This window comes from Zhongshania aquatica, assembly GCF_027257955.1.
Taxonomy (GTDB): Bacteria; Pseudomonadota; Gammaproteobacteria; order Pseudomonadales; family Spongiibacteraceae; genus Spongiibacter; species Spongiibacter aquatica.
In genome coordinates this window covers 1-103,335 of record NZ_JANZNQ010000015.1, presented here as the reverse complement: position 1 = coordinate 103,335, position 103,335 = coordinate 1, and the positions used below count along the sequence as shown (strand labels likewise).

Here is a 103,335-nt window from a genome sequence, read left to right as displayed (position 1 = left end):
TTTTACGTTTATCAGCCACAATCTTGCCTTCGCGAAACTCTTTTCGCCATCGTGACAGCATGAACGGATGTATGTCGAGTGTGTCCGCTACCTCTTTGACTTGAATTCCGTCAATCAAACTCAGTTGAACCGATTTCACTTTGAATTCATCTGAATACTGCCAGGTCTTTCTTGGCTTTGTGTATTTTGGCATAGGACACCTCATCTATTAGATTTTGGTGTCCGTTAAATTGGGACAAGATCAGTTCGCGTATGAGCCACTTGTTAGCTCCCAAGTTCAGTTATATGCCAAAGTTCACCACTTGGCCCCCAAAGATAAACAACTGATCCCCATGATTCTCGTTTAATTTCGCTATGTTTGACTTTATTAAGTCCAGACACCAACTCATAGGCTTCATCTATATTTTCCACAATAAGCTGTAACATCAAATTATTCGCGAAGTCTTCGTTGTAATATCTCTGAAGGAAGAACGTACAATCGGACTGTTGGAAAATAGTAAGATCTGGGCCAGCGCTCTCACCTTTAAAGCCAAGAGATTCGTAAAAGGATTTTGATAAATCATAGTCCTTGCTCGGAACAAACGGTCTAATTTCTTTAATATTCAAAGATCAATTCCTTTTCCAAAGCTAACGCCCACAACAGAGGCCAAACGGAGTGGAGCCAATTTGCGGTAAAGTGAGCGCAGCGAACCGCAAATTAGCGGAGCGTAGTTTGGTCCCTTGCTTGTGATTGTTAGCTGTGGGCCAAATAACCAAATAATTTAGCATGTGAAGACTTACCAAAAACACTAGAAGTTAATACTCCGTGTAAAACTCGACGCATTACTTCGAATTTTGCATTATCAAAGTTGTTATAGTCAGTATCAAATGCGCTATCGATGCCTTGTAGATGAACTCTATTTCTCAATTTTCTAACTTGGCTAATATCCTTATATAGCGTGTTAACTGAGCCTAACAGCTTTTTTGCCTCAACCTTTTTTGTTAGCTGGTCAAAGGTCATTTCTTTTGGGAGCGGCGAAGCCAATTTTATGAATATTTCCGTGTCGTTTTTGAAGCTATCGGTGCCAATTTTATATTGATTACTAGAAAATTTATTTATCGATTGCCATTCTGTATTTGAACCATGACCAGAGCTTACAACCAGATATTGGAATATGGCTTCAATAACTGCTGCACCGTGGATAACAAATGATTTAATGTTTTGCTTATGTAGCACATCACTAAGATTAAGATCCTCTACAACCTTATACAAAAACTCTACATATTGAAGCGTATATGCCAAGTTCTTGACCAACGGATAAGTTTTATCTTTTGAAAAACCTAGAATCGGAACAATAAAGCTATTTAAATGCGATTCAAGATTGCTAATTGATGCGGGATACCATTTTTCCTTACTTCCCTTCAACGTCAAATTATTAGTCATATCAGTTACCGCGATCCTTCCTTGTTTGAACAGCTAACAGTGAATTCAAATGCGTTGCGCTTTATAACTCGTGTACATGGCGAGTCGAAGCTTTGAGGTGATGAAGCAGGATAATTCCATTTGAATCAGGGTGATAGCAACCTGTAATGATTTTTGCATTTGTGTGCATCCTGCATTTGATGTGGAATCCCTTTACCCTTGAGCATAGTCACTTCCCAATAAAAATCAATTGCTTACGCAAACTCCACCATAATTAGTGAGCGCAATGCTGCTGAATACGAGTTTGACAGCTGTGCTTGGGCTTCCCCGGGTACAGCGACTGACCGCTAATATGACGTTAGAGCCAAACGCTCCCAATCATTACGTTGGTCAAATTCAACGTCCTTACCTTCTCGGATAGATTCGTGCATACCGGGAATGGATAGCAGATGAAGAGTCTCATTGATGGCATTCCAGTCGTCTTCCGACAGCAAAACAGCGTTGCCCCTCTTTCTAGTAATATTAATAGGTCGGTGACTTGTAGACGTTTCATCTATCAGCGCGTAAAGCTTGGAACGAGTTTCTCGTGGCATTAAGTGTGGTCATAGGTTCCTCCATATAGACGAAAGCATACGCCATTACGTACAGAAGCCAACTCCAAGCATCCCAGCAAAAGTCGATTGCGACATTCTTAGCTGGGCGCGTATCACTTGCGGCGGTGATGGCTCGGACAACGCAGCAACCTTTAACCGGCCGCCCCTTTTATGTGCACGGACTTCGCGAATACCGTTCAATATTTCTAGAACAGCATCTCGTTTAGTCCTGGTCGATCGCCTCCGCGGTTTGTTTGAACACATGGCTCGGAATCGTGGCTCGCTCCGATTTACTATAAATCGTAAGCATCCATATTTCATGATCCTGCGTTTTCCAGTAATAAATAACCCGAACACCGCGAGTTGAGCTAACTTATGTCTTTGTTCGAGATGCTACCTAATCGCCCAAATCTCTTGTTGTTAAGGGGCGATTTCTGTCCGATTAAGCAGCCTTTATTCCACGGGACATGAGTCGTCTTGACATATTTTGGCCGATATTTGATTCAAATAAATGGCCGGTTTATGGGTAAATAAACAAAAGGGCTTACCTTTTTATAACTGGATCGCCCTCTGTTCGTTTAACGATTGCCAGCCAGATAGTCGTTTATTACTTCGTGGAAACGCCGCACGCGAGTCTCCTGCCCCGACAGATAGCAATCTTGGTAAGCCATCGAGTGTAAGCCGCGTTGTTGGGTTACCGCCAGAGACAAATCCTGAGATAAGAAATCGCCCTGATCAATCGCCGCCTCATAGTCGACAAAATTTCCCTCCTCGTGCATCGCCTCTTCAAAGGGACGCATACCGTACAAAGTCGCTACCTCAGTTGCACCTTCAACCTGTGGTACCAAATACCAATAATCAAACGTCGACCAGTTGGGGTCATTGGCATCTGGCTCTGTACGAAAGATATGAAGACCTTCGGGGGTAGCCGTCAATGTTAGGTTTGGAAAGCAGGTGTGATGCATTTGATCTGTCAGTTCGTCATCGCTTAGGGCATCGAAATAGTGAAAACCTCGTGACGAACCTAATCGGCGCCTAGCTTCCTGCAGGGCCAGCCGAGCCTCTTGTGCGCGTCCCTGATATGCGTCGAGATCAACATCCCACTGTTTGAGTACGTCGGCCCACAGAGGTTGAATGTCATTTTTTACCGGAGATCGAGACGATGGCTGTAACTTTTCGATCATGCGGTTGTGGCCATTCGGGTACATTTCAAACACGGTTGTCGAATAGTGGTCATCTATCATAGACATAAACTGTGGATGCACCGCAGGAATATGATAGGCCTCATTAAAGTTGTCTGATGCAAATTTCCAATTTGTGTTTACCCGCAATGTACGCCATACAACTCTGGTGTAGTTCTCGAGGTCTCGATTGCTTAATAAGGTCGGAATCGGATCGAGATATTCCAATAGGGGTTTCGCATTCTGATCAAAGCTCCAAAAAATAAAGCCGCCCCAGGTTTCGCAACGCAGTTGTTTTAGGCGTAATTTTCCACACGGGTTTCCCTGCGGAAAATCCTCTGGATCCTGCACCCAGATCAACTCGCCATCCAACCCCCACTTCCAACCATGATAGGGACAGGTAAATGCATCCATACCACCCTCGTCGGTATCTACCAATTGATTTCCGCGATGCATACAGACATTGAAAAAGGCGCGGATCGTATCGTCCTTCTGTTTAACCATCATCACAGATTCATGATGAAAATTATGCACAATAAAGTCGCCCGGCTGCTGCAATTGCGACTCTCGCCCTCCTACATGCCAAATGCGCTTCCACATATGCTCCCATTCACGTTCAGCAAACTCCTTTGACCAATAGCGATCACCCGTTATAGCGTCACCACGAGCTTTTGGCGACTCTGCGTCTGGGTGGGTTGGATAGCTTGCTGTCTGTAGACTTTCGGATTCAGTATCAGCCACAATGATGCCCTCATTAAATTAAATTCAGTCATTCCCGATACGGGATAGGATGGAGTTGTAAATCAGCGCTCGCCATGAATTTCATTAAGTGAACCCGGAAGCGGCATTCCTGGATAAATATAATATTTTTTGCACTTCCAAAGTGTGCCTACTTTTATGCAATCCATGCGATAACGTACATGCACGTGAACGTCATTATCGTCATTTGCGCGCCCCAATCCCTGCACATATGCACGCATTACCGCAGTATCACCATTGTAAGATTCAACTCGAAAGTTACTTATGTAGTGGGTGTGGTGAGACATATCAGCAAACACTGTGTCGTAGAATTTCTTAAATTCTACTTTGCCGGACATCAGTGGTAGACCAATATTAGAAAAATCGAGAACCGCGTCATCGACAAATAAATCGAGAAGTTCGTCAACATCCTTGAGTTTATCTACTGCGTAGCAGTAATCGGTCATTAGATCTTGTAACGCAAAGCGTTCATCGAGAGGAATCGCTGGCATGGAACTGTCTCCTATATGAATAAGTATTTATTGCTGTCTAGTTGAGCCAAGATATAATTAGAATACCATTCTAAAATGACAATCTAGTTTTATTGTTAAGCCGTGTCAACTAGAATTTCATACTGACCGACCAGCTTACTTATTCGCTAAAACTTAGGATCACAACTTATGGCTGACGCTGAACAGCACACATCCGACTTCTCTTCCCTATCGTGGCTGAACGGTAAAGATTGGGTCATTCCAGCGTCCCAGGACAGAAGTAAGAAAACCCTGCTAAAGATTCTCGTATCTGCCAAAACACTGTTCATTGACAAAGGATTTGAAGCCACCACTATCGCAGAAATCTCACGCCATTCAGACGTGTCTTCCGGATCTATTTACAACTTATTCTCGGATAAGAACGCTATTTGTCGGGCTCTGTTCGAGAACTACCGCCTGAACCGTGAAGCTAAAATTGCCGATTTAATCGCCCGCCATGACTGGCGTAAAGAAAAGGCCCAAGACATTGTTCGCTTCCACCTGGAAATCATTTTTAGCTCATCACGGGACGACACCGGCTTTTTAAGGTTGATAGAGCAGCAAAGGCTCCGCGACCCATTGTTGTTTGAAATACGGGCCGAATCTGAAGAGAATTTTTGTTTAGCAATGCTGGAACTGTATAAATGCCGTCGTGACGATTTTAACCATCCCGATTTGAAAATCGCAGTACGCTATGCGCACTACATTATCCGCGGCGCGGCTATGTGGTCCATTCTGCCGGCTGGCGCACAAAACCAATTTCTCAAAGTAACTGACAAGCAATTCAAGGAAGAAACCACACGTATGGTCTGCAGTTATCTAGGTCTCACGCTGAAATAACGCCGGAAGATCGTAGACCGCGGTTATTGATGCGGTGTAAATTTTTTACGGAGTAATAATAATGGTAGGCTTACTGGTAACACTTCGCCAGTAAGCCCTTTTTTAGACACTCATCTAATGTAGTTTTAATCTTGGCCGCAGCAATCGATTAAAGCGACCCGCCATCAACAACATTAAAGTACGTAACCAACCATAGATAGCTGCTTGATGTAGCCGGTACAAGCTTACGTACATCATTCTAGCCATCCAGCCTTCAATAAAGAAACTGCCGCCGCGCACGCTACCCATCAAATTGCCCAGTGCAGAATACTCAGAGAGTGACACCAGTGATCCGTGGTCCCGATATTTAAAGGGTAATAAGGGCTGTCCTTTAACAAGACGTGTCAAATTCGCCGCCGTATGCTTTGCCATTTGCTGTGCAGACTGCGCGCGCGGGGGAACATTTTTACCCTCGGCTAGCTCGCAGGCGCAGCAATCGCCAATGGCAAAAATCGAGGGGTCAGCCGTTTGTAAATTTGGATCAACCACCAGTTGGTTTATGCGGTTTACTTCTAGCCCCCACTGCCCCACTGCATCTGGTGCTTTGATACCTGCCGCCCAGACCAATAGTGCCGCATCAATACGCTCGCCATCGCGGGTGATAAAACCCTGTTCATCAGCCTCTTTCACCATGGTGCCGGTATGAACTTTCACGCCCATATTCTCTAGCTCTGCTTGCGCGGCGGTGGCAATCTGCTCACTCAGCGCAGGTAATAAGCGTGGGCCAGCTTCGATAACATGAACCTGCAAACGACTGCGATCCAGCTCTTTGTGCCCATAGAGTTTTAAGAGTGCCACCGCATGATGAATTTCCGCCGCCAATTCCACCCCAGTCGCACCGCCACCAACAATAGCGACTGACACCGGGCCACGATAAAAATCAGCGCTCAAACAGTGATTCAAAAACCGTTCGTGAAAGCGGTCGGCCTGCTCTCTGGTATCTAAAAATAAACAATGGTCACGCACACCAGGCGTATTAAAATCATTGCCGAGACTGCCGACAGTGATTACTAAGTAATCATAGGGAATACGACGTTCAGGTAAAATTTGTTCGCCTGCTGAACCGATTGCTGCTTCGAGAATAACGTTTTTCTTTTCACGATCTAGACCGCTCATCCGCCCTTTAGAAAAATTGTAATAGTTTTGATGGGCATGAGCGCGATAATCCACCGCATCTAGGTCAGAATCAATGGCGCCCGTGGCGACTTCGTGAAAACGGGGTTTCCAGATATGACTAGCACTGGCATCAACTAAGGTGATATTCGCCTTTCGGCTTTTTCCTAAACTACGGCCTAACTTTGTTACTAACGGTAATCCTCCTGCACCGCCACCCACAACAACAATATTCATCACTATTTTACCTCTACATAACATTAATTCATTTCATGTGACTCGTCGTCATCTAGGTCTCTGTCGTCCGCAGATTTGACTACCACTGTACCTGCCAACTTGTCGTGCCAACCTTGTTTTTTTGCGTCAAATGCCACCCAGACAATGCCTAGAAACAGAGGAATCATCGACACGTAATAGCCAACATAGCGAATTACAAATTGCGTTGTCGTCGGCTTAGCGCCTGTGCGCGCATCGACAATTCGTAAGCCAGTGATCAGCTTACCAGGGGTCGCCGACTTATATACCCAGAATAAAAGCACTGCCAAAGCGGGGAGTAAATAGTTCAGCAGCAGCTCCGTACCCGTGCGTGTGGTTTGCTCACCCAGCCAGTAGTCACGACCATAAAGGGCGGTTAGCAAGGGCCCTGCTACAAGAAGAATTAAGATTGAATCGATGATAGACGCGCCAACACGAACCCAGAAGCCAGCGTACTTTCGAGTGCTCATATACAGAATATCTCTACTTACTATTAAGGGCCTAAAACAGGTTTAACCTCTGGCATGGAGTAGAACTGAATCGATACCACTAATTCGCTACGGCGGGATTCTAGAGGCCTCATGGGTAAAAAGCAGAAAACTTGATACCAAGGGTAACGCTAGTCACATTTTAGCGCTAGCCTTTAGTAAAAATAGGAGTAGAAATAATTTTTTATCAAAGAAGCATCTATAAAATAGTGGTATATCGTCGTGGTTTAATTCTCTGACATAGACCAATCAAACTCCATTTGCTTGGCAGTACGCGCCGCCAATTCCGTACTTTGCAAACGCGCCACCAAGTACAAACTCATATCTATACCTGCGGAAATTCCACCAGAACTGACAAATCGGCCACTGTCTACCCACCGTGTTTCTTCGCATACACGCAAGTTTGGAAACGCTCGCTTAAGACTATCTATATCTTCCCAATGTGTAGTGACTTTTTGATCAGTAACGACGCCAGCGGCCGCCAGTAAAAATACTCCGGTGCACACTGATGCCACTAATTGCGCTTGCGCAGATTGGACGACAAGCCAAGACAACACTGATGACTTGGCCATTTCACTATCATGAACACCGCCCACTACAATCAACACATCTATCTTCGGATGATTGTTGAAGCCGTAGTGCGGCAGCACCGTAAACCCTGCGCGCGCAGTTACCGGTGCAGACGTTTCGGCAATCAGAAAAACATGAAAGTGTGGCTTATCACCACAAAGCCGAGCGGCGGTAGAAAAGACTTCAAAGGGACCAGCAAAATCCAACACCTCCGCATTGTCATAAAAATAGATACCAACATTCATCACCCTACTCCCGCATTGACGCGCTAGTCATGACTGTAAAAGCGAGAGTGGATTTGTCGGCAAAATGCGCTCAAGTTTTCGTAACGCCGCGCAATAGCATTAAAATCATTGTCTATGTCAGCTAAAATAAATTCCGCCAAAAAACCAAAAACACAAGCGTCTAGAACACTGGGTTTGTCGTTCATAAAATAGGTTTTACTACCCAACAAGATAGACAAACTATCTAGTGTATTAACCAGTATTTGTTGAATTTCTGTATCTGAATGACGCCCCATACCCTGTTTAAGTAAGGCAGAGCGAACCCCCCTACGCACTACTACTGGGACCAACTTATTTAATGGAAACGGCAGCGAGCCAAAGAATGTGGCCTTAGTTAAAGGCCATGTTTGATCGCGCATCCAACGTGAATACAACAAACACCAATACAGATTTTCATCCAGAGATTTGGCAATCAAATACGACTGCGCACGCTGTTCTGGGCACAAATCAGCGTACATAGTAACGCCAGGCTTGGCATTCAAGTAATCTAGAATGAATGCTGAGTCAGCAATTGTTTGCCCATTTTCAATGATATACGGCAATTTACCTTTCGGGGCCGTGCGCAGATTAGCAACAGCAGACTTCCGCTCAAACTCCAAGCCTGCCATACGCAGATAAGCATCAACTTTTAGCACAAACGGACTGGCATCCACTAAGCCAAAAGCTTCATTAAAGCCATATAAGGTAATCATATTGCCTCCTTGGCTAATCACCCAATTGCTAAAGTCGCGTGTTCTCTATTAAGGCCCATTTAGCATAATTCGCGTTGCCAACTGAATTTCACGTAAAAATCCGGTCAGTGCGACAATCAAAAAACACATCGCTAATACAAATAATGATGCCACCGCTACGCTGCTATTCCAGCCCATTACAGCGCTTACAAACAACATTGCAATGACCACACACACCATGAGTGCGCTTGCGGTGCTAAATCCAATTGCGCGGTGTACCACCCGCGCTCGACGAGTGAGCATTGTTAATTCTTCGCCAATAACCACACTGCGCTCTTCGCTTACTGTTTCTAACCTATTGTGTAAACTGCGACTCCGGTCGATGATTCTGGCTAAGCGATTTGTAAGCACATTTAAAATGCCGCCTATACCTGCCAGTAAAAATACTGGCGCGACCGCCTGCTGAATTGCATGGGTGATCGTGACGACCTCAATCTCTACTGCCATCTTGCTCCCTAATACGCCAACTTGGCGCCATCTAAACTTTATACCTTAAAGGTGTATAAAAACTTGCTCGCCTTCACATTCTAATTTGTAGGTTTTTAAGGCCGCGGGGGACTTACCCAAGGCGATAAGCTTATGTGTCCAACCCGGCATTGGCATACCAAAAAAGGCATTTGTCCAATCGACATTTGCGCCGCTTAGTAAATCAAAACTTGAACCGTGGAAAGGGCAAACGACGGCACCGTCACAGACTTCACCCTTGGCCAATGGCAGCCCTAGATGCGGACAACGATTTTCTACCGCACAAAGCTGACCTTTAATTTTACTTAGCAGCACTTTATGTCCGTTAATATTTTTACTTAACAGCGTGTCAGTTTTAATATCATCAAGATTTGCTACAAAGATCTTATCCATGACTCCCCTTCTAGGCGTAATTACGCAATATAACGTCACCAAACTGACAACATTATCCCGTTTGCGACGACAACAAGGGCAGTGAGGTTTTGTTCACCGGCGACTTCATCACAAAACTTGAGTGTACGCCGGTAACTCCATCTATTCGAGTGATCTTATTCAGTAACAGCGCCTGAAAACCGTCCATATCAGCCACAATCACTTTCAACAGGTAATCTGCTGCCTGCCCGGTAATTAAATGACACTCCAAGACCTCGGGGAGCTCTCCGATGTGGCGCTCAAAATTCTCGAACCGTTCAGGTGTATGCCTATCCATACTTATATTAATAAAGGCCATAAGGCTTAGCCCAAGTGCACGGGCATTTAGCACCGCGCGGTAGGCGCCGATAAATCCCGCCTCCTCTAGACGCCTGACCCTCCGTAAACAGGGCGATGGCGACAGCCCAATGCGGTCAGCCAAGTCCTGATTACTCAAGCGCCCGTCGTCCTGCAGGGCTTCTAGAATTCGTCTATCATAGCCGTCGATATTCATTATAATTCCAATAATATCAATATGATCAGCATTATATTCTATTAATATATATTTTTAAGCAATAAATGAATTAATTAATTCAAAACCACGCACAACTTCGCAATCCCATGCCAATGCCTCCGTCCTATACTGGGAACCGTGGAGTTACCGCTCTACAAAGAACGTCGAACTGAAGGCAACACCCCGCAATCAGCGCGCACGAAAACACACACTTTTACAAAAAGTGAATGAAAAGACACGGTATAACGCCCGGCACACCGGGCTCCGCCATCAACTAAAGACTTTAGGAAAAAGGAAATTCAGATCATGGGCGAGTTCAACCACCGCAAATACCAGCCAACGCCAACCATCGTTCTGCCAGACCGTAAATGGCCCAACAATACCATCGAGCAAACACCGCAGTGGTGTTCGGTCGATTTACGCGATGGCAATCAGGCTTTGGTTGAGCCCATGAACGTACAACAAAAACTCCGCATGTGGGACCTACTGGTCAAACTGGGCTTCACCCAAATTGAAGTGGGTTTTCCCGCTGCGTCGCAACCTGATTTCGACTTTGTACGGGAGCTGATCGAGGGAGATCGCATTCCAGACAATGTGACGATACAAGTGCTCACCCAGGCCCGCGAAGAGTTGATTGCCCGCAGTTACCAAGCACTGAAAGGCGCGAAAAATGCCATCGTTCATGTTTATAACTCCACCAGTCCAGTTCAACGCGAACGGGTTTTTGGTCTGGATAAGCAAGGCATTATCGACATTGCGGTTCAGGGTGCTAAGTGGGTGAAGGCATACGCCAGCCGTCAGCCGGAGACCAACTGGTCATTCCAATATTCCCCCGAGAGCTTCAGCAGCACCGAAATTGAGTTTGCGGTCGAAATCAGCGACGCCGTTATTGCCGAGTGGCGGGACAGTGGCAACCCCATCATCATCAACCTACCGGCAACCGTGGAGTGTGCCAGCCCAAACGTGTTTGCCGACCAAGTTGAGTGGTTCTGCCGCAACACGCGCTATCGCAAAGATATTACGGTGTCGGTACATACCCACAATGATCGCGGCTGTGGCGTCGCGGCTGGTGAATTGGCCGTTATGGCGGGCGCAGACCGTGTAGAAGGCACGCTGCTGGGGAATGGCGAGCGCACCGGTAATATGGACATTGTGACGATGGCGATGAATCTGTACAGCCAAGGTGTAGATCCAGGCCTAAAACTGGCTGACATGGATGAAATCATTGCGGTGGTAGAACACTGCACCGCAATTCCTTTGCATCCCCGTCACCCCTACGCGGGCGAACTGGTATTCACGGCGTTTTCAGGCAGCCATCAAGATGCCATTCGCAAATGCCTTAGCAAACAACAGGAAGACGAGCATTGGCAGGTCGCGTATCTGCCCATAGATCCCGCCGATCTTGGCCGCAGCTATGAAGCGGTTATTCGCATCAACAGCCAATCGGGCAAAGGCGGTGTTAGCTGGGTATTGGAAAATGACTACGGTCTGCAACTGCCGCGCTGGCTGCAAATAGACGCCAGTCGCATGGTGCAAGCACGCGCCGAAGAAACCTCTGGCGAAGTAACACCAGCGCAAATATGGGAGCTATTCGACAAGCATTACTTGCAGGCAAGCCGAAATATCGACATCCAGAATTTTTCGGTTAGCCAAAACAACGCCGAAAATGCCGGGCAAGATGTGTTGAGTCTTAGCTTTAAAGACCAGTATGGCAGCACCACGCTACAAGGTCATGGTGATGGCGCTATTAGTGCGCTGGTTAATGCATGGCAAAATGAGTATGGCGACAAGATTGAAATCTTGGACTATCGTGAACACGCCCTTGGCGAAGGAACGAGTTCACAGGCAATTGCCTATGTCCATCTGTCTATTAACAACCAGCGTTATATTGGTATAGCTAAGCATCGCGACGTGATCTCTGCGTCACTGCAAGCAGTTCTCAACGCCTCAGTGCAAGCTAGTGCTAACAGCGTTGAAGCAGAGCGTATTGCCAGCTAGTAACTAGCACTAGAAAAGCCACGTTGACTAACACCAACGTGGCTTTTAACGTAATGCATGCTGTTTTTTTAAGGTGATATAGACATAACTCACAATAATAAAATTGATCGCGAACAATGCCACGCTAAGTACGTTAGAGTTTACAACAATCTCATATGCCTCGAAGGGCAAATAAATTCCGCCACTGACCAGCGCAAACCACTCCGTCCAGCGCAGGCTGTGCCACAAGCCGTAGGCTTCAACAAATCTAATTATTGAATACAGCAGCGCACCGAGGGAAATAAGCACAATTCTGGAATCAGTTACTTCGCTCGCTGCATGTATGAAAACACTGGGTATTTCGCTAGCGGGATTCAGATGTAAATGAGTCACCAGCACGTCAATCACTTGAGCGACGTTATCGCCGGCAAGCTCATGAAGCCCCAAACTCGCCAAAAGCGCAATCACGCCCTTTAATGCCTCAAAAACTGCAATTGGTTTCAAACCATTTTGATTCATTCGATCAACCTAAGTCCTTGTTCATTAGCACATTGGACCAACAAGGCATTCCCTATAATAATAGCCGGGGATACCCGCACTAGCCCTTAGTGGCCTAAAGACTCTTTTCGTTCTCGCTCATAATCATTGTATGAACGATTAGCATTTTCCATACATTCATCATACTGCGGTGACTGTAGCTTGGCACAGTCGTTGCGATTACTCGCCTGAACGCCCTCATAAAGGCTTCTATTGGAGCACCCCGCCAACATGATGAGCGCTATAAACAATGACATTAGCTTCATTAAATCACCCTAGTTTTATCGAGGCTAACCATTAGGCTTAGAACGAGTTGGGTACCGCCGCGGGCTATGCACTCTTTGCACGAAGCAGGACATAACTTAGGCCGATTAAAGCCAGATTAGTGGTTACCGGATTAAATGCCTCGATTAACAAGCCTGGCATTTGAATAGCCACAAAAATACACAAAACAACAAGCGTAACGATGTTTGCCAAAATAATACGCGAATTTTGATAGAAGACTATTATAAGAATGCCGAAGAAAACCTCTAGTACGCCAGCTGAAATAGTCACCAAATATGAGGTATGGTCAGACAAACCAATAGTCGCTGTTAACGCCTTCTCTAATGGCGCAACCGCTATTAACTTTGGAAATAGTCCGTGATATATCCAGCTGAATCCCAGAATATACCTCGCCACTTGAATTGAACGATTATCCATATATGAACGCGTCACTTTTTATAAACATACGAAAAGCGAATCAACGCCCATGTGCGAAAAAGGGAGGACGTAACGCTACAAACAACCCGCACGAATGTCATCACAGCGCTGCGAATTACCAAAGCGATCAGAATAGTCTCGCGCTGATATATACCGGAAACTCATTTTAATCGCCCCCTGCGAACCTGCGTCATCGACTAATCGCTGATCCGCATCATCGTAACCCGCCTCTCCGGCAAGCTTCAACCAGCGATCAAACCAAGCAACACTGTAATACACAATTGCAGGTGCTCCCCAACCCTCTTCACACGCCCCACTCTCTGGATCAGGACACCAGCTAGTTGACGGAAATGTGGGAATTAAAGAGTAGTCAAAGTGGGTAGTACCTTGAAAAGTGAGGGAATAAAAAGGAATGCCCGCTTCTTGCCACAGCAACATAGCGAGGTTGTGACTATCTGGATTCGGCGGCGACGTATACGCCAAAGGTGCAAAACCATAATCCGCACTAAAACTTAAGGACGGTACACGAGGACCAAAAGCGGGTAATTCTCCCCCCGTTAAAGCCGACGACAACACGGCATTCAATGGATCAGGGGCACCGATATTCGTCAGCGGTGCGAGGCCCTCACCTTCGGGCGTAACAAAACTGTCCCAAGCGACGGCGACTTTTACAGGGTTTTCGGTATCGATCTGTCCCGGCCACGGCTCAGCACCCTGAGCGCCATAACCTTGAACAACCGATACTCCGATGGCTCCGGCAGAGTGTCCCGCAATACCTAAACGCTTGGGGTCTTGATTGTTCCAAAAGGGATTAAAATCCGTCATCGTCGTCGGATAAGTCCCCTTGCAGGCGACATTATGAGGATAGGGTTTAGCGGGAGAAGAGCGAAAGAAATCGATGGCATCAACCTGCCCTTCCCAAAATACCGCCAAGTTGGCATTACTACCCTGCTGGAGATTTGGCGATTGTTGATCTGAGCGTCCCTGACCGCGGGGATCGAAAGTTAAAACCATATAACCCGCCCGAACCAGCGGTTGAACTACAAACCAATACGCGGCCTGAGGAGCTTGCACGGAACCGTTGGTAATAACAATATTAGGTAATTTTGTAATGTCAGAGACGCCCCTTGGCATCCAAACCTGACCACTTAATCGCGCGCAGTCACGGTCATAAAAGACAACAGGCATTACCTCGGCTTCGTCTGTATAAAACGGCGCACCATTTGCTCCAGCAGCGGCGGGATAGCGAAAAGGATCAGCCGCACACTGCACGCCACCGGAGGTACACAAAGGCAGCACCGCAGTATTTCCCGCTTGCGGACTTAACCAACTCGGATCAGAGACACCTCGCGTCAACCAATCTTGGGTATTGAGCAATGACTGCTCTGTTAATCGCTGAACAAACGCAGGATTCAGCTGCTCAGCCGGTGCTTCTGCGGTCTTCGCAAAATTAGCCAGTTCACATTGTGTCCATTGCACACTGGGATACTGCGCAAGATCACAACTTCGATCCAGATTCTGCGGCACCGTCGCTGTGGCCACGGAACTTGAATCAGCATCAGCGGCACTCCGCTGAGACGTAGATGAACCCGAACGACAAGCAATCAAGACGGTGATGGCTAACACTATGGTCACCGTAATTTTTAGTATTCCCGCTAATCTCACAACAAGCTCCAACTGATATTCTCGCCAAACCGTCTACGAACTAAAAAACCTTTCGGACGAGTTCGCACTTTTGATTATTGTTTTCATGGCTTCGATCAAGAAGATGAGTTTTCTTTTACACAGAAGGGTAAAACACTGCCCCCGTCGTTAGTATCACGCTCTTACTATTCAGCTGAACAAGAGATTTACAGCATTCATGAATACGAAAAATAACACTATTGTGTTCATTTTACGTGTTCGTAGGTGCTTTATTGTGACTAGAGACGACAATTTGAAGTTAGGTCTATTTAGTATAACTGGGCCAAGCTCCACGCAAGGAGGCGTAAGTACATTAGATTCTGGAAAATTAATCTGCCAAACAACTATCAATATAGACCTTTAGCTTACTTCTAATCTGGCTCATAAATTCACGGGTTGCACCGTAACTTCTGCCTAAAAGCTCGGATATGGAACGCAGATCTAAGTCGTCGTCCATTACCCAAGATAAGGCTTGAGCGCCTTCAGGGTGGTCGCGAGTAAAGGCCGCCATCTGGCCTTCTATACAGGATTTTAAACGATCTTCGTCGTAGCCTTCTTCGCCATAGTTCTCGATTACATGAAAATCGCTATTAACGCTATTCGAGTTTGAAACCACGTCATCACCAGCGGAATGCGAACCCATTTTTTGAGAGCTTCGGTAGCGATCCGCGAGCTTAGATCGCACAACTGTCCAAACCCAGCCACGCCCCTGCCCCATTGGCGTAAAGCTGCCTGCGCGAGCGATTAAGGAAATAAAAATCTCATGCAGTACATCCTCAGCTTCATGGAAAGGCACACCCCGAAGCGTAAGAAATTGCGTGATTTTTGTTGCAAAGGCAATGTAGAGCTGAGTTACCGCGCGCTTACGTGCTTCACCACCGCATTGCAGATCGATAATGAGACTATCTACCTCCACATTACTTAAACTAGTCATCGCTAGTCACAACCAGAACATCAATCTCTACATTAATCGGCCAGTTCTTGTCCTTCGATGTCTCAGGCAAGCTAGCAATCCATTGAGTCTTGCTGTTCTCGTCATAAAGAATAAGTATCCAAACATTCTCCTGCTCGGTTTTAGTGAGCGAAAGCGTCTCGGGATTTAAGGTGTATAAGGCCTGCCACTGATTCATGCTTAGCGCCAGTTTTACTGGCTGCACAGACTTTCTAATCTCTGTTTTTTTAGCCCCTGTATTTTTAGCCGCTGAATCAATTGAAGTCGATAGTTCAGCCATCGCCCTATCTGCGGCAAACTCATTGGCACGGTATGCTCCTTGAGACGATTCCATCGGCGGCTTTTGCGGCGGCTCCTGCACAGCTGAAGCAAGTGCCTGCGGTTTCCTAGGCGCGGCCATTGGTGCTGCGGTTGGCGAGGCCGCTGGCGAGGCCAAAACATAGACATCATCCTCCTTCGACACAAATACCTGAGCGGCCTCATGCTCTTCTGAACTCACCGCATCCTTACGCGCCATAGATTGTTTAACGTAAGATTCACTCGCGCTAGGGCTGACTACTGCAACTTGCAGCGCGGCTTCATGCAATGGCTTATTGGAAAAAGTATAAGTCATCACCAAACCGACACCCATCAGCAAGACCGCAGCATACCCAAGCAGCTGTGTGCGACGGGAACGAACAAGCGGTGGGTCATACAAGCCTTGGCCAGCGATACGTTTGTGCAGACGCTCTAGAGTGAGCTGATCCGTTTGGCTTGGCGAATCAGCTGCGCGCAAGCCAGAGCGAACGGCCTCCATGACCACTCGCTCTTTCTCAGTTTCACATGCGGCTGGATCAGCCAGCCGTTTTAGCCAATCGTCGGTATTTTCAGTCATCAGTCTTGTGCTACTACCGTTGGAGTCAGTCGTTCTAGCAAGCTAATAAATTCGGCACGCTTAGCATCTGTCACCTTATAGCTTACCGATTTGGCTCGGTTCAAGGCACCCTGAAGACTTGCCGACCCCGCGTGTTCTGATTTCGATAATACCAGACTCAATTCCGCCACTGCAGACGCCCACTGTAAATCTGCTGTCGCGGCGGCCATTGTCTTGGCTTTCGTCGTCATTGCATGGCTAAACTCAATGCCCTTATCACTATCTGGCTGCTTGTAGCGCACTTTCACATAGCCCAATTCCATGGCGTCAGTACCGCCAGTGCGCGTTGTTTGGTAGCGACGTTCAATATCCGGTGTTGCACCAATACCCGTTGGAATAATCTCGTAGAGTGCGACTACCGAATGCCCTGCGCCGATTTCACCGGAATCCTTTTTGTCGTCGCGAAAATCTTCTGCGTTCATCACCCGTGATTCATAACCAAGTAAGCGATACTGGGCGACGGCGGCGGGATTAAACTCAACTTGGATTTTTACATCTTTCGCCGCGATGTGAAGAGTACTGGTCAGCTCAGAACCGAACAACCGCTGCGCTTCAGAATCCGAATCTAGGTAATGCGCGACGCCATTACCTGCCTCCGCTAAAATTTGCATTTTGGCATCCTGATAATTACCGCTACCCATGCCGATTACCGAAAGAAAGACGCCGCTTTCCCGCTGTTTCTCGATCATGCTTTTCAATTCGCCATCTCCACTCACACCAACATTAAAATCGCCATCGGTCGCCAGAATAACGAGGTTGGTAGATTGGGTATCGTACTGCCTACGCGCAACATCATAGGCCAACTGAATCCCCGCGCCGCCGGCTGTCGATCCACCCGCCGTGAGATTCGCCAAGGCCTGATAAATAACACGACTTTCCGTCACAGGAGTTGGTGGCAGTACTAAACCTGCGCTACCAGCATATGTCACGATGGCAACCTGATCCTGCGGCTTTAAATTCGACAGCAGCGTTTGAAAACTACGAATCAGCAAGGGCAGCTTGTCACTGCTATTCATTGAGCCAGAGGTATCCAATAAAAACGTCATGCGAGCGCCGCGATCACTAGTCTCGGTAATATCCGACGCTTTAATGCCAATCATCGCCAAGCGATGATTCGGGTTCCAAGGCGCGACGGAGTAATCAGACATTACAGATATTGGGTGGCCATCACCGGCAGGTGGAAAGCCGTAATCAAAGTAATTCACCATTTCTTCCAAGCGCACACTGGATGGCACCGGTATACCACCCTGATTGATTTGGCGACGCACATTGGAATAGCTCGCCGAATCCACGTCTAACCCGAAGGTAGATAGCGGCGAAAGCGCCACTGACATGAATCGATTTTCATTTTTAGCCCTATAGTTTTCGCGGTCAAGTGGCGCGGGTTGCGGCGCATATCCCGTTTCTAAATAGCTCGATGCCATATGGCCTGGTGCAACAAAGCTCGGCGGCACCATCATCGGCATTGCCATGTCAGACGCGAATTTGCGCTGCGCTCCTATTTGTAGCTCGCCAGCACGCGGCTTAACGACAAGCTGCATCTCAGGTTCTATTTTGGTTTGACCACTAACCGACGGTTTAACTGTGGCGCTCTGAATTAACTGCTCCTGAGCTGGCACTGCGCTTGCAATCGATTGCTGGGCAGCCAGATCGCGCTCCGCCACCGCAAGCTCATTAATAGCATGAGGCTGGGACGAGATAGCTGTACTAATTGGCTCAGCTGATTTGGGCTGGCTTGGCGACTGAAACGCATAGAATGCGCCTGAGATAACAAGAAAAAAGCAAAGTGTGAGGATATAACGCATGGTAGTTCTCCGATGTGTATTGCTGCTGTCATAGCTATAAACGCATCGAAGAAGGGATTGTCAGGGTGAAATGTTAAATATTTTTGTTTATTTAGCGAGAGGCTAAAACGTCAGTCCTCGGACGTTTTAGAATTCAACTGACTTGATCTGTCGGAAGAGACCGCAGAAGCGGTTAATTTTCGGGTGTGTTCTAGCAAAGACACGTCGCCAATTTTACCGTGCCCAGGAACCACTATTTTAGCGCGGCCAAACTTAGCCTGAACGTTCGCGACGGATGTTGACCATTCGCTAATAACCGCATCACTGGTATTACCAAGACTCTCGGTCTCTTGCGGGCGAATTAAACAACCACCAAAGAGAATCTGCTGATGTGGCAGCCAAACCACGACATTGTCCCGGGAATGCCCTCCTCCGGGGAAGAAAATGTCGATTTGGTCCTCCACCAACCAATAGTCGTCGCTATCGAATTCGTTCGCGGCCTGTGGTTTAGCAGATGCTTTAAGAATTTGATTGGTTAACGCTGAGGCATAGGTCGGAATAGATTTCAAATTTAAAAATTCAATACCCGCCGTGCGGTCTGCATGAAAGTGGGTTGAAACACTACCTTTCGCTGTAAAACCGCGCGCGGCAATCCAATCTAATAACTTCTCTGTGTCTTCTGCAGACCAGGGTGTATCGACAATGTAGGCGTCTTTCCCGACAAGAACGACAAGCCCGTTAGAGTCAACCAAACCAAATCCGTCGATGACCTGAAAGGAGGTATGAAGGTAAACACTGTCGTTAAGCTGCTGTATTTTTAATTCTGGGAGATCATCACTCGCAACCACAGAATTAGTTGAAATCAATATCGCCAGCAACGCACCTAAAATATTTTTCATCGAACTGTCAAATCCTTGGAAAGCATTCTGCTATGAAGTGAATCTCGTATTCAAAACCCGAATTTGCTCAGCAATATCTCGGCTCGTGTCAGCTGTTTTCATTATGCCGCTAGACCACTGAACCGCGTACCACAAGACCGTTAAGTAGCCGTAAATTACCCGCCAATGTGTTAAGCGCCGCCAATCGGCAGTATTAACTGGTCGTACCAAATACTCGGCTAACAGCAATTGCTGTTGCTGCTCGTTAAGAGCATGGCCCTCTACGATCACCGCAAGATCATAAAAGGAATCGCCCATCGCCGCGTACTCCCAATCGATGGCATATAAGCGCCCCTCATCTGTGGCGATTAAATTCTCTAGCAGAAGGTCATTGTGACAAACGCAGGGGATGCCAGCAAAGGACTTGGCGCCCGCAATATGCTCGGCAACGCGCTCAGTCAACGCGCTTAAGTCTGAGGAAAATACTGCATCCTCATCAATAGCGCGCCAATAACTCCTAGCCTTGTGCTCTATATCTAAATAGCTATCGACGGCCGGAAGTTGATGAACCCTTGCTAGTAATTTAGCGAGTGTAGACAGTCCGTGATCGTCCGCACGCCAGTGCCGTCCCGTTACATAGCGACTCACCATATACTGATAATCTGAATCGTAGTGGATGAGCGGCGCACAAAGCCCTTCGCTATCGGCCAGAGTAAGGACCTGCGCCTCGGTCTGGCGATTTAAATTTAATGCCGCGCTAATGGCCGAGTTTTGTCGCAGTACTAACGTTGATCCGCCGGCCGATATTAAATAGCTTTTATTGGTTAGGCCGCCAAGCAAAGGCCTAATTACTTCGGGTTTGGACATGCTCCATAGCGACCAATCGGCGGGAATGATGTCTGTCATTGGCGTCGTCATCACTCACTTACCGCAGCCTGCTCGCGCTGATAAATCGTCCGCCATTGAAAGAAGCCGATAACAACCAAAACAACATAAAATATAAACAACAATGCGGTAAGGTAAAGGCCACGATCTATATACAAATAAACCGAGGTACTATCTATCACAATCCAGTAAATCCAATTCTCCAAAACCTTGCGTGCCACCATATACGTTGTGACCACCGCGCCCCAAGTAGTGAAGGAATCAAGATACGGCAGTTCGGCATGGGTGGAGGTGTGCAGCACATAACCAAAGACTAAGGTTAATACACCAACAGCCGCAATCACCAAAAGATGAGTTCGCAGCTTCCAGCAGTGAATATGGAGTTCAGCTTGCACATCACCCCGATTACGCCATGCCCACCAGCCGTAAACCGCCATTGCCAGGTAGAAAATCTGCAATGCAGACTCCATCAACAAACTCACATCCCAGAATAGAAAAAGGTAAATTGCCGTGCTCACAAACGCCGCATACCAGCACAGGCTATTCTCCCTCATCGCCAGTATTAAATACGCCAAGGCGAGCACCACTGCGCCCAATTCCCACATAGACATGGCCGCGATGGCTTCGCCTATTGCGCTAAGTACCCGCTCACTCACCATTGGTAGTCACAGGACTTAAGTCACCATCAATAAACTTGCAGACAAAAATCGCGCGCCCGAATTGCTCGTAAGACAATCTCATCTCTTTCTTTAGCACGTCCATCACCAGCTCATAATCACCAAAGACTTGCGTGCTCATGGTATTGGTTCGTACCTGCAGTTCAGGGTGAGTATTCAGTCTATCGATAAAATGTTGAATGGCGGGTATAAACTCGTCTTTCAAAGGGTACATACTGATTTCAACAGAGAGTTTCATTAGCACTGATTCCTAAACCTTGTCTTTGCATTTTAATTAAGGACGACCACCGGCCGCCCCCATCACTAGAATGTATAGCTGGCCGAAATACCCGCAACGCGCGGTTCGCCAAACTGGTAGTAAGCCTCTGGTGCATAGCCATTGGCGGGGTTATTACCAAAGGCATTACTGAAATAGAAACCGCGAGTCTCGTAGTCTTTATCGTCTAAATTACGCCCCCACAAAGACACTTCCCAGTTGCTGCCGAAATAAGTCAAACGCGCATTGACTAACTCATAGGCGGTGGATTTCTCGTTGTGGCTGTTCGAGAAATAAAATTCATCCTTGCCCTCCACCTCCAAACGCAACACCAAATTAGTCGTCAGCGACAATTCACCGCCCACAAAGAATTGATACTTCGGCGCGTGGGCTACTTCTCGACCATCCAAATTCACGGGCGGCAAGGCCACGCCATTTATATCGTCTTTAGCGTCAACGTGGGATTGGCTAACAAAGCCATCAAACTCCGCACTTAATAATCCACCGGAGGCAAAGAACCGCAGCGCGTCAATCGGGAGATAATTTAATTCCACCTCCAAGCCGCTGGTGTCGCCGCCAGCCGCATTGGCAAGAAAATCATCAAAGGAGAAATTATTCGAATCGAAAATAGATTGCTTGGCCTGCACATCGCTGCGGTCTTGATAGAACACCGCCACCTGCGCTTGTAGACGGCTTTCTAACCAAGCCCCCTTTAAGCCGATTTCGTAATTAATCATGCTCTCAGTGTCGAACTCAAACATATCGGGAGTAATATCTGAGTTACTCGCAGACGCAGAAATAATACGGCCGTTCACCCCGCCGGCTTTGTAACCTCGGGAAATCGTCGCGTACACTAGTTTGTTATCCGCATAGCGGTATTCCAAGGTTAGATTGCCGCCCCACAGATTCTCATCATTCGGTAAATTCACCTGCAGCGAATCGCTGTAGTCGGCATTGCGCTTCTCAAAACGAAGACCAGAAACGAAATCCACTTTGTCGCTAAGCTGGGTTTTCAACTGGCCGTAGATTGCAGCATTGTCGGTTTCAAATGTGCTATTGAAGCTCGCATTGCGTGTTAAATCTTCATCTTCTTGGCGAAGATATGCGCCGAATACCCAACTACTCCGGCCATTAAATAACACGGATGCATCCGTTGACAGAAAACGAACATCGGCACTGATATTGTCTTTATCTCGTCGGTAATTATCCACTGAACTGTATTCATCGGGATGAAACCCCACAAAGCTCCAGTCCTCATCATAGCCATATTCAGTATTAGAGTTCGCTATACTTAGCACGGTTTCCAGACTAAACAACTGGCTACCCGACCAGCGGCTAATGATCGACCCTGCCACCGTCTCCTGCGAATCAGTACCGGGCTGGTCAGACTGAGTTTTACGATTATTGTTTAACGAGAACGCGTCATAGCCATTGTCTACATTAAGATAGAGCATGGTGAAGTCTATTTGCAGATCGTCGCTAGCGGCAAAGCTAAGTTTGCCGCGAACAACTGACTCGTCGATATTATTCGTGTCGTCGCGACCTAAAAAAGTGTTCTCGACATAACCGTCGGACTGCTGATTTTGCACAGCGAGGCGGTAGCCAAGACGCTCACTCAGCGGGCCACTTACAACCACACCCACGGTCTTACCACCATATTCGGCCACTTCCGCCATCACCTTGAGCATAGGCTCTGCCGTAGGCGCATGGCTGCTCATACCGATCAAGCCCGCGAGGGCATTGGCGCCATATTCGGTGCCCTGTGGGCCTCGCAATACCTCGACCTGGGCAATATCCAACGTACTCGCCGCCAGCCCCAATCCACTAAAATCGATTCCATCAATAATCAGACCGACTGATGGGCTGACCGGATCGATAAACTGGCTGCGCTCGCCAATACCGCGAATTTGAAAAAAGCGACCACGGGAAGCACCCGAGGAGAAATTCACATTGGGGGCTAGGTTGAGTAGCTCCACGATATTATTAGCGCCACGCGCAGCAATGGTCGTCTCGTCAAAGACGGTTACAGCGCTGGCAAGATCAAGCAAGCTGGTGTCACGAAACTGGCTGGTGACAATCACTTCCTCTACCTTTCTCACATCTTTACTGCTGTCGGCATGGGCACTACCCGCAGCAAGCAAGCTGGCAAGACTAATAGAATAAGCTAGGGATTTTTTCGAAAATACTGGATTCATGGCTCTCTCATATATTACAAACTAAGAGACCCGGCACGCGCTAGAAGAGGATTCTTGGACTAACACCTATTCCTACGCCGGTATTAACCGGATCAGGTTCAAGGGTTTGCAGTACAGACTTAATCAAGTCCTCCGCATCTCAGGCCGTAGCCACCCCTTAGGTTTTCGAGGCAGATTGTATCAGGTTTCGATTCTAGCGGGAATTAAGGCATATGTATTTTAAGCATTCCGCCATGACAGCATACAAAGCTGCTATTGGTGACTAACGCTATTTGAAAAAACATTAATAACGACAACGCCGCTAATAATTAAACAGATTCCCAGTAGAGCTGGACCATCAAGCTTCTGCTGGTAGAAAAGCAGACCAACCAGGGCGATCAGTACAACACCCAAACCAGACCAAATGGCATAGGCAATACCAACCGGCATGGTTCTCAGCACCACTGATAAACAATAAAAGGCAATACCATAACCAATAACAACAACGACGCTGGGGATAAATTTTGAAAACCCATCTGAGGCCTTTAATGCACTCGTAGCAATCACCTCAGAAACGATTGCTACAGCTAAATACAGATACGAACTCATAAACACTCCTAAAGAAGTTAGCGAGGTAAGGATTTGCGTTTTACTAGTTAGGCTTAAAGAGAAAGCACAGGTAAAACCTGAGTCGGGGTGCACTTTGAGAATGCCTGCCGCGGGTATTGCCACAACAACTCAATTATATGAAACTGCAACACGGTAACTGTTTTACCAACAACTTATAACTAGAAGAATACACCATGAATTTCGTAGAAGAACACATTTTTGACGTCCCCCTTGAAGTCGTCGAGCGCATGTATTTCGACACCGCATTCTGCCCACGTAAGTATGAAGAACTAGGCCTTGAAGATATCAAGGTCGTGGACAGTAGTGACGATCCAGAACAGTACTTTGTCGACTGCAGTTTTGTCATGGAACCCTCCCTGCCACTGCCAGGTTTCATCAAGAAATTTCTGCCCGGCGGTGAAAAGATTAGCGTTCGTCAGATCGACCGTTGGAATACGAAAACCCGGAAAGGCGAACTCGAAATTAAGCTACAGGGACTGGAAAAAGTAAACATCCACAGCGTAATGACTTTAAAGACTCACGAACGCGGCGCCGTCAATGTTATGCAGTGGACTGTGGAATGTAAAATTCCCTTAGTTGGCAGCAAGCTGGCCGATTTTCTTGGAAAAGATATTCGAAGCAAGGCGGCCAGCGATCACGCTGCAAGCCTTAAGATTCTCCAAGACTATTTATAGTCTAACTTGCGTGCCAGAAGCGATCAGTGGCGCTAGCCCAGGCAGAATTGTTCTCCTCAATGGGCCTTAGAAAGCGCAGTAATTAAATCTGCCTCGCTGGCGGAGATACCGCAGCGCTGGGCTAGTTCCGGCGCGGCCATTCCCTGCCCTGCCATCACGCTGACCTGCTCATAGAAGCGCGAATCTTTTTTGTCGGCGTCACTGCGTTGCTGGCGCTCACCAAGCATTTCTAAATATTCTTCCAGCGCTAAGACGCGGTCGCCCAGCATTGAAATTGCGGAATTTTGGGCTTCTATTTTGCTTTCCAGAGCAGCGACTAGACTATCGGTTTGCGCTGTTTGTGTCGTCTCGGTAACTACCGCCTCAGTGCGGCGAGCGCGCACCATATACATGAGCAAGCCTATGCCGACCAAACTCAAGACAATACCGAGTAACGAGGCCTCGCTTAAGTTTTGCGCCCATTCGAGAAATTCCATCGGAAACTGCAAGTATTCGTATTTAGTCATTGCAAAGCCTTCCTATATTTTTACTATTCTTTGTCATTAAGCTTGCGAATATTTGCAACTTACGCCGCTGTCCATTCGCTCAAGCGGCCCTTAAGCCTTACGATGGCTTGACTGTGGATTTGGCAAACCCGGGATTCGCTGACGTCCATTACTTCGCCAATTTCTTTGAGGTTGAGGCCATTTTCGTAGTACAGCGCCATCACTAATTTTTCGCGTTCTGGCAAACCATTGATCTGGCTGGCGAGTGCGCTTTGAAAGTCGTCTTCTAATACGTTTTCTAGAGGCGCGTAGCGATCATCGCCGCCGCCAACATCAATGGTGTCATGTTCGCCTTCGCTCATTTGGTCTAGGCTAAACAGGCGCACCGAGCTGGTGTCGCGTAATAGATCATGATATTCATCCAAAGAAATATGCATTTCTTCTGCAATATCATTGGCGCTTGCTTCTCGCCCTATGCGCGCTTCTACTTTGCGCACTGCCTCACTCATTTCACGGAGTTGGCGGGTAACTGAGCGCGGTGCCCAGCCACTGTGGCGCATCTGATCGATCATGGCGCCGCGAATACGGATACTGGCAAAGGTTTCAAAACTGGCGCCTTTGTCCATTTGATAATTACTGCCCGCCTCTAACAGACCAATCATGCCAGCCTGAATAAGGTCGTCTACCTCAACGCTTGCAGGCAGGCGACTGACGAGGTGGTAGGCAATTCGCTTAACCAACGGTGCATGACGGCTAACCAACTCTTCTCGGCTGCCCAGTTGCACTTTTAGGTAAGCGGAATGCCCGTTCACATCGCAGCTCCAGCTAGTTCATTGTTAAACATGCGTTCAACAAAGAACTCGATATTGCCACTTGGCGCAGAAGGCATATCCCATTTATCGACGGTTTCCGCCAAACGGCGAAACGCGAGCGATGACTCTGCACCCGGATATAAATCGCTGACGGCTCTTTGGCGGGTATCGGCTTTAATTAAGTAAGGATCGCGGGGAATAAAACCCGCGTATTCCAGAGTGACGTCTAAGAAGCGCTGCGCGACTTCATTAAGGCGCTCAAAACCATCACGCGCTTGATCGTGGCTGTTCACCATATTGCGTAGCACTTTGAAGCGCTTAATGCCGGCGTCGCGGTTCATAACCTTGATCAAGGCGTAGGCATCGGCCATGGAGGTTAACTCGTCGGTGACCACCACCAAGACATATTGACTGGCGCGGCTGAAGGTAATAACGCTGTCTGAGATACCGGCGGCGGTATCGACAATCATCACGTCGTAGTCACCGGTCAGGTCACTCAAAGAACGAACAATGGCTGCGTGCTGATCATTACCCAACTCTGCCATTTTCTTGATACCAGACGCAGCGGGGATAATTGAAATACCGTCGGGGCCAGGAATGATAATGTCATCCATTGAGCACTTGCCATCAAGTACGTGGGACAAGTTCCATTTCGGCCGCAAGCCCAACATAATATCAACGTTGGCAAGACCCAAGTCGGCGTCCATCAGCAAAACGCGGTTTCCGCGTCGTGCTAACTGGCAGGCCAAATTCACTGAGACATTGGTTTTACCAACGCCACCTTTACCACTGCTGACAGCTATGACTTTTACTGCGCTCATTGTCTGTACACTCTCCCGACTCATTTTTAACCACCCCAAAACGGTGGCCGCGGATTCTCACACTATCGTTGTTCTATGGTATGACTCTTGTCATGAGATTGATCTACGCACTATCACTAACTTATCTTAAAAGTTTAGCCTAAACCCTGATATTTAGCGCTGTTCCGCGCTGCGCGGCTACCGCCGCAGGCATCGCGACAGGTGCTAGTTGTTCTGCTGACGCTTGGGGTGTTTGCTGCGGGCTTGTGCCACTGCGCTTGACCTCAAAGGCTTTTGTCATACGCACCGCCATATTGACTATTTTTCCAGCATCGGCTGCTGACAAGTTCTGCGGAACACGCGGGCCGTTGGCACACCAAACTAAGGGCAGACGATGTTGGATTAAATTCGACATCGCGCCACCTAAGCGCATAGCCTCATCGATGCGAGTAAGTACGGCGCCCTGCGCATTGAGCGGCGCGTAGGCATCAATAATCTCACTTTGTACATAATTCTCGGAGTCTGCGGGCAAGGTGAGATAGACCTGAACACCCTGCATCGCCGATACAAGGCGCTGTAGTTCATTTATGCCGCTTTTATCGCGGAATGAGATGCCAGCAGTGTCGATCAGCACTAAATTATTTTTGCGCAGTAGACGATAGGTTTTCACTGCCTCGTCTTCGTCTGCAGCAACGTGAACTGGCACCTGCAAAATTCGGCCGTAGGCGCGCAATTGTTCCTGAGCACCAACCCGCGCTGTATCGGTTGTCAGTATTGCTATACCGGAGCGACCGTGGGTGAGCACATACTGCGCAGCGATTTTCGCAATGGTGGTGGTTTTACCCGCGCCCTGTGGGCCAACCAAACAAATGGCACCTGAACTCGGTGGCGTGTCTACGGTGAGCTTGTTGATCAATAACATTTTTAGCATTTCGCGCTGCAGCGACGGGGTCTCATCAGCGGGAATTTCTGCGCAAAGGCGTTTACCCAAGGCAGGATCAATATCCATCGCCGAGAGAAAAGCATTTAGCTCTTGATGCTCAGGGGCTTGGTGGCTGGCTTGCTGCCAGCTATGGCCCTTAAGCTGTTCCATTAACATTGATTTCATTGACGACAACTCTTGCTTCATCGTCAGCAATTCTTCGTTTTGTGACCACACCATTTGTGGCCCCTGTCCGCCGTTTGCTCTGTCATCAATCGCGCGCTGCTGGACAGGCGCTTCCTCAGGAAAGCTCTGCTGCTCCGCTTTTTTATTGCGGTTGAACAACGCATCTAACGCGGTCGGCTCGCGCTCTGTATTAAAACTACGCGTGGGCACAGGTGTTGGAATCTGAGCGGGCTTAATCGCTGGTGTTTGAAATGCTGGCGCCGACGTATCAACCATACCGTCTAAGCTCACTACCACCTCGACCCCACCCGCTATGCTGCGGCAGTCTAGAATGACGGCATCTGGCCCATGGGCTGCTCGAACCAATCTCATTGCCTGCTGAGTATCTGCGGCTTGATATTTTTTTACTTGCATAAGCTTCTCCCAGCACATCTCATTTTGATACAAAATGCAGTTTTAAATGTTGTCATCGATAGTCTCTCTTACGTTCACAACACCTTAACCAAGGCGCGCTTGCTGACCAATCGTTGACAGTAATCTTACTTGCTTGCTATCTGGTACTTCGTTGTACGACAACACTGCTAATCCCGGTACGCTACGTCGTGTAAAGCGTGACACCCAAGAACGGATAGACGGTGACACCAATACTACGGCGGGCTGACCCGCTAACTCTTGGCGATGACTATAATCCGCCAATTCATTCTGTAAACGTTCTGCAATGCCCGGCTCTAATCCGGCAGCACCCGCGTTGCCTCTAAGCATGTCCTGCAACAACTGTTCCAGATCTGGATCGAGAGCAGAAACAGGCAATTCTTCTTCTAAGCCATTGATTTCCTGAACAATCATTCGACCTAAAGCAACGCGAACACCCTCCAATAATTCGTCAGGATTCTTGCTACGCGGCGCTTGCTCCGCCAAACTTTCGGCGATCATACGAATACTGCGAATAGAAACCCCTTCCTTGAGTAGGTTTTGCAGAACCCGAACCACAATGCTAAGTGGCAATTGTTTCGGCACCACATTTTCGACCAGACGCGGGTCGGTTTTCGCGAGCCTGTCTAAGAGCTGCTGAACTTCTTCATGACCAAGTAACTCATGGGCATGTTGTTTGATGATTTGGCTTAAATGGGTGGCAATAACAGTACAGGGATCTACCACGGTATAGCCCATGGTTTGCGCTTGATCGCGTTGGCTAGAATCGATCCAAACCGCGTCCATTCCAAAGGCAGGATCTTTGGTCGCTGCGCCGCGCAAGGTACCTTGGGCGCCGCCGGGATTAATCGCCAATTCTTTGCCAGCTTGGATATCACCCTGCGCGATGGTGTCGCCCAGCAACTGAATGCGATAGCTGCTCGGCGACAATTCTAGGTTGTCGCGAATATGCACGGGCTGAATAAGAAAACCTAAATCCTTAGATAATTTTTTGCGAACGCCGGTAATTCTGGCGATAAGCTCACCGCCTTGATTACGGTCTACCAAGGGAATCAAACGATAGCCTACTTCTAGGCTCACCACATCCATTGGTGTCACTTCGTCCCAATTCAATTCGCTAGGTTCACGGGCGGCGGGCAATTCCTCAATGCTCTCGTCTTCATCAACAATTTCTTGGGCGTTCTTTTTCTGGTTTTGCATCCACCAGCCGCTGCCGCCACAGGCGCCGGCAAGCAGTAAGAAAACCAAATTAGGCATACCGGGAATGATACCAATTAAGCCCAATAGCATTGCGGACATATACAAAACATTGGGGTTGGCAAACATTTGGCTAACAATCTGCTTGCCCATATTTTGCGAGCGCGAAATACGCGTCACAATAATGGCCACAGCGGTTGATAACAGCAAAGACGGTAGCTGTGCTACCAACCCGTCACCAATCGTTAACAGGGTGTAGTTATGCATGGCTTGCGCAAAGCTCAAGCCGTGCTGGGTCATACCAACACCTAAACCGCCAATTACGTTGATAAACAAAATCATTATGCCGGCAACGGCGTCACCGCGAACAAACTTGCTAGCACCGTCCATGGAACCGTAGAAATCTGCCTCGGTGCGCACTTCTTCGCGACGGCGGCTGGCTTCTTCTTGATTTAACAAACCTGCGTTTAAATCTGAATCTATCGCCATTTGCTTGCCGGGCATAGCGTCTAGGGTGAAACGCGCGGTAACTTCAGAGACGCGTCCCGCGCCCTTGGTTACCACCACAAAGTTGATAACAACCAAAATTATGAAAACCACAATACCAACGACATAGTTGCCGCCGATAACAAACTCGCCAAAGGATTCAATAACCTTACCGGCGGCACCGGGGCCGCTGTGCCCCTCTAGTAATACAACACGAGTAGAGGCGACATTTAGGGCTAGGCGCAGCAAAGTCGCCAAAAGTAGAACAGTCGGGAACACTGAAAAGTCGATGGGACGGTCAACGTAGATAACCGCCAGAATAATGACCAGTGACAAAGTGATATTGAAGGTAAACAACAAATCCAGCAGGAACGGTGGCATGGGAATGACCAACATACCCAAGCACGCGACGAGTAGCAGCATAACGCCGATACCGCTATCCGCGGTCTTTTGTAGCCATCCCGGCATTGCAATCGATTGTGTTGCCATACTTAGTTCTCTTCGCGATAACTTTTAGTACTTTTTAAACGCATAGAGTTTGCGCCAAAAATTCGTCGTTATTGCTCTGAGTTGCAACAAGAGGGCCAACAATTGAGATAAATTAGCGTATCGAGATAGGGGTAAATACGGATAAGTTAAAAGATAAACTTAAAGCAGATTTTTTAGATATTCATCTGCAACATCTGGCTCTGGGGCATCTGGATAATCCCCGCCCATGGTTTCCCAGCTCCGCAATTGATAAACATAGGTGAGTATTTGCGCAACAGCCAAGTATAAGCCACCGGGGATTTCAGAATCGAGATCGGTTGTTGCGAATATCGCCCGTGCTAAACGCGGTGATTCAACAATGGGAATGTCATGCTCGTTGGCCAATTCTCTGATTTTCGCTGCGATATTGTCGGCACCCTTGGCAAGTAGCATAGGTGCCGCCATCCGCGCTTCGTCGTATTTGAGCGCAACCGCGAAATGGGTCGGGTTGGTAATAATAACGTCTGCAGTGGGGACTTTTTCCATCATGCGATTGTTCGCTGCCGCCTGCTGCATTTCACGCAGCTTAGCTTTTACTTCTGGTCTACCGTCTGATTCTTTGTGCTCGTCGCGCACTTCCTGACGAGTCATTTTAAGCTCTTTGTTAAAATTCCAAATCTGCCACGGCACATCAATCGCAGCGATCGCCACCAGCGGCAAACTTACTACAAAAAAGAACCACACCAGCATTGAGGCGCTGTTACCTATGGCATCTTTTGGAGATTGCATACCCAGGGCAAGAATATCGTCGGTCATGCCCGACAGCAGCCACACCGCCGCCACGCCGATAAACACCATTTTCATTATTGCCTTGCCCAATTCACCCAAACTGCGCAGGGAAAATACCTTGGCGATCCCTTTAATAGGGTCTAGGCGCTCCATCTTTACACTTAAGCTAAAAGTCCAGCCCCCTAAAATAGTGGATGACACGATGACTGCTACCAAGGCAATGGCCAATAGTGGCCAAATGGTCATCAGGCCCGTTACCAAGGTGGTGTAAAGTCGGGAGACAATCAGCGATTCATTTTCAACCAGCAGAAATTCCGACGACAAGCTATGAGCGAGTAGGTTTTTTAAGGCCATGGCCAGTTCGCCGCCGGTAAACACCAACATCGCAGCGCCACCCACGGTAACCATCATGGTGGTCAATTCTTTCGAGCGGGTTACTTGGCCTTTCTTTTTGGCATCGGCCAATTTCTTGGCCGATGCCTCTTCTGTGCGTTCCTGACCGTCCTCGTTCTCAGCCATTTATCAGGCTCCGAGAAACAGTTCGGCAGCAATAAATGCATTGCCCAACATCGACGTTAACAGGGGGAGTAAATTCGGGATTAAGCGTTCGATAACCAAAAACCCGATAAGCATGGCGATAGGAAAGCCGACGGCAAACAGGTTTAAAGTCGGTGCGGCTCGGCTTACGATACCAACAGCAAGCTGGACTACCAGTAGCGCGACAACAGCGGGAATAGCGACGCGAATGGCGCCGGTGAATAGCTCTGCCCCGCGCATCCACATAACACTTAGCTGATCTGCAGAAACTGTTTCACCAGCAATGGGCCAGTACTGAAAGCTCTTCGCCAACAACGCCAGAAAGTCGATATGACCATTCATGGCGACGAATAAAAGCATGGTAAAAATAAGCAAAAACTGCGACAACACTGGTACTTGAGCACCGCGCTGGGGATCAACCATCATGGCGAAGCCCAGGCCCATGCCCATAGCGATCATTTGACCAGCAAGAATAATGGCGTCGAACACCAACTGGATGATAAAACCCATGCAGATGCCGATGAGTAATTCATTAGCAGCAAGCAAGATGGCCTCGTAGCCAATTAAATTCATCACCGGCGGTGCGGGAAGCAGCGGTAAAATAACAACGGTAACAAAAACAGAAATAAGAATACGCACACGAGTAGGCACATAGGCTGCACCGAACAACGGCGCAGTTAGCATGGCGCCGCTAACCCGAACAAAGGGTAGCCACGCCGAGGCTAACAATACCGTGAGTTGATCTGCCGTAGGCGCGATCATTTACACGCTACCCAACCAAGCCAGGGATCATCATGAATAGCTCCCGGGTGTAATCTATCAATTGCCCCAGCATCCACGGGCCCATAATGCCCAGAACAACAATAAGAACAACCAGCTTAGGAATAAAGCTCAGGGTCATGTCTTGAATCTGTGTCGCCGCCTGAAACATACCAATAGCTAAACCGGCAGCCAAGGCCGACAGCAGTAGTGGTGCCGCCAAAAGGACAGTGACATTCATTGCCTGACGGCCAATTTCTATTACCGTGTCTGCATTCATTGTGCGACCTCATTAGGTGTGACGCCTGCCTTTGTTGCCCTTGTTGTTTTTATTGCGGTCGCGGTCGTCATTGATAGAAACTCGCTGCCAAGGAGCCCATAACCAAGCCCCAGCCGTCCACCAAGACAAACAACATTATTTTAAAAGGTAGCGATATCATCATTGGCGACAACATCATCATACCCATAGACATCAGCACACTGGCGACCACAAGGTCGATAACCACAAACGGAATAAAGAGCAAGAAGCCAATCTGAAACGCGGTCTTCAATTCGCTGGTAAGAAACGATGCCATCAAAATTGAAAACGGCACGTCTTCTGGTTTATCAAATTGCTGCATACCGGCAATTTCAGCAAAGCGACCAATATCCTCTTCCCGCGTTTGTCTAAGCATAAATTCGCGAAAGGGTTTAAAGCCTGTTTCCAAGGCGGTATCGAAGGTTATTTCTTCTGCTATATACGGTTTAATGGCATCGTTATACGCCACTTCCGCCACCGGATGCATAATAAAAAGAGTAAGGAAAAGTGACAGACTCAGCAGTATTTGATTAGACGGGGTTTGGCCCGTCCCCAACGCTTGGCGCAATATAGATAATACAATCATAATTCGTGTAAACGCGGTCATGCCAAGCAAAATAGCTGGCAGAAGCGTAAGCGCCGTCATCACCGCAAGCAATTGCAGTGATACAGTATATTCTTGACCACCCGCTGCGGTGGGCAGCGACGTTACCGCAGGCAGCGATAACGGTCCGGCGTTTGCTATCAAAGGTAAACCGCAAAGACAAAGTAAGGTTAATAACCGAGCCGCTCTCATTGCTGTTCACCTGTCTTTACAGCTGATTTTGTCGCGCCCGGCATGACTTGGCGTTTGGCAAGTAGCTTCGCGAAGGCCGACTCCGGTGGCTTGGCATTGACGTCATCAGCTGCAGATGCCCAGCTATGAAGGGTGTTGATAGATGCTGACGTGCAACCCAACAGTAACTTCTCGTCACCGACCTGCACGACTAATAATTTTTCTTTCATACTCAGTGGAATTTGCGATACCACCGTCACGCCGCCCTGTCCCGATGCCGACACCAAGCGCGTGCGGCGTAATAACCACATCAGGCCGACAATACAGACAATAACGAAGAGCATACTGCCAACCATACCCGACACGTCGTAGGATGGCCCTGCGGGTAAACTGGGCGACGCCGCCGGCTTGGGCGCCACCTCTTGGGCGTACACAGGCAGTGCCGCTAGACTTAGCAGCACACCAGAGACACCGCCTCGAATACACGCAGCTATGGTAGCCATTAGTGGCGCTCGCGCTCGTCTTGACCCACAACTTCGGTCAGCATGATGCCGTATTTTTCCTTCACCACGACAATCTCGCCGCGCGCCACTAAAGTGCCGTTAACCAGCACATCTAATGGCGTGCCTGCGGCGCGATCCAATTCAATAATCGCGCCTTGATTGAGTTCGCGAAGGTCGCGAATACTCATCTTTGTTCGGCCAACTTCAACGGCAACACTTACGTTGACGTCCATAATCATATCCAGACTCATATCCTTCGTCATGCGCCCGCTTCCTGTTTTTGCCGATGATGTTTGTGTTGCATTGTTATCACTCAAGATAGTTTTCTCTGCGTTAGCCGCTATGTTTTGCTGTGCGTTAGTATCGCCACTCGCTTGCTCATCATTCAGTTGATCCGTCATGATCGATCCTCAGTGCTGATGCCGATTTGATTCCGAGCGTCCGGTTAACCTAACGGCTAACTTTTCGTCGTTACTACCAAATCGACCATGCATGAATGGCGTGTCATCGATCATAAGTACAACATCCTCAGCGGATGGGATATCGATCACGTCGCCGACTTTGAGTAATGAAACTCGCTTTAAACTCATTCTGGTTTGCGCCAAAATCGCCACCAATTCAATAGGCGCAGTTTCTAAACCTTCACATAGGCGTTCACGCCATGCTGCACTCGATGCTTTACTGGCAGGCTTAGCTGGATCACTCAAACTGTCGCGCACCGCATCGATGGCACTCCAAGGAACAATCGACCAGAGGCCGCCGGTAAACTCGCCAACATTAACAATAAAGCGTGTCGCTACGAGTGAGTCCGCCTCGCCGATGCTATCTAACATGCGCGGATCGCTATACTGCGCCGCTATACTAGGCTCAGATTTCATTACCGATTTCCACGCCGTGCTCAAATCACCGAGTAGCGCATTGTTCAGCATTTCCATAAAACTGAATTCAGAGACCGAAAGCAGCTCGCGCTGACCTTTTTGAAGACTGCCGGAACCGCCGAAATAACGGTCTACCATTTGAAAAACCAGATCGGATTCAAAGGCCAGTAAAATGCTGGCATTCATTGGCAAACCGTGAATAACAGAAATACTGCAGGGTGCAGGCAAGGTATTGAGCATTTCGTCAAACTTCATCACAGTGATCTTATCGACACGCACGCCATCTACCGTTGAGACAAACTCACGCATACGGTCTCGAGTCGCGGTAGCGAATTGTGACTGGATAAGCGATAGCGCGGGAATGAGGCGCTGAATCGCGTAATCTTGTCTGGCTAAATTATATTTTTCGCGGCTAGGATCATTCTGATCTTCACCCGCCATCAGCGCTTCTAATTCTTCGGGATCGAGAATATCGCTCACAGTACTACCCTCACTGCACTACGAACTTGGTAAAGTAAACAGCTTCAACACCGCCCTTACCCGATTCAATTGTTAGTACCGAATTGATTGTCGCCAACGCTTCATTCTGAAGTGCCTGACGCTGTTCTGCCGTAGCAATTGACTCTCTATCTAATTTACTTAAAAGCATGAGTAAATCGTTGCGAATACGGGGTTCGTACTGTTCAACGCGGGAAAAGACATCGTCTTTGCGAGACATTAAATCGATTTCTACCATCAGGAATCGAATGCTGCGCTCGTTCTGCAAATTGACGACAAACGCTGGCGATAAACTAAAATACTCTGGCTCTTTTTTAGCGTTTGGTGCTGCGTCAGCAGGCTTGTCATCGGCTCCCACGGCAGCAACAGGCTCAGGCGCGGGCTCATGCATGAAAAACCAGGTTCCTCCCACTGCGGCAACTAACACCAATACTTGCACCGCAATCATAATAATTTTCTTATTCATACCTGTTCCCACTGTATTGAACGCCACAAAATCAGCACTTACTGAGGATTAGAGCAAAGCCTATGCCAATCAATATTTTTCTTAATTAACAACAACTTAAAATAAAAACACACTAATTCGACAAAAAATTGGCGATTTCCTTGCCGCGTTGCCCACTCTAACAACATAGAGATTGCCGGCCATTAGTAATAACCACAGCAAGAGTACGCGCAGATGTCCTGCGACTAAGGGAAAAAGAGAGAGGAAAAGTAAGAGAGCTAAGCTAATGAGTCACTTTTTACACAGGTACTGCTAGCAAACAAGCTGAGAACAACGTAATAAATTAAACACCGATATAAAAATGCGCGCAGTCCTAATAAAGGCCCCGCGCGCTATCAAGCGTAGTAATCTACACCGCTATTGTTGAGGCTTACCGTCGCACTATTGGCACCGATTAAAGAGCCTTCTTCGCCGACCAAGCCATTCTGCACGCTGCCATTTTGATCAGCCCCGTTGCGACCATTATTCGCCGCACCGGAGCGATCACCCGCCGATTGGCCAGCAAACTGTTGACCAGAATTAGCCGCAGCGCCGTCATTCAAACCGGGATTATGACTAACCTTAACGTCGTCGAGACGCAAACCTTGGCTTTCCATACCGCTGTGTAAACGCGGCATCATACGCTCCATTAGGTCTGAAGTATCTTTGTGCTGAGTCTGAATCTGAACAGAGGTGGTATCGCCCTGTACCGACAACTGAACATGAATACTACCCAGCTCCGCAGGGTGTAACTGCATCGTCGCCGTATGTACGCCATTACCAGCCATCCACGTCACTTTAGCCGACATAGCTTGCGCCCAGTTCGGATCGGTAAGCGCGTTCTGGCTGACCGTTAATGCGACAGGTGCACGGGCTGCACTACTGTCCGCTGAGCGCAACTGCGAGGTGGCGTTAAGTTCTAGACCTAGAGCAGAATCTGACACTGATTCAACAACCTGATTCGCCGCCTTCATAGCTTGTGCCGAACTAGCGGCTGCACTGAGCTGCATCGCTGAAGCAAAGCCAGTTGTTGGTTTGCTCAATTCACTTGCCGATGTTGTCGGCACGGTGGTGTTTAATTTATTGTCTAAAATAGTTGCTGCGTTTTTATCATTTTTAGCCAACAAACTGGTCGCTACATCGTCTTCACCATTAGCCGCACCAGAGTCGCTAGCAAGACTCATAGCGACGCTAGTTAAGGCGGGGGCAGAACTAGATTGCGAACCACCAGCATTGGCTAAATTTAATTGTCTGGACCAGTCAATTTGAGATTGTTGCCAGGTAACAAGCACCTCTCCCTCAGAGTTTTCATCCTGAAGAGTTAGCGCGTCTAAGCCCTCGGTATCGAAGGTTGATACCGGCAACTCTTGACCACTTTCCGGCACCATTTTTCCGCTAATACCAACATCCCACAAGGGATCAGAAAAAATATCTACGTCGGCACTGAGTTGTTCATTACTGGCAGTCGTCTCTGTGTCATCGCTTGTAATTTCACCACTTGACGATCTAGTTTGCGCACTACCATTTTGGGCGCCACTAAGTAGCTTATTAAATGGTGTATCGCCACCTACCGCTTTATTAGCGCCGCCCGGCGCAGGGCCTTTGACGCTATTACCATCTACTTTGGGTAAGGCTGAACTAATATTATTCTGCATGGTATGTAACCTGATTTTTACGCTTTTAAATTTAATATGCCATTGCAAATTAAATCTAATACGCCGCGTTAACAGCAAAAATGCGCTTATTTCTACTCGTCTTACCTAGTAATAGAGCAATGTCTATGCCATAGCGTTATTTTGCCGCATAGACCATACAAAACGTTGGCTGCTTAAGTCATCAGCAGAACGCTGTTCAGCCGCTTCGGCCTGACGCATCTCCTGATCAACATAGCGTTCGGTGAGTTTTTGCATACTCATCGCTTGGCGACGGCTATCCATCCAATGCTTGCGATCGGTATTCATAGTGACTTCTAAATTGCGAACGATATCGCGTTGTTGCGCGATTGCACCAGACAGCTTTGTCATAAATGCCCGGGTTTCCTGCAAGCGACTAATATCTAAAAACTCACCGCTCATCTTGCGACTGGAATCCATATATTCTTGATAATATTGTTTTAACTCAGCTAATTTCTTTTGCTGGATTTCGCACTTTTGCTGACTCTTAGCAAACTTGTCGGCCTGCTCGCGCTCATTGCGTTCCGCAAGACTGTTCACGGTTTTCATACGCTGCGATTTCTTCATGGTCAGACCTCTACCTACGTTACTGCAAAGTTTCTATCCGGCAAATATGTCGTTATTTTTCTATTCATCCAACAGTGCGGTTAACTGATCTAATGAACTGTCAAACCCTTCTGATTCATCGTAAGCCTGCTGTAAAAACTTGACCATTCTTGGCCATGCTGTCACCGCTTCATCAAGCCTTGCGTCGCTTCCACGCTGATAGGCACCTATCGTAATCAGATCCTTATTCTGCTGATACAGCGAATACATCTGTCGAAAATACCTAACCTGATCTTGGTGACTTTTGTCAGTGACATCGTTCATTGCCCGACTCACTGACCGTTCAATATCTATGGCCGGAAAATGACCGGCATCAGCAAGTGCGCGTGATAGAACAATATGCCCATCTAATATCGCTCTTGCAGAATCAACTATCGGATCATTCTGATCATCGCCCTCTGCAAGCACGGTATAAAACGCGGTAATAGACCCTCCGCCCGCCGCGCCATTACCAGCTCGTTCGACCAAAGCGGGTAAACGCGCAAACACCGACGGCGGATACCCTTTAGTCGCTGGCGGCTCACCTGTAGCTAGCGCAACCTCACGTTGAGCTTGAGCGAAACGGGTAAGAGAATCCATAAGTAGTAACACCTGCTTACCCTGGTCACGAAAGTGTTCAGCAATGGACGTTGCCAGCCACGCACCGCGCATACGCATCAAGGGTGGGTGATCTGCCGGAGTTGCAATCACCACGGCACGCTTCATATCTTCGGTGCCGAGAATACTGTCGATGAATTCTTTCACTTCTCGGCCACGCTCACCAATCAATGCCACGACGACAACATCTGCTTCGGTAAATCGTGTCATCATGCCTAACAGCACACTTTTACCAACGCCACTACCTGCAAACAGACCTAGGCGCTGGCCTCGTCCAACCGTTAACAGTGAATTGATTGAGCGCACTCCCACGTCTAGCGGTTCACGTATTGGCTGACGCAATAATGGATTGATTGGCACCCCAGAAATTGAACGCATCTGGGTACATTTCAGAGGCCCGCCGCCATCAAGCGGTCTTGCGGCACCGTCTAAAACACGACCAAGTAGACCGTCGCCAACGGGAAAATCTGACCCCTTCTCAATAGGGATCACCCGCGCATTTGGCATCACGCCACGCAATTCCCCTGTGGGCATCAATAAAATTTTGTCGGTGGCAAAACCCACCACTTCAGTCTCTAACCATTCACCGTCGGCAGCTTCAACTAAGCAATATCCGCCTACTGGTGCTTTACATCCCACCGCTTCCAACATCGTGCCGACCACTCGCTTGAGCTGACCCTCAACCACCGGACGGTCAGAACCGCTAAGTCGCTGGCGATACTGCGCGAATTTATCGGAGAGTTGGCCACGTGTTGTTAGTGTCATAAAAAAGTCCGTTGATGCCGCTGACTTAGATAGTTAATTTTATTGTCCGTCGGCATGTAGCATCGTCGACTGCTCACCCAACATTTCCAGCGAAATACGCTTTATGCGCGTTTCAAGCTCCTCATCAATACGGGAGTAATCATTGCTGATTCGACAACCACCACGGGTCACGGTGGGGTCTTCTAACAGTATCCATGAAGATTCAATGTCTTCTCCTCGCTCACTGGCAAGCTCACGTAAAATGTCTACATCGGCGGGATTAAGATAAATATTTAAATCCCCACTGGTAATGGGCAGCGCTTCTATTGCCTGATGAACAAGGTTTTCAATCAACTCAGGTCGCACACTAAGTTCGTGACGCAATAATTGACGCGACAGCGCCATGGTCATGGTAAATAATTCGCGCTCTAACTCGGTGTCTACCCACTGTTGCGGCTCACGCAGCGCCGCCATCGCCAACTGCAATTGCTGACTTTGCTCCGCTAAAATTCGCTTAGCTTCAGCGTGACCTTCTTCTAAACCTTGCTGGTAGCCTTGTTTTTTTGCTGTTTCACGCGCGACTTCTAGCTCATTTTCGATATCGTTCTTTGCGGGCGCGGAATTTTTAATAACGGTAGATCTTGAGCTTGCATCCGCTACCTGTGAAGGCTCCCAGCGCTGATAGTCACCAGACAGCGCCGGCTTTGTCTGGGCAGGTTGCGCGGCAGTCTCTTCGGCAGATACGATACGCGGGTTAAAAACTTGAAAAACATCTGCCATAAAAACACCTTATTTTTCTAGCGAAATCCGCATTACCACAGAAACATCATCACTCGTTTAACTACAAAGACCCTAAACGTAATCTTCACCACCGCGCCCCAAATCAATTTGCCCCGCGTCGGCTAATTTTTTGGCAACCGCAAGAATATCTTTTTGCGCCGCTTCTACATCGCTGAGTTTCATTGGGCCGCGAGACTCCATATCTTCGACCAACATTTCACGTGCGCGCTTGGACATATTGCCCAGAATTTTTTCGCGCACCTGTTCGTCAGCACCTTTTAGTGCCAAGGGCAGTACGTCTGAACCCACTTCTCTAAGCAATAGCTGGATGCCCTTGTCTGGAATATTAACGAGGTTGCCAAACACAAACATAAGGTCTTGAATACGATCAGATAGACTTTGATTTTCTTTAGCTACGGCCTCCAATATCCGAGATTCGGCATCGGGTGACAGGCCATTCATAATGCCTGCAACGGTCGCTGCTCCGTCTATTTTCCGATTTTTAAACGTGGCGGTAACCGACAATTTTTTCTTAAGCACAGTCTGTAGTTGGCGCATTGCAGACTGGGGAATGGTTTGCATATTGGCGATACGCATGACGATATCGTCCTGCTGCGCCGCTGGCATTTGTTTTAGTACCGCAACCGCTTGGGCTTGATCCATATGTGCCATGGTGATGGCAATGATCTGGGGGTGTTCGTCATGCATCATGTGAAGCAAGGCTTCTGGCTCTAGCCACCGCAGGGAACTCATTTCTTGGGTTTCTTCATCACCAAGTACACGATCCGCTAAGGTCGCCCCTTTTTGCTCACCCAAGGTTGAAGTAAATAATTTACGCACATAACCCTGCACACCCACCCCAAGCGAAGTTTCTTGATGCAATGCCACGCGGAAATCATCAACTACCGCTTCCGCCAAACGATTGTCGACACTGCGAATAGACGCCATTGCCGTACCGATACGTTCTACTTCATAGGGTTCAACAAATTTGAGCACCTTAGACGCTTGCTCTTCTCCGAGCATCAGTAAAAATAATGCGGCCTTTTCACTGCCACTGCCGCCCGAGTTTGTTGCCATTTCAGGATTTGCCATTTTCTTCTGCCACCCATTTCTTCATTACTTGAGCAACCCGTTGCGGATTTTCATCCACTACTGAGCGCACCTCGGTCATCTTGTCTTCAAAACCCATTTTTGCGGCCAATGGCGGTGCGCCAAGCGCAGCAATAGCAGGATGTAATACTTCGCCTCTTAGGCCGTCGTCACCCCTTTCCAGAGCGCGAGGTGAGGCCTTACTAGGGCCACTGATTTGCGCCTGCATTAGCGTGCGCATACCGGGGCGTAATATCGCGAAGATAATAAACAACACGCCGACACCAACTAGCGACTGCTTAACTAAGTTTGCGAACCATGGCTGTTCCCAAATGGCGGGCTCAGACATATCCATATCCACTTTTTCAACCGGTCTAAAATCCGCTGATACCACTGTGACGCGGTCACCACGTGCGGCATCAAAACCAATAGCATCGCGCACTAAAAGAGTAAGCTTTTCCAACTCTGCCGGTGACACTTCCACCGATTGGGTTTGGCCCTGATCGTCAAGCTGTTGGCGATTAGCGACCACCACCGCCACCGATAAGCGGCGCACCATGCCCGTGGGCGTAGATGAATGATTCAAAATACGTTCGATTTCATAGTTGCGCACAATGGAGCGATTACCAGTATCGCGCTCCTCTGCCTTTGCTGCACCGGTAGGCGGCTGATTGCTAAGAGCGCCGGGAATACCGCTGGCGGTCGCATTTACGTCGCCGTTTGTCTGTTCATTGATTTGTTCGCTGCGCACCACTTTACTTTCTGGTGTCCAGCTTTCACGACTCTCTTCATTACTAGAAAAATCGATATCTGCAGCAACTTTGACTCGGACCTGACCCGCATCTGCCAGTGGCCCCAATAACTCTTCAATGTTTTCTTGGTAGGCATTTTCAATACGCTGACGATAAGTAAACTGACGCGAACTCAGTCCTAAGTCGTCTTTTTCGCCTTGATAGGACAATTGCTGACCTTGTTGGTCTACCACAGTTACCTGTTCTGGTGATAAGCCGGTGATGCTAGATGCCACCAAATTTACAATAGCGCCCACATTTTGCTTGTCGATGACACTGCCAGGAAATACATCCAACATAATGGACGCACTGGCGGCTTTGCGGTCACGCACAAACACCGATTGTTTGGGGATGGCTAAATGTACGCGTGCCTTGCGCACCTGATGCATGCTTTCAATAGTACGAGCAAGTTCCTGCTCTAGGGCGTAGTGGAATTTCTTAGACTGCATAAACTCACTAACGCCAAATCCTTGTTCCTGCTCTAGCATGGCCATACCCGATCCATCTCGCATTACACCCTGACCCGCCAACTTAATACGCGCGTCATGTAACTGCTCTGAAGGAACCATAATAGAGCCGGTGTTATCCTGAATTTTATAAGGGATACCCGCAGCAGTTAGTGCATCTACTACGCCAGCGGCGCGCTGAGGCTCCACGTTGGCGTACAAAGTGCGGTAGTCACTGCCTTGTGACCACATAACCGCCGCTACGCCAACCGCCACACTGGCCGCAATACCGACCAAAATAAGGAGTTGACGAAGAACATCGTTACCGGCCATTTGGGCCAATAAATTTGCGGTTGGGGTTGCTTTAGTTTCAGCCATGATGATTCTCCACCGTCGCTCTTACGCTGATCGCCGCCATTACATCGACATCCTCATCACTTCTTGATAGGCATCTACAAACTTATTACGCACTTCTACCATCGCTTTAAAGCTGACTTCTGACTTCTGCAAATTCACCATCACCTGAGTTAAGCTGACGTTTTCATCGCCACGCTCAAATGCTGCTGACATAGCACCGGCACTCTTCTGGGTTTCATTAACGGCATCAATAGATTGCTTAAGCATAGACCCAAAATCGACCTTTTCCGTCGGGTTAACGTTAATAGCACCAAGACTGTTTGGGTTTGCTTCCGGCCGCGCAATACTCGTCTGGTCCCGGAGAGAGCGAATCTGGGTGAGAATCTGGTTTACATTCATACTGTCAGACATCTCGAGTCTCCTTAACCGGTGATGTAGCTTTGCTCACGCAGGCGCGCGAGTTTGTAACGTAGAGTACGCGGGCTTATTCCTAAAATTTCTGCTGCTTCTTTTTTAGAGCGACCAACTTTAAGCGCATCGGTGATAACACGACGCTCCTGGTCTCGCATAAAGCCATCTAGTACACCGCAGCTATCATTGGATTGCTCGTCATCACCAGCGTCTGTCACAGACGTGGTATTGAAACGCTCTTCAAAATCGCTGACGAAACTAAGACCGGTTTCAAACTGAATATCCCGCTCAGTTATCTCGTCTTGTTGACGAAGAATCATGGCCCGCTGAATCACATTGTCCAACTCGCGAACATTCCCCGGCCATGCGTAACCAATAAGTGCATTAGCAGCACCATCACTTAACATTGCCGCAGGATCGCGCACGCTGCTATCGCGACTTAAGAAATATTGCGCCAAGGGCAAAATATCGCCACGACGCTCTGCCAAGCTAGGTATCAGCAGGGGGAAAACATTCAGTCGGTAAAATAAGTCTTCGCGAAACTCGCCCTCACGGACCGCCGCACGAACATCCTTGTTACTCGTTGCAATCACGCGCACATCTAGCTTGAGGGTTTTACGACTTCCTAAGCGCTCTAATTCCCGCTCCTGCAATACCCGCAGCAGTTTTGCCTGCAGGCCGAGATCCATCTCAGAAATTTCGTCTAGTAAAAGCGTACCGCCTTGGGCCTGTTCAAATTTACCGGCGTGACTGTTGATGGCGCCGGTAAACGCGCCTTTCTCATAGCCAAACAGCATAGCCTCAAGCATGTTCTCTGGAATTGCCGCGCAGTTTAATGCAATAAATGGCCCGTCACTGCGGCGTGAATGACTGTGAATAAAACGCGCATAGACTTCTTTACCAGCGCCACTCTGACCACTAATCAGTACCGTTGCATCAGTCATCGCCACACGGGCGGCCAAAGCCTTGACTGACTTAGATGCTTTATCTGCCACAATTAAATCAGCCATATTAACGACCTCCCTCTGTTGCAGGATTTAACGATGCGACGCTTTTGGCAATGAGTAGCTCCGTCGCCAAACGTTTGGCTGCGTATACTATTTCCTGACGACAAAGATCTAAGCAATGTTGCTCTGCAAAGCTATTTGCGAAGCTGAAGCTATTTTTGTTGTTCTTATCTTTGGTCATCGCCGTAGACTCGTATAAGTTACCTACAGTCGATAAAGCAATCGCCATGCCACTAATTTATCTCCATTTAAAACAATGACTTATGATTATATTTAATAAAACCGACAGTTTTTTGGCGAGTATTTTTTGGCGCTAATTTTAAATATAAAAATAAAATACGAGGCGAAAAAAAAGCGCCATCGAAGCGCTTTATTCAGTGGAATAAAAAATAACGTAAAAAGCTATATTTGAATGTTAGGTCACTAAAAAGATCTGCAATTGCTATGTCTAAACTTCACCCATTTTTTTCATCTTCTCTGCCAGCGTTGTACGCTGCAGACCAAGTAATTGCGCCGCACGGGTTATTACACCGTTTTCTTTACGCAGTGCTTCAGAGATAAACCACTGCTCGATGTCTTGTAAATAGGACTTCAAATCAATCCCTTCCACTGGTAGCGGCGGCCTGCCATTTGAAGATGCTACCGAGAAGGCAATATCGTTGTCGTCATCTACAGGGCGGGCAAGTAAGGTATTCATTAAGGCATCTTGGTCGTCGCGCTCATATTCAGCCTCTACATCAAGCTCCACCATGCCCATAATACGAAACTGCTTTGGCAAGTCATTAACACTTACCAATTTCCCACTATGAGTAATGGCTAGACGCTCCATCAAATTCTCAAGTTCACGTATATTGCCGGGCCAGCCGTAAACCTTTAGCGCACGCATCGCACTGGCGGAAAAACGTGGTGTACGCATTCCTTTGGCTTCAAGCTTTTCCATGAACAAGGCCATCAAGGTAGCTACATCTTCGGTATGCTCGCGCAACGCCGGCACCTCGATTGGAAAAACATCTAGGCGATAAAACAAATCCTGTCTAAAGCTACCGTCTTCTACCATGTCCTCAAGATTGCGGTGAGTTGCCGCCAAGATACGCACATTGCAACGCTTGGTCTCGTTGCTGCCGACACGTTCAAAGCAACGCTCTTGCAATACGCGAAGTAATTTAACTTGCATTGGAAGGCTCATATCACCGATTTCATCAAGAAACAGCGTACCGCCTTCGGCGAGTTCAAAACGACCTTGACGTGTTGCTATCGCGCCGGTAAATGCGCCTTTCTCGTGACCAAACAATTCGCTTTCTAAAAGATCAGCCGGGATCGCGCCACAGTTAACAGGAATAAAGGCTTTTCCGGCACGCGGCGACGCTTCATGTATGCGTCGCGCTACAACTTCTTTGCCACTGCCAGATTCGCCGCGGATAAGAACCAAGGTGTCAAATGTCGATACCTGAGCAATCAGCTCATCAAGATCGCGCATTGCTTTTGACTCCATTGTCTTATTGGCAATTAGATCGTAGCCGTCTGAAATCAGTTTTTTATTCTGTTGCATTGAATGTTCACTCGTTCAATGAATGTAGCGCACAACAAGAACCAAAGCCAAAATCTTATTGTTGTGAAGGCTGTATTAACAATGCGCTGATAAGGCTACATCGTCTATGGGGCTATTGTGCAGAAAATCAGGTAGGCGCGTGAATACGTGGATGTCCTAGGTTTTATAAGGTGACATCTGTAATTTTATGAACTAGCGGCCCGAACGTCCGCTAGCAGGCTAGTTCGAACTATTACTTAAATAGCGGTCAACATTACGAATGTTGCGGCAGGACTGGTTGGCTTCCTGAGACAAGGTGCCACGTTGGCGATAGAGCATGTCGCTCACAATGCGATCGACCGCAAGTATGCCTTCTATTGCCTCTGCCACTTCACTGCTCTCAGCAGGACTACAGGGCGTCGCGAAGAAATCGTCCATCATAAGGCGACGCCTGCGCTGCTCACCAAGAGCTTCAACCCATTCATTGTTCTCTGCCAATTCACGGATGTGCTCGGTTAACGCCATAATCGCCTGTAAGCTGCGCTGACGAGTCGTTAATGATCTAGCGATGTTTTCAATATTATTCATTATTCACCTTGGAAGCTGCCCCGCCCGCAACCTGCGCGCCGCGGACAGAGCAAAGCCAAACACCCAGTAAAAACACATTAAACCGTTAGCGATGCCAATCCTTCGCCTAAGGCCTCACCATTTTGTAAACCGTCTGGAATAGCATCCCAGGCTTCTTTTAACTCTCTTAACAGCGATGAGACCTCATCCAAACCCTTTACATCGTTATTGATATTAGCGAGTAAGAGTTGGCGATTCATATAATCATAGAGGTTTTCTAGGTTATCACTCATCCTTGCATCAATACCGTGATCTAAGCTCATTCGCAAGCCGTCAATTATCGACATAGTACGATTTACAGCATTAATTTTTTGAGGCACTTCGTGACGCTGCATATGACCTTTGGCAATGGCAAGACGATCTAGTGCACCATCCATCAATAGCTGAATTAGTCGGTGTGGGCTAGCTGCTGACACTCTAGATTGAGCCCCTACTGCCGCATAAGCTTGGGTTGCTCTACCTGCTGAATAGCTCATATTCTTTCCTCTTGATAAGCCTCGTTGCTTACTCTAATTGACGACTTATCCATGGTTTTCTTTAGAACTTTGTTAACGTACTTATACCTATATAGAAGCTCTATTTACCATTTTTAAACACAGTACCCGGCAAATTCGCCAGTTGCTGAGTCAGAAAGTCACCGGTGGAATTAAGTTGACCTAGCAGGCTGTCTAGCGCGCTGAATTGCGCCTGATAACGAGCTTCGATCCCGACAATACGCGCGTCCAAAGCCTCGCGTTGTTCCGAGATACGTTTAACTTGGCTATTGAGCCCATCGGTGCGATTAGACAAAATTCCACCGCTTGCCGTGATGTTACCAATTAAGCTATCGAGACGAACCGCATAACCTGATTCACTTGAAAAAACACCGCTTAATTTATCGAAATCAGAATTCATCACTTCAGCGAACTGGGTCGTGTCGATTTCGAGTTTATTTTTGTCGCCGGTGGTTATACCCAGCTCAGCTAAGGAATCAAGCTCCGAGTCTAAACCGCTGGTAATGGTTCCCATTTCACGACGCAGCTGATTTGCAACGCTACGGGTCGCCGAATCCCCCTGCAACAAGCCAGCAGTTTTCGCTTCGGGGTCGTAAGCTGTGAGATCGTTTATCGTGGTCATCAATGTATTGTAGTTATTAACGAAGCCTTCTATCGCAGACTTGACAGATTTTGTGTCCACCTGAACTTTAAGGCTGAAGCTTTCGCCCGGTAGCGCCTTTTTAAGATCCAAGGTGACGCCTTCAATCATGCCGTCAATCTTTGTATTGGCACTCGTCTGGGTAAAACCGTCTACGTTAACAATCGAGTCCAAGGCCTCAGCCTTCTCAACCATCGAGCTAACCTGAACGCCTAAACTTGTATCGTAGACGAGCTGGCTCAAATCGCCACTTGCGCCATTGGTAACGGCGATATTAATGGCATTTTCGACACCGGTTTTAGTGGCCGAAAACACCAGATGCGCGCCGTCTTGATCATTAATAATTGACGCGGAGACCCCGCTATTATCTGAGGCAGAATTCACCGCATCGCGGATTTCAGCCAAACTATCGGCACCCTCTTCTATGGCAACTGAAAAGGACTCACCGTTAACAGTAAAATTCAACTCGCCACTACCAACACTGGTATCACTGTCAGTATAGGCCTGTGAGGCAATTTTATGACTAGCTGCTAATTGTTCTACCTTGACGGAATAAGTACCTGGCGCCGCGGATGAAGTGGTCGTCGCGGAAAAAACTGTAGGATCAGATACCGTCGCTCCACGCTTAGTAAAACTCTCTGGATTCTTTAGCGTACTAAGACTGGACTGGAAATTAGTCAAGGCGGATTTTAGCGAACCGAACGCGGACAAGCGCGCTTGGATCAGGGATTCTTTAGAGTTCAGTCGATTTTCTGTAGGCGCGCGCTCTGCGGAAACCAGTTGCGAGACGATACCACTGATATCGAGTCCCGATCCAATTCCCGACGCTGTAATTGAAGCCATGATATCTCCCGACTCGTATTGCAATCGTAGAAAACGATTTAAATATGTCGCCTTATTGTGCGTTTATTACTACTGTTATGGCATTCGTAATAGTACGAACCGCCGATTGTAAGCTGCCCATTCGAATAACAATGCAGTTATCACGCCAATCAAGCTTGATCTTCTATTAGCGTGCCGGTTCCCTCAATAAAAGTGCGCGCAATATTCAGCAGTTCTTCTGGCGGAATCTGACGAATAACTTCACCTGACTCGGCATGAATGACCTTGAGAATGGTGCGACCGGTATCCTCATCTATAGAGAACTCTAAGTCGCGCTCGCGATCCTTTAAAATCTCATTCAGCTTCTCTACCGCTTGTTCCGTTCGCTCAATATTGCTTGACGAGCCAAACTCGGCAACTAGAGCGACAGCCAAGCGGCTCAATTCTGAGGGCTTAGCGCTATCGGCGTCTGGGGACTTAGGGGCAGGTTTAAGTGATGAAGCGGGCAGATTTGCCCCCTTTGCTTGGTCTTGCGGCAAAGTCTTGCCGCCAGCACTCACTATCGCTTGATCTGGACGTACCACATTCTGCGCAGCTGGTCTGAGGTTTGCCGATACTGTCTGTACGACAGGCCGCTCTGACACACGCTCCACAGGTTTGTGGTAGTTCGCCGCTGATTGTATATTTAGACTTGTATCCATAATGTAACCTATTCACCCTTTCAAACAGTTATTCAAGAAACACGAATAGGGCCGAATGGCCCTTAAGTCTCTCTTTAACTCCCTTTCCGGACCGAAAATTCCCGCGCTACTATTAGCGCGGGAACTCCTCGGGTTTAGCTTACTGCAGCAGACTTAAGGCAGCCTGTGGAAGCGCATTTGCCTGAGCAAGGATGGCGGTACCAGCCTGCTGTAGGATCTGCGCTTTAGTCAGGTTTGCGGTTTCCGCAGCAAAGTCAGCATCTAGAATCCGACCACGTGATGCAGACAGGTTCTCAGAGATCGTTTGCAAGTTAGTGATAGTGGATTCAAAGCGGTTTTGGACCGCACCGAACTCGCTACGTAGGTTACTTACTGAACTCAGAGCCGAGTCGATCCGTTGAATCGTGTCGTTTGAGTTAGCGACTGAAGATACCGATACCGAAGACAAGGTAGTTGTGTCTTTTGCAACCGTACCGTCAGCTATACCGATGGTAGTGCCACCGACAACTGCGATAGTGTCAGAAGATGACAGCGTTACAGACCCGTAGCTGGTGTTATCACCAACACCACCAACAACCGTGGTTTCGTCAAGGGCAATCTCGCGGCCATCTGCTGCAGTGAACACAACATCAGTGCCCGATACACTCGCCGTCACACCGGTTTCAACCGATTTTTGGTTTACAGTGTTCACGAAGGCATCAATATCGATTGCTGTTGAAGCATCAGTACCTGCGTCGTAGACATCCACACCGTTAATGGTTAGTGCGTAAGTGTCTGTCGCAGAACCACCAATATCAGTGAAGGCCAGGGTGCTCTCGTTAGTCGCTGTCGCGCTCAAGCCAAACACACCGGCTGAGTTGATCGCGTCTGCTTTAGAGTAGGCACTTGCTGCAGTTTGACCTGCACCGTTACCTGCTACCGACGCGTCGATAACAACTGCCTCACCAGATCCGACGGCAAGACTAAGGGTGTTAGCAGGAATCGCTGCAGAGGTTGCTGTACCAGTGGCGCTAGCAATTTGGCCGATCTGGTTAGATTTAACACCCGTTGCCAAGTTAACGCTGATGGTTTCACCGACGTTTGCACCTACTTGGAAGCTCGCGCTGCCGAAGCTACCGTCGAGAAGCTTGGTTCCGTTAAAGGAAGTTTGGCTGCCGATACGGTCGATTTCTGCTAAACGCTGCTGTACTTCAGAGTCTAGTGCTTGGCGGTCAGAGGCAGAGTAGGTTGAGTTAGCTGACTGAACTGCTAGCTCACGAATACGCTGTAAGTTGTTAGTAATTTCGTCGATGGCCGCTTCACCAGTTTGAGCTAGTGAGATACCGTCGTTGGCATTACGAACCGCTTGGTTCAAACCGTTGATTTGGGTTGTGAAGCGCGTAGTGATCGCCAAACCGGCCGCATCATCTTTTGCGCTGTTAATACGCAGGCCAGTAGAAAGGCGCTGCAGTGAAGTGTTCAATGTTTCTTGCGACTTTTGCAGGTTACGCTGTGCATTCAGTGACGCAACATTGGTGTTGATACTTAGGGCCATGGTAAATCTCCTTTCCACTCTATGCGGTATAAAGACGATTAGTCTTTGATTAAGCACCAGCCCGATTGGCTGTGATTTGCTTTCACCCCATATAACGGAGATTTCGGGAAGATCTTTAAGTTTATTTTGTAAGTAGATGTACGCATTTGGGTCAGTATTAAACTGCAAAAACCACTGATTTTGGCAGCTAAATGCCATAAACACACCGGACTTTAGTCGTATCGACTGGTAGACCGAAAACTAAAGTAAAAAAGCGCGACGTATTTCTAAGCACCTTGACGTCGATGTGGGGGGACTATCCTTTGACTAGAGGCGGACTCAACATCTGAGCGCCATTTTATAAAGACACTCAAAACGTACATATATACTCCAACGTAATCTACTACCCGCATTAATATGGCCCTCTCAATTCAGTTTATTTATAAAGGCCATATGATCGACGGGTTGCACACAGCTTACTGAACGCCAACAAACAAGTTCGATTTTTTAACCTAGGAGTATGAAAAGTCATAACTTAACAAACGGGAATGAATTGGGCTTAGGACCAAATTCTTTAGAAAAAGACTAGAATTGTTGAATATCTGTGTACTTACACTTTCGTTGGCGACGACGAAAACCCTTGTGACGAGGAGTCGTACCGCGCGCGTAATCCATAAAACTTTGTGGAGTTGACGTGATTCAAGACCTGTTTTGTCAAGACAAACCTACGTAGCTATTATTATATCGGTCGCGTGCTCTTCCAACTCACCGCGTTCTGAGAATCCCAAGACTTCCAAGAATCGCGACTATGCACCAAGCATAGGGTGCAGGCGTACCCCAAAGCGCCTTATCACCGACTATCGCCAAACTAAGCCCAAGTAGTGCAAAGCCAACACTCATGGCAGTTGCCACCGTTGCCATCAATAAGTTTTCCGGCTTTTTCGTAGCGAGAATAAATAAAGCGATCATCGCTATGATTGCGATCGACCCAACGTGCCAAGAAAAATGATGAAGCCAAATGACATCCGCCGCCAAATCGGCAGCAGACAGCGGAGGCAATACCATGGGCGCGCCGAGCAATTCATGGGCGATCAATACAAGCACGCACAATACAATGGCTGCCCATAGGAACTTAGACGGTTTATACCTTGTATTCATTGAATAATCATCCCGTTATATGACGATGGACGGTGCTTTAGTCAACGCGCAAGACGGCACATCGTTTCTTTTTTTGCTTGTTATTATTGGTTATAACTACTGCAGAATACAACTGTAGTACGAGCATCACTGGATGCAATATACGCAGTGAAAGTTAGTGTAGATGTAGGTCTACGAATAATATAAAACGGGAGGCGAGTATCGAGGTAGCAAGCAAAACTATGCAAAGCTTATTTCAACCAATGTATAGTCAAAGCTGACCCTTGGGTGCGTTATTGTTCAGGATTATAGCTTCGCTACCACTTACAAATAATTAAACAATGACAAACCCTGAGTCTTAGCAAACGCTTGCTGCGCCGCCTGTAAAGAAGCCTGCTGCTGACTAAAGCGGGAAATGGCCTCAGCATAATCTAGGTCATTAATGAGGCTGAGGCTCTCCGATATTTGAAGATTCGCCCCGGTATTGATATCTGACTGGCGCTCAAGCGATTCCATCCTCGCGCCAATATTCGATTGTTTCTGAATTAAATGGTCAATAGCCTGATCGAACCCACTTAACGCCGTATTGATCTCATTGTGTTGCGCAGCACGTTCCGTTTGATTCTTACGCGGTGTTTCTAAGGCTAGCGCCAAAGATTCGACCATCGAAAATAGATCTTGGCGCTTAGATGGTCTCAGGGTAAATTCGTCACCTGTGGCCGGCGCGCCTGTCACGCTTACCGCCATGCCAGCAACGAGAATGTCGCCTCCGCTAAGATAATCGCCGCTATCAACTACCGCGCCACCACCATCAACAACGTCGTACTGTGTTTCACTGGTGAACCGAATCGTCAGTGACGAGTGGTTAAAAGCTTGCACATCGGCAACGCTACCTGCGTTGATAATGCCCGTACCCGTGTTGCTAGCGTCCGCCGCTGCAATAAACTGGCCGTTGCCATTCAGAATACCCATATAGACATCGGAGCCTGGATCGCCATCTGCCATAAGGCGCGAGGGACCTATTTGCAGTTGACGCTGACCATCGTCACCGTTATAGATATAGCCATCAGCGGTTTTAGAAAACGCTGCACTGCCTTCTTGGTAACCGGCAAATATATAATGGCCACTACTGTCTTTAGTATTGGCATAGCTCAGCAGATTATCTAATTGCTGGCGAAGTTCTAGCGCGATGGACGCACGGGAGTCATTGCTTTGCGAGTCATTATTAGCCTGCACAGTGAGTTCACGGATGCGCTGAACCACATCTATGCTACTGCCCACCACACTCTCTTCAAGGCGAAGACGACTATCCAGTAAATTAGCATTACGCAAATACTGATCTGTTTGATCCTGAGCACGATTCAGTTCAAGGCTGCGCACGGCACCAACGGGGTCGTCCGAAGGACTGAGAACACGTTTTCCTGTCGACAATTGTTGCTGCGTTGCCGCCAACTTGGTTTGTTGGCTAAGCATACTGTTAACACTATTGGTGTACATTTGGCTTGTTGAAATTCTCATCGCTCTACTCTCTGCAACTGCATGTCGTTAATCCGGCCTGTCCTGTTACTTTTTTCAATCAAGATTCAAACCTTAGCGAAACGCACCCATCAGGGCTTGGAACAAATCGTTGGCCACGCTCGCCGCCTGTGCCGCCGCCTGATAAGCCTGCTGAAACTTCAATAGATTTGCCGCCTCTTCATCTAAGTTCACACCAGAAATTGCTTGATGATTGGTGCTAGTTTGCGTCAACAAGTTCTCTTGCGACTGGCGATTTATCTGAGCACTGCGGGTCGCAACCGCAATATCACCCACCAAGCCATTTACTGTGTCTTGAATACTGGCGGTACCACCGTTCAGAATTTTATTACTTTCCGCCGCTGCCATTTTTAACAGATTTCGGTTGTCGCCCAAGGCATTGGTATTTGCACCAATGTAGAAATGATCACCCGCTACAGGCGTGCCGGTAATGGTGACCTTATTTCCATTAATAGTAACTTCCGACCCCGACGTAAAACTAAAACTTCCGGCGCCGTTAATCTGATAGGTGTTCGCATTTAAAAATTCAATATCTACATCATCTAGCAAATTAGGATTAGCGCTATCCACCACATCCGTTTCAGAAATTTTGCCAGAACCAATATTATCTAAATCAACGGTGCTGCGGGTTGCCGCCGCCGCGGCAATACCCGCGGGATCAGTCATGACAACCTTCAAACCATCTGCCGCAGCTTGCGTGGGCTTAAGTAAAAACTGATCTCCCACCGCCGCCGCTGAGTTGAAGCTGACTTGCAAGCCATTAAACTCAAACGGATCGGCAACGGTACCCGTTCCGGTAACACCCGTAATTTCTGTACCCGAACTTTCGTCATAGAAACGCCAACCGGCGCCATCTAGGCGAATCAACGTATTATTACCATCTAAAGCCGAAATATCGGTTATTTGGGCACTCAATTCCGCGCCGCTGGTATTGTTTCTACTGCGATAAACCTCAGGATCCGGCACGCTATATATATCCGAGCCCTGACCACCTTTTAAATCCATACCTGAACGATTCAAGCTATTCAGTGAGTCCGATATCGCAATCGCGATTCTACCCAACTCATTACGGGTGTCGTTTAAGACGCCATCGCGAAAACTCAGGGTTCCACCTAAACTGCCACCACGAATGCTGTCGCTAATTTCTGAAAACTTATTGCCAGCCTCCATGGCAATCTCAATGCGTCCAGGCTCAAAAACATTGGTTACCGCTTTCATTTTAATCGCGCGCTCGCCTAGCACTAGCGCTTCGCCATTACCGATAAAAACGCTAACGCTGCCATCACCCTGCTCAACCGACGTCGTACCAATCAGTTCATTGAGTGATAACAAAGCCTGATCGCGCTGATCGAGTAAATCATTAGCTTCTGAACCAAACTGGCCCTGAGACTTGCTAATCATCAAGTTGATTTCAGCAATTTGAGCACTGAGATCATTAATATCACTGACCGACGCTGAAATACGGGTATTCACTTCCCGACTTAAACTGTCAATCTGTGAAGACATATCGGCGAAACGATCACCCAAGCCTTGGGCTTCGGCCAACATTAGCTGCCTAGCCGAGATAGAAGACGGGTCGTCAGCAACATCTTGTAAACTATTATAAAATCGCGATAGGGATGCACTGAGTCCCAAATCAGAATCTGCCAAGGTGTTATCGACTTGTGCGACAAGCTGATAGTAACTGTCTGCCTGCGAAAAGGCCGCTTGAGAATTACGCAGCTGATCAACAGTAAAACTGTCGTACACGCGACTGACCGAAGACACCTTAACACCGGAACCAATGGTTAAATTCCCAGATTGCGAGGGTACACGAGTAGCAAAGTCGACCTTCTGACTGCTATAACCTTCAGTGTCTGCATTGGCAATATTATGACTGGTGGTCGCCAAGGCACGCTGATAAGACACCAGTCCCGACAAGGCATTACCTAACATATCACCCATGGTTTACCCCTTATTGCCCAAACGACTTATCGGCCGTCAGGCTAAAATCCTGAATACTGCGTTCCATACCACCGAGCTGTTGCAAGCGACTGCGCAAGGCTGCCCCTTCGCCACTTAGCCCAGCGCCCTCAACACTCGCAGTTTGATCTGTAGGGCCTTTTAATTGAGTTACAATAGCCTCTGCCATACCGATACCACCTTGATCCGACAGTGTTACGGATAACTGGCTATCGAGCATTTCTTCATACACTTCGACACTGCTATCACTAAATAAACCGCCATCGGGTACCGCTGCACGCATGCTCTTTAACATCATTTGTAGAAACAAGGCTTCAAACTGTTTAGCAACTGGTTCAATCGCGGCCTCGGGGCTTGCTTCAGCGTCGCGACGTAGCGATGCCAAACCCGAGAAGTCGTGATAGTTGCCTGCTGCTTTAACGTCCATTGCGTTTTACCCTCGTATCCAGCTCTGATCTATATAACCAGTAGCTCAGCGCGCAAGGCGCCAGCCTGATCCAAGGCCTCGAGAATCGCCACCAAATCACTTGGCGAGGCGCCCACATTATTGATTGCCTTTACGATGTCTTCTAAGGTCACGCCGGCATCAAGTAAAAACATACGTGAGCCCGCTTCCTGTACATCGATATTCGACTTCTGAGCGGCAACCGTTTCGCCACCGCGAGAAAACGCACCGGGTTGCGATACTTCGACACTTTCCGAAATCGACACGGTCAAGGAGCCATGACTGACCGCCGCAGGCAAAACGCGAACATTACCACCAATAACAATGGTGCCTGTGCGCGAATTAACCACAACCCGAGCACCTGCCTCAGCTGGGGTGATTTCCAGTGTTTCCAACATCGAGATAAACGTTACGCTGCGATCAGGATTACTTGGCCCCTGTACTTTCACCGTGGCGGAATCCATTGCGCTCGCCGTACCGGGACCAAATTTTGAATTAATTTCTTCTGCTAAACGACGAGCGGTGGTGAAATCTGATTTCTTCAGATTCAGCATAATCTCACCGTTAGCCGACATCACACTTGGCGCAGCACGTTCCACAATGGCGCCGTTTGGAATACGACCGGCGCTGGGGATATTGACGGTTACCCGTGAACCATCGGCGCCCGACACACCTAAGCCGCCAACTAAAAGACTGCCCTGCGCTACTGCGTAAACCTGACCATCAGCACCCATCATCGGCGCCATTAATAGACTACCGCCGCGCAAGCTTGCTGCATTACCGATAGACGAAACCGTTACATCGATTGTCTGACCAGGCTTAGAGAAGGCAGGTAAACTTGCGTGTACAGTCACCGCAGCCACGTTTTTTAATTGTGGATTCACGTTGTCTGGTACCCGTACACCGAAGCCGGTCAACATATTGCGAATACTTTGAATCGTAAAGGGTGCTTGACTAGTCTGGTCACCAGTGCCACTCAAGCCGACCACCAAGCCATAACCTACCAACTGGTTTTCGCGCACGCCCGCGACATTTACTAAGTCCTTAACACGCTCCGCACTTGCGGCTGGAATATAACAACTCAACACCACAGTCATCGCTAGGAATGTGTTACGAAAACTCGTCAATTTATTAAATGCAGACATGTTGGCGTACCTCAAAAGGGCGACAATACAGACTGGAATACACGTCCCAGCCAGCCCATGGAATTTGCGTCTGCCAGTGCGCCTTTACCACTATAGGTAATGCGAGCATCAGCTACTTTGTACGATGGCACTGCGTTATCGGCACCGATATCTTCTGGGCGCACTATGCCTTTTATGCGTATAAATTCTTCACCTTGATTGATCGTTACCCATTTTTCACCGCGTACGCGGAGACTGCCATTGCGCAACACTTCAGACACGGTCACCGTAATACTGCCAGTTAAGCTATTACTTTGACTGCTGGTACCCTGCCCTGAAAAATCCTGGTCAGATGACACGCCAGAGGACAGAATCGGCACACCATTGTGCGTTACACCCCGGCCAAGTAGAGTTACTGTCGGAACAGAGATATTGCTCTCCTTTCCGGTTGCAGTGCTCGATGACTTAGATGCATCGGTCTTTTCTTCAAGGGTCACCGTAATGATGTCGCCAACCTGGCGGGCGCGGCGATCAAGAAATAAACTCATGCCGTAACCTGAGCGGTAGATAGAACCCATATTATTGCTGTCGTCGGCAATGGCCGGCGGCGCTGCAGACTCGTAATCCGCAGTTTGATCTTTCGCTGGCGCTGACGAACACGCAGACATCAGACTAACAACGGCTATTGCCATCAAGGCCTTTATGATTTGCATGTTGCTTACTGTGGGTTTAGTCATCGTAATTGCCTGCATTTTTCATTCAAGTACTATCTTACTAACCTTGCTATACAAGACTATTCAGATGTCACTTATAAATTGTTATTCACGTATTGCATCATCTGGTCACTGGTGGCGATGGCTTTTGAGTTCATTTCATAAGCACGCTGGGTTTCAATCATATTCACCAGCTCTTCAACCACATTCACATTCGAACCTTCTAAGGCGCCCTGCTGAAGAGTACCAAGGCCACTCAAACCAGGTGTGCCGGTCTGCGGCGCACCGCTAGAGGCAGACTCCATATACAAATTCTCTCCACGGGCCTGTAAGCCAGAGGCATTAACAAAATCGGCAAGTTGAAAACTGCCAAGCTGCACTGGCGAGGCGCTGCCCGCAAGTACCGCGCTAATGACGCCGTCTGAACCTACCGTGACACTTAAGGCGCCCTGAGGAACCGTAATACCCGGATCTACAATATTGCCGGTATTGGTAACTATTTGACCTTGGTCATCTAACTGAAAGGAGCCATCGCGGGTATAGGCCGCAGTGCCATCCGGCATTTGCACTTGGAAAAAGCCACGGCCATTAATTGCAACGTCCAGCGAGTTGTTCGTTTGGGTCATAGTGCCCTGGGCGAAAATCTTTTCGGTGGACACCACTCGCACACCGGTACCAACATGCATGCCGCTCGGTGAACGGGTTTGCTGTGAAGTTTGACCGCCGACTTGGCGCATATTTTGGTATAGCAAATCTTCGAACGAGGCGCGATCACGTTTAAAGCCTGTGGTATTCGCGTTAGCTAAGTTGTTACTCACAACCTGCATGCGGGTTTGCTGTGCATCAAGACCGGTTTTTGCAACCCAAAGTGATGAATTCATAATTTAATTCCTCTTTATTCCAAACGCAGCAAACGGCTGCCTGTTTCTGCCATTGATTCTGCGGCGCTCATAACTTTGACGTGCATTTCAAACTGTCTCGCCAATGAAATCATAGTGACCATGGCATCGACGGTATTTACGTTGGAAGCCTCTAAGCTACCTGAACTAATGCGTATTTCAGATGAGGTCGGTGCAACACCACCGTTACGCATACGCATCAAACCGTCTTCACCTTTTTGTAAATCTGCCGGTGCGGCATCCACAAGACGAATGCGATCAACAGTTGCTACTGACTCAGGCCCCTGTCCAAGCGGCACAATAGACACTGTGCCGTCTTCGCCGATCATTAAGCTTTTGTGTTCTGGAATAGCGACCGGACCACCGTCACCCATTACTGGCTGACCGGCGCCATTCAAAAGCATACCGTCAGCGCTGATTTTAAAATCACCGCGACGAGAGTATGCCTCGCTGCCATCACTGGCCTGCACGGCAAACCAGCCTTTCTCGCCGCGAATCGCCACATCCAAATCACGACCGGTTGTGGTTACAACACCTGTAGAAAAGTCGCTTGCTTGTCCTTCAAGCACAGAGTTAAACCGCGTTTCCATACCCGGACCAGCAACTTGGCGGGAGAGCATGTTCTGAAAGTCACCACGAAAGCCGGCCGTGCTGACGTTCGCCAAGTTATTGGCGTTCGTTGCCTGCGCCTGTTGGGTGTTTTTAGCACCCATCATGCCTATGTAAAGTAACTTATCCATAAACCCTCCCGTTCAGTCCACGCGATCAACGCGACTATCGGATGTTAATAATCGCCTGCGTTACCGCATCAGCTGTCTGGATCATTTGGGTGTTCGCCTGAAAGTTGCGCTGCGCAGTAATCATTTCAACCAGCTGAGCTGTCAGGTCAACGTTGGAGCTTTCCAGCGCGCCCGACTGCAGCAAACCAAAATTTGAAGAACCCGCTTCACCCACACGAGCACCGCCCGAGGCGAAGGTTTCTGCCCAGGAGGTATCACCCTGTTGCTGCAAACCGTTCGGGTTAGAAAAACTCGCCATAGCAACTCTACCAAGTTGCTTAGACTGACCATTGGTAAACCGGGCAGATATGATGCCAGTGGTGTCCACTTCAATACCCGTTAACCGGCCAGTGGTGAAACCATCCTGCTGTAAGTTGTTAACACCGAATTCTTTGCCGTATTGCGTGGTCGCCGTAAAGTCAAAGCTCAAGTCAAGGTTCGCAGCTCCACTACCTGGATCATAGGAAGGGTAGGAAATTAGGCCTGAGGCTGGAACTTGCAATTCACCAGCATTGCTAAAGCTCACCGGATTAGGGCCACCGACGGGGTTATTATCGACATACAGCTGCTGATTCCAGCTATTCGCCGCCGCGTCTTTTACAAAATACAAAGTCGCGGTATGTTGAGTACCCAGAGAATCGTATACCGTCAGCGACGTCGCATGGTTATAGCTTGTAGGCAGTGTTGGATCAAATGGTGTTGCCGCAGGCACGGGGGCATTGGCCGGCAAGTTCACACCTATCTCAGCACGTGTTGTGGCGGCCGGTGCATTTTCCGAGACCTGCAATTTCAAATCACTTAGTGACCCAGTAGAGAAACTGCCATCCCCAGAGGGTGGGAAGACCTGCAAGCGCTCTAGATTGTTATTCACAACAAAGCCATCGCGATCGACACTAAAAGAACCTGCGCGGGTGTAACTGACACCACTGGACCCTTTCATGGTGAAGAAACCCTCGCCCGAAATCGCAAGGTCTAAATTATTATCGGTAAAGTCGACGTTACCCTGAGAAAACTCTTGGGTAATCGTATTTAAGCGCACACCAGCGCCAGGCGTGGTCTTGGTGACATCGTTATTGGATGTAGCATATACATCTGCGAATGCCACCCGCGATCCTTTAAAGCCCGCCGTATTGACGTTGGCAATATTGTGCGCGGTGACATCAAGGTGTGACGATGCGGCGTTTAATCCACTCAGTGCAATACGAAAGCTCATGGGCCTACTCCTGGTCTAAAAACATCTGTTATGTGCGTAACGGCGTCATTACCGCTTAGCTGATTTCTAAAATTTGCGACATGCTCACGGTACCTAAACCTTGCACCTGTACCTGAGGCGATCCGCCCGCAGCTGGCACGCTCACGCTCTGCACTTCACTGCGTATTTGTGTGGATACTGCCTCTCTGGTATTGCCGTTTAGGTAATTAGCGCGAATCTGATAGGTGCCTGGCGGCATGCGCTCTCCATTCAAACCCACACCATTCCATTCGAACCCGATCGTTCCCGCGCGTTGTGGACCTAATGGGACTTTGCCGACAACTTCACCTGTGGGCGAGAGAATTTCGATATCTAACGCCGTAGTACTGGTGCTCAAGCTAACCTGACCTTCTACGTTGCCGCTAGGTGGCAAAGCGGCCACATCGGTTTCTAGCAAGACCTCTTTACCAATCAAGGAAGAGGCATCCAGCAACTGGGCGGAGTACAAGGATTGAGTCAAGCCTGACAAGTTTTCATTCATTTCACTGATGCCACTAACCGACGTTAGCTGGGCCATCTGACTAATGAATTCAGTGTTATCGGTCGGATTCAACGGGTCCTGACTCTTTAGCTGTTGCAGCATGAGCTTCATAAAATCATCTTGATCGAGCGACGAGGCGTCTTTCTTAGCTTTACTCGCAGCACTCTGCAGTTGAAGATCTTCAATCGTACGCAGTTCCATAATTTAGTTCCTACTGCTGGCCGAGCTGCAAGGCGCGCAGCATAAGTGTTTTAGTGGTAGAAAAAACTTCAGCATTATTTTGATAAGCCCGCGATGCAGACATCATATTTGCCATTTCTTCCATCGTATTTACATTAGAACTGTAGATATAGCCGTCGGCATCTGCCTGTGGATGGCCGGGCTCATAACGTTTTTCGACAGCCGCATCGCTCTCAACCACACCCGTTACTGCGATCCCAACCACTTCTCGCTGTTGGTTCATCACGGTAGAAAAAACAGGCTGACGAGAACGATATGCACTTTCTTCACTGCTACTCACCGTGTCGGCATTCGCCATATTACTGGCGACGGTATTTAGTCTAAGCATTTGTGCGTTCATGGCAGACGCGGCGACATTTAATGGATTAGCCATAACTTAGCGACCTCCCTGCAAAACAGATTTCATTCCGCTAAAGCGGCTACTCAAAAAAGACAGCGTCGCTTGGTAACGCATCGCGTTATCGGCAAATTCAGCCTGCTCCATACTCGTATCCACAGTATTGCCATCTTCAGATGGCTGAGTGGGAACTCGATATTTAAGATCCATCGGCAGTGTATCCGCGCCGGCACTCGCCGCCTGGATATGACCACTGTTAGTCGTCCGCATTGCCAATTGCAGCTGATTTCCGCCCGCCGCCGACTGGGAAAGAACCGCTTTAAAATCTATGTCCTGCGCTTTGTATCCAGGGGTATCCGCATTTGCTATATTCATGGCGAGCACTTCATTGCGCTTTTGACGCACTTGCAGTGCCTGCTCATGTATCCCTAGTGCTTTATCAAAGTTAATCGACATTTTTTTCACCAACGTTCTAAAGTTATTCATTCTGCTGACGATCTATCCCGTAGATCATTAATTTTCTCAGCATTCAATTGCGCTCTACCAAGAGTCAAGGCAAGGCCCGTGCCAGAAAAATTAACTTAATATTTTCAACAAGTTAAAAACAGAAAATACTGGTATTGCCAAAATAACGGCACACTCAAGCCGTTAATGGCAAAATTCCGGCAACCCCCCTCCTCCGTAAAAACACCTACTCCCCCTGATAAAAACAATTTCAAGCTGGCATACCCATTGCTACATCCGTTGAAAATAGATACAAAACGACAAAACTTTGACGTCTTAAAATGCTATGAAAAAACAAACACATTGCTATGCACTTGTTCTACTAAGCTGCTTAATAAGCCTCGCTAGCACAAACCTATTCGCCGCCACCCAAGCTGGCAGTGAACTAGAGAGTCATGCACGCATTTCAGAAACGGCAAGTGCCTATATTGCAAGCCGCCATCCATGGCAAAAAATGAAAACTAAGATCACTGTGCAAGCCTTAGATCCACGCACGAAGCTTTTACGCTGCCCAGTTAAACTTGAGGCCTTCTTGTCATCGGGCGCAAAAATAAAACGCCGTACAACTGTCGGCGTGCGCTGCAACGGTAAAAAACCGTGGAAGATATATCTGCCCGTCACCGTAGAGGCCTACGCCAATGTGATGGTGGCGCGCCACCCAATTGCACCCAACAGCGAGATAAGCGAACGCGATGTAAGCTGGAGTCAACGAGACATTTCCGCCTTAGGATATGGATATTTGCAGTCGTTAGGAGATCGCGGTGGCTACCGCAGCAAGAGAAGTATTGCCCAAGGTGCGGTACTAACACCAAATATGGTTGAGGCAAGCAGTATTATCAGCAAGGGACAACGGGTTCAGCTAAATAGCAACACAGGCCCCGTCAGTGTAAGCATGATGGGAATTGCTATGCAGGATGGCGCATTGGGTTCGCGAATAATGGTAAAAAACCTCAACTCTGGGAAGCAATTAGAGGGTGTGGTGGCATCAGAAAATGTTGTGCTACTTAACTAAAGTTTTTTTTATGACTGCCGATATAATGAGCGTAGGCTTATCAATAGAGAGGATTCCGACATGGTCGAGCGATTAAACGGCTCATCACTGAGTCAGCCCCGCAAAGTAGATAGCGGGCGAACTGACGGAAATAAACCGGAGAGTGTCGGCGCCAGCAAAACGTCAACCATCGGCAGTAATCCGTCGTCCATTACCGAAACACCCCTTATGGAGCGCACTAGGGTGGAAGTGAATAGCAGCGATGGCATCGACCGCCAAAAAGTAGAGGCCATTAAAACCGCTATTAGAAATGGCGAATTTAATATCGACGCCAAAAAAGTAGCGGAAGCCATGATCAATATGGAAGCAACGACAGGCGCCTGATTATGATGACTGAACTAAGCGACATACTTCAACATATTCAAAAGCATGCTAGAGAGCTTGAGTCTGTACTCCTTAAAGAGGCAGCAACCTTAAGTCGCGCGGACTCTGCTGAAATGATTGAAATGCTCGCCATTCAGAAAATGGATCTAGTGCAGACTTTAGACCAGCTAGCGCTTCGTCGCCGTCAAATAGTCGATGAAGCTGGTGGTAATGACCTAAGCAACAGCAATGAAGATTGGCAAGACAGCCTCGCCATTTTGGCTCGCTGCCAGAGCTTGAACACTCAAGTCGGGTCAGATATCAGCGCGCAGGCACGCTACAAGCAGCGCGCCCTGGAAATTCTCGGCGCAGTCAACACCGAAACGACACTTTACAGCGCTAGCGGCGCTGCCCAATATGCGGGTGCAAAACAGGCCCTAGGCAAAGCGTAAATAAGTAGAGCTTGGTCGCGCCATCAGCACAGTGCCATTTCCATATAAAGGTGGTTATCAAGAACCTTGTTATAGCTTCTATTACGTGCCAATACCTTAAAACCCATTTGTTGATAAAGTCGTAGTGCATTGGCGTTTTGTTCAGCGACATCAAGACTAAGACTTTGATATCCACCCTCTCGCGCCTGTGCCGCCATATAATTAATCATTTTTGCCGCAATGCCCTTGCCTCGGCAATTTTCTCGGACGGCAATATGGCAAAGATATAAACAGCCTTTGCGCGGTGCTTTTACCAACCTCAATTCAAATATCAATCCCTTTAAAATACCCCGCCACCCGTAGCTGATAAAAATTGCACGAGCGTTACCCAAAAAGGTACTGCTATGACTGGGCACATCAAAACTACCAATACTGCCCACAACCTCGCCATCAAGCTCATAAACGTTGTGGTGTACGTGACTAAACATCGTTCGCGTATCGGCAAATTCCTTGCTCAGGAAGTCCACAATATATGGCCCATGTTGGCGACTAAAGATGTGTTCAAATGTGACTGGTCCAGATGCAAATACCAGCTGCGCTGCCTGCGCACTGTCTTCACTTCTTGCTTTACGTATTGTCATGACTGCGCCCGCACATTATTGATATCGATTCCGTCCTGTATTTATATAGCATGGCTTTAGCACTAATTTCTGCTTAAAAATGTGTAAGAGTGGTATTAAAAGCGATTCAAAACCTCTATGCTCAAAGACAGCTAAGGCAAATTTTCACGCAAATACTGCCACAGCCCGTCAGTATTAGTTCGAAAAATTTGTCACCAGCCTCATTCAATTTAAAGAGATTTGGCGATGACCAGCACTCGATCTTCACAGCTTGTTATCTTTGGCGGCACTGGCGACCTCGCACTCAGAAAGTTGCAGCCTGCTCTGTATAAACTTCAGCGCGAAGGCCTTATGGACGATGTTTCCTCCATAATCGCATTGGGTCGTGGTGAAAGTAGCACCGACGAATACCGAGCACTTATCAAAGAAAAAATGCGCCAATTCCTTCCCAATCATTTCTGGGACGAGAAACATTGGCAACAGTTTTCTGAAAAACTGCACTACATTCGGTTAGACGTTAACAGCCTCAAGGACTACCACAGTCTGGCTGACGCCATAAACAAACAGCCAAACAACACCACGGTCTTTTATTTAGCAACGTCTTCGACCCTTTACACGAGTATTTGCCGTAATCTGCACAGTATTGGTGTAGTCAATGAGCATTCCCGCGTCGTTTTAGAAAAACCTCTAGGGCACGATCTTGATACGTGTACCGAGATAAATCACGAAGTCCTACAAGTATTTCCCGAGAGAAATATTTTCCGTATTGATCATTACCTCGGCAAAGAAACCGTTCAAAATCTACTGGTTTTACGATTTGGTAATGCCCTATTTGGCCCCTTGTGGAACAGCCAATATATCGACAATATTCAAATCACCGTTGCGGAAGATATTGGCGTTGAAGGTCGCGGTGACTTTTACGCCAAAACCGGCGCATTGCGTGACATGGTTCAAAATCACATGTTACAGCTACTGTGCTTGGTTGCTATGGAACCCCCTGCCAATTTACGCGCTGACACCATTCGCGACGAGAAAGTCAAAGTTCTACAGGCCTTGCGGCCAATCACCGCAGACAATGTGAAAGCTAAAACGGTTCGTGGCCAATATACCGCTGGCGCGGTTAACGCAGCGCCTGTCGCCGCTTTTTTAGACGAAACCGGCTTCGAAGACAGCAACAACACTGAAACCTTTGTCGCCATACAAGCCGATGTACACAATTGGCGCTGGGAAGGGACGCCTTTTTATCTGCGCACTGGCAAACGACTGGCACGGCGATACTCAGAAATAATAGTGGAATTAAAGAAACATCCTTTCAGCCTATTTGAAGGCGACCCAAATGACCTTCCCAATAAACTCGTTATCCGTCTGCAACCGGAAGAAAATATCACCCTGTACAAGGTGAATAAAAAACCAGGACTGGGAAGACAACTAAAATTAGAGCAAGTAGAACTAAAACTTGATGCAGACTTGTACGATGAATTGCAGGCTCACGAAGCATACGAACGCTTATTGCTGGATGTGTTAGAGGGTGATCAAACCCTCTTCATGCGCCGCGACGAAGTTGAGGCATGCTGGGCGTGGGTAGACAGCATTATCGAAGCGTGGCAAAACGCGGGGACCAAAACTAAACCCTATGCCGCAGGCACCATGGGACCAAATGCATCGCTGGCACTCCCGGAGAAACATGGGAGAAGCTGGCATGAGTAATAAGCCGACTCTGATACTCTTTCCAAGTCGAGATGAACTCGACCAAGCTCTAGCCGCAAACATCGCATCTGCACTAAACATCGCTATACACACCCACGGCAGTGCCAGTATTGCCGTATCCGGCGGCTCAACCCCGCAAAATATGTTTAGCCTACTAAGCCAATCACCACTTAATTGGTCTGCGGTGCAAACTCTGCTGGTGGATGAGCGGTGGCTGCCAGCTGACCATGAAGGCAGCAATGAAGGGATGTTACGTAACACCCTGCTTACTGGCGAAGCGGCCAAATGCAGCTATTTACCCCTTAAAAACTCGGCAGAAACCGCCGACGATGGTCAATATGCCCTTGAAGAAAAACTAGATAGTCTAGCGTGGCCACTCACACTTGTGCATTTAGGCATGGGGGAAGATGGCCACACAGCATCGTGGTTTTACGACGCTCCAGAGTACCCCAATTTGTGCGCAGCGCATTCCCAGCATTGTTTTGCTGTTCACCCTAGCACAGCGCCCTACGCCCGAATAAGTCTATCGCCGGCAGCCGTATTTAACAGCGAAAAAATAGTGGTGCACATCACCGGAAATACCAAGCGCTCTGTGCTGGAAGCGGCCTTGGTCGAAGGTTCCGAACATCCTATTTCTATGGTCTTGCGCCAGCAGCAAGTGCCAGTTGACATCTACTGGGCCCCCTAATGACGTCACCGACAACCGTCCCTCTGCATCCCGTTATCACCGCGGTCACTGAACGCATCCGTCTTCGGAGCGCAACTCATCGCGCGGCGTATTTAGAAAAATGCCAAAGTATGCGCCGCAAAGGACCTCTCCGAGGACAGCTTTCCTGCAGTAATTTAGCCCACGGTTTTGCCTCGTGTAGTTCTGCGGACAAAGACCGTATTCGCTTAGAGGAAGCGGCTAATATTGCCATCGTTAGTGCCTACAACGATATGCTGTCAGCCCACAAACCCTTAGAGCACTATCCTGACCTTATTCGCAACGCTGTTGCGGAACTAGGTTGTACGGCTCAATTTGCTGGCGCTACGCCAGCGATGTGCGATGGCGTTACGCAGGGCGCAGAAGGCATGGAATTAAGCTTGTTCAGCCGCGACACCATCGCCATGAGCACTGCCATTGCCCTGACCCACAATATGTTCGATGCAGTTTTGTGCTTAGGTGTGTGCGATAAAATTGTTCCCGGCTTACTCATCGGCGCACTGAGCTTCGGTCATCTCCCACTCATTATGATTCCAGCTGGCCCCATGTCTACCGGCCTGAGTAATGACGAAAAAGCCCGAATTCGTCAGCTTTATGCAGAGGGGAAGGTTGGCCGTGAAGAATTATTAGACGCCGAAGCCAGCGCCTATCATGGCGAAGGCACCTGTACGTTCTACGGCACCGCCAACAGCAACCAAATGCTGATGGAAGCCATGGGCTTACATATTCCTGGCACCGCCTTTGTACCGCCACATGGTGCCCTGCGCGAAGAACTCACCCGCGCTGCGGCGCGACAGGTTTGCAAAATCACTGCACTCACTCCCAGTTATACACCGTTGTGCGATGTGGTAGATGAGCGGAGCTTAGTCAATGCCATTGTTACGCTGCTCGCTACCGGCGGCTCTACGAATCACAGTATCCATTGGATTGCGATAGCGCGAGCCGCGGGCATTATTATCGACTGGCAAGATTTTGCTGAACTTTCAGAGGCCACACCGCTCCTCTGCCGTATCTATCCCAATGGCAAAGCCGACGTAAATCATTTTCACGCCGCCGGCGGCACCGGATTTGTGATAGCTGAACTCATTTCCGCCGGCTTACTTCACGCCGACGTGAACACAGTCTGGGGTAAGGGGCTGCATCATTATAGCCGGGCACCCAGCTTAGCCGGTGGGAGTTTACACTGGCAGGATAGCCCATCCCTAAGCGCTGACAATACCGTTTTGCGCCCTGCCACTGATCCATTTGATCCCCACGGTGGCATGAAATTACTGACTGGCAAACTAGGTCGCAGCATTATAAAAGTGTCGGCCGTAAAGCCGGAACATCGCTATGTTAAAGCACCCGCCGTGGTATTCGACACCCAAGACGCCCTGAAAGACGCCTTCGACGCTGGCGAACTAGAGCATGACTTTGTCGCAGTAGTGCGCTTTCAAGGTCCGAAGGCGAACGGTATGCCCGAGCTACACAAGCTCACGCCCTATCTTGGCATATTACAAGAGCGCGGTTTTAAAGTGGCGCTGGTTACAGACGGGCGAATGTCAGGCGCGTCAGGCAAAATCCCTGCGGCGATACATCTATATCCAGAAGCTATGGCAGGGGGAGCAATTGCTAAAATTCAAACTGGTGACATGCTCGTTCTCGACGCCGAAAATGAGGAATTAGAGATACTAATATCTGAAGATGAATTGGCGCTACGTCCAGCAGCCAAGTATATGGCGCCAGCAGCCAGCGATAACTATGGTCGAGATTTATTTGCTGGATTGCGCGCCAACGTGGCTACCGCAGAAGAAGGTGCCGGTACATTTTTAATTTGAGTATCGCGCCAAGATAGGGCGCCACAACGTAGGTCCCTATCAGGCGCCAATCTAGTACATGTAGAATTTTAAGCGGCGTACAAGGTTTTTAGCATCGTCAAAAACCCTTCACGGTCAGTTTTAAGCTCTCCCTCGGTAGGTACTATCCAGCTCCCACCCACGCAGGCCACAGACTCTAGCGCCAAATAGTCCTTATAATTCGCTTTAGAAATACCTCCGGTCGGGCAAAACATTGCATCTGGAAAGGGACCGGACAGGGCTTTCAGCAGCGCGATACCACCCGTTGTCTCCGCCGGGAAAAACTTAAATACACGATGCTCCTCATTCATGGCGGCCATTAATTCACTGGCGGTCGCGATACCCGGAATATAGGGTGTTAAAGTCTTTCTTGCTAAAATAGATAACTCTGCAGAAAAACCGGGGCTAATGACAAAATCAGCTTCATCCGCCGCGCGTAGCATTTGACGTCGATTCACAACCGTACCCACACCTACTTTTGCGAAGGGCACAAGATCTTTAAATAGTTTAACCATCTGCCACGCGTCTGGGTGGCGGAGGGTTACCTCAATGGTGGGCACCTTTGCTTCGGCGAAAAGCTCCGCACACGATTGGGCATGCGCCAGAGAACGAAAATGCGCCACCGGCATAACCGGTGCAGCGCGTTGCAGAATTCTCAGTGTATCGCTCATACATCACTCCTTTTCTGCTCACCCAAACATCATTAAGCAACTGCTTATTCAACGGGTAATATAAACATACGTGCTATAAACACTCTACACGTCAAGCGGCGGATGGATCAAAGGAAAAATCGAGATTAATCTAGCGTCCGCTTGTAGCGAACCATGGCAAGTAATACTACGACAATCATAAATACGCTAATAGCGGCCAGCTCCATTCGCAAATCGCCAAAGCCTGCGCCTTTGAGCATAATACCGCGAACTACCCTTAAAAAATGCGTGAGCGGCAAAACCTCACCAATAACTTGGGCCCACATAGGCATGCCGCGAAATGGAAACATAAACCCCGACAGTAACATCGATGGTAAAAAGAAAAATACGGTCAATTGCATCGCTTGAATTTGTGTTTTTGCGATTGTTGAAAACGTAAAACCCAAGGCCAAATTTGCAATAATAAAAAGTGTCACGCTGAATAGTAGTAGGCTAATACTTCCGACAAAGGGTACCGAAAAAACCCAATGGGCAACCAATAAAACAATCACCGTTTGTACTGCACCAACACCTAAAAACGGTATTATTTTGCCGACCATGACCTCAAATGGAGAACCCGGCATGGCCAATAAATTTTCTAAGGTGCCGCGTTCGGTTTCCCGCGTCATCGCCACCCCGGTAATCATGACTAGGGTCATGGTTAAAATAACGCCAAGTAAACCTGGAACTATATTGTACTGAGTAATCCCCTCGGGGTTGTATCTGGGGTGAACAATAACCTCAACTGGACCGGGGTCTGCTTGAAGATGCGCCAGAGCGCCGTTTAGATCTTTGCGCAGCGCTCGATTTACAATCGTATTTATTCGACTCAACGCGTTCGACGCCGCCACAGGGTCTGTCGCGTCCGCGGCCACAAGAAGTTGTGGTCGCTCCCCCCGCACTAGACGCTCAGTAAATCCCACCGGGATTTCAATGACAAATACCGCCCCGCCGCCGGCAAGTAAATGATCGCCCTCTCGGGCATCTGGTATATTTTTACTTATATCAAAATATTCAGAGTGCTCTAAGCCTGCGATGAGACTCCGCACAATAGGCGTATATTCTTCTGCATGAATCGCAGTAGGTAGATGTTTGGGGTCGGTATTAATAGCATAGCCAAATAAAACCAATTCCAAAATTGGAATAGCCAACATTACCGCAAACGTCAGGCGGTCGCGGCGCATTTGAATAAGTTCTTTTAGGAAGACCGCGTTAATTCTAGCAAGACTAACACCTTGACTATATCGCCGCCGATCACTCATGCGTGGCTCCGAATATCTGCACCAGACTGATCCATCAAAGCGATAAACACATCCTCTAAGCTCGGACGAATCTCGTGCCACTGGTAGCCTTGGTCGGCGACAGATTCTACCGCCTTCTCTAATAGCGCCCGGTCATGACCACAGATATGCAAGCCAGCCCCAAAATACGCCGCATACTCCACTCCGGCCAGCTTCGCAATCCGCGGCTCCAAAGCTCTTACATTCATGCCCTCCGCTCGAAAACTTATGAGACCAGATTGATCAATTATGTCCGGAACGGTACCTTGGGTAATCAAATTACCGTGGGCGAGATACACAATATGGTCGCAGCGTTCAGCTTCATCCATATAGTGAGTCGATACTAATACCGTCATCCCCTCGTTAGATAGACGATGAATCTGATCCCAAAAATCCCTCCGCGCCTGCGGATCGACACCCGCTGTCGGTTCATCTAAAAGCAGTAACTCTGGTCGATGCATGGTGACGGCGGCGAGGGCTAAGCGCTGCTTCCACCCTCCAGATAGAGCACCAGCTAACTGGTGCTGACGATGCCCCAATCCCAATATATCTAAAGTGTCATCGACACAGCGGCGACGATTATCCAACTCATATATACGGGCAACAAATTCCAAATTTTCACGTACGGTCAATTCCGTCCAAAACGAAAATCGCTGGGTCATATAGCCGGTATGACGACGAATTAATTCAGCATCCCGTCGCAAATCAAAACCAAGGCAGGTGCCCTCGCCCTCAGTCGCGTTCAATAACCCACACAACATTCGTATCGTGGTGGTTTTACCGGAGCCATTTGGCCCCAAAAAACCCCAAACTTGGCCCTTAGGGAGCTGCAAATCAACCTTATTAACAGCAACTTTATTGGCGAAATGTTTACTTAAGCCACGCACATCTATTGCAAGCTCAGTCATTGCGACCCGCCTGCAGGAAAATATCAACGGGCTGCCCGGGGTGTAAGCCACTGTCTGAGGCTAATTTCGCCTCGATAAGAAAAACTAATTTTTGCCGCGACGCGACGCTGTAAATAACAGGTGGAGTATATTCAGGTTCACTCGCTATATAAGCGACCTCAGCACTTACCAATTTATCTACGCCATCTTGTTTAATATCAAGCATGGTGCCGATAGGAATATTTGCGAGCTGACTTTGCGGCACAAAAAACCGAATCTTTAATCCATCGCTAGGCAACAATGCTAAGGCGGGTGCGCCGCTCGCTAGCTGCTCGCCCTCGCGAAAATACACTTGCTCTACCCTCGCGGCAAGACGCGCATACACAGTCCGCTGATCTAATCGCCATTGCGCCTTCGCGACGGCGTTCTCAGCTCGTTCAAAGGCTGCTTTCGATGCCAACACGGTATTTTCACGAGAGGCTAATTTGGCAAGCCGTATTTGTGCGTCAATACTATCAACACGAGCGTTGGCCGCATTGAACTCAGCGACCGCTTGATCAACCATCGATTGGGCGACCACGCCCTTGCGTCGCAAAGTAGTAAGGCGTCGCTTTTCTGACTCGGCATACACCTTTGCAGCAACAGCCTCTTTTCGCTGGGAGTCTAATCGATTAATCTCATCTGGCCGTGCACCGCTACTTAAATCACGGTATTGCGCCGCGGCCTGCGCCGCTGAGGCCTGTGCCTCACTAAGGTCAAAAACTTGCCTCTCTTTATCCAATTCAAATAGCATCTGCCCACGTTCAACAGTGTCGCCTTCCCTCACGGCGCTAGAGACGATCCACCCCGACTCTAAAGCGCTCACGTAAAGATACTCAGCTTCAACGTAACCGTTCAAACTATCTATAACTAGGGATTCTTCGCAACCAAAAAGAACATACAGCACGCTTAGTATCGCCAAATACTTTAAAGCAGACACATCACAATCCTCGCAAAATACCTCGGTTGGATTTTAACACTGACCTATACCACTCCAGGCAGCATACACACGACAACAATATAGCAGTCTATATGACTCGCCGTATGGTTCAGTTAACTATCATAATCACAACAATATAAGCTCGACCATCGAGGAAAAATCGACACCCCCATCCCGCTAACCCTGCAAATGCAGCACCTATAGGCTAACTGTAAAACTAAAAAAGCCAGACCGTTTCCGGACTGGCTTTTATTAAGTCTATTTTGACTACCCAATATGAGCAATCAATTCAACGCTTAGATAGGTAGTGGTAACGCATCCAAACCAGGGATTGGGAGCGCATCTAAACCGGGAAGTGCATCCAAGCCTGGGATAGGAAGCGAATCTAGACCTGGAAGACCACCTGCACCACCACCTAGTGCCATCAAGTTTGCGCTTAAATGATCCACTGTCAACTGAACCTGATCACCAACTAAGAAAGCGGTAGCCTGGATAATAGCGGGATCAGCACTAGGGAGAGCATCAACGATATTAGTTACTTTATCAGTAACACCGCTAAAACCTGCAACATCATTAAGTGCCGTATCGACGGTGAAAGTCAGCTGGAACAATGGCTCCGCGGCTGTGCTCAAGTCAAATGGTAGTGCATCTAAACCAGGAATCGGAAGTGCATCTAAACCAGGAAGGCCACCGCCGCTACCGCCGCCAAGACCAGGAATTGGAAGCGCATCCAAACCCGGAATACCACCCAGAAGACCGGTCAAAGCGTCTAAACCAGGTAGGCCACCAGCACCAGAAATTGGAAGTGCATCTAAACCGGGAAGAGAATCAAAGCCAGGAATGGGAAGTGCATCTAAACCGGGAAGTGAATCTAAGCCTGGAAGGCCACCTGAACCACCACCGAAGCCTGGAATTGGTAGACCAAGCATGCCCAAAAGATCCAACCCAGGTAATGCGTCAAAACCTGGGATTCCTCCACCACCTAATGCCATCAAGTTTGATGTTAAATGATCCACGGTAACCTGAGTCCGCTGACCGACAAAGAAGAAGCCACCTGAGATAACGTCAATATCACCGCTAGGAAGAGAATCAACGATATCGGTTACTGAATCAGTGATGCCGTTGTTACCTGCAACGTCATTCAGAGCGTTATCCACGGTAAAAGTCAGTTGGAACAATGGTGCCGCAGCAGTGCTAAAATCAAATGGTAGAGCATCTAAACCAGGTAGACCACCTGCTCCACCGCCAGCACCAGGAATTGGAAGTGCATCAAGGCCGGGAAGTGAATCCAAGCCCGGTAAACCACCACCCAAAAGACCAGTTAAAGCGTCTAAACCAGGTAGACCACCAGCTCCGCCGCCAGCGCCTGGGATTGGAAGTGCGTCAAGACCTGGGAGTGAATCCAAGCCCGGTAAACCACCACCCAAAAGACCAGTTAAAGCGTCTAAACCAGGTAGACCACCAGCTCCACCGCCAGCGCCTGGGATTGGAAGTGCGTCAAGACCTGGGAGTGAATCTAAACCTGGCAAAGCGTCCAAGCCCGGTAAACCACCACCAGACGCAGCACCTAATTGATTATCAACTTGAACTAGCTGTACAACAAGTACATCTAGCGGTGTACCGCCAGCCGCGCTTGCAATAGGGCTGATAATGACAGCCAGAGGACCTGCGTGCGCAGCACTTGCAGTAGCTATCAAAGACGCCATTAACGTTTTCTTGAAGAGAGAGTTATTCATAAAATCGCGCTCACCTAGATTAATTTTTTATTTCTCAGCGTCTTGCATGTTTCCACGACTGACACTTTTCCTGAGTTGCGATACTACGTGTTTTTACCTACATAAAAACGTGTTTCGGTTCACACTTTATGACTTCTTAACTAACACACCGAGGAAACCAAGGAGAATGACGCCATTCAGAAAATAAATATATCAAAAGAAACAGGACAAATTGCAATAAACCTGTTTCGCTAAGATATAGGCCACAATTAAAACTCGAACCTTTTAAGTGGAATTTGGCGCCACCCCAAAAACACGGCGCGATAACACTTGGCGAGGACAAAAACTATCTCTGTCACAACTTCATGTGGCTCATCCCAGCCTGATAAACCAATACCTACATTTACCAATCAAGAGATTTTGTGTCGCCAAAAGTTGATTTATCAGTGAGATCACCAAGAAAAAACCTGTATACGACATTTCTACTAAGTTTTAGTCAATGTCATGAGGCATTGTATCCAGCCACAGCACACATAGTCCGCACTCGTCAAAACTCAGAGCGCCAAGGGCTGTTGTGACAGGCGTAACTCTTCCACTCAAATCGGCGCCCCGTCCAAAGACAATATGCAAGCGAACTGTAAACTGTGATTTACTGTTGGTACATTGCAACACCAAACAATTAAAACGACACGAACAACAAGAGAGACAGCAATGAGTCAGTCCATTAAGCCATTTAAAGTTGATATACCTCAGTCCCAACTAGATGATCTGAAAGCACGGCTGGCCAATACTCGCTGGCCTGACACCGAGACCGTTGACGATTGGAGCCAAGGTGCGCCACTCGACGCCGTAAAATCACTTTGCGAGTACTGGCAAAATAATTACGACTGGCGGCGCTGCGAAAAGGAATTAAACCATTACCCGCAATTTACAACCGAAATCGACGGACTAGAGATACACTTCCTACACATTCGCTCCACCCATGAAAATGCCATGCCGATGATCATGACCCACGGCTGGCCTGGGTCAGTATTAGAGTTTATGAATGTGATAGAGCCACTAACAAACCCAACTGCACATGGCGGAAGCGCCAGTGACGCGTTTCATCTTGTCATCCCGTCACTGCCAGGCTATGGCTTCTCAGGCAGACCCGCAGAGAGTGGCTGGGGCTTAGAGCGCATAGCGAAAGCGTGGATTAGCCTTATGGCAAGACTTGAATACACTGCATTTGTCGCACAAGGCGGTGATTGGGGATCAGGGGTAACGAGTGCCATCGGTCATATCCATCCAGCGGAATGCTTAGCCATTCATGTCAATATGGCTCTGGCTCAGCCATCCGCTGAAGATATGGCATCACTCACCGAGCGCGATCAGAAGGCGCTAGCGGATATTCAGTACTATTTTGACTCAGATTCCGGCTACGCTATGATTCAGAAATCACGCCCGCAATCGCTAGGCTATGGCCTAGCCGACTCCCCCGCGGGCCAAGCGGCATGGATTTATGAAAAATTCCACCGCTGGACGGATAACAACGGGCGCCCTGAAGATGCACTCACCGTTGATCAAATGCTAGACGACATTAGTATCTATTGGCTGACCAATAGCGGTGCGTCATCTGCGCGACTGTATTGGGAAAGTTTCGACTCTATCTTTGCAACACCAATGACCATCCCTTGCGGCATTTCAATTTTCCCGAAAGAGCTGTTTAGACCTGTCCGTAAATGGGCTGAACAAATCTATCAAAACTTGATTCATTGGAATGAGCTAGAGAAAGGCGGACACTTTGCCGCCTTCGAACAGCCGGAGATATTTGTGAACGAAGTAAGAGCGTGCTTCGCCAAAATTCGCTAAATAAAAGACGGGGCTGACGATAAAGCCGCCATGCCCCGTTTTTGCTTTATGGGATGTCGTCTTGACTACATTACCAATGCTTGGTGATGAACTCACACAATTTATCTAATGCAACTTTGCTTTCCGGCAATATCGACATCAACTGCATATCATGACACTGACCAGGCCAGATATCGATTTCAACAGAGACCCCCGCATCACGTGCTTTCTGCGCCCCAACAACAGCCACATCGCGAAGTAGCTCCGTACTGCTGGCGGTGAAATACATGGGCGGATAACCATCAAATGGCGCCAACAAGGGTGATACGCTTGGGTCACTCGCATCATAGTCAAGCAAATACAAGCTACGAAAAAACAAAAAGGAACTGAGGCGAAACATAGGATCTCGCCCTTCATTTTCAAAGAGCGATCGCCCAGACAAAGTCCAGTCGCCAGCAGGAGAAAACAAACTCGCGGATGCAGGCATCGGTAGCTTCGCATCTCTAATTCTGGCAAGAATTGACAATACCAGCCCGCCACCAGCCGAATCACCTAGCAAGGCAATGTGATTAGCGGGTACACCACTCTCAAGTAATTTCGTGTAGCTTTCGAAACAATCATCAATCGCCGCGGGATGAGGATGCTCCGGCGCGAGCCTATAATCCGGTAATACCCCAATCGCACCGAGATTAGCGCATATTCCGGCAAGCATTGCCCGGTAGGTGTTGGGCGAACGCAGACAGTAAGCGCCACCATGAAAAAATAGAACATGCTTAGCTTTTAAGGCGTCATCAGCAAAATCGACTGGCTGTAAAACATCGGCTTTGCAGTGACTCAAATTTATATCACTTATACGGCACAATAATTCCGCTTTACCCGCAACCCGCATATCTAATCGTTCAAAACGCTTTCTCAACGCACGCAACTGCCCGAGATTCCAAATCGGACGACGAAGGAGTCTGAGAACAAAATTGAGTAAACGACTGCGAATACTTTGCTTCATCGATACATCCCTATACAGTTAAAGCCGGTTTAGAGCGCTAAATACAAGTAGGTCAATTGACCTACTGAGCCCGAGATAAACTAGGGCGCGATATACTCTGCGACAAAGGAGTTTATTGTTTTCTGTGCTGTTTTAGATGTGCCGCCACAGAAGCGCAAATGTGCTACTGAATGCGCCATACCCAATATCACTCTCGCCGCATCGGCAGCCTGGAGACTGGATCGAATAGAATTATCGACTCGCCCCTCTAGTAGCAATTTACGCAAGGCTGTAGTGGTTGCGGCATAAAACTCTTTGTACAACTCCCAAATATGACCTTTGGTATATCCACTCCACTCCAGCCAAATTGTAATGTAATTCTTGTCGCTATCCACAGCCTTAGCGAAGGATGACAGCATATCTTCTACTCGGATATACACCGGCGCATCAATATCCGTACGAACAATGACAAACCCGTCAAGCAAGAAGCGGCGAACTTCCTTGATAACCTCTGCCTGCAAGTCGTCGATAGTCGGAAAATAATGGAATACTGTTGGACTCGCGACACCGGCACGAAGTGCGATATCAGCGTGCGTTGCCTTTTCGATACCTTGCTCTGCAAAAACATCAACGGCGCACATTAAAATCTGCTGACGCCTAGCTTCAGGAGACATGCGCTTCGCTCGTGTCTTTACAGCCGCACCCTTCACAGCCGCCTTTTTATCACTTGTCACACGCCTACCTCTTCCTTGTCACATTACGCCTAAATACTAGAATCTCTATCTTATTCACAAACACCGCTGCAGGCTACCACACCACGTCTGAGAGCGATGTGATTTTTTAACATAAACAAAGGCTTACCTAACAGCCACGTTAGGCCCACATCGATAGACGCAGTACGACTATATTACCTCAGTTTTCGATGACGTTGCGCAGTCTGATACAATGACATAGAAACCGAAGAACGGCCGATTGCAGCTAAGTTTAAGGAAAATGCACCATTTATCGAGACCAGAGGGTATTAAGTCATGCTTAGGATATCGCCGTCAGTATGTATTCCAGACGACGAAATCGAGCTAAGTGCTATCCGCGCACAAGGTTCTGGCGGTCAAAACGTCAACAAAGTATCGTCCGCAATCCATCTTCGCTTCGATATCAACGCGTCATCGCTACCGGCATTTTACAAACAGCGCCTTTTAGAGCGCAATGATCAGCGAATCAGCAAAGACGGCATCATCGTCATTAAAGCTCAACAATACAGGACCCAAGAAAAAAACCGTGATGACGCCCTAACACGGCTAAGTGAACTCATCGGTGACGCAACAAAAGTTCAACCACCTCGTCGCCCCACTAAACCAACAAAAGGGTCTCAAAAACGGCGTATGGATAGCAAGTCACAAAGAGGCAAAATTAAGGCCCTACGCAGTCGTATAGAGGATTAAAGGCCTCTTTAACTGAGGTTTACAACACGCCGACATTAAAAATCATTGCCTAGCAACATTGTTTTATCAGGATCGAGGCTGAATTCCCGTCGCTGTCACAATTAATGCCCCTCGGTTTTATCGTATAGCGTAAAACCAAATTAAATCACACACTCGGACTTCTACCTTACTCAACGGCATAAGGCGTCGCTATGCAATTAAATGAAGACATCAGCAACTTCATGGAAACCCTCGTCGGTGAAGAATTTTCAATTCAAGGGATAGATAGTAGATTCGACAACGATTATATCCAGGATCTATTCTGTTTAACCTTAAATCAACTTCGTCCACACTACGTGCGCAACTCTATCGACGTAAGAATTAACATCACCGCCGAAGAACGTAACAACATCAGCAAAAATATTATCCGTGCAATTGATGAAGGGCATAAGGTGTTGCAATCAGGCCGCCGCACGGCGGATCGTGACTGATAAACCTTGGTAAAACCATGAGCTAATTCTATGTATAAGGCTAAGCGTGTCCCGCGATACGCTCCATACGCATCCACAATTAGCTGTAAATCTCTATCAGTAGCCAAGCAAACACGTAGGTAACGCACTGAGTCATTCAAGTAGTATCGGCAAAATCACTTAGAAAGCGACAATGACGTATGCTATTGAATAGCCAGCAACGAACTAGAATGGCCAATCATCTTAGGTTTTTTACTGGCCACGACCAATAGTGGCCATTCAACAACCGGAAAAAGGTTTACAACAGCAACCATCGCAACAAAAAAAAGATCTGGCAGTTCGAATCAAAGCCACTAAACCTACTTTCTGGCCTTTATATCCACCACAGCCTGAAATCCGTCTTGGTTGTCTTTGATAGATACCCCTGATACCGAATACTTGGAGTCACTTATCACTAGACCAACACCAGCTCGTACCCTAACTCTACTTGTAATCGGTTTGGCCTGCTTAGCAAAGTCCTGTGATTTAATTTCGTAGTCATCTGAAATATCAACTCCGGTACTACTAACCACACCAGAGATCACCTCTGATAATGATTCTGAATCGATATACTGAGACGATAATTCCTTTATCTCACCTATCGAGGTAATCTCTGATGAGTTTATTTTTTCAGTGATTTTCTCATTCAATTCTGCGATCTCTTGAGAGTCTTCGATCTTCGAGCTTATGCCTTTTAGAATCGAACCACAGATTTTGGCATAGGACTTCGACGAGGCTCTTGGCGACACCTTCAAAAATGACTCACTCCAGTACTTCGTCTTTTGGCCAAGATTATCGACAACGAAGACACCCTGAGAGTTAGGCAGAATCAACGCGCCCTTTTGTATCTTACTTAGCAAGATACCTGATCGCTCTACAAGGTTGAAGGAATCCGAAGACTCAGTAATTTCAATAAAATTGTCTTTATTCTCAATTTTTAGTACAGCAAGTCCACTAGACTCTACGTCGTCTACGTTGATTCCCGTGTAAAGTAAAAAAACCAAGTCACCAGCCGATATATTCTGATGAGTAGATACGGTATACAAATGCTTTGCAATCGCTTGTGTATACTCAATGAACTCACCCTCATCAGCAAATATCTTCCCAGCAATATTCGACAATGTATTCAATGACAAATCAGATTCATGAAAAAAATCATATACTTCTTTCTGTTTTGATAGCGGTAGCAAATAACTCTGAAAAAGCAATTCGCTCAATGATTCACTAATAGTTGATACGGTATTCGCAAGACGCATTCCTTCTTCATGTGTCTTATTGCCCACTCTATGTACAGCAACTTCGCGTAGTTGCGCAGAACTAACATCTATCATAACTTACCCCGATAATTTAAATCATGCTGACTACCTAATTAATCAACATCAACATATGCAAATTATTTTATTCATTGTCTAAAGCTGTAAACAGCGAATACCCCACCCTAGGCCTGTTGACACTTACAATACGATCCTTGAGCAAACAAACTTAAATCAGCCAAACCTGATACATTTACATAACTGAGAGAACCAACATTTCCGATTGAGTACTTTACAAAAGTAATGGCGACATTACTCTTGATCGTTGCAAGGAGGCATTAAGACTAAATAGCGGATAAATGGCTCTTCTGAGGCAGAATCGAGCGCTGCATTAAATGCCGTGATTAGGCCGTGACGGCATTCTACAGGAGACAAATTGATTCAGTGAAGCTCTAATTAGAATCGAAGCAAGAGTCCTGAATGGTATTGCGTCCGCGCTCTTGAGCATAATAACCCGAAGCGCGCGCAATATTTAATTTAACGCGAGATGACGCCCGCCAAGAGAGATAAATCGCTTGTATCAAAAAAATCGCGCATTAAAGGATTGACCGTTCGTCCTCAAGTACAAATTTTCTCCAAGCCATTAATATGACTTACTTTACCAACCGAGAACGCAGCTTAATCTTACATGGCACGATAACCCTCTACCTACTCATATGCTTCCAAATAATACCTTTTTGGATTTCGCTGGTACCGCCATAAATACTCTGCGCGCGTTCAAACAAGTAAGCGTCGGCAGCAATAACGGAGCTAATGGGTGTATCCATCAAAGAGGCTGACCACGTTGGAATATTTTGATCTGGAAAAACAGATGCGCTGGCGCCGTGAATAGCCAAACCTAGTTCGGTAATCGCCTGAGCGCACTCGGTACATTGTATTTTAAGCGCCGAAATAGCCGCCGCATCGTGGCCATTACATAGCGCGCGGAGGACCGAGATTTCAAGCACATCAACTTGTATATCTAACTTGGCCATACGAGCTGCAAATAAGGGATTATCGAGAAGATTACCTCCGCCATCACCTGGTATTGCTTGCGCTAATTCTCGCAGCTTACGCATGTCATTCTTCTTTTTTCCGACATGGGCGTATGACAAACGCTCATTGCCGAGTAAAACATTGGCGTAGTACCAACCCTTCCCCTCGTCACCAATGCGATTAATCAGCGGCACTTGAACATTTTCAAACGTGACGCGATTAAGTTCATGGATACCATTCATGGTGATAATAGGATGCACAGTAATGCCTGGGGAACGCATATCGACGCACAAGAAAGTAATACCGTCGCTCTTCCGTTCGTTTTTTGAGGTTCTAACCAAGCAAAATATCCAGTCAGCCCAGTGCGCAAGGGTTGTCCAAATTTTATTACCGTTGAGTACATAGTGTTCACCCTGCTCTACGGCAGATAGTGATAGGCTGGCGAGATCTGAGCCCGACTCTGGCTCAGAGTAGCCTTGAGCCCAAAAATGACTTGAATCTAGTATTTTTGGTAGCCATCGACACTGTTGTTCTACTGAACCAAATGCAACGAGAATAGGGCCAATATAAACAATCCCCATCGGAATAATATTTGCCGCACCTGCTTTTTCTAACTCCATTTCGAATATATAGCGCTGAATATCTGACCAACCGGTGCCACCGTGCTCTTTTGGCCAGCTAATTCCCAGCCACTTTTTTTTCTGCAGTGCACGCTGGGAAATTATATGGTCGTCTTTACTTAGCCGCTTACCCAGCCGAATTTTATCTTTTATTTCTGAAGGGTACTCCTGATCAAAAAAATGCCGCACATCCTGCTGAAATTGTTTGTCATGACTCGAAAGCTCAATATCCATACTCTTTACCGAAATTAGGCTAATGATTACCGCAACATGCGCTCAATCAAAAATTCTTTTTTCAACTCACGCCCAAAATCATCGAGTGTTCTAGGCAATAACTCAACCAACTAAATTTTTTACATTTCAAGGAATGGGATACATAAAACAGGGAGCCACAACACCGACAAGCTTTCAGTTACACAACTCTACCAGCATTAACCCCTTGTTTTCCTTGGGTAAACGCAACCCTGAAGGATCACACAAAAAACTAATATCTAACAAACGTCGGTTATAGTACTATTTTCACGTCACTATCTATCAACCCAATTTACATCTTTAAAGGACATTCAATGGGACGCCCGTCTAAACCCATCATTTCCCGTGAACGCGCGGCACGAGCCGCACTAAAAGTTATAGACAAAGAAGGCATCGAGGGACTCAGCTTACAACTAGTCGCCAAAAAGATCGGCGTTAAGGCACCTTCTCTTTACTACCATTTTAAAAACAAGGCAGAAATCCTCGCTGCCGTAGCACGGTTACTTTTAACCGATGCGAAAATCGAGAACGAAGACGAATATACTAACTGGCGCGATGCCCAATTAGCGCTAGCTGTCGCCACTCGCAGATCAATCCTATGCCATCCCAACGCAGCACCGCTAATACTACAATTTTTTCCGCGCAGGCTCTTACTAAACGCATACGATCGCTGGGCGGGAAAAAATGATTTGCCAGCAGAAATGCATATGATCGTTTTGGAAGGTTTAGAAAACCTTACCTTTGGCTCAGCCCTTTTCGCGGCGCGGAGTCTGTCGACAAAAACGGCATCGATGCCCGAATTTCCTGCGGAAAAATACCCGTATCTCGATGAAGCTCTCAAAACTAACCAGCTTGACGAGGAAGAAATGTTTATCGAGATTGTGCGCAGATTTCTCTATTCATTTTAGCTACACAATATGCGCTCCAATCCATTAGCAAGGCGTTTACTTGCTAATGGATTGCGTCTACATGACTTTTCGAAAATACAAAATTACTGTGTTTTAGGAATATAAATTGACTTGGGCTGGGTAAATTCTAATAAACCATCCTTCCCGTTTTCAGCACCGATCCCGGACTGTTTGTGCCCGGCCAAAGGCGTTGTCGGGGACGATTGCAAATTTTGGTTAATCCACACAGTACCCGTTTCTAAGCGATGAGCAATGGCAACAGCTTGCTCAATATCCTTAGACCACACTGCGCCGGCCAGACCGTATTCACTGTTGTTTGCCCGTGCAATCACCTCATCGATAGTACTAAATTTCAATAATGGTAAAATCGGCCCGAAGGCCTCTTCGGTAACTACGCGACTGTCGTCTGGTGGATTGTCTACCAATGTTAGCGGAAGAAAATAGCCGGTATCGGGGACCGGGCCACCTTCGAGCACGGTCAAACCAATCTCCCGCGCGTCTGTCATTAAGGCGCTTACTCGGTCATATTGCAATTTGTTCTGCATAGGACCAAATAACACGCCTTCGTCAAAGCCATTGCCCACCTTAAGCACTTTAGCTAAGCCGTGCAGACGATCCCGCATTTCATCGTAAATATCTTCGTGAATATAAAGGCGCTTGGTAGCGATACAAATTTGCGCTGTATTAAAAAACGCGCCCATAAATAATTGTTGAGCGACTGCTTTAACATCGACATCCGGCATAACAATCGCGGCATCATTTCCACCCAGCTCTAGGGTAATACGTTTAAGATCAGTAGCCGCCGAAGCCATGATACGCTTACCCGTTGCGGTGGAGCCAGTAAAAGAAATTTTGGCAAAACCGGGATGACTAGTCATCATTGGCCCTAACTCATCGCCACCACTTATAATATTTAACACTCCAGCGGGTAGAACTTCATTAAGCAATTCCCCGATACGAAGTGTAGTGACCGGCGTAAAAGGCGAGGGTTTTAACACCATGGTATTACCTGCCAACAGGGCATGTGAAATTTTCCAAAACGCCAATAGAACCGGAAAGTTCCAGGGCACAATTCCACACACCACGCCGAGCGGTACACGATGAACTTCTACCCTGCGCGCATCCGTATCTTCGGTTATCTCTACAGGCAGTTCGTGCATACCCATACCTTTAAGCCACAATGCAGCCCCCAGCACCTCGTCCCGAGCCATTGCCAGGGGGCGCCCCTGCTCAGCCGTAAACAACTGTGATAACTCATCAACATTCGCGGTAATAAGCTTCGCGCATTCCGCCAGTAACTTCCTGCGCTCATTGTAGGGATATAGCTTCCACTCCCCGTACGCACGCTGGCCGGCAGCAACGGCCATATCCAATTCTTTTTGACCAGCACGGGGCGCCGAGGCAAATACCTCGCCTGTCGCAGGATTGATCACATCCAGTCGCTCCGCGGTATTGATCAGCTCGCCGCCAATCGTCATAGAAAATTCGCAGCCGTGCTTAAATGTTGGTGTAGTCATAATGGTATCCGTTGCGGGCCTGTTAACTTTACAAGCCATAGCGGCCTTAAAAGCCAGTAAGGTAGTTTAGGCTGCTATGGTGTGAATTAAATTTGCATGTACTTTAAGCCTAGCATAAAACTATAGCAAATAGATTTATGCTAGGCTAGCATCAGCAGAATACTTTTATACCTACCACCATTAGTTTAATATCAAACTCAATACTGAATTCAGTTGATGTTCAATACAGCATCATAATAAGCGGAAGTTAACATGAATAATGCAGCTCACATCCCTGTTATCGTCGGCATCGGCGAAATCTGTGATCGACCAACCCGCCTTGAAAATGCCCGCGAACCCGTCGAACTTATGGCCGATGCCCTGAGAAACGCCGAGGCGGATTCTGGCTCCCCACTATTAGCCGATGCCCAATCCATTGAATTAATTGGCCTAGTAAGTTGGCGTTACGCCAACCCGGTCAAACTACTGTGCGAAAAGCTCGGCATTTCACCAGCACGACAGATTAACGCCAGCATGGGTGGAGAAACCCCGGTTCGTCTAATACATGAGGCCGCGCTCCGTATTCTTAGCGGCGAAACCTCTACCTCGCTCATTGTCGGCGGCGAAGCAATGAATGCGATCAGCAAGGCAATGAAGACCAAAACCCAATTACCATGGACCCCAATAGTCAGCCGCGACGAAGCGGTGCGCTTTGGTAACGACCGCATTGAACGCAGCCCCATTGCCAAAAAGCTCGGTATTAACGACCCTGCGGCTATGTACCCATTGTATGAAGTCGCCCTGCAAGCAGAGCGCGGAATTAGTCCGGCAGAAGGCAACAAAGAGTCAGCAGAGTTGTGGGCGCGCTACGCCGCGGTGGCAGCAAATAATCCCAATGCGTGGATAAAGACAAAGCCCAGTGCAAACGATATTGCCACCTCGTCAGATGACAATCGCATGATCAATTGGCCCTACACCAAATTGATGATGGCAAATCCCAATGTGAATCAGTCGGCGGCTATTATCGTTACCAGCTTGCAAAAAGCACGGGAACTCGGTGTCGCTGAGCACAAAATTATTTATATTTGGGGCGGTGGCAATGCCGCAGAGTCAGACGATTTTCTGCAGCGCAGCAGTTATAGCAACAGCAGCGCCCAAGAGGCGGTTTTAGACGCAGCCATAGACCTCGTCGGCGGGAGCGCTAAGGCCTTTTCTAAACTTGAACTGTACAGCTGCTTTCCCGTTGTCCCCAAAATGGCACTCGCCCACCTCGGCCTTAATAGCTGCGACATTTCGCCCACTGTCGCCGGCGGACTTACATTTTTTGGCGGGCCATTAAACAACTATATGAGCCACGCGTGCTGCGCCATGGTCAGTGCCTTACGCGCGGCCCCCGGCGAACTGGGCCTGCTTTACGGCCAAGGTGGCTTTGTGAATAAGCATCACAGCTTAGTCCTGAGCACAAAGCCCCCCGCAGTTGCTCTTACAACGAGATTTTCAGTACAAGACATCGCAGACCTTAATCGCACACCCCCTCCAGCCTTGGCTCCTGAAGACTATCAAGGCCCGGCGACGATCGAAACCTATACTGTGCTCCACAACCGAACCGGCCAGCCTGAACGCGGCGTACTAATTATTCGCACCGACGACCAGCGCCGCGGCATGGCAATGGTTACACCCGAAGACAACGTGTCGATGGCGATGCTATTAGACTTACAGCACAACGCAGTTGGACTAAAAGGACAAGTCTCACTGAACACCGATAAACTACCAGTTTGGCAATACAGCGCATCGGCAAGCGCATAGGGGCAAAGTATGAATATAGAATGGAGTATCAGCGAACTTAAATTCCGCGATGACGTAAGACACTTTCTCCTCGAAAATCTCAACGACGACTTACTCAATGCTGGTCGACTAATGAGCAGTGTCTATGCTGAGCACGATGCGTCAATGCGTTGGCAAAAAATTCTATATGATAAAGGCTGGCTGGCGCCGGCTTGGCCACCAGAATATGGCGGCTGCGATTGGACACCCGCACAGCACTATATATTTGCCAGTGAAAAAGCCGCAGCAGGTGCCCCGCCCACCTCGCCAATGGGCATTCAGATGTGCGCGCCTGCGCTAATCGCCTTCGGCACCGAGGCGCAAAAAGCCTTCTTCCTGCCCAAAATGCTCAGTGGTGAGCATTTTTGGTGTCAGGGCTACTCCGAGCCCAACGCAGGCTCAGACCTTGCCTCATTACAAATGCCTGCCGTTGAAGATGGCGATCACCTGATTTGCAACGGCGGAAAAATATGGCAGACCCACGCTGACGAAGCCAATTGGATTTTCTGCTTAGTAAGAACCAGCAAGACAGACCGTCCGCAAAAAGGCATTACCTTTATTCTCATCGACATGAACACGCCTGGCGTTGAAGTAAAGCCGATCATCGGCTTATCTGGCGAGCACATTCAAAATCAGGTGTTTTTCAACAATGTGCGGGTGCCCAAAGCCAATATTATCGGCAATATCGACGAGGGCTGGACGGTGGCAAAATACCTCCTGGAATTTGAACGCGGTGGCTCAGCCTACGCGCCGCTGATTAAAGTGCGCCTTGAGGAGATTCGCCAGTTTGCCGCAACAAGCGCCAGCGACATCGCCGCCAGCGTGCTCGACGAACCTTTGTTTGCCGCCAAGCTCGCGAACGCAGAGATCCAAGCCAACATCCTTGAAATCTATGAACTGCAAACACTTTGCCTGCTATCGCAGGGACAATCACCTGGCACGAACGCCTCGGTGATGAAGATTTTGGGAACTGAACTACAACAAACCGTTACCGAGTTAGCCTTAGATGCGGCCGGACACTACGGGAATAGTTTTCAGCCCCAAGCAGCGCGCCCCGGTGGCACAGTCCACTACCCCCATGCAAGCAAGGTGTACGGCCCGGGATTTGCCGCAATTGCCCCCCTGCGCTATTTAAACGAGCGCGCCGGAAGTATTTACGCGGGCTCCAATGAAATTCAGAAAAACATACTCGCCAAACTCGCGCTGGGGCTATGAGTTCTAAATAGCCAATCACCAATTCTATGCACTATATTGGCAAGCCGGTTTAGAGGTGTTGACACAAAACAATGAGAAATCCGAATAAAGCGAATATCCCGCTAAATCCAGATTACGGCAGCGGCGTTTTTCGCCGTCGAATACAAATACGACGAAATAACAAAAACCAAATAGAGTGCCAACTCGAAGATTGCTCACACGCCATGCAGATCACCCTCACTGTCGATCGCAATACCATTAGCGATATTAGTGGCGAAGTACTGCGCGCACCCATCGATATTTGCACATCAGCGCCTATGCACCTACACGCATTTAAGGGCCTAGAATTGCAAAGTGATGGCCGCGTTTATGCAAAGCACACACCACCCAATAGCCACTGCACTCATCTCTTTGATATGACCACGCTGAGCATTTCTTTTGCGCTAAGTGGTAAAAACCAACGTCGCTATGATGTGATTGTCGCCGACGAAAAAGACGGTGTACTTGACGCCGCAATATACCTAGACGACACCCTAATTCACCATTGGCTAATCCGCGACGATAGCATTGACAGCCCTGCAGAATTAAAGGGAATAGCATTGTATAAAGGTTTTTATCGGCATATGCATACCCATTTTGAGGGCACCGTGCTCAACTGCGCCAAAGCCTTGCAAAAGGGGATTATGGTCGCCGGTGCACGGCGCTGGAATATGGCCGCGATTGCCGGTACCCCCGCCGACAGTTTTGGCCCCGGCGTGAACATTTGTCACAGCTACTCTGAACAGCGTATTCACTACGGCAAGCGCATCCACAACCCCAGCCGCGACTTTAGCGATACACCTGAACAATTACTGACATTTAAATAAGGAATGCTGCCTTACCGGGAAATTAATCGTATTAGCCTGCTCAAGTTAAAAAGTAATGTTGGCTGCTTGTATTGAATCTCTGTAGCTTGCTTCGTAATCGATAGCCATCGCTGGGCAAAAAACCGACGGGACTCAGACCTATAGCTCCGTCACTTAACCGTTCAAATTCCTAATGTAAATGTGATAGCAAATATTGGGCGGCGACACCCGTATTTTAAAACCACATATCACTATGTATTTGCTAAACATTTTCGACGTATCGACTAATTAGTCTAGAAAACTCCGATGTCTAAAATATGTGGGAATCGCTAACTCATCTTTATGATGATACCCGTCAAATTACTTTGGCTCTAAATCAGGCTATGTCCGTTGGCGAATCTATCAAATTTTCCCTACGCAGGCGTGCGACATACCAGTTTAGATAGTTACTAAAGCTAGGGCGGCGATGCCAGATTAACCGGAAAAATAGTCTTGAAATAATTATGAATATTCAACTTAATCAGTAGCATACCGGAGATAATTTCTAGCCAATAAGTCTCAACGTTAATTTTTTATTGTTGCCAATACGTATATTTACTCACGGAAATAACTTGATGTTTCAAGCTCACTTAACTAATGTTATTAGAATTAATTAATCATCTAATTAATGCCGCCGTGTGCTCACCGAAAGACGGTGTAGTGCCGTGCAAAAAACGATAATAATCGCTGGAGAGTTACCTGTATGAAGCAGTATTTTAAATTATCCCATGCCGTTCTTTTATCCGCGCCCTTGCTAATCACTCAATCGGTCATTGCGGAAACGATGCTTGAAGAAGTTGTGGTCACCGCACAAAAGCGATCGGAGCGAAATGTTGACGTACCTATTTCTATTGATAGCGCTACCGGTGACCAGCTAGAACAGGCGGGTATAATGGATGTTCAGGATCTTGGCCAGACAGTACCAGGTCTTCGTCTTGATTTATCTGGCGGTTTTTCTCAGCCAACTATTCGAGGTATAGGTAGCTCTGTTGCAGGACCTGGCTTGAGTGCGTCGGTCGCAACATACGTCGATGGTATATACCGAGCAAGCGCATTAACTAGTGCTTTTGAAATGGCTGATATCGATTCGGTCCAAGTGCTAAAAGGGCCACAAGGAACGCTCTTTGGTCGCAATGCCACTGGCGGCGCTATCATTATTACTACCAGTGTCCCGAGTTACGAGCCCGAGGGCGAACTTAAACTCAGTTATGGTCGTTACAATGATATACGCACCACATTTACTGGCTCTCGAGGACTAACTGACAAGGTAGCAGTTGGTGTTTCGACTTATATCCATAAAAGCGATGGTTTTGTCGATAATGAAATTACCGGCGAAGACGTCGATACAAAAGACAATTGGGGCGCACGCCTAAAGGGCTTATTTGAACCCAGTGACAGCTTATCAATACTCCTATCATACGCACACACCGACCGGGATGATGGCAGTCCTAACTCCCTAAACGCCTATGAAGGTAGAGCACTGGTGAATGATCCAGATGCGCCTACTGCAGGCTTTCCCGGCGCACCGACTGTCAGCGAATTAAATGGTAATCAGCCTTATACAAAGCCGGTTTATACAAAGCGTGGGTCCATTGCCTCCGATGCAGAACTGGGATTTACCGCAAAAACCGATGACGTTACGCTTAAAATCGAAAAAGATTTCGACAATATGGTGTTAACGTCGTATACCGGCTACCACGACGAAACGGTTGTTTATAGGCAAGATTACGATCTGTCTGACTTGCCGATTTTCCACGGACATTTTCAGGTTGAGGCGGACAGCTTCTCCCAAGAGTTAAATTTGACCTCACGTGGTGAAGGCCCACTGCAATGGGTGGTTGGTGCCTACTACTTTAAAGACGACACCCAGTTCCCCTTCTTTAATGCCGTGCAAGGCGGTTTCGCAGTACCCAATGCGTTTGCCAATGGCCAGAAGACAGAAGCCAAGGCCATTTTTATTGACGGCAGCTACGATTTGACAGAACTATTAACACTGACCTTGGGGGCTCGGTACAGTGAAGATACCATGCGGGTTAATTTTGAGAGTGTGCCAAACAGTATTCCCTACACCGAGGCTGAAGAGACGTTCGAGAAACTCTCACCAAGAGCGGTGTTGCGCTACTCGCTTGATGACGATAGCTCAGTGTACGCCTCTATTACCGAGGGCTACAAATCAGGCGTGTTCAATCCGGCAGGTTTTAGTACGGTACCAGTAGACCCAGAAGAAATCCTTGCGTATGAACTGGGTTACAAGACCCAGCGCAACCAGTGGAGCGCCGATCTGGCCGCGTTTTATTACGACTATTCCGAGTTGCAGGTAAATCGCTTTGTAGGTGCAGGATCGGTGTTGGTTAACGCCGCAGAGGCGACAATTTACGGTCTGGATTCGCAACTAGGTTATGCATTTAGTGAGCAATTCCGCGCTGACCTGAATATTGCATACACCAAATCTGAATACGACGATTTTAAGAATGCGCCAGCGTATTTGGGCACAGGTAATCCTGGTGACCCGTATGGCACTGGTGACGTCGACGCGACCGGCAATGATTTGCTGCGCACTCCTGAGCTGACGGCAAACCTGTCACTAAATTATGAACGCCCTTTAAAAAATGGCTTGCTAAATTTGAACAGCAGTTATTATTACAGCTCTAAATTCTACTTTGACGCTGCTAATGACACCCACCAGGATGCCTATGGCTTACTAAATCTGCGAGCCTCTTGGACACCTGCATCCGATAACTACACGGTAGCGGTTTACGCCAACAACGTGACAGATGAGGAGTATTTAGTGCAAGTGCTAGGACAAAGCGCGGGAATGCTGCAGCAATACGGAACTCCAGCGACATATGGCGTTTCTTTAGCGGTACGTTTCTAGCGCTTACTGTACTGTTCACGCCTTCCGTTCAGGATCATTTTCTGCTCGGGAAATAAATAAAAAAAACCGGCCTCTGCTTTAGCAAGGGCCGGTTTTTTTATGGACGCTAAATTTAGCATCCTACTCGCATAAACTCAGTGCCGTGTTTGCTAAAATCTTACGCTGAATATCATTGAACTTACGCAACATACAAATATGGCTGGGTGAGTGCCTCACTTTTACGCAGGCAAACTCAACGCCAAATCACAGTTCAGCGCGCCGTTGCCAATCACCGCCGTATGCAGCTCGATCCGAGGTAATATTTTATCAAAATAAAACTGCGCCGTTTGCAGCTTTGCGCGGTAAAAATCAGGCTCGGTGGTTTGCGCTTTCACTAAAGTGTTGTCAGCGACGACCGCAGCCTTTAACCACATATAACCCAAACTTATGTAACCAGCTATCATCAAGTAATCCACTGCGATTGCCGACAATAGCGTACTGTCATGCTCGGCCTTTATCTCTAAGTCGTCTGTAAGCTCTCGCCATTGCGCAATTGCCTGAGTAAGTTGGCGCTGTAATGGTTTCACTTTTTCAGACGCATCATCACTACAAACCGACAACATAATATCGATAAGTTTTTGAAAGGCAGGACGACCACGACCCGTTATTTTTCGAGCGAGCAGGTCAATCCCTTGAATACCGGTTGTACCTTCGTATATGCGCGTCACCCGCACGTCCCGCACCCTTTGCTCCAATCCCCATTCAGTAACATAACCATGGCCACCGAGAATTTGCACACCGTAGTCAGTCATCTCACTGGCGAGCTCGGATAGGCAACCTTTGGTGATCGGAATGAGTAACCCTAATAATTGCTCTGCCTCACCCTGCTCAGCAGCATTGCCCAAATCGCTGATATCCACGTATTTAGCACACCAGTGAATCAGCGCGCGGCCACCTTCGGCAATCGCCTTTTGGCTCATTAGCATTCGGCAAATATCAGGCTGATGTATCAACGCATCTGCGCCACTCTCTGGACTAACGGCGCCACCGGGCGCACGGCCAGCGCGGCGTTCGTGAGAGTAAATCAGCGAGGTTTGAAACGCGGCTTCGATCTGACCCTGAGCCTGCTGACCAACACCTAATCGCGATTTATTAATAAATACAAACATATTCTGTAAGCCGCGATTAGGCGCTCCCACTAGCCAGCCTTCTGCGCCATCAAAGGCCATAACACAGGTCGCACTGCCCTTGAGCCCCATTTTATGCTCAGTCGAAAGGCAACTCACATTATTGAGTTCGCCGAGGCTAGAGTCCTCATTAACAAGTCGTTTTGGGACAAGGAAAAGTGAGATGCCTCTGGTACCGGCAGGTGCGTCCGGCAATCTCGCCAAGACCAAGTGCACAATATTATCTGTGAAATCATGCTCGCCTGAGGAAATAAAAATTTTGGTACCACTAATTCGATAACTGCCGCTAGCGGTAGGCTCTGCCTTGCTCGTTAATAGATTTAAATCTGAGCCACACTGAGCCTCAGTTAAACACATAGTTGCCAGCCACTCTCCACTTACCAATTTTGGTACATAGCGTGTGATCAAATTTGGCGTTGCAAAGTTAACTAAGCATTTAATTGCTCCGTCATTTAATGCCGTATACATACACCAAGATTGATTTGCCGATTGTAGAAATTCACCGGCGGCAATCTTTGCTGAGAACGGCAGCGGCATGCCGCCAAACTCCTCTGACTGCGCCAAAGTCGGCCAACCACCCTCGACGTACTGACGATAAGCTTCGCTGAAGCCACTAGGACTGCGTACCTCACCACGCTCACATCTCACACCCTCGGCATCACCAATTGAGTTTAAGGGGGCTAAAATATCAGACGCAAAGCGACCTATTTCTGGCAGCGCAGCTTTTACATCGTCGAAATCATAATCAGTATCCGACAAAAGATATTGATAATGGGCGACAAAGTCGTTTACTTCTTCCATAGAGAAAAAAACATCACGAATAGGCGCAGTATAATTTGACACGTTAAATAATCTTCCCGATCAATTCTTTATCGTAGTTTTTTCAAACCCATCTTCAGCATATTAGCAATGGTCTTACCGTAGGGTGGATCCATCATGGCGGCAATGTTCTTGTACCAGCCTTGTTCAAACACTGATTTTGCATGAGAGAAGCGCTTATAACCCGCGCCGCCACCCCAATAACTGCCCATACCACTATGACCAACACCACCAAAAGGTAAGTCTGACATCATCAATTGCATCATGACTTCGTTCACAGCAACGCCGCCAGAATGAGTTTGCTCCAAAACCTGTTGTTTACCCTTCTCGCCCCCAAAATAGTAGAGCGCAAGCGGCCTCTCTCCCGCGTTGATATGGTCAATAGCGGCCTGTAAACCATCACAGGTTTTTATCACCAAAATCGGGCCAAAGATTTCTTCGCGCGCAACTCGGCTATCAGCCGGGGGATCAATAATAATGACGGGCGTGAACTGACGCTTACTAGCATCAGCGCCTATATTTATCTCTTCTATGCGACAATTTTTAGTTCGGGCATCTTCAAGTAATTCATTCATCCGCCTGAAATGTGCATCTGTAGCGATCGACGCGTAGTCTTCTCCCGCAGACTCAAACGGATACATTGTTGCCACTGCCGCCTTCGCCGCCGCCAGAAACTCTGCTAAAAGCGGTTTTTCAATCAATACGTAGTCCGGTGTTATGCAGCCTTGCCCAGAATTAATTAATCGGCCACTCATCGTACGCTGTGCGGCATAAACCATATCGGTATCGCTGTCGACAATTACTGGAGATTTGCCGCCCAACTCCAGAGTGACTGGAGTGAGATTTCTCGCCGCAGCCGCCATAATATGCTTAGCAGTTCCCGCGCTGCCGGTATACATCAAGTGGTCGAAAGGTAGCGCTGCAAAAGCTTGGGCGATATCTACCTCGCCGGTCACGATAGTCAACTCTGCGGCCTCAAAATACTGAGGTATTTTTTCAGACAACAGCGCCGCCGCAGCCGGAGAAAATTCGGAGATTTTTACCATCACCCGATTACCGGCAGAAAAGGCATCGATCGCGGCCACCAAAGCCATAGCAATCGGCCCGTTCCAGGGCACCATTACCCCAACTACACCTAGAGGTTGATATTTAATATAGGTTTTTGCGCCGACCATATTAAATGGAAAATCTGCCCGCCGCGTTTCATCGCGCATCCATTGCTTTAGATTTTTACGTACTACTTTCGCGTGATTTATCACTGGTAAAATTTCAACAGCTTTAATAAAAGCCGCGGGCTTGTGCTGCCAATCTGCAATAGTTGCGGCAACCACATCGTCTTGCTGCTCAACAATAAAATCAACAACGCGCTTGATACGATCTTGGCGAGTTGCAAGGTCTGGCATGCGCTCATTTGAAAATGCGGCTCGCTGGCTATTGAAGCTTACTTGCAGTGTTTGAACGTCGGTATACGCCGAATTATTCATATTCCATTCCCACCCTTTTGGGGACCTGTCGATCTACGAAGCAATGAATAACGGTTCAGGTGGTAATCTAAACTACCTTGTTCGTATTCAATCGCGGTGGCACGTTTGAAGTAATGACTAATCGGTAAGTCATCTGTCATGCCCATGCCGCCATGAAGCTGCACGGCATTTTGCCCGATATAGCGACAGGCCTCAGCAATCGTCACTTTCGCCGTTGACGCAGCGAGCTGGCGCTCGTGTGCACTGCCGGTTAACTTTAAACTGGCCAAATAGGACGCCGACCTCGCCATCTCAAGCTGCATATACATATCAACCATTCGATGTTGCAGAACCTGAAACTGGCTTATTGGCTGTCCGAATTGACGGCGCTGCTTACTAAATTCAACTGTATCGAGATGGAGACGTTCCATCACGCCGACAGCCTCCGCACATAGCGCCGCGATTGCAACAGGGCGCATTGTGCTTAGTAGTTCGTGAGCCGTATCAAGCTCGCCCAGCACGGCGTCGGCGGAAACCATCACCTTATTATATTCGACATCTCCGGCACGACGACCATCGATGGTGGGGTAAGCCGATATAGTTACACCCTTGGCCTTACTATCCACAATAAACAAAGAGAGTCCTTCACTATCGCCACACTTGCCAGTCGTTCTAGCACAGACTAAAAAATGGCTTGCCCACGGCGCGGCATTTACCACGGTTTTACGACCATCTAATTGCCAATATTCGCCGACTTTCTTGGCACTCATTGATATTTGCGCAAAGTCATACCGGGTAGCTGCCTCACTCCAAGCTAGTACCGGCAACGCATCCCCTGATATCAATTCACTCACTAAATCCCCAGCCATGGCACCGCCGGTAGTCGATAATAGCTGCCCCGCAATTAAGGCTGAATCAAGATACGGTTCAACTACCAACGCCCGACCAAACTCCTCCATCACCACCATCGTGGTAATAGCATCTGCGCCCAGACCACCGCTTTTTTCTGGCAAGTTCAAACCAAGAATACCGAGCTCGCTGGCCAGCGCCCGCCATATTTCACGACGCCAGCCGCTATCACTCACAGCGACCTTACGGCGAATCTCAAAGTCGTAATGCTCCTTTAAAAACCGACTCAGACTATTACGTAACTGCTGCTGCTCTTCACTAAAACTAAAATCCATAGCGTTTCTCTTAAATTATCTAACCATATGGCAACAGAACTTAGCCACGCAAAATTAAATCAGCGGCACGCCAAGCCATCGCCATCACTGGACCGTTAGTATTTCCTGAAGGGATTTGTGGAAAGATCGACGCGTCAACCACACGTAGCCCCTGAACACCCCGCACCTTAAGCTCCGGATCGACCACAGAATCTTCGTCTTTACCCATACGGCAACTGCCCACAGCGTGATAGCCGCAGCTCCCCTGTTTATCGTACGCCAGTAGTATGTCTGCATCACTGCTACAATCGGGTCCGGGATAGCTTTCGACCTGTATCATTTCCGCTAGCGCTGGCTGAGACGCGTACTCCCGCGCCAGCTCTACGGTTCGCACCATCAATTTGCAATCGTCTTCAGTCGAGTGGTAGTTGGGGCGTAATTTCGGCATTACTGCGGGATCGCAGCTATCAATATGAATACTGCCTTTGGAGGTCGGTCGCAGTGGATAGGCCACAATCCCCATACCCGGGAACTTTTCCAAATGCTCCCTGCCAGGCTTACTCAAATCAAAACTAAACGGCGCGACTAAAAACTGAATATCGGGACGGGCAACAGCATCGCTCGATTTAAACCACGCGCCAACCTCATAAGTCGCTGAAGACATTGGCCCCGTTTTACGTAAAAAATACTGGAAGACATTTTTTAGTAGCCGCAAGCCCACGTAGTCTCGGTTTTCCGACAGCGGCTTTTTAAGCCTCCACTGGACCAGAATCCCGCGATGTTCTATCAAATTTTCACCCACCGCAGGGCGATCCGCCACCAAAGGAATATTTAACTTTGCCAACAATGCCGCTGAACCAATCCCAGATCGCTGTAAAATTCCCGGTGACGCCATGGTACCGCCAGCTATGATAATTTCACGCTTTGCATGAAAGCGCTGCTCTTCAGATGCTCCTGCTTTTTTAGCAAGCACACTTACCGCGCGGCCATTGTCGAACTCGACTCTATCTACCAGAATGTCGGTGAAAATATGAAGATTAGGCCTTTGACGAATCGGGTGAATAAATGCCTTAGACGCACTCTGGCGTCGACCACCCCATATTGTACGAGCGGCATAACCAACGACAGCTGAATCGGTGGGCGCGTTAATATCGTCACTTTCATGCAGACCCATACTTACGCCAGCGGCAACCATCGCGTCGGTGAGTTCAGTCCGGCGATCCGCCATACTGATTTTCAACGCACCCTTTGATCCTCGCGCATCACCGTCGCCCAACTCATGAGATTCCATTGCTGCATACGCTGCACCTATATGCGTCCAGCTCCAGTCATCGCTACTTTGCTGCGCTATCTCATTAAAATCAGCGGGTTGTCCGCGCACATACATCAGACCATTCATTGAACTGGAGCCGCCCATTACCCGGCCACGAGTCCAATTTTCCGACGCATACGCTGTACCTTGCTCAGGCTCCGAGAGGTAACTCCATGTGTACCTCGGATCTGTTATTAACTTGCCAACCCCTTTAGGCATATGCAAAAGCGGATGCCGATCTTCGCCCCCAGCCTCAAGTAGAGCCACTGAAATAGAAGCATCTTCAGACAATCGATGCGCTAAAACACAGCCAGCTGAGCCAGCGCCGACAATCACATAATCAAAATGAGTCATAAAGAGTATCCAAGTCGTTTCCCACAACCCAACAAAGAGTGAATTGCAGTCTATTTTACGGCGTAATTTTTATACAACGTCGTTTTTACAAACTACGTCATCAGTTGACAAAGGCCGCATTATTTAATCTAATGTATTTAGTTTTAAGGTCGACGTCAAGCAGCAAACATGCGCAAAAGAAGGCAGTAACGTATGGTGAAAATTGTTTTTGTATCTCATGATGGCTCAGACCGCACAGAGCTGGACGTTAAGGCGGGAGGATCGGTGATGGAGGCTGCTGTCGCCAACAATATCGACGGTATTGTTGCCGACTGCGGCGGCTCAATGGTATGCGGTACTTGTCACGCTTTTGTCTCCTCTGAATGGTTTGCAAAACTTCCCGAGCAAAGCGAGATGGAAATCTGCCTATTGGAATTCGTACCAGAGCCTCAAGATAACGGTAGGCTTTGCTGCCAACTTGAAGTGTCTGAGGCAATAGATGGAATAGTACTACAACTTCCTGCGCAGCAACGTTGATAATAACTTTACTTATCTAACATCAATAGATATATTTCGGTACACATCGCCGCGCTTATCAATAACAGAACATGACCCAAATAAGACTGGAAAGGATCGCACCATGACAACCCCAATTGCAGACCATATTCCCGAACATGTGCCTCAAGACATAGTATTTAGCTATGATTACCACGGTGACCCTAGAGTAACTAGCGACGTACATAGCAGCTTACAAAGCATTCAAAACGACGCACCGCCAATTTTTTACACACCCAAGAATGGCGGACACTGGGTGGTTAGCCGTTTTGACGAAATAAAAAAAGTGGTTGAAGACTACGAGGTTTTTTCGGCAAAAGAAATGCAGATTCCACGTATAGAAAATCCGCCGTTCTTCATACCCCTGAACGTTGATCCGCCAAATAATATACCGTATCGCCAAGCATTAATGCCCGCCTTTTCACCTAAATCAATTAAGATTTTGGAAGAAAAGGTTCGCCACTGGGCTGCCACGATTATCGACGATGCACTGGCTAAAGGTGATGGAGTCGATTTCGTCCGTGAAGTTGCATCGGTGTATCCCGTAAGCATTTTCATGGAACTCATGGGTATGCCCATGGATAGACTGTGGGAATTCCGCAATTTGTCTGAAGCCTTTTTTAGCACAAACGATCAAGAAAAAATCCACCAGCTCAGTGGTCAAATCATTATGACCATGACTGAAATTCTCGAAGAGAAAAAAGCAAACCCCAGCGACGATCTAATGAGCCACATCTTAAATATCAAGGTGAAAGGTGAACCTATCAGCTTGGGGGAGATGCAAAACATGTGCTTTTTACTCTTCCTAGGCGGCATGGACACGGTCGCTAACGTTACCGGTTACGCCTTCCGTCACCTTTCAAATATGCCAGAATTACAAAAAAGACTCAGCGAAAACTCCGCCGATATCAGCAAGTTTACAGATGAAGCTATCCGTATGTTCGGCGTCATCAGCAATCCACGTATTGTTGCTAAAGATAGCAATGTATTTGGTATTAACTTCAAAAAAGACGACATGGTGCTATGCCTCCTGCCCATTTCAGGCCGGGATGACCGTAAAAACAAAAACGCCCACATCTTCGATATTGATCGCGCCAAGGAAGACAGTAACACCCTTACCTTTTCCTCCGGCCCACATATGTGCATTGGCAGCTTTTTAGCCCGCTCGGAGATTCGCATTCTAGTAGAAGAATGGTTTAAGCGTGTACGTAAATACGAAGTGGTGCCCGGTACTGAGCTTGGCTTCCGCATGGGATTTTCCCTTGCACTCACCCATTTACCATTGAACTTCGAAACAGTCTAACATCGAGCCTGGTTCCCTAGTTCATAATGGCTGCCTAACTCAGCAAATTACCGCATCACGACGGCAGCCAAATAAAAAACAAAAAAGGTCTAAAACAATGAAAGGTCTCGGTGCCGACAAACCTTACTGGGACTCCCTCTTAGAGGGTAAGGTTCGATTACAACAATGCGCTAAGTGCAGCAAATGGAACTGGCCCGCTGTTTACCGCTGTGGTGATTGCGGTAGCTGGGATCACACTTGGACCGAGATTGAGACCAAGGGAAAAATCTACAGCTGGACGCGTTGCTGGTACGACTTCGGCGTCCCAAAGGAATATGTAGCGCCTTTTGTCTCTGTTGTTGTGGAGCTGAACAACGCCGCAAAGACACGACTATTAGGCACACTCAATCAGGGCGACGCAGAGGTTCACATCGGCGACCCAGTCGAAGGCCACATCGAATTCTGCACCTTCGACAATGAAAAAATCCCCGCACTGCGATGGACCCGCACCACAGCCCAGGAAAAGAGCTCATGAGCATTTCAAAATTCTGTGGCGGTGTCGCCGCTGCTGGCGTCGGCCTCTGCCAATATAAACGCGGACAAGCACCGATGCCCGAGCAGGGAGTGCTAATCAAAGCCATTACAGAAGCTTGTGAAGATGCCGGATTTAATCCTGCCGATATCGACGGTTTTGTTTCCTACGGCGATGATAACAATGAACCAGTTCGACTAATGCCTGACTTAGGCACCAAAGAACTTCGTCTTAATTCACAAGTTTGGGGCGGCGGCGGTGGCGGCATTGCCGCGGCCTTCGGCATTGCGGCTGCGGCCATCGGTAGCGGACAAGCTGATGCGGTAGTGGTGTTTCGCGCCCTGGTTCAAGACAATAGCGGCCGAATGTCTGCAGCAGTTATGCGCCATCATCTAAACGACCATATTATTAGCGCAGGCATACTCGCCCCCGCGCAAATCTGCGCACTGCGCGCGCAGCGTATGTTTGAATATTACGGCGTACCTCAAAGCGTAACTGAAGAGCTTGTGAAAGCATCCTACTACCATGGCTCCCGCAATCCCGACGCGATGTCTTACGGCAAAGAACTCGATCTCGACGCCTATCGCAATGGCCGCTGGATTAGCGAACCTTTTCGCTTGTTCGACTGCTCCCGTGAAAATGACGGCGCTGGCGCAATACTGCTCGTGTCAGCCGAGCGTGCAAAAGATCTGCGCAAACCTCCAGTTCACTTGCTTGGTGTTGCCAATGGTGCTCAAAAAGGCTGGGGCGACCTTCTGGAAAATGACATACATTACGCTTCTGCTGGCTTTCAGCCGATTGCTAAGCGCTTGTGGCAGCAGACCGGTCTAAGCCCAAAAGATGTCGACGTGGTTCAGCTATACGAGAACTTCAGCGCCCAAGGTATCGCCTCTCTGATTGATCATGGCTTTTGCAACTATGAAAATGTTACCGACGTTATCAAGTTTGAGAATCTGATTGCACCCTGTGGCAATCTGCCAGTAAACACCTCTGGCGGCAACTTCGCCCAAGGCTTTATCCACGGCTTCGGAACGGCCGTTGAATCTGTGCGAGTGTTGCGAGGGGAATCGGCAAACCCAGTACCGAATGCAAAAGTATGTTTATTGGCCGGCGGCCCAGGCGCACCAACCGTAAGTTCCGCACTTTTCGGTAGCAGCTCCCTGTAACCTTTTAGGAAGACGCAGAACGTGGAATCACCTCTACTTAACTACCAATGTGACAAGGGCATTGCCCTTATCACCATAAACCGGCCTGAAAAGCTCAACGCCTTCACCCCTGCTATGGCAGAGCAATTCATTGCCCTGCTCGATAGAACGGACGCTGACGACGATGTAAAAGCCGTCATCGTTACTGGAGCTGGTCGCGCTTTCTGTGCGGGCGCCGATCTCTCTGGGGGGAAGGAAACCTTTGGTGATATTAGCGGCAAAAGTGATGTCGTTAATGCCGATGGCTCGATCAACTATAGCGCAGAAGCCATACGCGACATTGGCGGCTTAGTCTCTTTAAGAATTTATCGCAGTTTAAAGCCCATTATTGCCGCCATCAACGGAGCAGCTGTAGGCGTCGGCATTACCATGACCCTACCAATGGATATCCGCATAGCAAGTACCGAGGCAAAAGCGGGCTTCGTTTTTACTCGCCGAGCAATAGTGCCCGAAGCCACCTCAAGCTTCTTCTTACCTCGAATTGTAGGTATTTCAAAAGCCCTTGAATGGTCATTTAGCGGCAGAATAATCTCGGTACAAGAGATGCTCAACGGCGCATTAATTAGCGAAGTACTCGCACCGGAACTACTACTCGACCGTGCCTACGAGATTGCCCGTGAAATCGCAGACAATACCGCACCTGTATCGGTCGCCCTTACACGACAAATGCTCTGGCGCGGGCTTGATATGCAACATCCCATGGAAGCTCATCAAATTGATAGCCGAGCGGTTGCTCACCGCGGACGCAGCAAAGATGCTACCGAGGGCATTGAGTCTTTTCTAGAAAAGCGCCAGCCTGATTTCAAGAATAAAGTATCAACTGACATGCCCGACTTCTACCCTTGGTGGGACGAGCCAAAATACGAATAACAACGATGCAAATATTAAAAACTCAGTCAAATACTATAACTATCAACAACAGGCTTTCAAGCAGAAACACTATAACAAAAACCGCGCTAAGCTCGTTTAAATATTAGCCGGAGATACACTGTCGCCAACCTAACGTTTGAGCTACAAAAAAGAGACGTTGCTCACAGAATCAGCATGTTTAATTTTACAAACTATTGCCATTAGATTAGATTAATCGCTATAACTAGTAATAATTTAGATACGGAGTCATATATGAAAAAAATGCCCACAAAACCTTTAATAGTAGCCGCCTTATTGACACTGAACTCCACGCTATCAAATGCACAGTTTTTAGGCCTACCAATACCGTCTATAGGAGACATTGCGCCTGCCGGTTTAGTCACATCACTGACCTCTGTAGGCGTTGGGCAGGCTCTTCCTATTGCCACAACCCTCTTGTTTGATAGCCCACTCTCGCCTCTTATTATAGAATTAGCCCCACAAGCCGACCCTCTAACGAGCCTATTATTGGGCAACCCACTGGAACAACTAAATGGCTTGATACCCTCCGGTGGTAACCCTTTAGAAATCCTAAGCTTGGACAATCCTCTCGGAATGTAAGTCTTTAGAGTGCGAAAAAGCCTTTCTTTCAGGATCGGTACACTGACAAACCCCAGTAATTTTACTGGGGTTTGTTTTATTTAGAACAATGAACTCACACCTCCTTATCCTTACTACCGCGTTTCTCTCCCAAATACCGGCCACTCAGCAGCTTACTTAATTCGTGCCTTAACAGCCCTTAGACGAAGAGCCCGCTTACGCCGTAACCGTCCGGCGAACTCACCTTACATCAAGGCTGCCAATTGTGCGGCAGTAGCTCACCAATGTTTGAGGCGCGATGTGTCGGCAGTTTCTCCATCACGTCTTTCAGGTAAGCCTGCGGGTCTAGC

105 protein-coding genes, 1 pseudogene and 1 riboswitch are annotated in these 103,335 nt (G+C 48.1%); of the genes and pseudogenes, 23 read left to right on the top strand and 83 right to left on the bottom strand.

What is annotated here, in order from left to right; all coding sequences use genetic code 11:
* From O9X78_RS14990 to O9X78_RS14965, 6 genes are all read right to left on the bottom strand, one after another.
* The coding region (locus O9X78_RS14990; protein ID WP_269620534.1) for a transposase at positions 1-193 on the bottom strand (193 nt) is incomplete at its 3' end.
* 71 nt (positions 194-264) lie between these two features.
* A complete protein-coding gene (locus tag O9X78_RS14985) occupies positions 265-606 on the bottom strand; it encodes a VOC family protein (RefSeq protein WP_269620532.1) in 342 nt (113 codons plus the stop codon).
* A gap of 127 nt (positions 607-733) precedes the next feature.
* Entirely contained in the window at positions 734-1,423 is a 690-nt protein-coding gene (locus O9X78_RS14980) for a hypothetical protein (RefSeq protein ID WP_269620531.1), read from the bottom strand.
* A 326-nt stretch (positions 1,424-1,749) separates the two neighbouring features.
* Positions 1,750-1,995, bottom strand: coding sequence for a type II toxin-antitoxin system Phd/YefM family antitoxin (locus O9X78_RS14975; protein WP_269620530.1), 246 nt, complete (start codon positions 1,993-1,995; stop codon positions 1,750-1,752).
* 578 nt (positions 1,996-2,573) lie between these two features.
* Positions 2,574-3,917: an aromatic ring-hydroxylating oxygenase subunit alpha gene (locus tag O9X78_RS14970; protein WP_269620529.1), complete on the bottom strand. Its 1,344-nt coding sequence runs from the start codon at positions 3,915-3,917 to the stop codon at positions 2,574-2,576.
* 62 nt (positions 3,918-3,979) lie between these two features.
* The gene (locus O9X78_RS14965; protein WP_269620528.1) at positions 3,980-4,426 is read right to left on the bottom strand and encodes a nuclear transport factor 2 family protein; all 447 of its coding nucleotides are present in this window, start codon (positions 4,424-4,426) and stop codon (positions 3,980-3,982) included.
* A gap of 168 nt (positions 4,427-4,594) precedes the next feature.
* On the opposite strand from O9X78_RS14965, the gene O9X78_RS14960 reads away from it, so the two are divergent.
* The gene (locus O9X78_RS14960; RefSeq protein ID WP_269620527.1) at positions 4,595-5,284 is read left to right on the top strand and encodes a TetR/AcrR family transcriptional regulator; all 690 of its coding nucleotides are present in this window, start codon (positions 4,595-4,597) and stop codon (positions 5,282-5,284) included.
* A gap of 114 nt (positions 5,285-5,398) precedes the next feature.
* Here O9X78_RS14960 and O9X78_RS14955 read toward each other — a convergent pair whose 3' ends face one another.
* From O9X78_RS14955 to O9X78_RS14925, 7 genes are all read right to left on the bottom strand, one after another.
* On the bottom strand, positions 5,399-6,673 hold the full coding sequence (locus tag O9X78_RS14955) for an NAD(P)/FAD-dependent oxidoreductase (RefSeq protein WP_269620526.1): 1,275 nt from the start codon (positions 6,671-6,673) through the stop codon (positions 5,399-5,401).
* A gap of 23 nt (positions 6,674-6,696) precedes the next feature.
* A complete protein-coding gene (locus O9X78_RS14950; protein ID WP_269620525.1) occupies positions 6,697-7,161 on the bottom strand; it encodes an RDD family protein in 465 nt (154 codons plus the stop codon).
* A gap of 245 nt (positions 7,162-7,406) precedes the next feature.
* Positions 7,407-7,994, bottom strand: coding sequence for a DJ-1/PfpI family protein (locus tag O9X78_RS14945; RefSeq protein ID WP_269620524.1), 588 nt, complete (start codon positions 7,992-7,994; stop codon positions 7,407-7,409).
* A 23-nt stretch (positions 7,995-8,017) separates the two neighbouring features.
* A complete protein-coding gene (locus O9X78_RS14940; RefSeq protein WP_269620522.1) occupies positions 8,018-8,725 on the bottom strand; it encodes a glutathione S-transferase family protein in 708 nt (235 codons plus the stop codon).
* 48 nt (positions 8,726-8,773) lie between these two features.
* Positions 8,774-9,211: a DUF2721 domain-containing protein gene (locus O9X78_RS14935; RefSeq protein ID WP_269620521.1), complete on the bottom strand. Its 438-nt coding sequence runs from the start codon at positions 9,209-9,211 to the stop codon at positions 8,774-8,776.
* Between the two features lie 45 nt (positions 9,212-9,256).
* On the bottom strand, positions 9,257-9,622 hold the full coding sequence (locus O9X78_RS14930; protein ID WP_269620520.1) for a Rieske (2Fe-2S) protein: 366 nt from the start codon (positions 9,620-9,622) through the stop codon (positions 9,257-9,259).
* Between the two features lie 52 nt (positions 9,623-9,674).
* A complete protein-coding gene (locus O9X78_RS14925) occupies positions 9,675-10,154 on the bottom strand; it encodes an Lrp/AsnC family transcriptional regulator (RefSeq protein WP_435056061.1) in 480 nt (159 codons plus the stop codon).
* Between the two features lie 306 nt (positions 10,155-10,460).
* Here O9X78_RS14925 and leuA point away from each other — a divergent pair, with 306 nt between their 5' ends.
* Positions 10,461-12,152 carry a 2-isopropylmalate synthase gene (leuA, locus tag O9X78_RS14920; protein WP_269620519.1) on the top strand — a complete coding sequence of 564 codons (1,692 nt, stop codon included), beginning with the start codon at positions 10,461-10,463 and terminating at the stop codon, positions 12,150-12,152.
* Between the two features lie 45 nt (positions 12,153-12,197).
* Here leuA and O9X78_RS14915 read toward each other — a convergent pair whose 3' ends face one another.
* The 13 genes from O9X78_RS14915 to O9X78_RS14855 form a co-directional block, all read right to left on the bottom strand.
* The gene (locus O9X78_RS14915; protein ID WP_269620516.1) at positions 12,198-12,650 is read right to left on the bottom strand and encodes a DUF2127 domain-containing protein; all 453 of its coding nucleotides are present in this window, start codon (positions 12,648-12,650) and stop codon (positions 12,198-12,200) included.
* Between the two features lie 86 nt (positions 12,651-12,736).
* The gene (locus O9X78_RS14910; protein WP_269620515.1) at positions 12,737-12,934 is read right to left on the bottom strand and encodes a hypothetical protein; all 198 of its coding nucleotides are present in this window, start codon (positions 12,932-12,934) and stop codon (positions 12,737-12,739) included.
* A gap of 64 nt (positions 12,935-12,998) precedes the next feature.
* Entirely contained in the window at positions 12,999-13,370 is a 372-nt protein-coding gene (locus O9X78_RS14905; RefSeq protein WP_269620514.1) for a DoxX-like family protein, read from the bottom strand.
* A 75-nt stretch (positions 13,371-13,445) separates the two neighbouring features.
* Positions 13,446-15,035 carry a hypothetical protein gene (locus O9X78_RS14900; protein ID WP_269620513.1) on the bottom strand — a complete coding sequence of 530 codons (1,590 nt, stop codon included), beginning with the start codon at positions 15,033-15,035 and terminating at the stop codon, positions 13,446-13,448.
* A gap of 346 nt (positions 15,036-15,381) precedes the next feature.
* Positions 15,382-15,987 carry an RNA polymerase sigma factor gene (locus O9X78_RS14895; RefSeq protein ID WP_269620512.1) on the bottom strand — a complete coding sequence of 202 codons (606 nt, stop codon included), beginning with the start codon at positions 15,985-15,987 and terminating at the stop codon, positions 15,382-15,384.
* The gene (locus O9X78_RS14890) at positions 15,980-16,879 is read right to left on the bottom strand and encodes a hypothetical protein (protein WP_269620511.1); all 900 of its coding nucleotides are present in this window, start codon (positions 16,877-16,879) and stop codon (positions 15,980-15,982) included. Before O9X78_RS14890 ends, O9X78_RS14895 begins: the two co-directional genes overlap by 8 nt.
* The gene (locus O9X78_RS14885; RefSeq protein ID WP_269620510.1) at positions 16,879-18,723 is read right to left on the bottom strand and encodes a vWA domain-containing protein; all 1,845 of its coding nucleotides are present in this window, start codon (positions 18,721-18,723) and stop codon (positions 16,879-16,881) included. Before O9X78_RS14885 ends, O9X78_RS14890 begins: the two co-directional genes overlap by 1 nt.
* 110 nt (positions 18,724-18,833) lie before the next feature.
* Entirely contained in the window at positions 18,834-19,601 is a 768-nt protein-coding gene (gene blaDIM, locus O9X78_RS14880) for a DIM/SIM/IMP family subclass B1 metallo-beta-lactamase (RefSeq protein ID WP_269620509.1), read from the bottom strand.
* A 30-nt stretch (positions 19,602-19,631) separates the two neighbouring features.
* Positions 19,632-20,486 carry a choline/ethanolamine kinase family protein gene (locus O9X78_RS14875; protein ID WP_269620508.1) on the bottom strand — a complete coding sequence of 285 codons (855 nt, stop codon included), beginning with the start codon at positions 20,484-20,486 and terminating at the stop codon, positions 19,632-19,634.
* An 11-nt stretch (positions 20,487-20,497) separates the two neighbouring features.
* Positions 20,498-21,124: a nicotinamide riboside transporter PnuC gene (gene pnuC / locus O9X78_RS14870; RefSeq protein ID WP_269620507.1), complete on the bottom strand. Its 627-nt coding sequence runs from the start codon at positions 21,122-21,124 to the stop codon at positions 20,498-20,500.
* Positions 21,114-21,380, bottom strand: coding sequence for a YkoF family thiamine/hydroxymethylpyrimidine-binding protein (locus O9X78_RS14865; protein WP_269620506.1), 267 nt, complete (start codon positions 21,378-21,380; stop codon positions 21,114-21,116). The genes pnuC and O9X78_RS14865 overlap by 11 nt, the downstream gene beginning before the upstream one ends.
* Positions 21,381-21,445: 65 nt before the next feature.
* A complete protein-coding gene (locus O9X78_RS14860; RefSeq protein WP_269620505.1) occupies positions 21,446-23,593 on the bottom strand; it encodes a TonB-dependent receptor in 2,148 nt (715 codons plus the stop codon).
* A gap of 52 nt (positions 23,594-23,645) precedes the next feature.
* Positions 23,646-23,761, bottom strand: a riboswitch (TPP riboswitch).
* 84 nt (positions 23,762-23,845) lie between these two features.
* Positions 23,846-24,181 carry a DMT family transporter gene (locus O9X78_RS14855; protein WP_269620504.1) on the bottom strand — a complete coding sequence of 112 codons (336 nt, stop codon included), beginning with the start codon at positions 24,179-24,181 and terminating at the stop codon, positions 23,846-23,848.
* A 194-nt stretch (positions 24,182-24,375) separates the two neighbouring features.
* Here O9X78_RS14855 and O9X78_RS14850 point away from each other — a divergent pair, with 194 nt between their 5' ends.
* Positions 24,376-24,876: a DUF2505 domain-containing protein gene (locus O9X78_RS14850; RefSeq protein ID WP_269620503.1), complete on the top strand. Its 501-nt coding sequence runs from the start codon at positions 24,376-24,378 to the stop codon at positions 24,874-24,876.
* Between the two features lie 56 nt (positions 24,877-24,932).
* On the opposite strand, the gene O9X78_RS14845 is transcribed toward O9X78_RS14850, so the two are convergent.
* The 41 genes and pseudogenes from O9X78_RS14845 to flgB form a co-directional block, all read right to left on the bottom strand.
* On the bottom strand, positions 24,933-25,382 hold the full coding sequence (locus O9X78_RS14845) for a DUF2802 domain-containing protein (protein ID WP_269620501.1): 450 nt from the start codon (positions 25,380-25,382) through the stop codon (positions 24,933-24,935).
* Between the two features lie 59 nt (positions 25,383-25,441).
* Entirely contained in the window at positions 25,442-26,173 is a 732-nt protein-coding gene (locus O9X78_RS14840; RefSeq protein ID WP_269620500.1) for an RNA polymerase sigma factor FliA, read from the bottom strand.
* Positions 26,170-26,994 carry a MinD/ParA family protein gene (locus tag O9X78_RS14835; protein ID WP_269620499.1) on the bottom strand — a complete coding sequence of 275 codons (825 nt, stop codon included), beginning with the start codon at positions 26,992-26,994 and terminating at the stop codon, positions 26,170-26,172. The genes O9X78_RS14840 and O9X78_RS14835 overlap by 4 nt, the downstream gene beginning before the upstream one ends.
* A gap of 139 nt (positions 26,995-27,133) precedes the next feature.
* Entirely contained in the window at positions 27,134-28,495 is a 1,362-nt protein-coding gene (gene flhF / locus O9X78_RS14830) for a flagellar biosynthesis GTPase FlhF (protein WP_269620498.1), read from the bottom strand.
* A gap of 84 nt (positions 28,496-28,579) precedes the next feature.
* Positions 28,580-30,685: a flagellar biosynthesis protein FlhA gene (flhA, locus tag O9X78_RS14825; RefSeq protein ID WP_269620497.1), complete on the bottom strand. Its 2,106-nt coding sequence runs from the start codon at positions 30,683-30,685 to the stop codon at positions 28,580-28,582.
* A 159-nt stretch (positions 30,686-30,844) separates the two neighbouring features.
* A complete protein-coding gene (gene flhB / locus O9X78_RS14820; RefSeq protein WP_269620496.1) occupies positions 30,845-31,972 on the bottom strand; it encodes a flagellar biosynthesis protein FlhB in 1,128 nt (375 codons plus the stop codon).
* 3 nt (positions 31,973-31,975) lie between these two features.
* Entirely contained in the window at positions 31,976-32,752 is a 777-nt protein-coding gene (fliR, locus tag O9X78_RS14815; RefSeq protein ID WP_269620495.1) for a flagellar biosynthetic protein FliR, read from the bottom strand.
* Between the two features lie 7 nt (positions 32,753-32,759).
* Positions 32,760-33,029 (bottom strand): flagellar biosynthesis protein FliQ, encoded by a 270-nt coding sequence (gene fliQ, locus O9X78_RS14810; protein ID WP_269620494.1) that lies wholly within the window; start codon positions 33,027-33,029, stop codon positions 32,760-32,762.
* A gap of 67 nt (positions 33,030-33,096) precedes the next feature.
* On the bottom strand, positions 33,097-33,843 hold the full coding sequence (fliP, locus tag O9X78_RS14805) for a flagellar type III secretion system pore protein FliP (protein ID WP_269620493.1): 747 nt from the start codon (positions 33,841-33,843) through the stop codon (positions 33,097-33,099).
* Positions 33,840-34,325, bottom strand: coding sequence for a flagellar biosynthetic protein FliO (fliO, locus tag O9X78_RS14800; protein WP_269620492.1), 486 nt, complete (start codon positions 34,323-34,325; stop codon positions 33,840-33,842). Before fliO ends, fliP begins: the two co-directional genes overlap by 4 nt.
* Positions 34,325-34,726: a flagellar motor switch protein FliN gene (fliN, locus tag O9X78_RS14795; protein WP_269620491.1), complete on the bottom strand. Its 402-nt coding sequence runs from the start codon at positions 34,724-34,726 to the stop codon at positions 34,325-34,327. Before fliN ends, fliO begins: the two co-directional genes overlap by 1 nt.
* Before the next feature lie 9 nt (positions 34,727-34,735).
* Complete coding sequence (locus O9X78_RS14790) at positions 34,736-35,683, bottom strand: flagellar motor switch protein FliM (RefSeq protein ID WP_269620490.1); 948 nt, start codon at positions 35,681-35,683, stop codon at positions 34,736-34,738.
* 10 nt (positions 35,684-35,693) lie between these two features.
* Complete coding sequence (locus O9X78_RS14785; RefSeq protein WP_269620488.1) at positions 35,694-36,167, bottom strand: flagellar basal body-associated FliL family protein; 474 nt, start codon at positions 36,165-36,167, stop codon at positions 35,694-35,696.
* Between the two features lie 374 nt (positions 36,168-36,541).
* Positions 36,542-37,840, bottom strand: coding sequence for a flagellar hook-length control protein FliK (locus O9X78_RS14780; protein WP_269620487.1), 1,299 nt, complete (start codon positions 37,838-37,840; stop codon positions 36,542-36,544).
* Positions 37,841-37,963: 123 nt separating this feature from the next.
* Entirely contained in the window at positions 37,964-38,425 is a 462-nt protein-coding gene (gene fliJ, locus O9X78_RS14775; RefSeq protein WP_269620484.1) for a flagellar export protein FliJ, read from the bottom strand.
* A gap of 60 nt (positions 38,426-38,485) precedes the next feature.
* Positions 38,486-39,826 (bottom strand): flagellar protein export ATPase FliI, encoded by a 1,341-nt coding sequence (gene fliI, locus O9X78_RS14770; protein ID WP_269620482.1) that lies wholly within the window; start codon positions 39,824-39,826, stop codon positions 38,486-38,488.
* Positions 39,827-39,865: 39 nt separating this feature from the next.
* Positions 39,866-40,585, bottom strand: coding sequence for a FliH/SctL family protein (locus O9X78_RS14765; protein ID WP_269620481.1), 720 nt, complete (start codon positions 40,583-40,585; stop codon positions 39,866-39,868).
* 72 nt (positions 40,586-40,657) lie between these two features.
* Entirely contained in the window at positions 40,658-41,677 is a 1,020-nt protein-coding gene (fliG, locus tag O9X78_RS14760; RefSeq protein ID WP_269620480.1) for a flagellar motor switch protein FliG, read from the bottom strand.
* Positions 41,664-43,289 carry a flagellar basal-body MS-ring/collar protein FliF gene (gene fliF, locus O9X78_RS14755; protein ID WP_269620479.1) on the bottom strand — a complete coding sequence of 542 codons (1,626 nt, stop codon included), beginning with the start codon at positions 43,287-43,289 and terminating at the stop codon, positions 41,664-41,666. The genes fliG and fliF overlap by 14 nt, the downstream gene beginning before the upstream one ends.
* Positions 43,290-43,328: 39 nt before the next feature.
* Positions 43,329-43,679: a flagellar hook-basal body complex protein FliE gene (gene fliE, locus O9X78_RS14750; protein ID WP_269620478.1), complete on the bottom strand. Its 351-nt coding sequence runs from the start codon at positions 43,677-43,679 to the stop codon at positions 43,329-43,331.
* 11 nt (positions 43,680-43,690) lie between these two features.
* Complete coding sequence (locus O9X78_RS14745) at positions 43,691-44,689, bottom strand: sigma-54 interaction domain-containing protein (RefSeq protein WP_269620477.1); 999 nt, start codon at positions 44,687-44,689, stop codon at positions 43,691-43,693.
* 1 nt (position 44,690) lies between these two features.
* Positions 44,691-44,915, bottom strand: coding sequence for a hypothetical protein (locus tag O9X78_RS14740; protein WP_269620476.1), 225 nt, complete (start codon positions 44,913-44,915; stop codon positions 44,691-44,693).
* A gap of 219 nt (positions 44,916-45,134) precedes the next feature.
* On the bottom strand, positions 45,135-46,235 hold the full coding sequence (locus O9X78_RS14735) for a sigma-54 interaction domain-containing protein (protein ID WP_269620475.1): 1,101 nt from the start codon (positions 46,233-46,235) through the stop codon (positions 45,135-45,137).
* A 219-nt stretch (positions 46,236-46,454) separates the two neighbouring features.
* Complete coding sequence (fliT, locus tag O9X78_RS14730; protein WP_269620474.1) at positions 46,455-46,802, bottom strand: flagellar protein FliT; 348 nt, start codon at positions 46,800-46,802, stop codon at positions 46,455-46,457.
* Between the two features lie 77 nt (positions 46,803-46,879).
* Positions 46,880-47,317, bottom strand: a complete 438-nt coding sequence (gene fliS, locus O9X78_RS14725) for a flagellar export chaperone FliS (protein WP_269620473.1) — start codon at positions 47,315-47,317, stop codon at positions 46,880-46,882.
* 100 nt (positions 47,318-47,417) lie between these two features.
* A complete protein-coding gene (fliD, locus tag O9X78_RS14720) occupies positions 47,418-48,818 on the bottom strand; it encodes a flagellar filament capping protein FliD (protein ID WP_269620472.1) in 1,401 nt (466 codons plus the stop codon).
* Positions 48,819-48,967: 149 nt separating this feature from the next.
* Positions 48,968-49,498 (bottom strand): flagellar protein FlaG, encoded by a 531-nt coding sequence (locus tag O9X78_RS14715; protein WP_269620471.1) that lies wholly within the window; start codon positions 49,496-49,498, stop codon positions 48,968-48,970.
* Positions 49,499-49,637: 139 nt separating this feature from the next.
* Positions 49,638-50,123, bottom strand: a complete 486-nt coding sequence (locus tag O9X78_RS21030) for a flagellin (protein WP_435056062.1) — start codon at positions 50,121-50,123, stop codon at positions 49,638-49,640.
* A 498-nt stretch (positions 50,124-50,621) separates the two neighbouring features.
* Positions 50,622-51,032 (bottom strand): annotated as a pseudogene (locus tag O9X78_RS21025) (flagellin N-terminal helical domain-containing protein); the annotation flags it as partial.
* A 744-nt stretch (positions 51,033-51,776) separates the two neighbouring features.
* Entirely contained in the window at positions 51,777-52,169 is a 393-nt protein-coding gene (locus tag O9X78_RS14705; protein ID WP_269620469.1) for a hypothetical protein, read from the bottom strand.
* Positions 52,170-52,472: 303 nt separating this feature from the next.
* Entirely contained in the window at positions 52,473-53,666 is a 1,194-nt protein-coding gene (flgL, locus tag O9X78_RS14700; protein WP_269620468.1) for a flagellar hook-associated protein FlgL, read from the bottom strand.
* 72 nt (positions 53,667-53,738) lie between these two features.
* The gene (gene flgK, locus O9X78_RS14695) at positions 53,739-55,628 is read right to left on the bottom strand and encodes a flagellar hook-associated protein FlgK (RefSeq protein WP_269620467.1); all 1,890 of its coding nucleotides are present in this window, start codon (positions 55,626-55,628) and stop codon (positions 53,739-53,741) included.
* A gap of 10 nt (positions 55,629-55,638) precedes the next feature.
* Positions 55,639-56,073 (bottom strand): rod-binding protein, encoded by a 435-nt coding sequence (locus O9X78_RS14690; protein ID WP_269620466.1) that lies wholly within the window; start codon positions 56,071-56,073, stop codon positions 55,639-55,641.
* A gap of 29 nt (positions 56,074-56,102) precedes the next feature.
* Positions 56,103-57,236, bottom strand: a complete 1,134-nt coding sequence (locus O9X78_RS14685; RefSeq protein WP_435056060.1) for a flagellar basal body P-ring protein FlgI — start codon at positions 57,234-57,236, stop codon at positions 56,103-56,105.
* 11 nt (positions 57,237-57,247) lie between these two features.
* Complete coding sequence (gene flgH / locus O9X78_RS14680) at positions 57,248-57,952, bottom strand: flagellar basal body L-ring protein FlgH (protein WP_269620465.1); 705 nt, start codon at positions 57,950-57,952, stop codon at positions 57,248-57,250.
* Positions 57,953-58,023: 71 nt separating this feature from the next.
* Entirely contained in the window at positions 58,024-58,809 is a 786-nt protein-coding gene (gene flgG / locus O9X78_RS14675; RefSeq protein ID WP_269620464.1) for a flagellar basal-body rod protein FlgG, read from the bottom strand.
* 14 nt (positions 58,810-58,823) lie between these two features.
* Positions 58,824-59,567 carry a flagellar basal body rod protein FlgF gene (locus tag O9X78_RS14670; RefSeq protein ID WP_269620463.1) on the bottom strand — a complete coding sequence of 248 codons (744 nt, stop codon included), beginning with the start codon at positions 59,565-59,567 and terminating at the stop codon, positions 58,824-58,826.
* A 34-nt stretch (positions 59,568-59,601) separates the two neighbouring features.
* On the bottom strand, positions 59,602-60,819 hold the full coding sequence (gene flgE / locus O9X78_RS14665; protein ID WP_269620462.1) for a flagellar hook protein FlgE: 1,218 nt from the start codon (positions 60,817-60,819) through the stop codon (positions 59,602-59,604).
* A 55-nt stretch (positions 60,820-60,874) separates the two neighbouring features.
* The gene (locus O9X78_RS14660) at positions 60,875-61,540 is read right to left on the bottom strand and encodes a flagellar hook assembly protein FlgD (protein ID WP_269620461.1); all 666 of its coding nucleotides are present in this window, start codon (positions 61,538-61,540) and stop codon (positions 60,875-60,877) included.
* A 10-nt stretch (positions 61,541-61,550) separates the two neighbouring features.
* Positions 61,551-61,952 (bottom strand): flagellar basal body rod protein FlgC, encoded by a 402-nt coding sequence (gene flgC, locus O9X78_RS14655; RefSeq protein WP_269620460.1) that lies wholly within the window; start codon positions 61,950-61,952, stop codon positions 61,551-61,553.
* A 3-nt stretch (positions 61,953-61,955) separates the two neighbouring features.
* Positions 61,956-62,372 carry a flagellar basal body rod protein FlgB gene (gene flgB / locus O9X78_RS14650; protein WP_269620459.1) on the bottom strand — a complete coding sequence of 139 codons (417 nt, stop codon included), beginning with the start codon at positions 62,370-62,372 and terminating at the stop codon, positions 61,956-61,958.
* Between the two features lie 334 nt (positions 62,373-62,706).
* Here flgB and flgA point away from each other — a divergent pair, with 334 nt between their 5' ends.
* The 3 genes from flgA to O9X78_RS14635 are packed head-to-tail and all read left to right on the top strand — an operon-like array spanning position 62,707 to position 64,226.
* Complete coding sequence (flgA, locus tag O9X78_RS14645) at positions 62,707-63,432, top strand: flagellar basal body P-ring formation chaperone FlgA (RefSeq protein ID WP_269620458.1); 726 nt, start codon at positions 62,707-62,709, stop codon at positions 63,430-63,432.
* Between the two features lie 60 nt (positions 63,433-63,492).
* Positions 63,493-63,795, top strand: a complete 303-nt coding sequence (flgM, locus tag O9X78_RS14640; protein WP_269620457.1) for a flagellar biosynthesis anti-sigma factor FlgM — start codon at positions 63,493-63,495, stop codon at positions 63,793-63,795.
* Between the two features lie 2 nt (positions 63,796-63,797).
* Entirely contained in the window at positions 63,798-64,226 is a 429-nt protein-coding gene (locus O9X78_RS14635; RefSeq protein WP_269620456.1) for a flagella synthesis protein FlgN, read from the top strand.
* A gap of 23 nt (positions 64,227-64,249) precedes the next feature.
* On the opposite strand, the gene O9X78_RS14630 is transcribed toward O9X78_RS14635, so the two are convergent.
* Positions 64,250-64,846 (bottom strand): GNAT family N-acetyltransferase, encoded by a 597-nt coding sequence (locus O9X78_RS14630; RefSeq protein ID WP_269620455.1) that lies wholly within the window; start codon positions 64,844-64,846, stop codon positions 64,250-64,252.
* A 225-nt stretch (positions 64,847-65,071) separates the two neighbouring features.
* On the opposite strand from O9X78_RS14630, the gene zwf reads away from it, so the two are divergent.
* Genes zwf through edd form a run of 3 tightly spaced genes read left to right on the top strand, consistent with a single transcriptional unit; the run spans position 65,072 to position 69,055 of the window.
* Complete coding sequence (zwf, locus tag O9X78_RS14625) at positions 65,072-66,532, top strand: glucose-6-phosphate dehydrogenase (protein ID WP_269620454.1); 1,461 nt, start codon at positions 65,072-65,074, stop codon at positions 66,530-66,532.
* Positions 66,525-67,220 carry a 6-phosphogluconolactonase gene (gene pgl, locus O9X78_RS14620; protein ID WP_269620453.1) on the top strand — a complete coding sequence of 232 codons (696 nt, stop codon included), beginning with the start codon at positions 66,525-66,527 and terminating at the stop codon, positions 67,218-67,220. Before zwf ends, pgl begins: the two co-directional genes overlap by 8 nt.
* On the top strand, positions 67,220-69,055 hold the full coding sequence (gene edd / locus O9X78_RS14615) for a phosphogluconate dehydratase (protein WP_269620452.1): 1,836 nt from the start codon (positions 67,220-67,222) through the stop codon (positions 69,053-69,055). The genes pgl and edd overlap by 1 nt, the downstream gene beginning before the upstream one ends.
* A 68-nt stretch (positions 69,056-69,123) precedes the next feature.
* On the opposite strand, the gene eda is transcribed toward edd, so the two are convergent.
* The 5 genes from eda to O9X78_RS14590 all read right to left on the bottom strand — a co-directional run bounded on the left by eda (position 69,124) and on the right by O9X78_RS14590 (position 74,644).
* A complete protein-coding gene (gene eda, locus O9X78_RS14610) occupies positions 69,124-69,744 on the bottom strand; it encodes a bifunctional 4-hydroxy-2-oxoglutarate aldolase/2-dehydro-3-deoxy-phosphogluconate aldolase (RefSeq protein WP_269620451.1) in 621 nt (206 codons plus the stop codon).
* 125 nt (positions 69,745-69,869) lie between these two features.
* Positions 69,870-71,024, bottom strand: coding sequence for an ABC transporter permease (locus O9X78_RS14605; RefSeq protein ID WP_269620450.1), 1,155 nt, complete (start codon positions 71,022-71,024; stop codon positions 69,870-69,872).
* Positions 71,021-71,950 (bottom strand): ABC transporter ATP-binding protein, encoded by a 930-nt coding sequence (locus O9X78_RS14600; protein ID WP_269620449.1) that lies wholly within the window; start codon positions 71,948-71,950, stop codon positions 71,021-71,023. The genes O9X78_RS14605 and O9X78_RS14600 overlap by 4 nt, the downstream gene beginning before the upstream one ends.
* Positions 71,943-72,908, bottom strand: coding sequence for an HlyD family secretion protein (locus tag O9X78_RS14595; protein WP_269620448.1), 966 nt, complete (start codon positions 72,906-72,908; stop codon positions 71,943-71,945). The genes O9X78_RS14600 and O9X78_RS14595 overlap by 8 nt, the downstream gene beginning before the upstream one ends.
* 296 nt (positions 72,909-73,204) lie before the next feature.
* On the bottom strand, positions 73,205-74,644 hold the full coding sequence (locus O9X78_RS14590; protein WP_269620447.1) for a hypothetical protein: 1,440 nt from the start codon (positions 74,642-74,644) through the stop codon (positions 73,205-73,207).
* 690 nt (positions 74,645-75,334) lie between these two features.
* Between O9X78_RS14590 and O9X78_RS14585 the strand changes: the two genes are divergently transcribed.
* Positions 75,335-76,474, top strand: coding sequence for an epoxide hydrolase family protein (locus O9X78_RS14585; protein ID WP_269620446.1), 1,140 nt, complete (start codon positions 75,335-75,337; stop codon positions 76,472-76,474).
* 70 nt (positions 76,475-76,544) lie between these two features.
* On the opposite strand, the gene O9X78_RS14580 is transcribed toward O9X78_RS14585, so the two are convergent.
* Entirely contained in the window at positions 76,545-77,456 is a 912-nt protein-coding gene (locus O9X78_RS14580; protein WP_269620445.1) for an alpha/beta hydrolase, read from the bottom strand.
* Between the two features lie 80 nt (positions 77,457-77,536).
* Entirely contained in the window at positions 77,537-78,169 is a 633-nt protein-coding gene (locus tag O9X78_RS14575; RefSeq protein WP_269620444.1) for a TetR/AcrR family transcriptional regulator, read from the bottom strand.
* Positions 78,170-78,463: 294 nt separating this feature from the next.
* On the opposite strand from O9X78_RS14575, the gene arfB reads away from it, so the two are divergent.
* Together arfB and O9X78_RS14565 are read left to right on the top strand one after the other, a co-directional pair.
* On the top strand, positions 78,464-78,877 hold the full coding sequence (gene arfB / locus O9X78_RS14570; protein ID WP_269620443.1) for an alternative ribosome rescue aminoacyl-tRNA hydrolase ArfB: 414 nt from the start codon (positions 78,464-78,466) through the stop codon (positions 78,875-78,877).
* Between the two features lie 191 nt (positions 78,878-79,068).
* The gene (locus tag O9X78_RS14565; RefSeq protein ID WP_269620442.1) at positions 79,069-79,347 is read left to right on the top strand and encodes a late competence development ComFB family protein; all 279 of its coding nucleotides are present in this window, start codon (positions 79,069-79,071) and stop codon (positions 79,345-79,347) included.
* A gap of 338 nt (positions 79,348-79,685) precedes the next feature.
* On the opposite strand, the gene O9X78_RS14560 is transcribed toward O9X78_RS14565, so the two are convergent.
* Both O9X78_RS14560 and O9X78_RS14555 read right to left on the bottom strand, forming a co-directional pair.
* Positions 79,686-80,696, bottom strand: coding sequence for a nucleoid-associated protein (locus O9X78_RS14560; RefSeq protein ID WP_269620441.1), 1,011 nt, complete (start codon positions 80,694-80,696; stop codon positions 79,686-79,688).
* 626 nt (positions 80,697-81,322) lie between these two features.
* Positions 81,323-82,507, bottom strand: coding sequence for an acyl-CoA dehydrogenase family protein (locus O9X78_RS14555; RefSeq protein WP_269620440.1), 1,185 nt, complete (start codon positions 82,505-82,507; stop codon positions 81,323-81,325).
* A gap of 332 nt (positions 82,508-82,839) precedes the next feature.
* Here O9X78_RS14555 and O9X78_RS14550 point away from each other — a divergent pair, with 332 nt between their 5' ends.
* The gene (locus O9X78_RS14550; RefSeq protein WP_269620439.1) at positions 82,840-83,433 is read left to right on the top strand and encodes a TetR/AcrR family transcriptional regulator; all 594 of its coding nucleotides are present in this window, start codon (positions 82,840-82,842) and stop codon (positions 83,431-83,433) included.
* Positions 83,434-83,516: 83 nt separating this feature from the next.
* Here O9X78_RS14550 and O9X78_RS14545 read toward each other — a convergent pair whose 3' ends face one another.
* Entirely contained in the window at positions 83,517-84,950 is a 1,434-nt protein-coding gene (locus O9X78_RS14545; RefSeq protein ID WP_269620438.1) for an aldehyde dehydrogenase family protein, read from the bottom strand.
* A 252-nt stretch (positions 84,951-85,202) separates the two neighbouring features.
* Between O9X78_RS14545 and O9X78_RS14540 the strand changes: the two genes are divergently transcribed.
* From O9X78_RS14540 to O9X78_RS14525, 4 genes are all read left to right on the top strand, one after another.
* Positions 85,203-86,735, top strand: coding sequence for a hypothetical protein (locus O9X78_RS14540; protein ID WP_269620437.1), 1,533 nt, complete (start codon positions 85,203-85,205; stop codon positions 86,733-86,735).
* A gap of 9 nt (positions 86,736-86,744) precedes the next feature.
* Positions 86,745-87,968: an acyl-CoA dehydrogenase family protein gene (locus tag O9X78_RS14535; RefSeq protein WP_269620436.1), complete on the top strand. Its 1,224-nt coding sequence runs from the start codon at positions 86,745-86,747 to the stop codon at positions 87,966-87,968.
* Between the two features lie 71 nt (positions 87,969-88,039).
* Positions 88,040-88,813, top strand: coding sequence for a DUF2889 domain-containing protein (locus O9X78_RS14530; RefSeq protein ID WP_269620435.1), 774 nt, complete (start codon positions 88,040-88,042; stop codon positions 88,811-88,813).
* Positions 88,814-89,534: 721 nt separating this feature from the next.
* The gene (locus O9X78_RS14525; protein ID WP_269620434.1) at positions 89,535-91,706 is read left to right on the top strand and encodes a TonB-dependent receptor; all 2,172 of its coding nucleotides are present in this window, start codon (positions 89,535-89,537) and stop codon (positions 91,704-91,706) included.
* A 218-nt stretch (positions 91,707-91,924) separates the two neighbouring features.
* Here the strand turns inward: O9X78_RS14525 and O9X78_RS14520 are convergent, their stop codons facing one another.
* From O9X78_RS14520 to O9X78_RS14505, 4 genes are read right to left on the bottom strand one after another with little or no spacing between them, the layout of a single operon-like run.
* Positions 91,925-93,715, bottom strand: a complete 1,791-nt coding sequence (locus O9X78_RS14520) for an acyl-CoA dehydrogenase C-terminal domain-containing protein (protein WP_269620433.1) — start codon at positions 93,713-93,715, stop codon at positions 91,925-91,927.
* Between the two features lie 26 nt (positions 93,716-93,741).
* Positions 93,742-95,175, bottom strand: coding sequence for an aldehyde dehydrogenase family protein (locus tag O9X78_RS14515; protein WP_269620432.1), 1,434 nt, complete (start codon positions 95,173-95,175; stop codon positions 93,742-93,744).
* Positions 95,172-96,338, bottom strand: coding sequence for an acyl-CoA dehydrogenase family protein (locus O9X78_RS14510; protein WP_269620431.1), 1,167 nt, complete (start codon positions 96,336-96,338; stop codon positions 95,172-95,174). Before O9X78_RS14510 ends, O9X78_RS14515 begins: the two co-directional genes overlap by 4 nt.
* A 40-nt stretch (positions 96,339-96,378) precedes the next feature.
* Positions 96,379-97,983: a GMC family oxidoreductase gene (locus O9X78_RS14505; RefSeq protein WP_269620430.1), complete on the bottom strand. Its 1,605-nt coding sequence runs from the start codon at positions 97,981-97,983 to the stop codon at positions 96,379-96,381.
* A 192-nt stretch (positions 97,984-98,175) separates the two neighbouring features.
* Between O9X78_RS14505 and O9X78_RS14500 the strand changes: the two genes are divergently transcribed.
* The 6 genes from O9X78_RS14500 (at position 98,176) to O9X78_RS14475 (ending at position 103,006) form a co-directional block, all read left to right on the top strand.
* Positions 98,176-98,499 carry a 2Fe-2S iron-sulfur cluster-binding protein gene (locus O9X78_RS14500; RefSeq protein ID WP_269620429.1) on the top strand — a complete coding sequence of 108 codons (324 nt, stop codon included), beginning with the start codon at positions 98,176-98,178 and terminating at the stop codon, positions 98,497-98,499.
* 103 nt (positions 98,500-98,602) lie between these two features.
* Positions 98,603-99,820 carry a cytochrome P450 gene (locus tag O9X78_RS14495; protein WP_269620428.1) on the top strand — a complete coding sequence of 406 codons (1,218 nt, stop codon included), beginning with the start codon at positions 98,603-98,605 and terminating at the stop codon, positions 99,818-99,820.
* Between the two features lie 97 nt (positions 99,821-99,917).
* A complete protein-coding gene (locus tag O9X78_RS14490; protein WP_269620427.1) occupies positions 99,918-100,334 on the top strand; it encodes a Zn-ribbon domain-containing OB-fold protein in 417 nt (138 codons plus the stop codon).
* Positions 100,331-101,497: a thiolase C-terminal domain-containing protein gene (locus O9X78_RS14485; RefSeq protein ID WP_269620426.1), complete on the top strand. Its 1,167-nt coding sequence runs from the start codon at positions 100,331-100,333 to the stop codon at positions 101,495-101,497. Before O9X78_RS14490 ends, O9X78_RS14485 begins: the two co-directional genes overlap by 4 nt.
* A 21-nt stretch (positions 101,498-101,518) precedes the next feature.
* The gene (locus tag O9X78_RS14480; RefSeq protein ID WP_269620425.1) at positions 101,519-102,406 is read left to right on the top strand and encodes a crotonase/enoyl-CoA hydratase family protein; all 888 of its coding nucleotides are present in this window, start codon (positions 101,519-101,521) and stop codon (positions 102,404-102,406) included.
* A gap of 252 nt (positions 102,407-102,658) precedes the next feature.
* On the top strand, positions 102,659-103,006 hold the full coding sequence (locus tag O9X78_RS14475) for a hypothetical protein (protein WP_269620424.1): 348 nt from the start codon (positions 102,659-102,661) through the stop codon (positions 103,004-103,006).
* A gap of 229 nt (positions 103,007-103,235) precedes the next feature.
* On the opposite strand, the gene O9X78_RS14470 is transcribed toward O9X78_RS14475, so the two are convergent.
* Positions 103,236-103,335 (bottom strand): transposase domain-containing protein (locus O9X78_RS14470; protein WP_269618468.1); only part of this gene is annotated, 100 nt, incomplete at its 5' end.

What these genes read in the sequence shown, in the direction of transcription:
- O9X78_RS14980 (WP_269620531.1), bottom strand. Translation starts at nt 1,423, where the DNA reads ATGACTAATAATTTGACGTTGAAGGGAAGTAAGGAAAAATGGTATCCC.
- O9X78_RS14975 (WP_269620530.1), bottom strand. Translation starts at nt 1,995, where the DNA reads ATGCCACGAGAAACTCGTTCCAAGCTTTACGCGCTGATAGATGAAACG.
- O9X78_RS14965 (WP_269620528.1), bottom strand. Translation starts at nt 4,426, where the DNA reads ATGCCAGCGATTCCTCTCGATGAACGCTTTGCGTTACAAGATCTAATG.
- O9X78_RS14960 (WP_269620527.1), top strand. Translation starts at nt 4,595, where the DNA reads ATGGCTGACGCTGAACAGCACACATCCGACTTCTCTTCCCTATCGTGG.
- O9X78_RS14955 (WP_269620526.1), bottom strand. Translation starts at nt 6,673, where the DNA reads ATGAATATTGTTGTTGTGGGTGGCGGTGCAGGAGGATTACCGTTAGTA.
- O9X78_RS14950 (WP_269620525.1), bottom strand. Translation starts at nt 7,161, where the DNA reads ATGAGCACTCGAAAGTACGCTGGCTTCTGGGTTCGTGTTGGCGCGTCT.
- O9X78_RS14945 (WP_269620524.1), bottom strand. Translation starts at nt 7,994, where the DNA reads ATGAATGTTGGTATCTATTTTTATGACAATGCGGAGGTGTTGGATTTT.
- O9X78_RS14940 (WP_269620522.1), bottom strand. Translation starts at nt 8,725, where the DNA reads ATGATTACCTTATATGGCTTTAATGAAGCTTTTGGCTTAGTGGATGCC.
- O9X78_RS14935 (WP_269620521.1), bottom strand. Translation starts at nt 9,211, where the DNA reads ATGGCAGTAGAGATTGAGGTCGTCACGATCACCCATGCAATTCAGCAG.
- O9X78_RS14930 (WP_269620520.1), bottom strand. Translation starts at nt 9,622, where the DNA reads ATGGATAAGATCTTTGTAGCAAATCTTGATGATATTAAAACTGACACG.
- O9X78_RS14925 (WP_435056061.1), bottom strand. Translation starts at nt 10,154, where the DNA reads ATGAATATCGACGGCTATGATAGACGAATTCTAGAAGCCCTGCAGGAC.
- leuA (WP_269620519.1), top strand. Translation starts at nt 10,461, where the DNA reads ATGGGCGAGTTCAACCACCGCAAATACCAGCCAACGCCAACCATCGTT.
- O9X78_RS14915 (WP_269620516.1), bottom strand. Translation starts at nt 12,650, where the DNA reads ATGAATCAAAATGGTTTGAAACCAATTGCAGTTTTTGAGGCATTAAAG.
- O9X78_RS14910 (WP_269620515.1), bottom strand. Translation starts at nt 12,934, where the DNA reads ATGAAGCTAATGTCATTGTTTATAGCGCTCATCATGTTGGCGGGGTGC.
- O9X78_RS14905 (WP_269620514.1), bottom strand. Translation starts at nt 13,370, where the DNA reads ATGGATAATCGTTCAATTCAAGTGGCGAGGTATATTCTGGGATTCAGC.
- O9X78_RS14895 (WP_269620512.1), bottom strand. Translation starts at nt 15,987, where the DNA reads ATGACTAGTTTAAGTAATGTGGAGGTAGATAGTCTCATTATCGATCTG.
- O9X78_RS14890 (WP_269620511.1), bottom strand. Translation starts at nt 16,879, where the DNA reads ATGACTGAAAATACCGACGATTGGCTAAAACGGCTGGCTGATCCAGCC.
- O9X78_RS14885 (WP_269620510.1), bottom strand. Translation starts at nt 18,723, where the DNA reads ATGCGTTATATCCTCACACTTTGCTTTTTTCTTGTTATCTCAGGCGCA.
- blaDIM (WP_269620509.1), bottom strand. Translation starts at nt 19,601, where the DNA reads ATGAAAAATATTTTAGGTGCGTTGCTGGCGATATTGATTTCAACTAAT.
- O9X78_RS14875 (WP_269620508.1), bottom strand. Translation starts at nt 20,486, where the DNA reads ATGACAGACATCATTCCCGCCGATTGGTCGCTATGGAGCATGTCCAAA.
- pnuC (WP_269620507.1), bottom strand. Translation starts at nt 21,124, where the DNA reads ATGGTGAGTGAGCGGGTACTTAGCGCAATAGGCGAAGCCATCGCGGCC.
- O9X78_RS14865 (WP_269620506.1), bottom strand. Translation starts at nt 21,380, where the DNA reads ATGAAACTCTCTGTTGAAATCAGTATGTACCCTTTGAAAGACGAGTTT.
- O9X78_RS14860 (WP_269620505.1), bottom strand. Translation starts at nt 23,593, where the DNA reads ATGAATCCAGTATTTTCGAAAAAATCCCTAGCTTATTCTATTAGTCTT.
- O9X78_RS14855 (WP_269620504.1), bottom strand. Translation starts at nt 24,181, where the DNA reads ATGAGTTCGTATCTGTATTTAGCTGTAGCAATCGTTTCTGAGGTGATT.
- O9X78_RS14850 (WP_269620503.1), top strand. Translation starts at nt 24,376, where the DNA reads ATGAATTTCGTAGAAGAACACATTTTTGACGTCCCCCTTGAAGTCGTC.
- O9X78_RS14845 (WP_269620501.1), bottom strand. Translation starts at nt 25,382, where the DNA reads ATGACTAAATACGAATACTTGCAGTTTCCGATGGAATTTCTCGAATGG.
- O9X78_RS14835 (WP_269620499.1), bottom strand. Translation starts at nt 26,994, where the DNA reads ATGAGCGCAGTAAAAGTCATAGCTGTCAGCAGTGGTAAAGGTGGCGTT.
- flhF (WP_269620498.1), bottom strand. Translation starts at nt 28,495, where the DNA reads ATGCAAGTAAAAAAATATCAAGCCGCAGATACTCAGCAGGCAATGAGA.
- flhA (WP_269620497.1), bottom strand. Translation starts at nt 30,685, where the DNA reads ATGGCAACACAATCGATTGCAATGCCGGGATGGCTACAAAAGACCGCG.
- flhB (WP_269620496.1), bottom strand. Translation starts at nt 31,972, where the DNA reads ATGGCTGAGAACGAGGACGGTCAGGAACGCACAGAAGAGGCATCGGCC.
- fliR (WP_269620495.1), bottom strand. Translation starts at nt 32,752, where the DNA reads ATGATCGCGCCTACGGCAGATCAACTCACGGTATTGTTAGCCTCGGCG.
- fliQ (WP_269620494.1), bottom strand. Translation starts at nt 33,029, where the DNA reads ATGAATGCAGACACGGTAATAGAAATTGGCCGTCAGGCAATGAATGTC.
- fliP (WP_269620493.1), bottom strand. Translation starts at nt 33,843, where the DNA reads ATGAGAGCGGCTCGGTTATTAACCTTACTTTGTCTTTGCGGTTTACCT.
- fliO (WP_269620492.1), bottom strand. Translation starts at nt 34,325, where the DNA reads ATGGCTACCATAGCTGCGTGTATTCGAGGCGGTGTCTCTGGTGTGCTG.
- fliN (WP_269620491.1), bottom strand. Translation starts at nt 34,726, where the DNA reads ATGACGGATCAACTGAATGATGAGCAAGCGAGTGGCGATACTAACGCA.
- O9X78_RS14785 (WP_269620488.1), bottom strand. Translation starts at nt 36,167, where the DNA reads ATGAATAAGAAAATTATTATGATTGCGGTGCAAGTATTGGTGTTAGTT.
- O9X78_RS14780 (WP_269620487.1), bottom strand. Translation starts at nt 37,840, where the DNA reads ATGCAGAATAATATTAGTTCAGCCTTACCCAAAGTAGATGGTAATAGC.
- fliJ (WP_269620484.1), bottom strand. Translation starts at nt 38,425, where the DNA reads ATGAAGAAATCGCAGCGTATGAAAACCGTGAACAGTCTTGCGGAACGC.
- fliI (WP_269620482.1), bottom strand. Translation starts at nt 39,826, where the DNA reads ATGACACTAACAACACGTGGCCAACTCTCCGATAAATTCGCGCAGTAT.
- O9X78_RS14765 (WP_269620481.1), bottom strand. Translation starts at nt 40,585, where the DNA reads ATGGCAGATGTTTTTCAAGTTTTTAACCCGCGTATCGTATCTGCCGAA.
- fliG (WP_269620480.1), bottom strand. Translation starts at nt 41,677, where the DNA reads ATGGCAAATCCTGAAATGGCAACAAACTCGGGCGGCAGTGGCAGTGAA.
- fliF (WP_269620479.1), bottom strand. Translation starts at nt 43,289, where the DNA reads ATGGCTGAAACTAAAGCAACCCCAACCGCAAATTTATTGGCCCAAATG.
- fliE (WP_269620478.1), bottom strand. Translation starts at nt 43,679, where the DNA reads ATGTCTGACAGTATGAATGTAAACCAGATTCTCACCCAGATTCGCTCT.
- O9X78_RS14745 (WP_269620477.1), bottom strand. Translation starts at nt 44,689, where the DNA reads ATGGCTGATTTAATTGTGGCAGATAAAGCATCTAAGTCAGTCAAGGCT.
- O9X78_RS14740 (WP_269620476.1), bottom strand. Translation starts at nt 44,915, where the DNA reads ATGGCGATTGCTTTATCGACTGTAGGTAACTTATACGAGTCTACGGCG.
- O9X78_RS14735 (WP_269620475.1), bottom strand. Translation starts at nt 46,235, where the DNA reads ATGCAACAGAATAAAAAACTGATTTCAGACGGCTACGATCTAATTGCC.
- fliT (WP_269620474.1), bottom strand. Translation starts at nt 46,802, where the DNA reads ATGAATAATATTGAAAACATCGCTAGATCATTAACGACTCGTCAGCGC.
- fliS (WP_269620473.1), bottom strand. Translation starts at nt 47,317, where the DNA reads ATGAGCTATTCAGCAGGTAGAGCAACCCAAGCTTATGCGGCAGTAGGG.
- fliD (WP_269620472.1), bottom strand. Translation starts at nt 48,818, where the DNA reads ATGGCTTCAATTACAGCGTCGGGAATTGGATCGGGACTCGATATCAGT.
- O9X78_RS14715 (WP_269620471.1), bottom strand. Translation starts at nt 49,498, where the DNA reads ATGGATACAAGTCTAAATATACAATCAGCGGCGAACTACCACAAACCT.
- O9X78_RS14705 (WP_269620469.1), bottom strand. Translation starts at nt 52,169, where the DNA reads ATGAATACAAGGTATAAACCGTCTAAGTTCCTATGGGCAGCCATTGTA.
- flgL (WP_269620468.1), bottom strand. Translation starts at nt 53,666, where the DNA reads ATGAGAATTTCAACAAGCCAAATGTACACCAATAGTGTTAACAGTATG.
- flgK (WP_269620467.1), bottom strand. Translation starts at nt 55,628, where the DNA reads ATGGGTGATATGTTAGGTAATGCCTTGTCGGGACTGGTGTCTTATCAG.
- O9X78_RS14690 (WP_269620466.1), bottom strand. Translation starts at nt 56,073, where the DNA reads ATGGACGTTAAAGCAGCAGGCAACTATCACGACTTCTCGGGTTTGGCA.
- O9X78_RS14685 (WP_435056060.1), bottom strand. Translation starts at nt 57,236, where the DNA reads ATGTCTGCATTTAATAAATTGACGAGTTTTCGTAACACATTCCTAGCG.
- flgH (WP_269620465.1), bottom strand. Translation starts at nt 57,952, where the DNA reads ATGACTAAACCCACAGTAAGCAACATGCAAATCATAAAGGCCTTGATG.
- flgG (WP_269620464.1), bottom strand. Translation starts at nt 58,809, where the DNA reads ATGAATTCATCACTTTGGGTTGCAAAAACCGGTCTTGATGCACAGCAA.
- O9X78_RS14670 (WP_269620463.1), bottom strand. Translation starts at nt 59,567, where the DNA reads ATGGATAAGTTACTTTACATAGGCATGATGGGTGCTAAAAACACCCAA.
- flgE (WP_269620462.1), bottom strand. Translation starts at nt 60,819, where the DNA reads ATGAGCTTTCGTATTGCACTGAGTGGATTAAACGCCGCATCGTCACAC.
- O9X78_RS14660 (WP_269620461.1), bottom strand. Translation starts at nt 61,540, where the DNA reads ATGGAACTGCGTACGATTGAAGATCTTCAACTGCAGAGTGCTGCGAGT.
- flgC (WP_269620460.1), bottom strand. Translation starts at nt 61,952, where the DNA reads ATGGCTAATCCATTAAATGTCGCCGCGTCTGCCATGAACGCACAAATG.
- flgB (WP_269620459.1), bottom strand. Translation starts at nt 62,372, where the DNA reads ATGTCGATTAACTTTGATAAAGCACTAGGGATACATGAGCAGGCACTG.
- flgA (WP_269620458.1), top strand. Translation starts at nt 62,707, where the DNA reads ATGAAAAAACAAACACATTGCTATGCACTTGTTCTACTAAGCTGCTTA.
- flgM (WP_269620457.1), top strand. Translation starts at nt 63,493, where the DNA reads ATGGTCGAGCGATTAAACGGCTCATCACTGAGTCAGCCCCGCAAAGTA.
- O9X78_RS14635 (WP_269620456.1), top strand. Translation starts at nt 63,798, where the DNA reads ATGATGACTGAACTAAGCGACATACTTCAACATATTCAAAAGCATGCT.
- O9X78_RS14630 (WP_269620455.1), bottom strand. Translation starts at nt 64,846, where the DNA reads ATGACAATACGTAAAGCAAGAAGTGAAGACAGTGCGCAGGCAGCGCAG.
- zwf (WP_269620454.1), top strand. Translation starts at nt 65,072, where the DNA reads ATGACCAGCACTCGATCTTCACAGCTTGTTATCTTTGGCGGCACTGGC.
- pgl (WP_269620453.1), top strand. Translation starts at nt 66,525, where the DNA reads ATGAGTAATAAGCCGACTCTGATACTCTTTCCAAGTCGAGATGAACTC.
- edd (WP_269620452.1), top strand. Translation starts at nt 67,220, where the DNA reads ATGACGTCACCGACAACCGTCCCTCTGCATCCCGTTATCACCGCGGTC.
- eda (WP_269620451.1), bottom strand. Translation starts at nt 69,744, where the DNA reads ATGAGCGATACACTGAGAATTCTGCAACGCGCTGCACCGGTTATGCCG.
- O9X78_RS14605 (WP_269620450.1), bottom strand. Translation starts at nt 71,024, where the DNA reads ATGAGTGATCGGCGGCGATATAGTCAAGGTGTTAGTCTTGCTAGAATT.
- O9X78_RS14600 (WP_269620449.1), bottom strand. Translation starts at nt 71,950, where the DNA reads ATGACTGAGCTTGCAATAGATGTGCGTGGCTTAAGTAAACATTTCGCC.
- O9X78_RS14590 (WP_269620447.1), bottom strand. Translation starts at nt 74,644, where the DNA reads ATGAATAACTCTCTCTTCAAGAAAACGTTAATGGCGTCTTTGATAGCT.
- O9X78_RS14585 (WP_269620446.1), top strand. Translation starts at nt 75,335, where the DNA reads ATGAGTCAGTCCATTAAGCCATTTAAAGTTGATATACCTCAGTCCCAA.
- O9X78_RS14580 (WP_269620445.1), bottom strand. Translation starts at nt 77,456, where the DNA reads ATGAAGCAAAGTATTCGCAGTCGTTTACTCAATTTTGTTCTCAGACTC.
- arfB (WP_269620443.1), top strand. Translation starts at nt 78,464, where the DNA reads ATGCTTAGGATATCGCCGTCAGTATGTATTCCAGACGACGAAATCGAG.
- O9X78_RS14565 (WP_269620442.1), top strand. Translation starts at nt 79,069, where the DNA reads ATGCAATTAAATGAAGACATCAGCAACTTCATGGAAACCCTCGTCGGT.
- O9X78_RS14560 (WP_269620441.1), bottom strand. Translation starts at nt 80,696, where the DNA reads ATGATAGATGTTAGTTCTGCGCAACTACGCGAAGTTGCTGTACATAGA.
- O9X78_RS14555 (WP_269620440.1), bottom strand. Translation starts at nt 82,507, where the DNA reads ATGGATATTGAGCTTTCGAGTCATGACAAACAATTTCAGCAGGATGTG.
- O9X78_RS14550 (WP_269620439.1), top strand. Translation starts at nt 82,840, where the DNA reads ATGGGACGCCCGTCTAAACCCATCATTTCCCGTGAACGCGCGGCACGA.
- O9X78_RS14545 (WP_269620438.1), bottom strand. Translation starts at nt 84,950, where the DNA reads ATGACTACACCAACATTTAAGCACGGCTGCGAATTTTCTATGACGATT.
- O9X78_RS14540 (WP_269620437.1), top strand. Translation starts at nt 85,203, where the DNA reads ATGAATAATGCAGCTCACATCCCTGTTATCGTCGGCATCGGCGAAATC.
- O9X78_RS14535 (WP_269620436.1), top strand. Translation starts at nt 86,745, where the DNA reads ATGAATATAGAATGGAGTATCAGCGAACTTAAATTCCGCGATGACGTA.
- O9X78_RS14530 (WP_269620435.1), top strand. Translation starts at nt 88,040, where the DNA reads ATGAGAAATCCGAATAAAGCGAATATCCCGCTAAATCCAGATTACGGC.
- O9X78_RS14525 (WP_269620434.1), top strand. Translation starts at nt 89,535, where the DNA reads ATGAAGCAGTATTTTAAATTATCCCATGCCGTTCTTTTATCCGCGCCC.
- O9X78_RS14515 (WP_269620432.1), bottom strand. Translation starts at nt 95,175, where the DNA reads ATGAATAATTCGGCGTATACCGACGTTCAAACACTGCAAGTAAGCTTC.
- O9X78_RS14510 (WP_269620431.1), bottom strand. Translation starts at nt 96,338, where the DNA reads ATGGATTTTAGTTTTAGTGAAGAGCAGCAGCAGTTACGTAATAGTCTG.
- O9X78_RS14505 (WP_269620430.1), bottom strand. Translation starts at nt 97,983, where the DNA reads ATGACTCATTTTGATTATGTGATTGTCGGCGCTGGCTCAGCTGGCTGT.
- O9X78_RS14500 (WP_269620429.1), top strand. Translation starts at nt 98,176, where the DNA reads ATGGTGAAAATTGTTTTTGTATCTCATGATGGCTCAGACCGCACAGAG.
- O9X78_RS14495 (WP_269620428.1), top strand. Translation starts at nt 98,603, where the DNA reads ATGACAACCCCAATTGCAGACCATATTCCCGAACATGTGCCTCAAGAC.
- O9X78_RS14490 (WP_269620427.1), top strand. Translation starts at nt 99,918, where the DNA reads ATGAAAGGTCTCGGTGCCGACAAACCTTACTGGGACTCCCTCTTAGAG.
- O9X78_RS14485 (WP_269620426.1), top strand. Translation starts at nt 100,331, where the DNA reads ATGAGCATTTCAAAATTCTGTGGCGGTGTCGCCGCTGCTGGCGTCGGC.
- O9X78_RS14475 (WP_269620424.1), top strand. Translation starts at nt 102,659, where the DNA reads ATGAAAAAAATGCCCACAAAACCTTTAATAGTAGCCGCCTTATTGACA.